Annotated in this window: 94 protein-coding genes (1 of these 94 running past the window's edge); 71 read left to right on the top strand and 23 right to left on the bottom strand. The window is 36.9% G+C overall.

Translation table 11 applies throughout. The annotated features are described in order from the left end of the window. On the bottom strand, nucleotides 1-582 hold the 5' portion of the coding sequence (locus JKA74_RS18165) for a DUF2490 domain-containing protein (protein WP_201432657.1). Its footprint begins 111 nt before the window's first position; the window shows 582 of its 693 coding nt (coding positions 1-582); the start codon lies at nucleotides 580-582; its stop codon lies off the left edge, out of view. Next, nucleotides 569-1,216: a hypothetical protein gene (locus JKA74_RS18160; RefSeq protein WP_201432656.1), complete on the bottom strand. Its 648-nt coding sequence runs from the start codon at nucleotides 1,214-1,216 to the stop codon at nucleotides 569-571. Before JKA74_RS18160 ends, JKA74_RS18165 begins: the two co-directional genes overlap by 14 nt. A gap of 192 nt (nucleotides 1,217-1,408) precedes the next feature. Here JKA74_RS18160 and JKA74_RS18155 point away from each other — a divergent pair, with 192 nt between their 5' ends. Further along, entirely contained in the window at nucleotides 1,409-2,479 is a 1,071-nt protein-coding gene (locus JKA74_RS18155; RefSeq protein WP_201432655.1) for a porin family protein, read from the top strand. Nucleotides 2,480-2,539: 60 nt separating this feature from the next. On the opposite strand, the gene JKA74_RS18150 is transcribed toward JKA74_RS18155, so the two are convergent. Then, complete coding sequence (locus JKA74_RS18150; RefSeq protein ID WP_201432654.1) at nucleotides 2,540-3,766, bottom strand: peroxiredoxin family protein; 1,227 nt, start codon at nucleotides 3,764-3,766, stop codon at nucleotides 2,540-2,542. Nucleotides 3,767-3,895: 129 nt separating this feature from the next. Between JKA74_RS18150 and JKA74_RS18145 the strand changes: the two genes are divergently transcribed. The 22 genes from JKA74_RS18145 to JKA74_RS18040 all read left to right on the top strand — a co-directional run bounded on the left by JKA74_RS18145 (nucleotide 3,896) and on the right by JKA74_RS18040 (nucleotide 29,956). Next, a complete protein-coding gene (locus tag JKA74_RS18145) occupies nucleotides 3,896-5,074 on the top strand; it encodes a CaiB/BaiF CoA transferase family protein (RefSeq protein ID WP_201432653.1) in 1,179 nt (392 codons plus the stop codon). 466 nt (nucleotides 5,075-5,540) lie between these two features. Beyond that, nucleotides 5,541-5,987: a division/cell wall cluster transcriptional repressor MraZ gene (gene mraZ, locus JKA74_RS18140; protein WP_201432652.1), complete on the top strand. Its 447-nt coding sequence runs from the start codon at nucleotides 5,541-5,543 to the stop codon at nucleotides 5,985-5,987. Nucleotides 5,988-5,991: 4 nt separating this feature from the next. Continuing rightward, nucleotides 5,992-6,903, top strand: a complete 912-nt coding sequence (rsmH, locus tag JKA74_RS18135) for a 16S rRNA (cytosine(1402)-N(4))-methyltransferase RsmH (protein WP_201432651.1) — start codon at nucleotides 5,992-5,994, stop codon at nucleotides 6,901-6,903. Beyond that, nucleotides 6,900-7,295, top strand: coding sequence for an FtsL-like putative cell division protein (locus JKA74_RS18130; RefSeq protein WP_201432650.1), 396 nt, complete (start codon nucleotides 6,900-6,902; stop codon nucleotides 7,293-7,295). Before rsmH ends, JKA74_RS18130 begins: the two co-directional genes overlap by 4 nt. Then, a complete protein-coding gene (locus tag JKA74_RS18125; protein ID WP_201432649.1) occupies nucleotides 7,285-9,378 on the top strand; it encodes a penicillin-binding protein in 2,094 nt (697 codons plus the stop codon). The genes JKA74_RS18130 and JKA74_RS18125 overlap by 11 nt, the downstream gene beginning before the upstream one ends. Next, nucleotides 9,378-10,844 carry a UDP-N-acetylmuramoyl-L-alanyl-D-glutamate--2,6-diaminopimelate ligase gene (locus JKA74_RS18120; protein ID WP_201432648.1) on the top strand — a complete coding sequence of 489 codons (1,467 nt, stop codon included), beginning with the start codon at nucleotides 9,378-9,380 and terminating at the stop codon, nucleotides 10,842-10,844. The genes JKA74_RS18125 and JKA74_RS18120 overlap by 1 nt, the downstream gene beginning before the upstream one ends. Nucleotides 10,845-10,851: 7 nt before the next feature. Beyond that, nucleotides 10,852-12,054: a phospho-N-acetylmuramoyl-pentapeptide-transferase gene (mraY, locus tag JKA74_RS18115; RefSeq protein ID WP_201432647.1), complete on the top strand. Its 1,203-nt coding sequence runs from the start codon at nucleotides 10,852-10,854 to the stop codon at nucleotides 12,052-12,054. 51 nt (nucleotides 12,055-12,105) lie between these two features. Then, nucleotides 12,106-13,473 (top strand): UDP-N-acetylmuramoyl-L-alanine--D-glutamate ligase, encoded by a 1,368-nt coding sequence (gene murD, locus JKA74_RS18110; protein WP_201432646.1) that lies wholly within the window; start codon nucleotides 12,106-12,108, stop codon nucleotides 13,471-13,473. Continuing rightward, a complete protein-coding gene (locus JKA74_RS18105) occupies nucleotides 13,473-14,651 on the top strand; it encodes an FtsW/RodA/SpoVE family cell cycle protein (protein ID WP_201432645.1) in 1,179 nt (392 codons plus the stop codon). Before murD ends, JKA74_RS18105 begins: the two co-directional genes overlap by 1 nt. Continuing rightward, nucleotides 14,652-15,761, top strand: coding sequence for an undecaprenyldiphospho-muramoylpentapeptide beta-N-acetylglucosaminyltransferase (gene murG / locus JKA74_RS18100; protein ID WP_201432644.1), 1,110 nt, complete (start codon nucleotides 14,652-14,654; stop codon nucleotides 15,759-15,761). Next, on the top strand, nucleotides 15,758-17,155 hold the full coding sequence (murC, locus tag JKA74_RS18095; RefSeq protein WP_201432643.1) for a UDP-N-acetylmuramate--L-alanine ligase: 1,398 nt from the start codon (nucleotides 15,758-15,760) through the stop codon (nucleotides 17,153-17,155). Before murG ends, murC begins: the two co-directional genes overlap by 4 nt. After that, a complete protein-coding gene (locus JKA74_RS18090) occupies nucleotides 17,133-17,909 on the top strand; it encodes a cell division protein FtsQ/DivIB (protein ID WP_201432642.1) in 777 nt (258 codons plus the stop codon). Before murC ends, JKA74_RS18090 begins: the two co-directional genes overlap by 23 nt. 24 nt (nucleotides 17,910-17,933) lie before the next feature. After that, nucleotides 17,934-19,250, top strand: coding sequence for a cell division protein FtsA (gene ftsA, locus JKA74_RS18085; RefSeq protein ID WP_201432641.1), 1,317 nt, complete (start codon nucleotides 17,934-17,936; stop codon nucleotides 19,248-19,250). Between the two features lie 12 nt (nucleotides 19,251-19,262). After that, entirely contained in the window at nucleotides 19,263-20,846 is a 1,584-nt protein-coding gene (gene ftsZ / locus JKA74_RS18080) for a cell division protein FtsZ (protein ID WP_201432640.1), read from the top strand. A 677-nt stretch (nucleotides 20,847-21,523) separates the two neighbouring features. Further along, entirely contained in the window at nucleotides 21,524-22,183 is a 660-nt protein-coding gene (locus tag JKA74_RS18075) for a hypothetical protein (protein ID WP_201432639.1), read from the top strand. A gap of 427 nt (nucleotides 22,184-22,610) precedes the next feature. Further along, nucleotides 22,611-23,315, top strand: coding sequence for an FRG domain-containing protein (locus JKA74_RS18070; RefSeq protein ID WP_201432638.1), 705 nt, complete (start codon nucleotides 22,611-22,613; stop codon nucleotides 23,313-23,315). 98 nt (nucleotides 23,316-23,413) lie between these two features. Then, nucleotides 23,414-24,601 (top strand): SIR2 family protein, encoded by a 1,188-nt coding sequence (locus tag JKA74_RS18065; protein WP_201432637.1) that lies wholly within the window; start codon nucleotides 23,414-23,416, stop codon nucleotides 24,599-24,601. A gap of 187 nt (nucleotides 24,602-24,788) precedes the next feature. Next, complete coding sequence (locus JKA74_RS18060; RefSeq protein ID WP_201432636.1) at nucleotides 24,789-25,268, top strand: hypothetical protein; 480 nt, start codon at nucleotides 24,789-24,791, stop codon at nucleotides 25,266-25,268. A gap of 452 nt (nucleotides 25,269-25,720) precedes the next feature. Beyond that, nucleotides 25,721-26,302: a TetR/AcrR family transcriptional regulator gene (locus tag JKA74_RS18055; protein WP_201432635.1), complete on the top strand. Its 582-nt coding sequence runs from the start codon at nucleotides 25,721-25,723 to the stop codon at nucleotides 26,300-26,302. A 59-nt stretch (nucleotides 26,303-26,361) separates the two neighbouring features. Further along, nucleotides 26,362-27,153: an SDR family NAD(P)-dependent oxidoreductase gene (locus JKA74_RS18050; protein WP_201432634.1), complete on the top strand. Its 792-nt coding sequence runs from the start codon at nucleotides 26,362-26,364 to the stop codon at nucleotides 27,151-27,153. A 241-nt stretch (nucleotides 27,154-27,394) separates the two neighbouring features. After that, on the top strand, nucleotides 27,395-29,191 hold the full coding sequence (locus JKA74_RS18045; RefSeq protein WP_201432633.1) for a tetratricopeptide repeat-containing sensor histidine kinase: 1,797 nt from the start codon (nucleotides 27,395-27,397) through the stop codon (nucleotides 29,189-29,191). A 21-nt stretch (nucleotides 29,192-29,212) separates the two neighbouring features. Beyond that, nucleotides 29,213-29,956, top strand: coding sequence for a LytR/AlgR family response regulator transcription factor (locus JKA74_RS18040; protein ID WP_201432632.1), 744 nt, complete (start codon nucleotides 29,213-29,215; stop codon nucleotides 29,954-29,956). A 189-nt stretch (nucleotides 29,957-30,145) separates the two neighbouring features. Here the strand turns inward: JKA74_RS18040 and JKA74_RS18035 are convergent, their stop codons facing one another. Next, nucleotides 30,146-30,964 carry a hypothetical protein gene (locus tag JKA74_RS18035; RefSeq protein ID WP_201432631.1) on the bottom strand — a complete coding sequence of 273 codons (819 nt, stop codon included), beginning with the start codon at nucleotides 30,962-30,964 and terminating at the stop codon, nucleotides 30,146-30,148. 351 nt (nucleotides 30,965-31,315) lie between these two features. On the opposite strand from JKA74_RS18035, the gene JKA74_RS18030 reads away from it, so the two are divergent. From JKA74_RS18030 to JKA74_RS17975, 12 genes are all read left to right on the top strand, one after another. Further along, nucleotides 31,316-37,489 (top strand): LamG-like jellyroll fold domain-containing protein, encoded by a 6,174-nt coding sequence (locus JKA74_RS18030; RefSeq protein WP_201432630.1) that lies wholly within the window; start codon nucleotides 31,316-31,318, stop codon nucleotides 37,487-37,489. A 54-nt stretch (nucleotides 37,490-37,543) separates the two neighbouring features. Further along, nucleotides 37,544-37,990, top strand: a complete 447-nt coding sequence (locus tag JKA74_RS18025; protein WP_201432629.1) for a hypothetical protein — start codon at nucleotides 37,544-37,546, stop codon at nucleotides 37,988-37,990. A 77-nt stretch (nucleotides 37,991-38,067) separates the two neighbouring features. After that, complete coding sequence (locus JKA74_RS18020) at nucleotides 38,068-38,463, top strand: Cif family virulence factor (RefSeq protein WP_201432628.1); 396 nt, start codon at nucleotides 38,068-38,070, stop codon at nucleotides 38,461-38,463. A gap of 270 nt (nucleotides 38,464-38,733) precedes the next feature. After that, nucleotides 38,734-39,852 carry a hypothetical protein gene (locus tag JKA74_RS18015; protein ID WP_201432627.1) on the top strand — a complete coding sequence of 373 codons (1,119 nt, stop codon included), beginning with the start codon at nucleotides 38,734-38,736 and terminating at the stop codon, nucleotides 39,850-39,852. Between the two features lie 403 nt (nucleotides 39,853-40,255). Then, the gene (locus tag JKA74_RS18010) at nucleotides 40,256-40,705 is read left to right on the top strand and encodes a peroxiredoxin (RefSeq protein ID WP_201432626.1); all 450 of its coding nucleotides are present in this window, start codon (nucleotides 40,256-40,258) and stop codon (nucleotides 40,703-40,705) included. A 142-nt stretch (nucleotides 40,706-40,847) separates the two neighbouring features. Beyond that, on the top strand, nucleotides 40,848-41,207 hold the full coding sequence (locus JKA74_RS18005) for a hypothetical protein (RefSeq protein WP_201432625.1): 360 nt from the start codon (nucleotides 40,848-40,850) through the stop codon (nucleotides 41,205-41,207). A 111-nt stretch (nucleotides 41,208-41,318) separates the two neighbouring features. Continuing rightward, on the top strand, nucleotides 41,319-41,861 hold the full coding sequence (locus JKA74_RS18000) for a DUF3347 domain-containing protein (RefSeq protein ID WP_201432624.1): 543 nt from the start codon (nucleotides 41,319-41,321) through the stop codon (nucleotides 41,859-41,861). Between the two features lie 124 nt (nucleotides 41,862-41,985). After that, nucleotides 41,986-42,309, top strand: a complete 324-nt coding sequence (trxA, locus tag JKA74_RS17995; RefSeq protein WP_201432623.1) for a thioredoxin — start codon at nucleotides 41,986-41,988, stop codon at nucleotides 42,307-42,309. Between the two features lie 93 nt (nucleotides 42,310-42,402). Beyond that, nucleotides 42,403-43,353 (top strand): phosphoribosylaminoimidazolesuccinocarboxamide synthase, encoded by a 951-nt coding sequence (locus tag JKA74_RS17990; RefSeq protein ID WP_201432622.1) that lies wholly within the window; start codon nucleotides 42,403-42,405, stop codon nucleotides 43,351-43,353. A gap of 50 nt (nucleotides 43,354-43,403) precedes the next feature. Further along, on the top strand, nucleotides 43,404-43,790 hold the full coding sequence (locus JKA74_RS17985) for an STAS domain-containing protein (protein WP_201432621.1): 387 nt from the start codon (nucleotides 43,404-43,406) through the stop codon (nucleotides 43,788-43,790). A 2-nt stretch (nucleotides 43,791-43,792) separates the two neighbouring features. Next, nucleotides 43,793-44,713: a ribonuclease Z gene (locus JKA74_RS17980; protein ID WP_201432620.1), complete on the top strand. Its 921-nt coding sequence runs from the start codon at nucleotides 43,793-43,795 to the stop codon at nucleotides 44,711-44,713. 8 nt (nucleotides 44,714-44,721) lie between these two features. Then, nucleotides 44,722-45,525: a queuosine precursor transporter gene (locus JKA74_RS17975; RefSeq protein ID WP_201432619.1), complete on the top strand. Its 804-nt coding sequence runs from the start codon at nucleotides 44,722-44,724 to the stop codon at nucleotides 45,523-45,525. 409 nt (nucleotides 45,526-45,934) lie between these two features. On the opposite strand, the gene JKA74_RS17970 is transcribed toward JKA74_RS17975, so the two are convergent. Next, nucleotides 45,935-46,675: a TrmH family RNA methyltransferase gene (locus JKA74_RS17970; RefSeq protein ID WP_201432618.1), complete on the bottom strand. Its 741-nt coding sequence runs from the start codon at nucleotides 46,673-46,675 to the stop codon at nucleotides 45,935-45,937. Here JKA74_RS17970 and tamL point away from each other — a divergent pair. Beyond that, nucleotides 46,647-49,124 (top strand): translocation and assembly module lipoprotein TamL, encoded by a 2,478-nt coding sequence (gene tamL / locus JKA74_RS17965; RefSeq protein ID WP_201432617.1) that lies wholly within the window; start codon nucleotides 46,647-46,649, stop codon nucleotides 49,122-49,124. The genes JKA74_RS17970 and tamL overlap by 29 nt on opposite strands. A gap of 6 nt (nucleotides 49,125-49,130) precedes the next feature. On the opposite strand, the gene JKA74_RS17960 is transcribed toward tamL, so the two are convergent. Both JKA74_RS17960 and JKA74_RS17955 read right to left on the bottom strand, forming a co-directional pair. Further along, nucleotides 49,131-49,403, bottom strand: a complete 273-nt coding sequence (locus JKA74_RS17960; RefSeq protein WP_201432616.1) for a hypothetical protein — start codon at nucleotides 49,401-49,403, stop codon at nucleotides 49,131-49,133. Nucleotides 49,404-49,535: 132 nt separating this feature from the next. Beyond that, a complete protein-coding gene (locus JKA74_RS17955) occupies nucleotides 49,536-50,021 on the bottom strand; it encodes a hypothetical protein (protein ID WP_201432615.1) in 486 nt (161 codons plus the stop codon). Between the two features lie 493 nt (nucleotides 50,022-50,514). Here JKA74_RS17955 and cmk point away from each other — a divergent pair, with 493 nt between their 5' ends. The 10 genes from cmk to JKA74_RS17905 all read left to right on the top strand — a co-directional run bounded on the left by cmk (nucleotide 50,515) and on the right by JKA74_RS17905 (nucleotide 64,074). Further along, nucleotides 50,515-51,204 (top strand): (d)CMP kinase, encoded by a 690-nt coding sequence (gene cmk / locus JKA74_RS17950; RefSeq protein WP_201432614.1) that lies wholly within the window; start codon nucleotides 50,515-50,517, stop codon nucleotides 51,202-51,204. A gap of 1 nt (nucleotide 51,205) precedes the next feature. Beyond that, complete coding sequence (locus tag JKA74_RS17945) at nucleotides 51,206-52,111, top strand: 4-hydroxy-3-methylbut-2-enyl diphosphate reductase (protein ID WP_201432662.1); 906 nt, start codon at nucleotides 51,206-51,208, stop codon at nucleotides 52,109-52,111. 118 nt (nucleotides 52,112-52,229) lie between these two features. After that, complete coding sequence (locus JKA74_RS17940; protein ID WP_201432613.1) at nucleotides 52,230-53,594, top strand: Na(+)-translocating NADH-quinone reductase subunit A; 1,365 nt, start codon at nucleotides 52,230-52,232, stop codon at nucleotides 53,592-53,594. A 59-nt stretch (nucleotides 53,595-53,653) separates the two neighbouring features. Next, a complete protein-coding gene (locus JKA74_RS17935; RefSeq protein ID WP_201432612.1) occupies nucleotides 53,654-54,847 on the top strand; it encodes an NADH:ubiquinone reductase (Na(+)-transporting) subunit B in 1,194 nt (397 codons plus the stop codon). Continuing rightward, a complete protein-coding gene (nqrC, locus tag JKA74_RS17930; RefSeq protein WP_201432611.1) occupies nucleotides 54,834-55,583 on the top strand; it encodes an NADH:ubiquinone reductase (Na(+)-transporting) subunit C in 750 nt (249 codons plus the stop codon). The genes JKA74_RS17935 and nqrC overlap by 14 nt, the downstream gene beginning before the upstream one ends. Nucleotides 55,584-55,601: 18 nt before the next feature. Next, nucleotides 55,602-56,288 carry an NADH:ubiquinone reductase (Na(+)-transporting) subunit D gene (locus JKA74_RS17925; protein ID WP_201432610.1) on the top strand — a complete coding sequence of 229 codons (687 nt, stop codon included), beginning with the start codon at nucleotides 55,602-55,604 and terminating at the stop codon, nucleotides 56,286-56,288. Between the two features lie 19 nt (nucleotides 56,289-56,307). Continuing rightward, on the top strand, nucleotides 56,308-56,919 hold the full coding sequence (gene nqrE / locus JKA74_RS17920) for an NADH:ubiquinone reductase (Na(+)-transporting) subunit E (RefSeq protein WP_201432609.1): 612 nt from the start codon (nucleotides 56,308-56,310) through the stop codon (nucleotides 56,917-56,919). Between the two features lie 96 nt (nucleotides 56,920-57,015). Beyond that, nucleotides 57,016-57,582 carry a DUF502 domain-containing protein gene (locus JKA74_RS17915; protein WP_201432608.1) on the top strand — a complete coding sequence of 189 codons (567 nt, stop codon included), beginning with the start codon at nucleotides 57,016-57,018 and terminating at the stop codon, nucleotides 57,580-57,582. A 362-nt stretch (nucleotides 57,583-57,944) separates the two neighbouring features. Further along, nucleotides 57,945-61,172 carry a UvrD-helicase domain-containing protein gene (locus JKA74_RS17910; protein ID WP_201432607.1) on the top strand — a complete coding sequence of 1,076 codons (3,228 nt, stop codon included), beginning with the start codon at nucleotides 57,945-57,947 and terminating at the stop codon, nucleotides 61,170-61,172. A 79-nt stretch (nucleotides 61,173-61,251) separates the two neighbouring features. After that, complete coding sequence (locus JKA74_RS17905) at nucleotides 61,252-64,074, top strand: PD-(D/E)XK nuclease family protein (protein ID WP_201432606.1); 2,823 nt, start codon at nucleotides 61,252-61,254, stop codon at nucleotides 64,072-64,074. 156 nt (nucleotides 64,075-64,230) lie between these two features. Here the strand turns inward: JKA74_RS17905 and JKA74_RS17900 are convergent, their stop codons facing one another. The 4 genes from JKA74_RS17900 to JKA74_RS17885 form a co-directional block, all read right to left on the bottom strand. Beyond that, complete coding sequence (locus JKA74_RS17900; RefSeq protein WP_201432605.1) at nucleotides 64,231-65,124, bottom strand: DUF72 domain-containing protein; 894 nt, start codon at nucleotides 65,122-65,124, stop codon at nucleotides 64,231-64,233. 90 nt (nucleotides 65,125-65,214) lie between these two features. After that, nucleotides 65,215-66,882, bottom strand: coding sequence for a formate--tetrahydrofolate ligase (locus JKA74_RS17895; protein WP_201432604.1), 1,668 nt, complete (start codon nucleotides 66,880-66,882; stop codon nucleotides 65,215-65,217). A gap of 256 nt (nucleotides 66,883-67,138) precedes the next feature. Then, nucleotides 67,139-68,437, bottom strand: coding sequence for a TonB family protein (locus JKA74_RS20985; RefSeq protein ID WP_201432603.1), 1,299 nt, complete (start codon nucleotides 68,435-68,437; stop codon nucleotides 67,139-67,141). Beyond that, complete coding sequence (locus JKA74_RS17885) at nucleotides 68,430-68,999, bottom strand: RNA polymerase sigma factor (RefSeq protein ID WP_236587913.1); 570 nt, start codon at nucleotides 68,997-68,999, stop codon at nucleotides 68,430-68,432. Before JKA74_RS17885 ends, JKA74_RS20985 begins: the two co-directional genes overlap by 8 nt. 153 nt (nucleotides 69,000-69,152) lie before the next feature. Here JKA74_RS17885 and JKA74_RS17880 point away from each other — a divergent pair, with 153 nt between their 5' ends. After that, the gene (locus tag JKA74_RS17880; RefSeq protein ID WP_201432602.1) at nucleotides 69,153-71,021 is read left to right on the top strand and encodes a vWA domain-containing protein; all 1,869 of its coding nucleotides are present in this window, start codon (nucleotides 69,153-69,155) and stop codon (nucleotides 71,019-71,021) included. 116 nt (nucleotides 71,022-71,137) lie between these two features. Here the strand turns inward: JKA74_RS17880 and JKA74_RS17875 are convergent, their stop codons facing one another. The 3 genes from JKA74_RS17875 to JKA74_RS17865 are packed head-to-tail and all read right to left on the bottom strand — an operon-like array spanning nucleotide 71,138 to nucleotide 72,980. After that, nucleotides 71,138-72,010: a PIG-L family deacetylase gene (locus tag JKA74_RS17875; protein ID WP_201432601.1), complete on the bottom strand. Its 873-nt coding sequence runs from the start codon at nucleotides 72,008-72,010 to the stop codon at nucleotides 71,138-71,140. Between the two features lie 12 nt (nucleotides 72,011-72,022). Further along, entirely contained in the window at nucleotides 72,023-72,646 is a 624-nt protein-coding gene (locus JKA74_RS17870) for a hypothetical protein (protein ID WP_201432600.1), read from the bottom strand. Next, nucleotides 72,633-72,980 carry a PadR family transcriptional regulator gene (locus tag JKA74_RS17865; RefSeq protein WP_201432599.1) on the bottom strand — a complete coding sequence of 116 codons (348 nt, stop codon included), beginning with the start codon at nucleotides 72,978-72,980 and terminating at the stop codon, nucleotides 72,633-72,635. Before JKA74_RS17865 ends, JKA74_RS17870 begins: the two co-directional genes overlap by 14 nt. A 139-nt stretch (nucleotides 72,981-73,119) precedes the next feature. Between JKA74_RS17865 and JKA74_RS17860 the strand changes: the two genes are divergently transcribed. From JKA74_RS17860 to JKA74_RS17850, 3 genes are all read left to right on the top strand, one after another. Beyond that, nucleotides 73,120-74,667, top strand: a complete 1,548-nt coding sequence (locus JKA74_RS17860; RefSeq protein ID WP_201432598.1) for an SDR family NAD(P)-dependent oxidoreductase — start codon at nucleotides 73,120-73,122, stop codon at nucleotides 74,665-74,667. A 387-nt stretch (nucleotides 74,668-75,054) separates the two neighbouring features. Further along, nucleotides 75,055-75,720: a TetR/AcrR family transcriptional regulator gene (locus JKA74_RS17855; protein ID WP_201432597.1), complete on the top strand. Its 666-nt coding sequence runs from the start codon at nucleotides 75,055-75,057 to the stop codon at nucleotides 75,718-75,720. Nucleotides 75,721-75,722: 2 nt separating this feature from the next. Then, nucleotides 75,723-77,063 (top strand): ABC1 kinase family protein, encoded by a 1,341-nt coding sequence (locus tag JKA74_RS17850; RefSeq protein ID WP_201432596.1) that lies wholly within the window; start codon nucleotides 75,723-75,725, stop codon nucleotides 77,061-77,063. Between the two features lie 88 nt (nucleotides 77,064-77,151). Here the strand turns inward: JKA74_RS17850 and JKA74_RS17845 are convergent, their stop codons facing one another. Together JKA74_RS17845 and JKA74_RS17840 are read right to left on the bottom strand one after the other, a co-directional pair. Then, entirely contained in the window at nucleotides 77,152-78,927 is a 1,776-nt protein-coding gene (locus JKA74_RS17845) for a sodium:solute symporter family protein (protein ID WP_201432595.1), read from the bottom strand. 160 nt (nucleotides 78,928-79,087) lie between these two features. Beyond that, entirely contained in the window at nucleotides 79,088-80,308 is a 1,221-nt protein-coding gene (locus tag JKA74_RS17840) for a bifunctional alpha/beta hydrolase/OsmC family protein (RefSeq protein WP_201432594.1), read from the bottom strand. Between the two features lie 421 nt (nucleotides 80,309-80,729). Here JKA74_RS17840 and JKA74_RS17835 point away from each other — a divergent pair, with 421 nt between their 5' ends. The 3 genes from JKA74_RS17835 (at nucleotide 80,730) to JKA74_RS17825 (ending at nucleotide 82,195) form a co-directional block, all read left to right on the top strand. Further along, on the top strand, nucleotides 80,730-81,125 hold the full coding sequence (locus tag JKA74_RS17835) for a TerB family tellurite resistance protein (protein WP_201432593.1): 396 nt from the start codon (nucleotides 80,730-80,732) through the stop codon (nucleotides 81,123-81,125). 56 nt (nucleotides 81,126-81,181) lie between these two features. Beyond that, complete coding sequence (locus JKA74_RS17830; protein ID WP_201432592.1) at nucleotides 81,182-81,328, top strand: hypothetical protein; 147 nt, start codon at nucleotides 81,182-81,184, stop codon at nucleotides 81,326-81,328. Nucleotides 81,329-81,643: 315 nt separating this feature from the next. Further along, nucleotides 81,644-82,195 carry an acyl-CoA thioesterase gene (locus tag JKA74_RS17825; protein ID WP_201432591.1) on the top strand — a complete coding sequence of 184 codons (552 nt, stop codon included), beginning with the start codon at nucleotides 81,644-81,646 and terminating at the stop codon, nucleotides 82,193-82,195. A gap of 88 nt (nucleotides 82,196-82,283) precedes the next feature. Here JKA74_RS17825 and JKA74_RS17820 read toward each other — a convergent pair whose 3' ends face one another. Beyond that, nucleotides 82,284-82,703, bottom strand: coding sequence for a hypothetical protein (locus JKA74_RS17820; RefSeq protein ID WP_201432590.1), 420 nt, complete (start codon nucleotides 82,701-82,703; stop codon nucleotides 82,284-82,286). A gap of 440 nt (nucleotides 82,704-83,143) precedes the next feature. On the opposite strand from JKA74_RS17820, the gene JKA74_RS17815 reads away from it, so the two are divergent. The 3 genes from JKA74_RS17815 (at nucleotide 83,144) to JKA74_RS17805 (ending at nucleotide 88,968) form a co-directional block, all read left to right on the top strand. Continuing rightward, on the top strand, nucleotides 83,144-84,520 hold the full coding sequence (locus tag JKA74_RS17815) for an aminotransferase class I/II-fold pyridoxal phosphate-dependent enzyme (protein ID WP_201432589.1): 1,377 nt from the start codon (nucleotides 83,144-83,146) through the stop codon (nucleotides 84,518-84,520). 389 nt (nucleotides 84,521-84,909) lie between these two features. Continuing rightward, nucleotides 84,910-87,351 carry an outer membrane beta-barrel family protein gene (locus JKA74_RS17810; RefSeq protein ID WP_201432588.1) on the top strand — a complete coding sequence of 814 codons (2,442 nt, stop codon included), beginning with the start codon at nucleotides 84,910-84,912 and terminating at the stop codon, nucleotides 87,349-87,351. A 180-nt stretch (nucleotides 87,352-87,531) separates the two neighbouring features. Further along, the gene (locus JKA74_RS17805; RefSeq protein ID WP_201432587.1) at nucleotides 87,532-88,968 is read left to right on the top strand and encodes a trypsin-like peptidase domain-containing protein; all 1,437 of its coding nucleotides are present in this window, start codon (nucleotides 87,532-87,534) and stop codon (nucleotides 88,966-88,968) included. A 38-nt stretch (nucleotides 88,969-89,006) separates the two neighbouring features. Here the strand turns inward: JKA74_RS17805 and JKA74_RS17800 are convergent, their stop codons facing one another. After that, nucleotides 89,007-89,993, bottom strand: coding sequence for a zinc dependent phospholipase C family protein (locus JKA74_RS17800; RefSeq protein ID WP_201432586.1), 987 nt, complete (start codon nucleotides 89,991-89,993; stop codon nucleotides 89,007-89,009). Nucleotides 89,994-90,275: 282 nt separating this feature from the next. On the opposite strand from JKA74_RS17800, the gene rpsT reads away from it, so the two are divergent. The 3 genes from rpsT (at nucleotide 90,276) to JKA74_RS17785 (ending at nucleotide 91,722) form a co-directional block, all read left to right on the top strand. After that, nucleotides 90,276-90,530: a 30S ribosomal protein S20 gene (gene rpsT, locus JKA74_RS17795; RefSeq protein WP_201432585.1), complete on the top strand. Its 255-nt coding sequence runs from the start codon at nucleotides 90,276-90,278 to the stop codon at nucleotides 90,528-90,530. A gap of 97 nt (nucleotides 90,531-90,627) precedes the next feature. Next, the gene (radC, locus tag JKA74_RS17790; RefSeq protein WP_201432584.1) at nucleotides 90,628-91,329 is read left to right on the top strand and encodes a RadC family protein; all 702 of its coding nucleotides are present in this window, start codon (nucleotides 90,628-90,630) and stop codon (nucleotides 91,327-91,329) included. 24 nt (nucleotides 91,330-91,353) lie between these two features. Continuing rightward, complete coding sequence (locus JKA74_RS17785; protein WP_201432583.1) at nucleotides 91,354-91,722, top strand: hypothetical protein; 369 nt, start codon at nucleotides 91,354-91,356, stop codon at nucleotides 91,720-91,722. A 30-nt stretch (nucleotides 91,723-91,752) separates the two neighbouring features. Here the strand turns inward: JKA74_RS17785 and JKA74_RS17780 are convergent, their stop codons facing one another. Further along, nucleotides 91,753-95,682: an AsmA family protein gene (locus tag JKA74_RS17780; RefSeq protein WP_201432582.1), complete on the bottom strand. Its 3,930-nt coding sequence runs from the start codon at nucleotides 95,680-95,682 to the stop codon at nucleotides 91,753-91,755. 116 nt (nucleotides 95,683-95,798) lie between these two features. Between JKA74_RS17780 and JKA74_RS20905 the strand changes: the two genes are divergently transcribed. Continuing rightward, nucleotides 95,799-95,927 (top strand): hypothetical protein, encoded by a 129-nt coding sequence (locus JKA74_RS20905; protein ID WP_262895946.1) that lies wholly within the window; start codon nucleotides 95,799-95,801, stop codon nucleotides 95,925-95,927. A 28-nt stretch (nucleotides 95,928-95,955) separates the two neighbouring features. Here JKA74_RS20905 and thiL read toward each other — a convergent pair whose 3' ends face one another. Together thiL and mce are read right to left on the bottom strand one after the other, a co-directional pair. Next, a complete protein-coding gene (thiL, locus tag JKA74_RS17775) occupies nucleotides 95,956-96,993 on the bottom strand; it encodes a thiamine-phosphate kinase (protein WP_201432581.1) in 1,038 nt (345 codons plus the stop codon). A gap of 165 nt (nucleotides 96,994-97,158) precedes the next feature. After that, nucleotides 97,159-97,578: a methylmalonyl-CoA epimerase gene (gene mce, locus JKA74_RS17770; RefSeq protein WP_201432660.1), complete on the bottom strand. Its 420-nt coding sequence runs from the start codon at nucleotides 97,576-97,578 to the stop codon at nucleotides 97,159-97,161. A gap of 120 nt (nucleotides 97,579-97,698) precedes the next feature. Here mce and JKA74_RS17765 point away from each other — a divergent pair, with 120 nt between their 5' ends. From JKA74_RS17765 to JKA74_RS17715, 11 genes are all read left to right on the top strand, one after another. Beyond that, nucleotides 97,699-98,109 (top strand): hypothetical protein, encoded by a 411-nt coding sequence (locus tag JKA74_RS17765; RefSeq protein ID WP_236587911.1) that lies wholly within the window; start codon nucleotides 97,699-97,701, stop codon nucleotides 98,107-98,109. A gap of 13 nt (nucleotides 98,110-98,122) precedes the next feature. Next, nucleotides 98,123-98,449 carry a HesB/IscA family protein gene (locus tag JKA74_RS17760; RefSeq protein WP_201432580.1) on the top strand — a complete coding sequence of 109 codons (327 nt, stop codon included), beginning with the start codon at nucleotides 98,123-98,125 and terminating at the stop codon, nucleotides 98,447-98,449. A gap of 132 nt (nucleotides 98,450-98,581) precedes the next feature. Next, nucleotides 98,582-98,926, top strand: coding sequence for a hypothetical protein (locus tag JKA74_RS17755; RefSeq protein ID WP_201432579.1), 345 nt, complete (start codon nucleotides 98,582-98,584; stop codon nucleotides 98,924-98,926). Nucleotides 98,927-99,226: 300 nt separating this feature from the next. Then, nucleotides 99,227-101,230, top strand: coding sequence for a Type 1 glutamine amidotransferase-like domain-containing protein (locus tag JKA74_RS17750; RefSeq protein ID WP_201432578.1), 2,004 nt, complete (start codon nucleotides 99,227-99,229; stop codon nucleotides 101,228-101,230). A gap of 238 nt (nucleotides 101,231-101,468) precedes the next feature. Then, nucleotides 101,469-104,444 carry a SusC/RagA family TonB-linked outer membrane protein gene (locus JKA74_RS17745; protein WP_201432577.1) on the top strand — a complete coding sequence of 992 codons (2,976 nt, stop codon included), beginning with the start codon at nucleotides 101,469-101,471 and terminating at the stop codon, nucleotides 104,442-104,444. A gap of 12 nt (nucleotides 104,445-104,456) precedes the next feature. Then, nucleotides 104,457-105,803 (top strand): RagB/SusD family nutrient uptake outer membrane protein, encoded by a 1,347-nt coding sequence (locus JKA74_RS17740; RefSeq protein ID WP_201432576.1) that lies wholly within the window; start codon nucleotides 104,457-104,459, stop codon nucleotides 105,801-105,803. A gap of 30 nt (nucleotides 105,804-105,833) precedes the next feature. After that, on the top strand, nucleotides 105,834-107,021 hold the full coding sequence (locus JKA74_RS17735) for a PKD domain-containing protein (protein WP_201432575.1): 1,188 nt from the start codon (nucleotides 105,834-105,836) through the stop codon (nucleotides 107,019-107,021). Nucleotides 107,022-107,030: 9 nt separating this feature from the next. Then, nucleotides 107,031-108,170, top strand: a complete 1,140-nt coding sequence (locus JKA74_RS17730) for a PKD domain-containing protein (protein ID WP_201432574.1) — start codon at nucleotides 107,031-107,033, stop codon at nucleotides 108,168-108,170. A 57-nt stretch (nucleotides 108,171-108,227) separates the two neighbouring features. After that, nucleotides 108,228-109,076, top strand: a complete 849-nt coding sequence (locus JKA74_RS17725; RefSeq protein WP_201432573.1) for a cyanophycinase — start codon at nucleotides 108,228-108,230, stop codon at nucleotides 109,074-109,076. After that, on the top strand, nucleotides 109,073-110,443 hold the full coding sequence (locus JKA74_RS17720; protein WP_201432572.1) for a YfcC family protein: 1,371 nt from the start codon (nucleotides 109,073-109,075) through the stop codon (nucleotides 110,441-110,443). The genes JKA74_RS17725 and JKA74_RS17720 overlap by 4 nt, the downstream gene beginning before the upstream one ends. A 497-nt stretch (nucleotides 110,444-110,940) precedes the next feature. Beyond that, nucleotides 110,941-112,590, top strand: coding sequence for an RluA family pseudouridine synthase (locus tag JKA74_RS17715; protein WP_201432571.1), 1,650 nt, complete (start codon nucleotides 110,941-110,943; stop codon nucleotides 112,588-112,590). 415 nt (nucleotides 112,591-113,005) lie between these two features. Here JKA74_RS17715 and JKA74_RS17710 read toward each other — a convergent pair whose 3' ends face one another. Together JKA74_RS17710 and JKA74_RS17705 are read right to left on the bottom strand one after the other, a co-directional pair. Further along, entirely contained in the window at nucleotides 113,006-113,929 is a 924-nt protein-coding gene (locus JKA74_RS17710; protein ID WP_201432570.1) for an isoaspartyl peptidase/L-asparaginase family protein, read from the bottom strand. Between the two features lie 714 nt (nucleotides 113,930-114,643). Continuing rightward, nucleotides 114,644-115,042, bottom strand: coding sequence for a hypothetical protein (locus JKA74_RS17705; protein WP_201432569.1), 399 nt, complete (start codon nucleotides 115,040-115,042; stop codon nucleotides 114,644-114,646). Nucleotides 115,043-115,343 lie beyond the last annotated feature (301 nt).

Genomic DNA, 115,343 nt, shown 5'->3' with positions numbered 1-115,343 from the left:
GAATAATTTACCTACCCCCACTAAAAAGCGATTTTCCAGCTCATCGCCTTTACTGTTAAAAGCATACACCAGTTCATTGCCTGTGATGAAGTAATATTCACCCTCATCCAGGCTTTCTCCCTGAAATGGAAAATCAGTACTGATAGAGTAGCGCAGGCGCGTGAGGTAATCTGTATTGCGGATCCGTTCTTCAATGCGGAATTTGTTGGCCAATCTGTAACCTCCGAAATTAGTCAGAAAAGCAAATTGTTGAGTAATACGGTGCTCATAACCTGTTTCCTCTTCAAAAGGATCATAGCCTCTGTACATATAGCCCAAGCTTATTTTTTTGGAGCCAAATAAAGTATAAGTTCCGAAGCCCTTTATTTCCCAACGGTCAGTTTTAAAATTCTTTTCTCCTTCACCATAATTGGTAAACCTTTGCCTACCCATAAGCGAAACATTATAGCTCCATCGATTATCAATTTTCCTGGTGAAAGAAAAACCTGGCTCCCATCGAATGGAAGGATTCTTTTGCGCCTTTAACTGAGGGATACACAACAGCAAACTGGATAAAAAAAGAGAGATTTTAATAAAGTACATTGTCATCTGCTCTCTTAACTATGGTTCTTTTACGCTCAATTTCTCCACTATGATCAAAAAGGAATTCGAAAAAGCTTCTTTCATTAGAATAGTCTACGGTTTCAGCTTCAATTTCAAATTTCACAATTAAATCTTCCAGGTCCATTTCCATAAATTCTTCTAAAAACTCATCGTCTTCATCAATCTCAAGTTTGCCATCTTCAAATTCTCTTTCCCTATTATACTGAATCTGTATCCGATGAATAATATATTTTTTATAATTTTCCTGGAAATACTGATTGATCCTTTCCTGAATTTCAGGGGCTAAGTCATGAAAATTCTTGAGTATTTCAATATCTAACAATTGACCGTTTTCATAAAACTTGACGCTTACTTTCTCTCCTTTATAGTGGGTTTTAAGTTCGTAGAAATAATCTTTTCCATTAAATTCTTTATAAAGCCTGGTCTTTTCTCCCTTTTTAAGAATTGGAGCCACTAGTTGTAAAGAATTTTCAGGGAAATCATCTTTTTTAATAGAAATCTCCTTTTCATATTTCTCTTTTACCTCTTGTGCGATTGATTTTTCTGCCAGAACAAAAAGGCAGGTATAAATAATAAATTTACTTATAAGGGAATGATAAATTTTTAGTTTCATCTTGACTAATTAACTGTATTTTCTGAAATGAATTTCCTCTTATGATTAACGTACTAATTCACAATTTCCGCATTAAACTCTGCATTTTTTTCTAATTATGAGTGCTTGAAGCGAAAAGACTTTTTGTTAAAAAATTGAAAAACATTTTAATAAAATTAGCTTTTCAATTTAATTAAATTTTAATTTTAGACCATGAATAAAAAAAATAAGCTACTCTTTGTGCTATTTGTATTAACGATGCCTACAGTAATGGCGCAAACTACAGAAAAAGGGGAATTAATTACGGTAAAAGGGGATACCATTGAGATTTATGTGATTAATAAATCCAGAGCTACCAACAGCCAGAAATTAACTTATAGAAAGTATATAAGATCTAAAGAAAAGTTGACGCTTGAACCGGAAGAAATAACTAGTTTTTCCTCCAAAATAAACTATTTTGTTTCTATGGATGATCCTAAGAAAGAAGGGGCCAAAATAATCTTAACAAAAATGAGTGATGGATATGTTGATTTATATAGCGCAAGGGACAGATATGGAGATGAAACATTTTATATCAGCAAAAATGATGATGATTTAATTGAATTAAATAAGGCTAATTTTGAGCAATTTATTGAAGATAATTTTATTGTTTGTCAGACAAGTAAAATGTACAGAAAGCCCGTTTATGAGGCTTTTTATTTTGAAAATATTATTTCTAGTTATAATGCATGCATGGAACCGGAAAAGTATGTTTATACAAATAGTGAATTTAAAAAAAGTGTAAGTTCGGGAGTGAAGTTAGGCTTAAACTATTCTTCTATAGTGGTTGAAGATTTTAAGTCTGAAAATAAATTTGGCTACTGGGGCGGGGGTTATCTCAACACTGAATTAAGTCCAGTGCTTTCTTTGCAATTGGAATTGTCTTATAACAAAAGAAGGTCAGAAACAATTGATGCCACTTTTGAAAATAACTACATACAAGTTCCAATCCTTGTACAAATAAAGTTAAATAATGTTGAAATGAGGCCAATTATTAACTTTGGGCCCACATTAAATTTTATAACATCTTATAAGAGGAATTATAATATCATAGAGAAGAGATTAAACCCGTTTTCATTTGGTTATGCTTTAAGTGCAGGCATACCCTTAAAAATCACGAACTCCAAGAGGTTTATTTTTGAACTGCGTTTCGATAGGATATTAAACTTCACGGACTTTACACAAGGACCTGCCGACATAGTAAAAAATTCTTCCATTCAATTTTCGATAGGTATTCCATTCTAAATTATTAAAAATGGTAGTTAATTATGAAACATTGGTGTCTTCAGGAATTATAGTTATTTTTTAAAGCAATTCATCCATCTTCTGATTGAAATTCTCTACAAATTCATCATAATATTCACCGGTGCCCGGCCCGGAAAATCCTGTGTGGATATTTTCTACTTCTCCATCCTTGTTAATGATAATCATGGTAGGGAAAGAAATCACCTGGTTTAGCATGGGTAAAGTTTTAGAAGCGGCCTCTTTGTCGCTGGTGCCTGCAATCAGAAAGTCATAGCCCACATCCCATTTATTGATCATCTTTTCGACCCGCTTTTTGGCGTACTCGAAATCATCTTTTTGCTCGTAGGCCAGCCCGATAATTTCCACGCCTCGACTTTTATTTTCTTCATACCAGTCTGCCAGAAACTTAGTTTCATCCATGCAGTTAGGGCACCAGCTACCGAAGATCTGTACAATAACTACTTTGCCCTCGTACTTTTCATCGGAAAGGCTCACTTTCTCCCCTTCTAAATTAGGAAAGCTGAATTGCATTCTATCATATCCTTTTTTCAGATAGGTGAGTGAATCAGGATGTGGTAATTCCACGTTTTCGTCCCGCACTGCAGTCCATGTTTCATGCCATTCCTTACCTGAATAAAAGTCGCCTTTCAAAGTGCTGTCGGCTTGCATAGTAGCCTCAAACAAAAAGGCATGATTGCCATCGAAGGTACTTAATTTCAGAGTTTGGTCATCTGCAAGACCAGTCAGATAGCGGTAATCTCCTAAAGGAGTAAGGAATGTTCCGGTTACCCGATTTTCATCCTGCTCAAAAATACCTACTGCTTTGGTGGTGTCTCGTGTTTCCTGTTCTATAAAAGTGACATCCCATTTGCCAGAGAAATCAGCTGGTTCGACATCTGTATTTACAAGTATGAATTTCTCATCACCTTTATGGAAAGTAATAGGTAAAGCATAATCTTCTAAATAGTGCTTGGTATAAGTACCGGCAAGGGCATCATTATGGATTCCTAAGTCAATGGAAATATCAAAAATATGTAAAGGGATATGCAGCGAATCATCTTTTCTGACGATTTCATCCAGAATGATTCTCTCTTTACCATTAATGATAACAGCAGTGAGTTTTCCATCCTCTTCTTCATTGATTTGCATTTTGAAAGGCATGCTTTTGCCTTGCATGGCAATTTCACCTATCCATAATCCGTCAAGAACTATTTTGGCTTTCTCCACATTACAGGAGGTAAATGTGAAAATTGTTAATGCTAATATATAGTTGATAAATTGCTTCATGCTTTTAATACACATTTCAGGTCTAAATGGTTAATGTTTTTTTTGTCTGCCTTCGGACTTTTATGATAAATTCTGTCATTAAATATCCAAAGCAAATGCAAAATACAAACTATGTTTTAATTTTAGCCTATGAACCAAATTTTTGAAGATATTCGGGTGTTGGAACTGGCCAATGTGTTGGCAGGCCCTTCAGTAGGTCAGTTTTTTGCAGAATTAGGAGCGGAAGTGATAAAGATAGAAAATCCTGGTACCGGAGGTGACGTAACCCGCACATGGAAGTTGAGTAGTGAAAGCTCTGAGACCGATGTTAGTGCCTATTTCTCGGCTGTCAATTCCGGTAAAAAATCTATAGCACTGAATCTGAAAAACAAAGACCATTATGAGACATTTATGGATTTGGTTAAAATTTCAGATATAATCATTGCCAGTTATAAACCTGGCGATGCAGAAAAATTGGGTCTCGATGCGAAAACACTTCATGAAATTAACCCATCATTAATTTATGGACTAATTACTGGCTATGGAGAAGATATTCCCAAAGTAGGTTATGATGCCATCCTCCAGGCAGAAAGTGGCTTTATGTGGATGAATGGAGAGCCGGGTGGAAAGTCACTCAAAATGCCAGTTGCCCTAATAGATATTCTTGCTGCCCATCAATTAAAAGAAGCTGTTTTGCTGGCAATTATACAAAGATTGAAAAACGGGAAAGGAGCTAAAGTGGCTGTTTCCTTGTTTGATACAGCCATTTCTTCCCTTGCCAACCAGGCTACCAATTTTTTAGTAGCAGGAAAAAATCCACAGAAGATGGGGGCGGAGCATCCCAATATTGCTCCATATGGAAGTGTGTTTGAATGCAATGATAAAAAGCAAATTGTAATTGCAGTGGGTACGGATAAACAGTTTCAGTCATTGTGCAAAACCTTAAATATAAATGACTTGCCAATCCAAAGTGATTTCTCTACCAATAGTGCCAGAGTGAAGAATCGAGACCGTTTAAATCATCTGCTTCAGAAAGCTTTTGATCAGTTTGAATCCAATGAAATTTTGAGTCGATTGGAGCAGTATAAAATACCTGCAGGAAAATTACAATCCGTGGAGGATGTATTTAATTCGGGGACAGCCAATCATTTACTCATTCAATCGGAGTTGAAAACTGTGGGTTTGCGGAATTTCGTGGCAAAATCGGATTTTTTGAAAAATTCCTCCCACATCTCCCCACCACCATTTCTGAATCAGCATGCAAATTTAGTTTTCGGTAAATTATTAGGTTATTCTGAGCGTAGAATTCAGGATTTGACTTTTGAATAGTGCGAAGGAATATATTTTTCTGATGTGAAAATGCAGCATTGTAAACTGTTCCATGCCTGGTAAATGTTTAATGGTTTATCATAAGATAAAGCAGCTTTGAGATGATGAAGTATTCAATAAATAGCTTCCATTAAATTTAAGGAAAGTTTAAACGAGGCTGCCAGAAAGGACACCAAAACCTGCTAAGGTCTAGCTTGGGGAATGTTCAACTCTTCACTTTTTTTTAAAAATATAGCCATGGTGAGTGTCTTCAATCACCACTTTTAGCTCTTTTATATCTCTTTATTCCTAACTAATTAATAATCTTTTACTTAAGTCTGTGTTTGATGTGTGTGGGATGGAATTTGATTTTTTGATACTTCTTATGTAATCTTTTGAAGAAAAGTGTAAAAAAGTGGGGGGAAGTGGTATGAAATGTCGTATATTGTATTAGTTTTGTCTCTAAGAGATTGTGTAAATACTGTATATGGCATTCTTCACCGGTGAATATGATTGTAAATTGGACGCTAAAGGGCGTTTGGTCTTGCCTGCCAAGATCAAAAACAGCCTGCCCGAAGCTTCCGGTTCTGAGCTGGTGATCAGACGTGGGTTTGAACCCTGCCTTGTGTTGTATCCCATGGTAGAATACAAGAAGATTTTCTCTAAAATTGCAGGTTTGAATGAATTCAATGAAGAATACAGGAATTTGCAACGGAATTTTTTTAGAGGTAACTCAATCGTGGAACTCGATAGTGCTGGCAGAATATTGGTGCCAAAAAATATGCTCTCTTTTGCAGGTTTGGAGAAGGAATCAATAGTAGTAGGCATGGGAAATCGGGTTGAAATATGGGATGCATCAAGATATGATGACTACCTAATCAAGGACCAGAAAGAATTTTCTGAGTTAGCTGAGAAACATCTTTTTGACGAATAAGCCTATGAGTGAATACCATGAACCGGTTATGTTGCAGGAATGCATAGAGGGGCTATCTATAAACCCCTCAGGAACCTATGTGGATTTGACATTTGGCGGAGGTGGTCATTCCCTGGCTATTCTGGAACATTTAACAGATGGAAGACTTTTAGCTTTTGATCAGGATCAGGATGCTGTGGCCAATGCGGAAGCCATCAAACATGAAGGCTTTGAATTTATTCAGGCAAATTTTCGCTACTGCAGAAAATATTTAAAGCTTTTTGGTATTAAAGAAGTAGATGGTGTGCTGGCTGATTTGGGAGTTTCATCTCATCAATTCAATAAGGCTGAGCGTGGCTTTTCTACCCGTTTTGATGCGGAGCTGGACATGAGAATGGATCAGCAAGCGGAGTTGACAGCCAAAAAAGTGATTAATTCTTATACCGAGGCTGATTTGCATAAAATGTTTGGTCTATATGGGGAAGTGCGAAATGCTAAAACTTTGGCCGCAGCTATTGTAGCTGCACGAACAAATAAGGAAATCAATACGGTAGCTGAATTAAAAGCTATACTTGACAGATTTGCCAAGCGAGGTAGGGAAAATAAATATTATGCCCAGGTTTTTCAGGCTTTACGCATTGAAGTGAATGAAGAAATGAAAGCTCTGGAAGAAACGCTGGGCCAGATGGAGGCACTTATCAAAATAGGAGGCAGGTTGGTGGTAATGAGTTACCATAGTTTAGAAGACAGGTTGGTAAAGAATTACATCAATAAAGGAAATATCGAAGGAATAGAAGACAAAGATTTTTATGGCAACGTGCATAAATCTTTTCATGCTATTACCAGAAAGCCAGTTACGGCAAGTGAAGAAGAATTAGAAAGAAATAATAGGGCAAGAAGTGCTAAATTAAGAATTGCTGAAAGACAAACATCATGAAGCAAAACACATTTAAAATAAAAGATAAGAAAGAAAATAAAGGCCAGAAATCAGGGTCTGGATCGGGAAGTATCTTTTCCAGATTTGATAAATCTATTGGTGGTAATTCCGCAGAAAATGGTCTTCCGGTAAAATACTTGCCTTATGTGATGTTTTTTGTAGCGATAGGTATTTTTTATATTGGTAACAGTCATTATGCTGATAAGACTACCCGGAAAATTGACAAACTTCATCAGGAAGTAGAAGATTTAAGGGCAGATTTTACCACTTTAAAATCAGAATATATGTTTGCTTCAAAGCAATCAGAAGTAGCTAAAAAAGTAAAGAAATTAGAGTTAAAAGAATCAGAAGTACCACCCTTTAAAATTGTTGTAGAAAAAGGTGAATATTAAGAAATCCATATTATTACGAGTGCGTGTGGCATTTTTGCTGGTACTGCTATTTTCTATAGCTATTATCTACCAAATTTTCCATATCCAATGGATTGAGGGCGAAAAATGGACAAAGCTGGCGGAGGAGATCAGCTTGAGTTATCAGGAGGTAAAGGCAACCCGTGGTAATATCTATTCCGATAATGGCAGCCTGCTGGCTACCTCATTGCCTTTTTATAAGGTGTCAATGGATCCGACTATTGCTGACGAACAGGTTTTTCGGAATAATATTGACTCTCTAAGTTATTTGTTGTCCAAAAATTTCGGACAGTCAGCCACTTACTATAAGCAGAAAATTCTTAGCGGAAGGCAGAAAGGAAACAAGTATGTAATACTTTCCAGGAATTTGATTGGATATCAGCAAAAAAAAGAAATGGAAAGCTGGCCTATTTTCCGTGAAGGAAGATTAGGCGGTGGGGTTATTTTCAGTAAAACAGATAAGCGATTCAGGCCCTTTTCTAACCTTGCTTTCAGAACGATTGGCTTTCTAAATGAAAACGAATATGGAGCAGGACTGGAATACAGCTTTAATGATTATTTAGCAGGGCAAAACGGTAAAGCACTTTTTCAAAAAATATCAGGTGGTAGTTGGAGACCTCTTTATGATGGTTCGGAAGTAAGGCCAAAAGACGGATTTGATATTCAAACCACTATTGATATCAATTTGCAGGATGTTGCTGAATCAGCCCTTCTGAAACATTTAATGCAACATGATGCTGATATGGGTTGCGTAGTTGTGATGGAAGTTGCCACAGGAGAAATCAAAGCCATTTCCAATTTAAAGAAAATGGAAAGTGGTAAATATGGTGAAGTGTATAATTATGCTGTGGGAAGCCATGGTTTAAGGGAGCCCGGATCCACAATGAAATTAGCTTCATATATTGCTTTGTTTGAAGAAAAGAATTTAAAATTGACTGATACCATTCAAACCGGAGAAGGCGAGTTGAAATTTTATAAAGAAACTGTGCGTGACCATAAACCCGGGGGATATGGTACTATCACTTTGCAGGAAGCTTTTGAAAAATCATCGAATATCGCAGTTGCAAAAATGGTAGATGAAACTTTCAAGGAAAATCCACAGCGTTTTCTTGACTATATGAAGAATATGGGCCTTACTCAACCGTTGGGTTTCCAAATGATAGGAGAAGGAAAGCCCAAAATCCCGCCATTGAATCAATGGAGTGGAATTACATTACCATGGATGGCCTATGGTTATGGGTTGGAGTTTACCCCACTTCATGTGCTCACTTTATATAATGCAATTGCTAATGAAGGAAAAATGATTCGCCCTGTTTTGGTAAGATCCATTAGCAAGGTGGACAAGGAAATCAACACCTTTAAAACCAATGTGATCAGCAGTCAAATTTGTTCAAAGGAAACATTGAAAAAAATGAAAATCCTTTTGGAAGGTGTGGTCGAAAGGGGCACGGCTTCAAATATCAGTAATGCCAATTATAAAATTGCAGGTAAAACGGGCACAGCCCAAACTTTGAAAGATGGTCGTTATTTGCGTCAGTATTATACATCTTTTGCAGGGTATTTTCCTGCGGAAAAGCCAAAATACTCTGCTATTGTAGTAATGGATAATCCTAAAGGCTACAGGCAATATGGCTCCGATGTGGCCGCTCCGGTATTTAAGGAAATTGCAGATAAAATATATGCATTGGATTTGAAAATGCATGATCAGTATGAATTAGCTGACAAACCTGAAATTGGAGTATTCCCAGTGGTGCAGGCTGGGAAGAAAGAAGATCTTTCATTGATGTTGAATTATTTAGGAATTTCCAACCATGCAAGCAACAATGAGGTGGAATGGGTGAGGGCTGCAATCAACAAGAATGCAATTAAATGGAAGGAAACTGCCAATCAACCTGGTTTGGTGCCGGATGTAAATGGAATGACTTTGCGTGATGCACTCTACTTGCTGGAAAATAGTGGATTGGAAGTAGTGGTGAAAGGTCAAAAAGGCAGAGTAATTACTCAGTCGCAATTACCCGGTAGCAGAGCACTGAAAGGTAGTACTATAAAAATTGAAATAGGATAGTGGCATTATTAAAAGACATATTGTACAAAGTAAAATTGTTGAGCGTTTCCGGGAACATGGAATTGGATGTTAATTCCATCCATTTTGATTCCAGGAAAGTATTGAACAATGATGTATTTGTAGCCATTAATGGAACCCAGGTTGATGGCCATGAATACATAGAAGCCGCTATTGAAAAAGGTGCAAAGGCCATTGTATGTGAAAACTTGCCGAAAAAGCTGAACCCTGAAATTACTTATATTCAGACAGACAACAGTGCGCGTGCTTTAGGTTTAATGGCAGATAACTTTTACGACCATCCTTCATCCAAATTAAGTTTGGTTGCTATTACAGGCACAAATGGTAAAACAACAACTGTTACTTTATTGCACCAGCTATTCAGACGCCTGGGCTATAATGTGGGCTTGCTTTCCACTGTGCAAAATCAGATAAATGAAAGTGTTATTCCTGCAACGCACACCACGCCTGATGCCATGCAGTTGAATGAGCTATTACAGAAAATGGTTAAGGCAGGCTGCAGTTATGTGTTTATGGAAGCCAGTAGCCATGCTATTGATCAGGAACGAATGAGTGGCTTGAAATTGGCGGGAGCTGTGTTTTCAAACATCTCTCACGATCATTTAGATTATCATAAAAGCTTTGAAAGCTATATAAAAGCTAAAAAGAAGTTGTTTGACGAACTTCCTGCTACAGCATTTGCCCTGGTAAATGTGGATGATAAGCGTGGTATGGTAATGTTGCAGAATTGCAAAGCCACTAAGTACACTTATTCATTGAAAATGATGGCTAATTACCGTGCCAAGGTATTGTCAAATGCTATACAGGGTTTAGAATTAAATATTGATCAAAAGGATGTTTGGTTCAGGTTAATAGGTTATTTCAATGCCTATAACTTATTGGCTACCTATGCAGTGGCCACTATTTTAGAGGAAGATTCAATTGAGGTTTTAACCCATCTTTCTCAAATAGAATTAAAAAATGGTCGTTTTGAGCAGATTCCTAATAATGCAGGTATTACTGCCATTGTAGATTATGCCCATACACCGGATGCCCTGGAAAATGTATTGCATACAATTGATAATATCCGAACAGGAAATGAGCAAGTGCTCACGGTTATAGGCTGTGGAGGTAACAGGGATAAAGATAAAAGACCTTTAATGGCTGAGATTGCTTGCAGGCTTAGTGATAGGGTCATCCTGACTTCTGATAATCCCAGAAATGAGGAGCCGGGGCAAATTATTGCTGACATGCAAAAAGGAGTGCCCATTTCCCAGGTAAGGAAAGTAACGAATTTACCTGACAGAAAAGAAGCCATTAAGTTAGCTTGTAGCTTCGCACAAAAAGGAGATATAATATTAGTTGCAGGCAAAGGCCATGAAACTTATCAGGAGATAAAAGGTGTGAAACATCATTTTGATGATAAAGAAACAGTAAATGAAATGTTGAATTTAATCCATAACCGCTAAAGAAACAGTGCTATATTATTTATTCGATTTTTTAGATAAACAAATGGACCTTTTAGGGGCGGGAGTGTTTCAATACATCTCCTTCAGGGCTGGTATGACTGCACTTTTGTCTCTATTGATCACCATTACTTTTGGTAAGAAACTGATTAACCTATTGAGGAAAAAACAAGTAGGGGAAAGCATCAGGGATTTAGGTTTGGAAGGACAAAATGAGAAAGCAGGTACTCCAACTATGGGCGGTATTATCATTCTTCTGGCAATTATTGTCCCTGTTTTGTTATTCGCCAAAATTCAGAATGTATACATTATTTTACTGCTGATTTCATGTGTGTGGATGGGCTTAATTGGCTTTTTGGATGATTATATTAAAGTGTTTAAAAAGAACAAAGCAGGTTTACAGGGTAAATTTAAAGTAGTAGGGCAGGTTGGTTTGGGACTGATAGTAGGCATCACACTATTTTACAATCAGGAAGTAGTAGTGCGTGAATTTAAAACTGATGTGGATAATGGGAACAGTGAAGCTCAGTATGAAGATGTAAAGTCTATGAAAACGACTATACCATTCTTTAAAGGAAATGAGCTGGATTATTCAAATATTTTACCATTTGTTCCTAAAGATTTAACGGTTGTTATTTATGTGCTGTGGGCTATTTTTATTATCACAGCCATGTCTAACGGGGCGAATATTACAGATGGAATTGATGGACTGGCGGCCGGTACATCAGCCATAATCGGATTAACACTGGGCATTTTCGCCTATCTCTCCGGTAACGTGATATTCTCCGATTATTTGAATATTATGTATATCCCCAACTCAGGCGAACTGGTGATATTTTGTGCCGCTTTTGTAGGGGCTTGTGTAGGATTCTTATGGTACAATACACATCCCGCCCAGGTTTTCATGGGAGATACCGGAAGCCTGGCAATAGGTGGGGTAATAGCTGTTTTGGCACTGGCCATCAGAAAAGAACTATTGCTGCCTATTTTATGTGGCATATTTCTTATTGAGTTGCTATCAGTAATTATTCAGGTATCATATTTTAAGTATACAAAGAAAAGATTGGGTGAAGGAAAAAGAATCTTTCTGATGTCTCCATTACATCACCATTATCAAAAGAAAGGAATACATGAATCGAAAATTGTCAACAGGTTCTGGATTGTAGGTATTCTGTTGGCCATAATCACAGTAGCAACATTGAAATTACAATAAATATAAATGAAGAAAACAGGTATTTTATTAAGCTAAAATTAAAAATCAACAATGACAAAACAGATCATCATATTAGGAGCCGGGGAAAGTGGAACCGGGGCTGCTTTGCTGGCAAAAGCAAAGGGATATGATGTTTTTGTGTCTGATTTTGGGCAAATAAAACAAGAAAACATTGATCGCCTGACAGATGCCGGAATTCGTTTTGAACAAGGAAAGCATACTGAAGATAAAGTATTAACAGCAGATATAGTCATTAAAAGTCCGGGTATTTCTCCGGCTATTCCTTTGGTAAGATTGATCATGGAAAAAGGAATTCCAGTAATTGATGAATTGGAATTTGCCTCGCAGTTTACAAAAGGGAAAATTATTGCCATTACCGGTACCAACGGAAAGACTACTACCACTTTATTAACTTACCATTTGCTAAAGGAAAGTGGATTGTCTGTAGGGCTTGGGGGCAATGTGGGAAAAAGTATGGCTGCTCAATTGCTTGATACAGATTATGACTGGTGGGTACTTGAAGTAAGCAGTTTTCAGATAGACGGATTCATTCATTTTAAACCACATATTGCTGTTTTATTGAATATAACACCTGATCATCTGGACAGGTATGATAAAAAAATTCAAAACTACATAGATGCTAAATTTGCTTTATTTAAGAATCAGGGCATTGAAGATTATGCCATTCTTTATAATGACAAAGGATTCATTGATGAGGAACTGCAAAAGAGAAATCTAAAGTCAAAGATATATAGACTTAGTTTTGATGATGTGCCTGCATTGGGCGCTTACGCCAATAAGGACGGAATCATCATCAAGCATAAAAAAGACAGTACAGCTTACACCTCGGATTTATTAACTATTAAAGGGAAACATAATCAGATTAACGCTATGGCTTCAATTCTTTCTTCAAAAATCACCGGACTTAAATCGGAAAAAATTTCTGAGAATCTTCCGAAATTCAAAAATGTACCTCATCGATTGGAGCCGGTAGGAAGCATACACGGTGTAGAGTTTATCAATGATTCTAAAGCGACCAATGTAGATGCGGTTTATTATGCTTTAGATGCTTATACCCGTCCCATTATCTGGATAGTAGGTGGAGTTGATAAAGGCAATGATTATGAAAAACTGGAGCCTGTAAATTCCAATGTAAAAGCCATTATATGTTTGGGGAAGGACAATAAAAAGATTAAAGCCTTTTATGAAGGCAAGTTTCCAATCATAGAAGAAACGGAATCCATGCAGGAGGCTGTTCGCATGGGATACCATTTAGCCAAGGATAGGGAAATTGTGTTGCTTTCCCCTGCATGTGCAAGTTTTGACTTGTTTAAAAACTATGAAGACCGTGGTAACCAATTTAGACTGGCTGTGCAACTATTGCAACGTGAAGTAGAACTTAAGAAATTATCTCAGTAATGATCAATATTCAAACCATAAAAAGCTTTGCAGATAAGCACCTTAAAGGAGACCCGGTTATATGGACTGTAGTCTTCGCTTTGGGTATGCTGAGCATTTTGGTGGTGTACAGTGCCACTGGTACTATCTCTTATTTCAAATTCAATGGCAATACGGAATACTACCTTTTGCGGCATAGCTTTTTAGTTTTTCTCAGTTTTTTTGCCATGTGGTTGGCTCATAAAGTAGACTATAGGTACTATTCAAAACTTTCACGCCTCGCACTTTGGCTTTCAGTGCCTCTGCTCATTTTCGCCTGGCAATTTGGGGTTAATCTGAACGATGCTTCCCGTTGGATTACCATACCATTTTTAAACCAGTCCTTTCAGCCATCAGATTTGGCTAAACTGGCATTAATTATCAATTTAGCTGGAATGCTTTCCAAAAAGCAACAAAATATTACCGATTTCAAAAAGGCTTTAATCCCCATGTTACTTTGGTGTGGGCTCATTTGTGGTTTGATTGCTATGACTAATTTGTCTACCGCCATTTTGTTGTTTCTTACCTGTATGTTGCTGCTTTTCATAGGTAGAATTCCGGTGAAATATTTAGCTATGCTGGCTGTAGTAGGAATTATGGCTGTAAGTATCGCTATGGTAGTAGGCCAGAGAGGGCAAACAGCCATCAACAGGGTAGAAAGTTTTATCAAAAATGAACAGATTCCTTTTCAGGCACAGCAATCGTATATAGCAATTGCCACAGGAGGTGTAACAGGAAAAGGTCCGGGAAACAGCAGTCAGCGAAATTTCCTGCCTGAAGCCTTCTCGGATTTTATTTTTGCCATAGTGGTGGAAGAATATGGAATGATAGGGGCTACTGTAGTGATATTGTTATACCTCACTTTATTATACCGGGGAATGAAAGCGGCAGCCGCCAGCGGCAAAGCCTATGGAGGACTGCTTTCCGCGGGTCTCAGCTTTGCTATTGTACTGCAAGCCATGGTGAACATGGGTGTTGCTGTGGGTTTAGGTCCTATAACGGGATTGCCATTGCCTCTTTTAAGTATGGGAGGGACTTCCCTTCTTTTTACAGGCTTTGCAATGGGAATCATTTTAAGTGTGAGCCGTGGGGAAATTGAAGAAACTACTGAAATCTCAAGAAGTAATTTTGGGAATTTACCAAAAAAAGATGCAGCATAAGTGAGCCAGACTCAAAAACCATATCGATTTATTATTAGTGGTGGAGGCACCGGGGGACATATATTTCCGGCTTTGGCTATTGCCGACCAAATTAAATTGGAAGCACCTGATTCGGAAATTTTATTTGTCGGTGCCGAAAGTAAAATGGAAATGCAGAAAGTGCCAGAGGCTGGATATAAAATATTAGGATTACCTATTGCTGGTATCCAAAGAAGCCTGACATTGAAAAATTTAGCTTTCCCATTTAAGTTGCTGAATAGTTTACGGCAGGCAAAAAAGATAGTGAAAAACTTCAAGCCAGATGCTGTGATAGGTGTGGGTGGATATGCCAGCGGGCCTACCTTGAGAGCTGCATCTAATGCAGGTATTCCTTGTTTTTTGCAGGAACAAAATTCCTATGCCGGGCTCACCAATAAATGGTTGAAAAACAAAGTGCAGAAAATATGTGTAGCTTATGAGGGTATGGAAAAATATTTTCCTGCCAGTAAGTTACAAATAACAGGTAACCCGGTAAGGAAGGGCTTAATGAATTTACCTGATAAGGAAACCGCTTTAAAACATTATAAGCTTTCTGCTGAAACACCTGTGATTTTGGTTTTGGGAGGAAGTTTAGGTGCCAGGGTTATCAATGAAAGTGTCATGAAACATTTGCCATTATTGAAAGAAAGCAATGTGCAAATGCTCTGGCAAACAGGAAAGTTGTATCACCAGGAGATGTTAGTAAGAGCTAATCAGCCAGATAATTCCCCTATCAAAGTATTGGAGTTTATTAAAGAAATGGAAATGGCCTATGCCACAGCTGATATTATTGTCTCAAGGGCGGGGGCATTGTCAGTTTCGGAACTGGCAATTATAGGGAAGCCGGTCATTTTTGTGCCATCCTCAGGAGTAGCGGAAGACCATCAAACCAAAAATGCCAATTCACTGGTGCAGAAGGATGCAGCCATATTGGTAACCGATCAGGAAGCAGTGGAAGTATTGATTCCTAAAGCTCTGGATTTATTGGAAGATGAGGAACTGAAGAATGAACTCGCGACCAATATTAAGAAATTGGCACGACCCAATGCAACAGAAGATATCGTGAAAATTATTTTCTCAATGATTAAATGAATATTAAAAACATACATAGCGTCTATTTTATTGGTATCGGAGGGATTGGTATGAGTGCCTTAGCCCGATGGTTCCTTCATAACGGTGTGCATGTTGCAGGATATGATAAAACTCCAACCCACTTAATACAGTCACTTAATGAAGAAGGTGTTGAGGTTCAATTTAATGATGATATTGATTTGATTCCTGAGGAATTTAAAACCCATAATGAAGGTATTTTAGTGGTTTATACGCCTGCTATTCCTGCTTATCATAAAGGGTTGAACTATTTTAGAGACCAGGGCTATCAGCTTTATAAACGTTCTGAGGTATTAGGTTTTATTACCAAAGGCTTGTATACCGTGGCAGTAGCAGGAACGCATGGCAAAACTACCACAAGTTCCATGGTAGCTCATATTTTAAAATCAGCTGCTAAAAATGTAGCAGCCTTTTTGGGTGGTATTTCCACCAACTACAATACCAATATGTTGGTGAATGAAGCCGATTTTGAAAAGTCCATTGTAGTGGTGGAAGCAGATGAATTTGACCGTTCATTTCTGACACTGCATCCAAACCTGGCTGTTGTTACATCCACCGATGCCGATCACCTGGATATTTATGGAGAGTTGGTAGAATTGAAGAAGTCGTTTTCTTTATTCCTGGATAAAGTGCACCCAAAGGGGAAAATATTTATAAAGGAGGGGTTGTGGGAAGGCCTGGATACTTCAGAGGTGAAAGCAACTCCTGTAAAATACGGACTGAATTCCGGAGAATTATGTGCGCAAAATATTCGAATAATTGAAGGGAAGTTCGTTTTTGATATTCAAAGTTCCGGTATTAACATTTCGGATCTGCAATTAGCTGTTCCGGGCTTCCATAATGTGGAGAATGCTACTGCGGCTATTGGTGTGGCTTTGGAATTGGGCATAACTTCTGAGGAAATTAAAACAGCTATAGCATCTTACAAAGGGGTGAAACGCAGATTTGAATATGTTTATCAATCTCAGGATTTGATTTATATTGATGATTATGCCCATCATCCGGGAGAAATAAAGGCTATGCTGGAATCTGTCAAAGCTTTGTATCCGGGAAAGAAAATTAGTGTGCTGTTTCAGCCACATTTATATTCCCGCACAAGAGATTTTGCCGAAGGTTTTTCGGAAAGCCTGAGCCTGGCAGATGAGGTAATGCTTTTGGATATCTACCCGGCAAGGGAAGAACCTATTCCAGGAGTGAGCAGTGAAATGCTCTTAGAGGATATTCATTCCAGTGAAAAATATTTATTGTCCAATGATAAAGTATTGGAGCATTTAAAATCTGCCCGACTGGAAGTTTTTGTAACACTGGGAGCAGGTAATATAGATAAGTTTGTACAACCTATTAAAATAGTGCTTGAGCAGCAATATGCAGCCTAAAAGAAAAATATATAGCGCCCTGAAGATCATCATTCCTGCTTTGGTGTTTTTTGTTTCCATAGGTTTTGTGGGCAAAAAGCAAGAGGAAAAGCTATGCAGGAAAATTATTGTAAGGATTGAGAACCAGGATGGTAATTTCTTTATCAATGAAGGAGATATCATGGATGTTGTTACCAAGAATGGGCAGGAAATGGTGGTTAACCTGCCATTTGAAAATGTAAAATTAAAAGAAATTGAAGAAAGGATAGAGCAACTTAAATTTGTGCAATCCGCTCAAGTATATAGAGATTTATCAGGGTATATGATGATAGATGCCATGCAGGCAAAACCAATTGCAAGAATTTTCAATCCGGGAGGTAAAGATTATTATATAAGTGACCGTGGGGAAATTATCCCTGTGTCAGATAGATTTACTGCTCGAGTAATGGTATTATCAGGTTCTTTCTTCAAACCTTACCTGAATAAAAACATGTTGCTTGATGATGCAGGAAGGGACTTGTTTAATTTTATAAAATTTATTGAAAAGGATCGTTTCTGGAGTGCTCAATTTGCCCAGTTGGAGGTTGACAAAAGAGGTATGATTAAAATTTATCCGCAAGTCACTAAACAACTGATCGAATTTGGAAACACTTTTGAATATGCTAATAAACTATCAAAATTGAAGATTTTTTACGATAAGATTCTGCCCGATAGGGGGTGGAATCGATATGATCGTGTAAATTTGCAATTTAAAGACCAAATCATTTGTGAATAGAAAAACCTTAGGCAATACATGAATATGCAAAATGATAAAATAGTAGTCGGACTTGACATTGGAACCACCAAAATCTGCGTGATTGTTGGTCGTAAAAATGAGTATGGCAAGCTTGATGTGTTAGGGATGGGAAAATCCGTTTCTGATGGAGTAGTCAAGGGAAAGGTCATTAATATTGAAAAAACAATTTTGGCTATCAAGAAAGCAGTTCAGGAAGCCGAAGATGTATCAGGAATTGATATTAAGGTGGTGAATGTTGGTATTGCAGGCCATCATATCCGCAGTTCAATTCACAGAGGTAGCATTACCCGTGATGATGGGGAAGATGAAATTACTGTGGAAGATGTAGACAGACTGGCAAATGATATAGGTCGAATGGTGATGCCGGCAGGTACTCAAATAATCCATAAAATGCCGCAGGTTTATACCGTTGATTATGATGACGGCATTAAAGATCCTGTAGGGATGACAGGTGTTCGCCTGGAAGCTGATTTTCATGTAATTACTGCTGATGTGAATTCTATTAACAATATTGAAAAATGTGTTAAAAGAGCAGGTCTTGATATTGAGAATATGATACTGGAGCCTTTAGCTTCCAGTCTGTCAGTTTTAAGCGAAGATGAGAAAGAAGCAGGTGTTTGCCTGGTTGATATAGGCGGTGGTACAACAGATATAGCCATTTTTCATGAAAACATTATTCGCCATACAGGGGTGATTCCATTTGGTGGAAATATCATCACTTCCGATATAAAGGAGGGTTGCATGGTGATGCAGCAACAAGCTGAATTGCTTAAGACTAAATTTGGAAGAGCCATATCCACCGAGGCAAGTGAGAATGAAATTGTCTCTATTCCCGGTTTACGTAACAGGGCACCAAAAGAGATCTCCGTTAAAAATCTGGCGCACATAGTTGAAGCCAGAATGGAGGAAATTATAGATTTGGTACATGCTGAAATCATTGCTTCCGGCTACGAAGGTAAACTGGCCGGTGGGATAGTAATTACAGGGGGTGGTTCCCAATTACATAGTGTAAGACAATTAGTAGAATATTTAACAGGAATGGATGCACGTATCGGATATCCGAACGAGCATTTAGGAAAAAGTAAGATAGAACAGGTGAAAAGCCCAATGTTCGCCACTTCAGTGGGGTTAGTATTGGTAGGCTATCGCTCACTGGATGAAAGGGAAAACAGGTACTTGCAAGCCAAGGCGATGAACCAGAATGTGTTTGTTAATCAAAAACAGAAAGCTGGTAAAAAAGGAGGAGACTTCTTTAGTAAGATTATCAATAAAACAAAGAGTTTGTTGATAGATGATTTTGATGAAAATGACGATTTTTAATACCGACATATTATGACAGAAGGAGCATATAAGTTCGAAATACCAAAACACCACAAATCTATCATTAAAGTGATAGGCGTGGGTGGTGGAGGCAGCAATGCAGTCAATCACATGTTTAACCAGGGCATCAAGGATGTGGAATTTATTATCTGCAATACTGATGCCCAGGCACTGAAAACCAGTCCGGTTCCCAACAAACTGCAGATTGGTTTGAATCTCACCAGTGGTTTAGGAGCCGGGGCCAATCCTGCCAAAGGCAAGGAAGCTGCTATGGAAAGCAAAGAGGATATACGTGAACTATTGGGCACAGATACCAAAATGCTATTCGTTACGGCAGGAATGGGCGGAGGTACCGGAACAGGTGCTGCCCCGGTCATTGCAAGAATTGCCAGGGAAATGGACATTCTCACAGTAGGGATTGTCACTTCTCCTTTTGGTTTTGAAGGAAAAAAGAAAGCCAAACAAGCGGAAGAAGGAATACGGGAGTTAAAGGAAAATTGCGATACCGTGCTGGTCATTCTCAATGATAAATTGCGTGAAATTTATGGTAATCTCACCATCGGCAATGCATTTGCAAAAGCGGACAATGTGTTAACCACCGGTGCCAAGGGAATTGCAGAAATCATTACTGTTCCAGGTTATGTAAACGTGGATTTTGAAGATGTAAAAACTGTAATGAAAAATGCTGGGGCAGCCGTAATGGGTTCTGCCAGAACAGAAGGGGATGGCAGGGCAATACGCGCAGCTGAAGAAGCACTTTCTTCACCGCTTCTTAATAATACAGATATTTTAGGCGCCCAGAAGATTTTGCTTTCCATTATTTCGGGTGAGCAAGCTGAGCTTCAGATGGATGAATTAACAGAAATTACAGATTATATCCAGGAACAGGCGGGTGAAGATGCCGAAGTAATATTTGGACATGGTGTGGACGAATCTTTAGGTCATGCACTTTCTGTAACAGTTATTGCCACAGGCTTTGATAACAGTAACTATAAGCGGGATGCTATTCCTGAGCGAGAGTCTAAAAGAGTATTTGACTTAGATGCGCCCAAGCAATTCACTCTTTTCAATAATGAAGAGGAGGATGTTCGTAAGCAACGGAATGAAAACAGGTCCAGGCCTGAAGAAAGAAGAGAGCCTGCTCCGGAAAAGAAGCAGCGACCTGAAGAAGGACGTGGTTATTCCTTCGGGTTTCCTTCGCAGGAACCTTTGAAAGAGGAGGATGAAGATCGTTTCGAATATGATTATCAGGATGAAGAATCTGAAGAAGATACATTCACTCAGAACTTGTCAGATGAGTACGAAATAGTAAATAAAAGACCGGACCCGGAGGCTCAACAAAGAGCGGAAGAAGAACGTCAGGAATTTCTAAGGCAGCGTTCCAAGGAAAGAATTGCCAAGCTGAAACAACTGAATGGCGGGCAAACCAACACTCCTGAGTCTTATAAGCAAATGGAAGTGCCTGCTTATAAAAGAAAACAGGTAAAGTTAAGGGAAGTGCCTCATTCATCGGAAAAGAATATCTCAAAATTCAATCTGAATGATGACAATCAGATTCTGGGAAACAATAAGTTTTTGCATGACAATGTAGATTGATAAAGATAGATTAACATCTAATGGTAAAAGAGCAAGTCGGAAACGGCTTGCTTTTTTTGTTTCTTTTTGTTCAAGTCCTCGCAGTCTTTGAACTGAACTTCAAAGGAGATAACAAGACTTTTGCAATAGTAGAAAATTGTGATAAGCTTATTATTTTTTGCTGGGATAAATCTGTGAGAACTATCCCCTGGAGGTTTTGTAGGGGTGTAGGCTGGAAAATAGGAAATCTTATTATATAGTAGACAAAGATTAAAAGACAAATTAGCACGCCAAAGATATTGTAAAAGTGCAATTTTTTTTAAGGGGCTTTTTTACATTTTTATAAAAACAGGCTTAATAACGATTAGCAGCCATTATTTCTAACAATAATTTACAATGTATTTTTAGTCGGATAACAGTAACTCTTTATAATACCTAAGCGCACCCCAAGGGAGAAAGACAACCTTCTTTAGTTTTCCCACCATGCTATTATTAAGTTGGCCACACTTCATAAATACTCCAATAGTCAAGAACCAAATAAAATCCCGCCTCCCCATGAAAAATTTGCTTACAGTATGCAAATGAAAATCCGCATTTCAACGAAACCCTGATTTTCATGAGAGACCTAAAATAAAATTTTATGGGTGTTGTGGATAGCTATTTATTGTCTAATTTTATCTTCTAAAATACATAATATTATGGAAAGAAAATTAAAAACATTCCTATTTTTCGGCTTAGCTATCTTACTGCTAATACCTACTGCATGTGATGATGATGACTCATTAGATGATATTGATGACTTGAACCCGCAAGATAATTTTGAAGAACTTTTGCAGGCAAAAGTTTGGGTGGCAAGTTCGTTTATTTATGACATAAGTTGCTCAGGTGAAGAAAGTGGGGATGGCGGAGCATTTGAATTAGTGAAGCCCGATTTTTGTGCCCAAATCAATTCCGATTGTAGCCCATGTCCTGAGGATGATCCAGACTGTACTATTACATGCTCGGATGAATACTGTGGACTGCAGTATGAATGGTTAAATTATGAAGCGAATTTTACCTCATCTAATTTAATAGGCACACATACATTTAAGAAACAAACACCAATTTTTGATGAGAATGGAAATACGGGCGAATATGAAGAGGAGAATGGATCAGAGGTGTTTACCAACTCATGGTTATTTAATAATGATGACAATATTTTAACTACCAATTTTGGAGATGTCTATAACTTATTTGATGGTCAGGATTTATTAACCTTCAATTTTGAAATTATTTCTGCGGAAGTAGACAAAATTGTTTTAAAAGGTCAGAAAAACGAACAAGGTTGCACATTAACAATAGATATAGTTTTGGAATAAAGCTATTAGCTCTTTAAGTAATAGGAATGAAGGATTACTATTTTAAAAGAAGGGGCAGCTTCAAGCTGCCCCTTCTTCGTTAAAAAAAAGATTTAAAAAGCAACTCAGTAGATGGGTAGCTTTTTTTGTTCTAGCCAAGCCTCAGTTCGAGTTTGAATTTGAGCTAAACCCCACCACAGTTCATTTCGGAACCACTACCTACATATAGGTATTTTGCTGTGGCTTTCGATGAATATTTTGGATTTAAAGGAAGATGGAAGTATGTTCAGCATCTTAAATCAATTAACCGAAGAAAGTTGTTTGCAAATGATGGTAACGTTTACAGTCGTTTGTTGTCGGTTAATGAAAAATACAAAGTAAGTATGTGTGCCTGGAGGTGCACTTAGCGAATTATTGGCAACAACTCAAAGATTGATTGTACTAAAATATGGATACACAAATAATTAAAAAGTTCCTTGACTATTTAAAACTTATAGAAAATCTAAAAGTTGACACAGCAGAACTTCTTTTATTTCGCGGGCAATCGAGTAATGATCCACTATTACCTTCTATAGCCAGAAAAGAACCGAAAAAAGATACAACCGAATTAGAAAGACAAATGCTTAAAGAATTAATTCGTCAAACTAATACTAAGATAAATGGACAACAATTCGATGAGTGGGATTGGCTAATTTATGCTCAACATTACGGAATGAAAACAAGGCTTTTAGATTGGACTTCCAATCCATTGACTGCTTTATGGTTTGCTTGTTCGAATCCATATAAAATGAACAGCGATTCTTATGTATACATATTTTTGCACGCAGAAGAATTCTTATTGGATAAATCCAAAGAAAAATCTCCATTTACTAGATCAAAAACAAAAGTTTTGAAGCCAACTTTAAATAACCAAAGAGTTATTTCGCAATCTGGATGGTTCACTGCTCATAAATATTCTAAAACAAATGAAAGATTTGTTGATCTTCGGTCGAATAGAGAAATGAAAGAAAATATTATGGAAGTTCAAATTCCTAATGAAATAAAAACTAAGATTTTAGAAGGACTCAATCTTTTCGGAATTAATAACAAAAGTTTATTCAACGATATTGGAGGAATTTGTCAGCACATAAATTGGGAGTTTACGGCAAGATGAGCAGTATAAAAACAATGCTTAAATCACGCTAGCTCACACTGTTGTTTACGGGACGTTAGCGGTCACTTTAACAGACACGGTAAACATTAAAATTTTAGATGATAGAAAATAAGAAGAACATAACTATTTTAACTGGTGCTGGACTAACAGCAGGAAAAAATTTTTTTGGAGTTACAACCGCTGGTTTGACTAAGGCTTTTATTTCTTACAACCACACTGACCTAACTGACGATAAAGAACTTATGTTCTTCATTTATTCAGAATATTGCTTTTGGAATAAACTTGACCCGACAAAACTTGACGACAATCTTTCTAAAATAAACTTTGAGACAATATTGCAAATGATTGAAGAGTTGTTTTCATATGTTGAAGATGTTGAAAGAACTCATCATAAGCACAAATTTCAAAATAGCGTAAAAAACACAATATACTCCCTTAATCGCAGATTGTTTTTTAGAATAAATCAAGTCCGAAATCCTAAGTGGAAAGACTTATCTTATTTCTTTATTGAAAAAATCTACAATCATCTTATTGACGAAATTGTCCGACACCTAAACCCTCATAACAAAGACACCAACAATGTAGGAATGTTAGGGTTCAAAGATTTTCTAAACACTCAATTTGACAAGAATACACACTCAAGACGAGTTTACACTTTAAATTATGACAACTGGTTAAATAGATATGACAACTATTTTGACGGATTTGTAAACGATAAATTTGACTTTAAAGAAGTTATCAATAATCGGATTACAGATTGCCATTACAATCTTCACGGTTGTATTCTTTGGCACAGACAATCAGTTTGCGAAAAATTAGCAGAACCAGAAGAACGAAAACACATACAAAGTTTTGACGGTTATACCATTTCAAGAGAAGCACTTCTTCCTTCGCCTATAATTTCTGGCTATAATAAACTGACAAGAATAAATTCAAGTCCACTCTTAGAAATATTTCATTCACTAACTTCGGACTGCGTGACTGCAAATAAAGTTTTAATTATTGGTTACAGTTTCAGCGACCCTCACATAAACAACAATCTTAAATTTATTGACAAAGGAACGAAAGTTATAGTCGTTGTATATTACGACAAATCTTGTTTAACAGACACAAAAAGCGACTTTTACAGAATGACATGGGGATTAAGTGACATATTTGCAGTTCAGTTTAGTAATCTCGTAATTAGAAATGAACTTAATCACACAGTTGACAGTGATGACGGGCGAGTTTCTGTTTTTATCAATGGTATTGGTCAAACATTTTATGACGAATATCCGAAAATATAAAAACAGAACCGCTAAACAGATGAAGATATCCTAACAGGCCAAGTGGGCAATTAAGTTGACGACCCAACCGACATTGAAGCTTGATAAAACAAAAATTAACGCGAAAACAGCAACAATTGACATCACGACTGAACTTTAGACCAAATAGCCGTTGATTTTCCTCCGAATACAAAATATTTTCAACATAATGGCATCGAAATTAGTCAAATACTTCTTCTACCTTTACTTGCTTATGCTTGTTGGCTGCACCACAACTACATCACCTCTTCAAGAAAAAGAAAAAAGCCTTGTCGGAAATTGGAAGAAGCCAGTAGATAATGGACAAGTGCAAGGATGGTACATGGAGTTTCATGAAGACCGCACTGGTGTTTTTGGACCAGCTATCAATGTCCATGGGAAAGTAGGAATTGAACCTTACATGTCGTTCCTGATGAAAGACTGGCGAATACAAAACGACACACTGTCTATTCAGTTCGAAATGCGGTCGGGTTACGCGCTCTATGGCCCCGATGGAAAGAAAGTTGAAAACGATAAGCCAGGTTTTGCCCGCTACATTGTTTGGGAGGCATCCGACACAGTGCTTGTCCTTGAAGATCTCATTGGAGAATTTCCCGGTATGAAGGACCGTTTAATAAAGTCGGAGAAATTGGAACTTTTGAGTAATTAAATTTAGCCGGTGGATGTGGACGGCATTAGAGAATGTTAAAAGACAGATTGAACAATAAGGCAACGAACACCATGTATAGCATTAAAAGTGGAAAAATCCTATTCCAGCCGGGTTCCAAATTGAGGAATATGTTAAAGACGCTTACCTATAAAAAGGTTTAGGCTTTTATCCTCAAATTACCCTTCCCAAAGTGCCTGCTTTGGGAAAGGCAAAAAGCACGGCATCTTTTTGAAAAAAGGACAGCATCTTTTCACCAAAACCAAGCTTCCTTTTTCCCAAAACCAAGCTTCTTTTTTTTCAGAAGCAAAATAGTGCCTTTCTGCAGCGGAAGGGGTATATTTTAGTCTTATCCATACCAATGAAAAGAACATACTTATCTTAAAAAAAGTGTTAATGAGTTGATGGTGATGTTTAATTTCATATTTTTGTAGTGATCAATACAAAAAATAACAATGAGGGGAAGACCGGTACTGTACAACGACAAACACTTGATTGAAAAAGCACAGGAAATCTTTTGGAAAAAAGGTTACACCGCTACCTCCCTGGGAGATTTGCTTAAAGTGACAGGTGCAGGGAGCGGAAGCTTTTATAATACCTTCAAAGGAGGGAAAAAGGAAGTATTTCGAAAATCCATTCTTCAGCGAAGAGAAGCTTTTAACCAATTTAAAAAAGAACTGAGAGAAAGCGAATCACCGCTGGATTTGATTAAAGACTTCTTTAGAAGCATTGCGCAAGCAGATAAAGAAACACATCTAAAAGGTTGCATAATCGCCAATTCTGTAGTGGAAATGGCTCATGTTGACAATGATCTGGAACTGGAGGCGGTAAATATCCTCAAGGAAGTGGAACAAATGTTTTCGGATGCTATTCGAAAGGCTCAGGAATTACAAAAAATCAATAATCACACGGATCCGCAGATTCTAGGAAGATACCTCATCACATTTTGGTGCGGTTTAAATACCTTAAGGAGAATGTACCCAGACAGGGAAACACTTCTTCATCAAATAGAAATGCAATTGGCTGTCATCAGCTAATTTTTTTCGCTATTTATGGAATGATTAATACAAAATAAATATTTATAAACTTAGATTTCATGGACTTAAAATTAGATTCAAAAAAAGCTTTTATTAGTGGCTCTACACAAGGGATTGGCTTTGCGATTGCCCGCCAACTTTTAAATGAAGGAGCCAATGTAATTCTCAACGGACGAGAAGAAAAGAAACTTAGTAAAGCAATAGAAAAATTGAAGCAGGAATTTCCTCAACGGGCTGTTTCAGGTATTGCAGCCGATTTTTCTAATACCGAAGAGGTACATATCCTTCTGAATCAGTTGAGCGACATTGACATTCTTGTCAATAATGTTGGGATTTTTGAGTTGAAAGCCTTTGAAGAAATATCGGATGCTGACTGGATGAAAATTTTTAATATCAACGTGCTGAGCAGTATTCGCTTATCGAGACATCTTTTACCTCGTATGTTGGAGCGAAATTTTGGGCGAATTATTTTTATAACCAGTGAATCAGGAGTGAATGTCCCTGCTAATATGATACATTATGGTATGACCAAAGCAGCTATGTTGGCAGTCAGTAACGGCCTGTCTAAACTGACAAAAGGAACACATGTCACCATCAACAGCATTTTGGGAGGACCGACCTATTCTGATGGAGTAGCCACCACAGTGGAACAAATTGCAAATGCACAGAAAATGCCGGTTGAACAAATGAAAGCTGGCATCATCCAACAGACAAACCCTGATTCACTCTTGCAAAGATTTATAGATCCAACTGAAATCGCATCTTTAGCAGCATATTTGGCAAGTCCTCTTTCTATTGCCACAAATGGGGCCTCCTTACGTGCTGATGGAGGGGTTCTAAAACAGGTTTAATTTGAAAAGAATATACTATTTTTCTCCTACGGAAGTTTCGAAGGCCGGTGAACGTTAGTGCGGAGTTGACAAGAACTTTAGGGTTGGTGTAAACACCATTATCAATCTATTCTTTCCCAAGTGGTGTTAATGCAATATAGAGGCCCTTTCAATCTATGACCATCTGCTTTTTATTTGAAAATAGATTTATTTGATTAAATTGCATAACTATTTAATGAGGCTATGCCTTTATGGTCACCAAATGATAAGCTATCTGAAATCACGATTATTTTTAGGGGGGTTAAAGTTTGGGGTTTTATTTCTCCTATTAGTTTCAAATAAGCCATTATTCTGCTTTGAATTAGAAGAAGCTGACAGCACATCTATTGAGACAATACTAGTAAAAAGCAATAAACTTTTATATAATAAGACTGATTCTGCCAAGATTTTGGCCGAAGAAGCACTAAATCTTTCAACGCAAATAAACTATCAGCGCGGCATTGCCAATTCTCTAAATGTACTTGGCGTAACTTATGATATTAATGGTGATTTTGCTAAGTCGTTTTCAACCTATAAGGAAGCAGTTGAAATTTATAATCGGATTGGCGATGAAAGAGGTGCTGCTAATTGTCAGGCAAACATGGCTATTTTATTAAAACAGGATGGTAAATATGATGAGGCGCTCGTTTATCTTTCTAATTCACATGATTATTATGTGAAGTCAGATGATAAAAAGCATATGGCTAGCAGTTTAATGACGATTGGGAACCTTTTATTAGCCAAAGGGGATAATTTAAACAATGTAATGTCAAAACTGGAGGAAGCAGAAGCAATTGTCAGAAACCTTAATGATACCATTCTCATATGTTCAAGCGTCAATTTACAAGGTGACGCGTATCTGAAATTCAATAAATTACCCGAGGCAATTGCGCGTTATCAAACTGCAATTGATATTATAAAAAACCTTGATAAGCCGTGGAATCGTGGTTATTCACATTTGGGTTTGGCCAAAAGTTATTTAAAATCAAATCAATTAGATCATGCTCTTCAAAATTGTGTCGAAGGGTTAAAGCAATATGGGGTCATACATCACAAATTTGGGATTATGGAGCTATATGAGATTAGAGTGGCAATTAATGAAAAGCAAAACGATTTGCCCCAGGCAATTGCCAATTTACGTATTGCTCAGATGTATAAGGATAGTATCTATAATGAAAAACAGTCTAAGCAAATCAGTCATATCAAGGTAGAATATGAAACCGAAAAAAAAGAAGCCGAGATTGCCTCTTTGTCGCAGCAAGCCGAAATAAAGGATTTGGAAATAAGACAGAAGAATCAGACAATGGTCATTGGGCTTATCGCAATTTCACTCATTACAGCAGTCGTCTATTTTGTATATAGACAAAGAAAATTCAAAGATCAGCAATCACGTACGGAGCTGGAGCAGCGTTTTCTGAGATCACAACTAAACCCTCATTTTATTTCCAATGCCTTAATGGCCGTGCAGAATTTTATGTTGAAGAATGAAGCTGAAAAAGCCTCTACTTACTTAGCCAAGTTCTCAAAATTGATGCGCGAAATATTGGAGAACTCCCGTCAGGAATTTATCCCGGTCGAAGATGAAATACAAATGCTTACCAATTATTTGGATATCCATAGACTGCGCATGAATGAGTCTTTTGATTATAATGTGGAGATAGATGAAAACATTGATGTAGAAACAGACACCATACCTCCTATGTTTGTTCAGCCTTTTGTTGAAAATGCTATTGAACATGGAATTATTAATGCAAAAGGACAGGGCTTAATTGTCCTCAAATTGGTCAAAGAAGGTGAATATATAGCCATAGAAATAAGTGATAATGGTGGAGGGCTAATTTTTGGAGCACAGAAAATAGATCACAATTCTTTGTCTACTACCATTATTCAAGAGCGCATGGCATTATTTAATAAATCTCTCAAAAACAAAATCCAATTGATTTGGGATAACATTAAAGATGAACATGGAGAAATACAAGGAACAAAAGTAGAGTTGAAAGTTCCTTTCAGTTACCTTTGATTCCAATTCATGATAGATGTTATGCGCATAATTTTAATAGATGATGATGCCGTAGTTCGCGACAACCTCAAAACGTTATTGTCGATCTATTCTCCTGAAAGTGTGGTTATTGCCGAGGCTGATGGGGTAAAAACAGGTTTGGCCTGTATAAAAGAATATAAGCCGGATTTAGTGCTGCTTGATGTTGAAATGAAAGACGGCACCGGGTTTGATTTGCTTTCATTTTATGGCAAACTGGACTTTAAAGTAATTTTTGTGACAGGTCATGACGGGTATGCAATTAAAGCTTTTAAATTCAGCGCCATAGACTACGTTTTAAAACCCATAGATCCTGATGATCTTGTTTCTGCTTTAAAAAAGGTTCATCAACCGGAAGATTCTGATGAGCAAAATTTGAAAGTCGCCAATCTGGTCCAAAACAAAAAAACTGACTTTGCAGAGCAAAAGATTATTCTTAAAGACGCAGAAACAGTCTATTTAGTGGCAGTAAAGAATATCATTCGATGCGAATCAGAAACTAATTATACCCGCTTTTATCTTGTTGATGGCCGAGTATTAATGGTTTCGAAAACACTCAAAGAATATGACATGCTTTTTGATGATCAATCATTCTTCAGGGCACATCAATCCCATTTAATTAATTTGCGCCATTTCGATCGTTATGAAAAGCGGGATGGAGGATTGGTATTCATGAAAGATGGCAGTACCTTGCCTGTAGCCGTAAGAAAGAAGGAGTCGTTAATGGCAGCACTGGAAAAGTTATAATTACTTCTTGAGGAAATCCCTGATTATGCTCTGATTAAATAGAGGCCGTTTCAAAAGCCTTCCACTTGTGTCATCCTGAACTTGATTCAGGATCCCCTCATTGGCTACTGCGCATTTGAATGGGATTCCAAATCAAGTTTGGAATGACGACTGGGCTTTTGAGACGGCCTCATGCCTGTAGATACCTTTCTATGCAAAGAATTTACTAATGGCTTTGCCAATTTTACCAATAACGCCTGAAGAAGCCACTACTCCTGCAATTATATGATCATCTATTTTATCAGCTGATAATTGACCGTCAGTAGCATCCCAGGCTACAGATGCAATCATTCCACCTACATCTACTGCGGCTGGGTGAGCGGCAAAAATTTCAGGATTATTCAGACCGTTTAAATCAAAATATTCGTGGCTTTCCCAAAATTCAACGGATCCTTGAGTAAGGTATAACATTCCTCCAACTACTTCTTTTTCTACACTATTTCTGAAACTTGTTTGTTCAAATTTTGAAATTAAACCTGTTAGGAACGCTTTTGATTCCTCATCATAAGGCGTGGTTTCTTTGAAGTAATATGAAGCCAATGTGGAAATGATATTTTTTCCTTCTTTACTAAACGCACTACTCGACTGAATAATGGCTACCTGTTCTTCAAGATAATGCACGTTAAAAATGTCACTATATGAAAATTGGCTGCTTTGATAAGAAAACCAAGGATAGGAACAGTTTTGAGTGGTGATGAAAATCTGTGCGGTAAGCTCAGATGCATCGCTGAAGCTATCAAAATTCCAGGAATCAGATTCACTCATGACGCAACTAAGAAAGTCATTATGTATCATTCCAAATTGTTGATAGTTGATGATGTTAGAACCTGATGCTAAACTGGTAATATTTTGTGACGGCTCTTCATTAATGTCGATGGATTTGGAAGTAGTGTCGAATTCAAACTTTTCGCAAGAGAAAGTTAGAGTGCCAAGCAATGCTACAAGTAAAAGACGTTTTAAAGTTTTCATTTTTTTGTTGTTTATGTGAATTGATGAGGCAAAACAAATGCGGAGGAATATAATAATTAGAATGAATGATTAACCGTCAGTACTTTTTGAGAGTTCGATGATGTTTTATAAGAATTTGATCAATGATATCAATTAGAATGATATGCCAATAACAGTTACCGATGTTTGCCCAAAAGACAAGGCTCGCTTGAGCGAACAGATTGATTTTATAATAACCAAAATCAAATTTTAACAATATCCTTACGAATTCTCGTTATCTTCTCACGAATTCTCATCTTCAAAAATTACTGCTTTGTATTACCATAGGTTTGAGATTGATTATAAATATTAATGTCATCAATCTCAATTACCATGAAAAAACATTTACTCATACTCTTTGGAATACTCATAAGTATTCAGTCCTATGGACAAATTCCTACCGCAAATCTCAATAAGGAATATTTATTTACCAATGGCAGTTTGCAAAATGTGATTACGCCAGGTACCAATGATTTGACAGCCTCTGGCAGTGTAAGAACCAGCATACCTGATTTTATAGACGAGGCTGATAATGCACTATCTCTTAATGGAGATTCTTTTACTGCCGGTTATAGAGGAACAGGAACCAATGGTGATGGTGCCGGAGAACTAACATTGAGTTTCTGGATGAAAACATCAGTCAATAGTGCTACAGCCCAAACCATATTTAAGCAATATGGCGCTTCGGGTTTTGGTCCGTACGGGTGGAATGTTTACCTGCTCAATGGTAAAGTTAAACTTACTTCAAAAGCGCTCATAAATGGAAATGCTGTTACACCGGAAATATCAGCTGAAAGCGCGATTATTGCTGATGGTAATTGGCACCATATTGTTTGTGTAGTTGATAGAGTCGCCATATTTTATGGTGGTTACTGGCAGTATGGGCCACGTGTAACTTTGTATTTAGACAACGTTTCGCAAGCCACCCAATCTACTGGCGGGGCTTCCAGCGAGCCATTGGTATATATAAATCCATCAGCTGAAAATGTGTATTTGGCGCCATCAGGTTCGCCATACACCGGAGCTATTGATAATATTAGATTGTACAACAGTGAATTGGTTGCAGCAGATAGAAATAATTTATTTAATGAGTTTTACAGTTCAGTTACTAAGTTTTATGTAAATAAAAATGCTACCGGAACTAACAGTGGTGTTACCTGGGAAAATGCATTCACTGATTTACAAACAGCACTTCAAAGGGTAACTACCCAGCAAATATGGGTGGCCAAAGGAACCTATACGCCAGATGCAACAAGCAGAACGGCCACTTTCAGTATTCCAGCAGGTGTCACCGTTTATGGTGGATTTAGTGGTACGGAATCACTATTATCAGAAAGAGATTTTATCAATAATAAAACCATTTTATCAGGTGATTTACTTGGCAATGATAATGGCGCATGGAGCTATACGGCTACAGAAAGGTCTGATAATTCATTCCATGTTGTAACCTTAGCAGCCTCAAATTCTGGATTGGACGGAGTAACAGTTAGTGATGGGCACGCCAATGGTGGCGCAAATGACAATGTAGGTGCTGGTATTCTTAAAAGTTATACGAGTACTGCTATCGTTTTAAATAATTGTACAATCGAAAACAATGTAGCGACTTCAACAGGAGCAGGCCTATTAGGTAGGTTTGATGGAGGAGGAGTAACATCTATCAATGTCAATAATTGTATTTTCAAAAGAAATATGGCCACGTTGGGAGCATCGTTTTATGGCTATAAAGCTGCCGCAGGAAATATGGATATTAAATTTGTTAATACCTTGTTTGCTGAAAACAAGGCAGTTAATAATGGAGCTTCATTGGGTTTTGCTGGTAGTGCAATTATATATCGTACTTATCGGGCAGGATTCACCACCAACTTTGATATTATAAACTGCACTTTTGCCAATAATGAGGATATCGGAACTGACGCATCTATGAGTAGTAGCAACCGCTCAGTAATTGGTGTGTCGCAATTAACTTCCTCTGTCATCAATGCCAGAATTTATAACAGTATTTTTTGGAATAATATAGAAGTAGGTGGTGCCACTTCTAAGGCGGTTCATTCTTTTTTTGAAAATCCACCAACAGTACTCGAAGCAAATAATTCAATTGATGAAGATGCCTTTTCTTATGTGTATGTTAAAACCAATACCAGTAATGCTGATCCCTTATTTATAGATAGCGCCAATGGTGATTATTCTTTAGAATGTAACTCTCCGGCCATAGATGCAGGTGATGCTACAGGCTTAACCCTTCCTGCGATAGATTTAGAAGGTGACGATAGGATTCTTACTACTGTGGATATGGGAGCCTATGAATTTAATAACGTATTAACTGCTATTACAGCCATTACAAAAGACATAACGGTGCAGTTAGATGCCAGCGGCAATGCAATCATAACCCCAGCTTCAGTTAACAAGGGATCAGGCTCTGTTTGTGGTACTGCCTTTACACTTGGTTTGAATAAATCAACTTTTACGTGCGCAGATATTGGGGCAAACGTTGTGACTTTAACCGCCACAGAAACTTTAAGTGGCAATAGTGATATGGCAACAGCTACCGTAACAGTACAGGATGCCTTAGCTCCAACAGTCATTGCCAATGATATAACAGTACAATTAAATGGAAGTGGTACGGCAACTATCACTCCTTCACAAATAAACAATGGTTCAAATGATAATTGCACCGTAGCAGGGTCTCTTCAGTTTAGTCTTGACATAACAAGTTTCGATTGTTCCGATTTGGGTGTAAATGTGGTTACATTAAGCGTAGAAGATGCTTCTGGCAATATTGGAACGGCAACCGCCAATGTTACGGTAGAAGATAATGTCAATCCAGTAGCAATAGCTCAAAATATCTCCATTCAAATAGATGCTACTACAGGTATTGCTGCCATCTCTGCAAGTGATGTAAACAACGGCTCATCAGATAATTGTACAAGTGCATTAACACTTAGTTTGTCTGATACCGAATTCACCTGTGATGATATTGGAGTAAATTCGGTTACACTAACAGTTGAAGATGATAACGGAAATCAGGCAACAGCAACAGCAACAGTAACGGTAATTTCTGCAATTGATGACGAAATAGTAATGGCTACAAATCCTAATATTTGTGTTGATGGAAGTAGTACGACTATTACAACAGCTAGCTCTGTAAGTGGTATCAATTACTATTTGAGAAATAGCAGTAATAACACCATCGTTCAGGGACCAATTGTAGGTACTGGCAGCGGACTAAGTTTCAATACTGGAGCTGTAAATCAAGCGAAAACATTTCATGTATTTGGCGAAACAACACCGCCAGACAACTTGGCCTTAGATTTTGATGGAATAAATGATTTTGTGTCGACCAGCTTTGATGCATCATTTAATTATAACAATGGTTACACTTTAGAAACCTGGGTGAAGACTGTTTTACCTGTTACAGCAAATTATCCAATTTTCACGATTGCTAATTCCACAAAGAGTGATTTAGAAATATATATCCAGAATGCATCGAACAAATTGACAGTCGTTCATGACAGAGGTGACGCTATGGGCTATAGAGAATATGGGGCACCACCAAATAACCAATGGTTTCACCTGGCAGTTTCTTATGATGGAACAACAGGCATGAGCGTATATTATGATGGTGTGCTACAAGCGCCACTAAGCAATACTATTACTCAAGCCATGACAAAAACAGCTGGCCTTTCCGTGTCAATTGGACATATTTCAAATCCAGCTTTTGGTGCAAGTGGCGCCCGATTTAAAGGAGGACTAGATGATTTCCGTATGTGGAATGTAGTTAAGTCTGGTGCAGACATTCTTGCGGGCATGAATAATTGCCTTACAGGTCTGGAGAATAATTTGGAAGCCTATTTGAATTTCAATGAAGGTAATGGTACTATTGCAACTGATTTAGCCAAAGGCAACAATGGGACTTTGATAAATATGGACGGTAATACGGACTGGGTAACTGGTCCTTCAATGTCATGTGGGCAAATATGTGGTTTCCAAATGAGCACGGAAATTACACTAGGAGATGATCAAATAAACCCTACCGCCATTGCACAAAATTTAACTTTACAATTGGATGCCTCTGGCAATGCAACATTAACCCCATCTAGTGTTAATAATGGATCTACAGACAACTGTACAGCCTCTGGCAACCTTATTTTGAGTCTTGATAAAACCACTTTCAATTGTACTGATTTGGGTGCCAATACCGTGACGCTAACTGTGGAAGATGCATCTGGTAACCAAGGGACATCAACGGCTACCGTTACAGTGGTAGATGGTTTAGCACCTGTTGTTGTTACGCAAAATTTAACTATACAACTAGATGCTTCCGGTAATGCCGCGCTATTAGCTTCCGCTGTTAATAACGGATCTTCCGATAACTGTACTGCCACAGGCAATCTTACTTTGAGTTTGGACAAAACAGCTTTTAATTGTGCTGATTTGGGAGCGAATACAGTTACACTCACAGTTGAGGATGCACAAGGAAATCAGGGATCGGCCAACGCTACCATTACCGTGGAAGACAATATTGTCCCAACGGCAATCGCGCAGAATATTACACTGCAATTGGATGCAGCAGGCAATGCCACCTTGGCTTCATCAAGCGTTGATAACGGTTCTACTGACAACTGTACCGGAAGTCTTACCTTGAGTTTAGATAAAACTGACTTCAGTTGTGCTGATTTAGGTACGAATACAGTTACACTCACGGTGGAAGATGCCTCCGGAAACGCATCAACAGCAACTGCCACAGTAACTGTAGAGGATAATATTGCTCCAACCGTTCTTACGCAGAATATTGTTGTAAACCTTGATGACAATGGCAATGCCACAATGACTGCAGCGCAAATCAATAACGGCTCTACTGATAATTGCACTAGCACCAATGATCTCATTTTGAGTATCGATATCACTGCTTTTACGACAGCAGATTTGGGCGCAAATACTGTTACACTTACCATAGAAGATGCCAATGGCAATAGCAGCAGCAATACTGCTACCGTCACTATAGAAGAGAAGACAAATCAGACAATCATGTTTAATACCTTGTCAGCTAGAACTTATGGAGATGCAGCATTTGATTTATCAGCAACAGCCAGTTCCACCTTGCCAGTATCCTATTCAGTAATCAGCGGGCCTGCAACTGTTTCAGGTAGCACAGTAAGCATAACAGGTGTTGGTAATGTTACTATCGAAGCGTCTCAAGCGGGTGATGCTACGTTTGCAACTGCGCCAGCTGTGCAGCAGAGTTTTACTGTAAACCAAGCAATATTGACTGTTACTGCGGATGATCAATCTATCACTTTTGGTGACGCCATACCAACGCCAACCTTCACTTATAGTGGCTTTGTCAATGGTGAAACAGTTTCGGTTTTAATAGAAGAACCGACTATTTCGACAGCCGCCAATGCAAATAGCGATGCCGGGAATTATGCAATATCCTTAAGTGGAGGTAGTGCAGTTAATTATGTACTTACACTTGTAGATGGCGATTTAACCATCAGCAAAGCAGACCAGGCAATTGCTATTGAAGCCATTGCAGATAAAAACATAGATGATGCCTCTTTTAATGTCGTGGCCACTACCACAAGCGGCCTTGCATTAACTTATGATGTGAGTGGCCCTGCCACTATTGCGGGAACCACCATTACCCTTGGCGGAACAGACGGAACGGTAACAGTAACGGTAAGTCAGGCAGGAAACATCAATTTTAATGAAGCTACTGCTTCCACTACTTTTGAAGTAATTGACAACAGCAAACAAGTGCAGGCCATCACCTTCACAGCTATTGGGGAAAAAACCTTTGGGGATGCAGCATTTGATTTAAATGCAACGGCCAGCTCTGGATTGACAGTTGTTTATTCTAGTTCAGATGAGACCGTGGCCACCATCAATGGCAGCACAGTAACTATAACAGGGGCGGGGAGCACTACAATAACGGCCACCCAGCCAGGTGATGCTGATTTTAATGCGGCAAGTGCTGTATCACAAACTCTTACCGTTAATAAAGCCTCGCAAACCATCACATTTGTAGCAATAGAAGGGCAGTTCCTTGAGCAAGGTTCCATCATAGTTTCAGCAACAGCGAGCTCTGGACTTGAGACGACTTTGATCTTGGTCAGCGGGCCTGCCACTCTAACGGGTGATGTAGTTTCCTTTACAGGCTCTGGCATTGTTGTGATCAATGCCTCACAGGCAGGAAATAGCAATTATCTAGCAGCAGCTGACGTGCAAAGGAGCTTTGAAGTGGCTACTGTACTGGGAGTAGGCGATAATTTGCAAACCGTTAAGACAACTGCATATCCAAATCCGGCAGTTGATTACATCACGGTGTCCGGTATAGTTGAAAATGCCCAGCGGATAAGTGTGATGGATTTGAAAGGGAGTATTCTGTTTCAGGTGATGTCGCCATCATCAGAAGTGCAGCTTAACATGTCTCACCTCAAGAAAGGCATGTATGTCATTGTTATCGAGACAGCAACAGACCAGTCTCAGCTAAGGGTATTTAAAAATTAAAACCAAGGGCAAGGCATCTGTCTTGCCCTTTCTCAAATAAAAAAAACAGAACAGATGAAGAATTTAAAATACATTTTATCAATATTGATTTTGGCTACAATGACTATTGTGGCCGGTTGTAAAAGTGACAGCTCAGATCCGGCACCTGATGCCCTGGCGCTACAAAGGGAATTACTTATGAATGAGGGGAAATCCTGGATAATTGGAACCGAAGGAATAATTAAAGATGGCTATGATGTGAGTAGCCAGTTTCAGGGGTTTTCGTTGACCATAGGTCAAAATACATTTACCACCGTCAACAGTTTGGCGTCAGCTTGGCCGGAATCTGGTAATTGGAAATTTGACGAGGACAATGAAAATATAATATTAAGAAGTGATAGAGTTATTATAATGGTGGCTGTCACAGCAACCACCTTGCGGCTTACTTTCACAGTAGGGGGTGAAAATGGACGTTTTGCAGGCTTGGAAGGTGAATACGAATTTAATCTCGTGAGTCAGTAGTAATAGATTTGTCAGATTAAAAATCCCTCTTGCATCCTTTGGTGTGAGAGGGATTTTTTAAATTGTAGTATACTTTTATGAGTAGTTTAAAAACAAAAGATAGTATTAGCCTTTATAATTTATTTTATGATGGCAATGTAACTTGGGTCGGGGTCTATAAAGATAAAACTCAACAAAAAAGGCTTGAAAGAGATCCAAACTCTTTAAATTATAAAATAGCGGACTATAAAACTTGGTTTAGAAGTACTACTAAAGGGACGGTTAAAGAAGAAAAATCCCATAATGTTAACATTGACACTGATGGTAATATAGCTTCTGTTACGTTTGACTTTAGTTTTTGGGCAGGTGGAAAAAAAGGTTTATGGGGAAAAGAATCCTGGGGACTTGTTAAAATTAATGGTGAGTGGAAAATTACTAGTGTCATATTTTCTATGGAGCAAGAAAATATTTTTCCTGAACCCAATCGACAATAATAATTGCCACCAACAGCAAATTATAAGTAAGTCAGTTGTTGGTGGTTTTTTTAAGTTTTGTACCTTATGGCAAAAACTGCAATGTTGGAGAAAGTAGCCCGGAAATCCAGGCCTTCTCATATTTGCGAAACATTAGTGGCAATCTCCCATATAGCTAAGCCATTGACTTCCCAAGCTAACTGAAAGAATTAATGAATGTTAATAAAATAAAATATTGATTTATAGAATGTTATAAAAAAAAAGATAGTCAGGAGTTTAAATGAAATCAAAATGAAAAATAAACTACTATTCATTTTTTTAATTTTTTGTCAGATTATAGGTTGCAAAGAAGATAATGACCCCATTATCCCTACAAATTGTGAAAATGACAACTCTCTAAGCATCATTTCTCAAAGAAATTTTGAGATGGGTTTCAGCACCTGGAGCTTCGGTCCCGATGAATCCGATAAGGCAGCTACTTATCAATTTATTAAAAATAATGCAGACATCTATTCGGAGCAGATTGACGATAAAATACCTTGGGGTGCTTGGATAAATGGTACAGCCTTGCCCACAGCGTTTTCAGATGAAATTGATTATCGCATTTCAAAAAAAATTGACAACCATAAACTACTACTATCTGTAAGCTTACTCAATACAGATCGAAGTAATCTACTTGAGGATTTTGATAGTAGTATTCCTAATTATTCAGCATTAAATGACGCGGTCATTGAAAATGCTTACTTCAATCATTTGGAGTATCTAATACAAAAATTCAATCCGGATTATTTGGTTATGGCTATGGAAGTAAACGAACTTAAAATAAAATCTGAATCAAAGTGGATTGAATATAAAATGCTAATGGAGCAAATACGAAACAGGATAAAAAGTGCTTATCCTGATTTGCCTTTGGCGGAATCAATGACTTTACATAACTGGTATAATCCGGAAGTCGCCAATCAAGCGGATTTTATCGCAGAGGTAAGCAACTATGTAAATGAACATAATGATTTTGCTGCGATTAGCTATTATCCATTTTTTAAAGGGCAACATACAAAAGCAGAATTTCAGCAGGCATTTGACTTTTTACATTCAGAAGTTTCCATTCCGATTTCCTTTGTTGAAACTACCCACTTAGCTCAGGATTTAGAGATTAGCAGTTTCGACTTGAGTATTAAAAGTAATGTCTGCGAGCAAAAAAGTTACCTTGAAACCCTCCTGCTCAATGCATTTAACCAAGATTATAAGTTTATTATTTGGTGGGCACATCGGGACTATGACGAACTGTGGGAAATTTTTCCTTCAGAGTACAAAGATGTGGGTAGGTTATGGAGGGATACAGGTTTGCTCGATGAAAATGGAACAGAAAGACCGTCTTATGTAACTTGGAAAGAAGTATGGAATAAATAAAGTTGTATTAGTTATATGCTAAAATGCTCATAGCCCTATATTGTAATCGCCAACAAGTTAGCCGAAACGAAATTGTAAGGCTTGGCGAGTTAAGGGCATTTCAGGTTTTGCTTTTAGAGATTTAATAGTTTAATATAATTGAGCGTGGGCTCGCTTTTCAATGACAAGCTGGATTTTGGTTTTCCCCATGTTAAATACACTTATGGAGAGCTTTTTATAACCTACAAAGAACAATTTATTGCAAAATCAATTTACATGAGAAGCATAACATACAATAAAAAAGACACCAGGAATTAACCTGATGCCTTAAAACCTAATTGAACATGAAAATTGTGTTGTTATCACAACTAATAAATAACATAATTCTATCCATTTAGTTTAAACAAAATAAAATTTCATTTATATGCCATTAAAAGTTAATGATCAGGCCCCTGATTTTCAATTGGAATCTACCTCAGATGAATTGTTTCAACTGGAAAAAGTAAAAGGAGAGCCCTTGATTTTGTTTTTCTATCCCAAAAACTTCACTAAAGTCTGTACTAAAGAAGTTTGTGAATTCAGGGATGCCTTTGCTGCTTTTCGCGACCTTGATTTCAGAGTGATTGGAGTTAGCCAGGATAGCATCGATTCACATCTGAAATTTAAAAAGGAAAACAAATTACCTTTTGAATTGCTTAGCGATCCAAAAGGCAAAGTGGCCGGCATGTATAAAGCAGTAGTGCCTGTCCTGAATATGAACAGAAGAGTAACCTATTTGCTGGATGCCAACCATACGATCAAGGCGGTTTACGAAAATATGTTTACCGCTGATAAGCATGTAAAGGAAATGCTGACTCAACTTAAAAATATTTAACTACCTTTCCGGATAAGTAAAATTTGTTTTTTTTCTTGTAAAGTCCTGTTTTTTTGTAACTTGCATAAAACTTAGCCGTCCTAAACTATATATAGATGGTTTTGTCACAACATTTTCTTCGTTAATACGTTTATCGGGCTTCATGCTTAAAGTAAAATCTATATTAGCTCTTTTATTTTCGCTCCTGGTGCTAAGCACAGGCGTGGGGGCAGCTCTATATCAACACTTTCACGAAAACAATCTACAGGAGGTTGAAAAAAATGATGAGGTGGTGGTTTATGAGAATCAGTTAAAGTATGATAAAAAGCCACTTAGTGTTTCAAAGGAGGATGTGGAAACAATAGACGAAAAAGAAAAGACATCTCAAGTTCAGGCAGAAAAGAAAGAAAAATCCGAAAGCCATTCAGTATTAAAAACAAGCTCAAGCTTTGTTACCCTATTTTATGTTCTGGTAAGTTATCTTTTTTCAGGTCCTTTTGATTCCCAAACATTTTCATATTAATTAAGGATTAAATTCATCTGAACCCCTTCAAAAAAAAAATCTATTGAAATTTCCAATGGGAATCTATTATCTTTATGCCAACTAAGGATAAAAATTGAACAATTTATAATTATGAACAAATCACTTATAGCAGCATGTTTCGCCTTATTAATATTTTCAGCTTGCTCATCAGAGAAAAAGCAGGAAACCAAGGATGAAACGATTACGGATAATACAATTGAAAATCAGACTACTGAAAATAAACAAACCACTGCAAGTGTAGTAAGCAAAGAGCAACTGGAAGGTATGCTAACGGCCTATTTTGATCTGAAGAATGCATTAGTAAGTACGGATGCAGAGCAGGCTAAATCAGCATCAGGAAAGCTACTTTCACAATTAAATGACGGGATGAATGCTCTTAGGGAATCTGCATCTAATATACAACAAAAGAGTGATGTTGAGGATATCAGAGCTGAATTTCAGGAATTAAGCAAAGGCATGTATGAGGTGGTGAAGAATAATTCGTCAGCAAAAGATGAAACAGTATATAAACAATTTTGTCCAATGGCATTTAACAATACAGGTGGATATTGGCTGAGCAGTGAGAAAGAAATAAAAAATCCTTACTTTGGAGACAAAATGTTGAAATGTGGCAAAGTACAGGAAGAACTTTAATTTTTTTAATAAAAGGGATAAGTCCTCCACCTGACAAATGTACCAGCATTACCAATAAGTGTAGGAACATTTTTTTTTATATTTACGTTTTCAAATTCAAATAGAAATAATAACAAAATAGATAATGGCAAAAACTATAGAAATAACCGATAGTAATTTCGAAGAGATTATAAAATCAGATAAGCCTATTTTGGTTGATTTTTGGGCAGAATGGTGTGGTCCTTGTAAAATGATTGGCCCTGTGGTTGAGGAATTGGCAGGAGACTATGAGGGGAGAGCTGTAATTGGTAAAGTAAACGTGGATGAAAATCCAAATGTTTCTGCCAAATTTGGTATCAGGAGTATCCCTACTTTATTAGTATTTAAAGGAGGGGAAATCGTTGATAAACAAATTGGTGCAGTGCCAAAGCAGGTATTAGCGGATAAATTAAATGCACAAATGGTGTAATTCCACTGGAAATAAAGTAAAAAAAAACACAGTCTGAAACAGGCTGTGTTTTTTTGTTTTATATCTGCCAACACTTAACTATTTTTGCGCATAATGGAAGCAATACAAGAAACTAATTTTCAATTACCCAATCAAACTGCTTTTTACAAAGGAAAGGTACGGGATGTTTATACCACACCTACAAAAATTATTATGGTGGCAACAGACAGGCTATCTGCTTTTGATGTAGTATTGCCCAGGGCCATTCCTTTTAAAGGACAAGTGCTGAACCAAATAGCCGCTAAATTTTTGAAAGCTACAAAGGAAGTAGTACCCAACTGGCTGTTGGAAACCCCTGATCCCAATGTGAGCATTGGGCTTAATTGCCAGGCCTTCCCTGTGGAAATGGTTATTCGTGGTTATTTGGCCGGTCATGCCTGGCGTGAATACAAATCCGGCAAGAGAACCATTTGTGGTATACCTTTACCCGAAGGACTTAAGGAGAACGATAAGTTGCCCCAGCCCATTATCACCCCTACCACCAAAGCACATGAAGGACATGACGAGGATATTTCCAGGGAAGAAATCCTGAAACAAAGGCTGGTATCAGAGGAGGATTACGTCATGCTGGAAAATTATACCTTTGAATTATACAACAAAGGAACAGAAATAGCATTGGAAAATGGATTGATCCTTGTAGACACTAAATATGAATTTGGCAAAGCAGGCGGAAAAATATATTTGATTGATGAAATACATACACCTGATTCATCCCGTTATTTCTATGCTGACACTTACCGTGAGAATCAGGAAAAAGGCTTAAAACAAAAGCAGTTGTCCAAAGAATTTGTGAGAGAGTGGCTCATTGAAAATGGCTTTCAGGGAAAGGATGGGCAGGCAATCCCGGAAATGACTGATGAAAAAGTACAGGAGATCTCTGATCGCTATATTGAGCTATATGAAAAAGTAACCGGGGAGGTCTTTCATAGAAGAAACTACCAGGACGCTATAAAAAATATTGAACAAAATATCTTAAAATCCATTAAAGATGATGAAAGTCGATAGGCATTCATTAAATTAAGCAAAACGCAATTACATTTAATTAAAACATATATATGAAGTATTCAATAGATAAAGACGATAAATATTCATTGCTAAAAATAAAGGAAGAAAAATTAGATTCAACAGTTTCTTCCTCTTTAAAATCTGATTTGATTACTATGCAGGCGGAGGGCGTGCCCAATATAGTAATAGATTTATCAGAGGTAAAGTACATCGATTCCTCCGGCTTAAGTGCATTATTGGTAGGGAACAGGATTTTCGGTGAAGCTGGAGGCGCATTTGTATTGGCTTCCCCTTCTGAGCATACCGAGAAGTTGATCAAGATTTCTCAGTTGGACAAAGTATTTGATGTATTGCCTACTGTGCATGAAGCTATAGAATCAGTTTTTATGCACGAATTAGAAAAAGGTTTAAACGAGGAAGATACTGACGAAGCATAATATTGTCCTTTGAAGTTTACATATTAGGATCCAATTCCGCAGCCCCTGCCCATGGAAGACACCATACATCCCAGATGCTGTATATTCAGGACCAGCAATTCATGGTAGATTGTGGAGAAGGAGCTCAAATGCAAATGAAGAAATATGGTTTAAGAAAAAATCGCTTAAACCATATTTTTATTAGTCATTTGCATGGCGATCATTATTTGGGACTGATGGGTTTGCTTTCTACCATGCATCTGAATGGCAGAAAACAAGATTTGTTTCTTTACGGGCCTGTAGGCCTGGCTGAAATCATCACCATACAATTGAAGCATGCCAACACAAAAATGAATTATCCTATTCATTTCAAGGAATTAAGAAGTCCTAAGCCGGAATTGATACTGGAAAATGAAAAATTAACAGTTCATACCATTCCACTTCAGCACCGGATTCCTTGCAATGGTTTCTTGTTTCGTGAAAAACAGAAGCCAAGAAAACTGATCAAAGAAAAAATAGTTAGCAATAACTTATCCATTCGGCACATCAATAGTTTGAAAAACGGGAAAGATATAGTTGATGAAAATGGGGATATCATTTTCAGAAATAAAGATTTTACCAGGACTGCAAAAAAGAGCAGAAGCTATGCCTATTGCTCTGATACCAAATATGATGAGAGCTTAATTCCTTTGATCTCAGAAGTGGATTTACTGTATCATGAAGGTACTTTTTTACATGACATGCTGGACAGGGCAGAAGAAACCTTTCATACTACAGTTCATCAGGCAGCAACAATAGCCGAAAAGGCTAATGTAGGGCAGTTGATTATAGGGCATTTTTCCAATAGGTACAGGGAATTACAACCTTTATTGGAGGAAGCTAAATCAGTATTTGAAAATGCCCATTTAGCTGAAGAAGGACGGCAATTTACTATTGATGAATAGTTTTTAAAATGGGTGAACTAACGCTTTCAGCTAAATTTCAAACAAAGAAAAGAAATTTGTTTGTGGTGTTGAGTGGGATTTTCCTCACCAATGCACTTTTAGCTGAGATTTTAGGGGTAAAAATATTTTCCGCAGAAAAAACCTTTGGTTTTGCCCCCGCACAAATACAAATGTTTGGTGATTATATCCTTGACTTTAACCTTACAGCAGGAGTAATCATTTGGCCCATTGTATTTATCACTACTGATATCATTAATGAGTATTTTGGTAAAAAAGGAGTGAGGAAAATCAGTTTCCTTACCGCACTTTTTATTTTATATTCATTTATTATCATTTATGCAGTTACCAGGCTTAGTCCTGCTGATTTCTGGCTGGAAGTCAACGCAGACAAGGCTGGCAGAAATGATTTCAATATTAATGAAGCCTATTCCACTATCTTCAGACAAGGAATGGGGATCATCATTGGTTCTCTAACTGCCTTTCTCATTGGTCAGTTTCTCGATGTATTGGTATTCCAGAAGCTTAGAAAATTTACCGGCAGGGGGAAAATCTGGCTTCGTGCCACAGGTTCCACACTAGTGAGCCAGTTAGTGGATAGCTATGTGGTATTGCTCATTGCTTTTTACATTTTCGGAGACTGGTCAGTGGAGCAGATCTTATCTGTAGGAAGTATCAATTACCTTTATAAAGGCATAGTAGCCATTCTTTTAACGCCACTTTTGTACGTTGCCCATTATTTTATTGATGGCTATTTAGGTAGGGAAAATGCCAAACAAATTGCAGATAGGGCAGCAGAAAAAGATTTCTTCTAATAAAGTCCTCATTAGGATATTGTGAATAAATACTCCAAAGTTCGAAAACCCATCAAGATGAATTCTATTACATATTAAATTGCATGAAAAGCCTAATTAAGGAACTCTTGATAAATACTACCCTGTCAGAAAACCATATAAAATTTGCTAATAATGAGCGGGCGGGTCGACAAAAAGGCGGAGAGCGCGTGGAATTGCAGCGTGGAAGCATCTTTTTGTTCCCGAGTATCGGGACAAAAAGAAAGTAAAATAAAATTTGGAAATGAAATGTGGGAAACTCATTGTAACACCTCTCTTTTTGACGAAACCCCTAATTTTTGAGGTTTTTTACTGTTAAAATACTTTTATAAAGGGCTTTATCAAATCCACAGAGATGAATTTTATTTCAAAATCAATTTTCATGAGATGCCTAATTATCCCTGAAAACATTATCACAAATAATGGCAGTGGCCATTGCTGCATTCAAAGATTCGGCCTGGCCTATTCTGGGGATAGTCACCTTCTCTGTAATGAATGGGAGCAAAGCATCATTAATACCATGCGATTCGTTGCCGATTATTAAGAAACCATTCTTATCAAACTTCACTTTATGCACATTCTCCCCTTCCATCAGGGCGCCATATACCTTGATGTTTTTATTCTTCTCCAGAAACTCTACGAGGTTGTAACGGAAAAAATTCAACCTGAAAACAGAACCCATGGAAGCACTTATTACTTTTGGGTTATAAAACTCAGAAGTTGTTTCCGAACAGATTATATTTTTAATACCATACCAGTCAGCTATTCGTATGATGGTACCTAAGTTCCCCGGATCGCGGATGTCATCCAATATTAATTGAAATCCTGAGTTATTATATTCAGAAGGAGAAGGCTCTTCAACAACAGCTAAAGCCATTTCATTAGTCTGATAAGTTCCTAATTTGCTAATGGTTTTTTCATCAGAGATAGTGATTGGGGCAGATTTTTGTTTTAAAAGCCCGGAATATTTTTCCGAAAACTTTGTTGATATAATTAAGGAATGAATTTTGTAGGAAGAATGTAATAATTCAACCGTGTTTTTCTCCCCTTCAACTATAAATAGACGTTCTTTTTGTCTGAATTTCTTTAATTGAAGAGATTTAATGAACTTTGTATTATTATTGCTAAGCATTTATTCTGAAGTCCTAAAATTGGTAAACTATAGATTTAAAAACACCTTATTTATTATCGTTATTTTCCTTTCTTCTTGTGTAGGTACACAATACCTTGAAGAAAATCAAAACCTGCTTTATAAACAGAAAATTAAAGGTAATGAAAATATTTCATCTGATAAGTTGGATGATCTTTACGTACAAGAAACTAATAGAAAGCTCTTGTTATTGCCTATTTCCCCCTATGTAGCATTTTACGAAATTGGGAAGGAAAATTATAATCAGGAAAGGACTCAAGTAGCACTCGACTCTTTAAAAGCAGAATATGATCGAAAAATTGCTATAGCAAAGGAAAATGACAATGCAAGGAAAGCAAATAAGTATCAAAGAAAATTTAATCGTAAAGCTGATAAGCTTACAAAGAAAATACAGGAGGGAAATCTCCTTATGCGTTGGGGGGAGCCATTGGCTGTTTATGATTCTTCCGCAATTGAAAACACCAAAAACCAAATCCAACTTTACTACGAATCAAAAGGCTATTTTGATGCGGATGTAACAGTTGAGACCAAGCTGGCCGGTCTAACGAAAAAAAGAGTCATTGTCAATTATATAGTAGAGGAGGGGCACCCGCATATAATTGATACAGTATTCTTTAATACAGGAAAAGACACTACTATTTTAAATTTGGTAGAAGAGAAAAGGAATGAAATTTTACTAAAGGAACGCACCAATTATGATCAGGCTCAATTAAGTTCGGAGAGGGAAAGGATAGAAATTTTATTAAAAAATAGTGGCTATTACGCATTTAACAGGCAATTCATCGAATTTAACGTGTATCAGTCAGCCGATACCAATTTGTTGTCAGTAGAGATTCTTATTAACAGACCAAGCAAAGACCCTTTTCATAAACGCTACACCATAGATGAGGTAAATTTTACCACCGATGTCAATAGTCAGGTGGGAGGGAGAAGTCGTCAATTGGAAAGATATAATAGTGTGAATTACTATTATTATCAATCTGCTTATAATAAAAAAATATTGGATCAGCGTGTTTTTCTGCGGCCAGGGGAATATTATAGTTTGGAAGAAACATTTACCACACAAAGGCAATTGGCTAATTTGGATATGTTTCGTTTTGTTAATATTAAATATGATACGGCAGGTGGAGAGTTTATTGCTAATATTTTCACTAGTCCGCTGGATAAATATCAGATAAGTAATGAAGTGGGTGTAAATGTTAATGTGACTTTTGGTCTTCCCGGTCCTTTTTACAATGTGTCATTAAAAAATAGAAATCCATTTGGAGGTATAGAAATTCTGGAACTTTCCGGCAGGGTAGGTTTTGATGCAGTAGCAAATCTTTCAGATCAAACACAAGTAACCACTGCCACTGAGGCAAGAGTGAATTTAGGACTTACTTTCCCTCATTTTCTCTTGCCTTTTGGAAATCAGCTAAAGTCCCACTTTGGTGTTCTAAACCCTAAAACTAAAACAGGTTTAGGTTATAATTATACTGAGCGTCCGGAATATGTTAGAAGTAATTTTAATGCTTCTTATGGATATTCATGGCAGAATAGAAAACAGTGGATTTATGATTTCACCTTTACTGATGTCAATTTAATTGAGTCGAAGCTAGATAGTGTTTTTGAAAAATCACTGGAAGGCCAGCTGAGATTTGGAAATCAACTCAGAAGATCATTTCAGCCCTCTTTTGTCTCCAGTAGCTACATCAATATCACTAAAAATTTCAACAACTATGGTACTGACCTGCAGAAAGCTAGTTTTGTAAAGTTTTTTGCTGAAGCAGGAGGTAATTTATTGAATTTTGATTTTGTTGCTCCCAACGTGGAAGATTCCGCTTTAGCGTATTTTCAATTTGTTAAAGCGGCTTTTGATTTCAGGCACTACCTGCCTTTTGGAAGGGAAAGTACTCTGGCATTTCGGGTGAATGTAGGTGCAGCCAAACCTTATGGAAGCCTTTCAGAAGGTATTTTGCCTTATGAAAAATATTTCTTTGCAGGGGGAAGTAACAGCATCCGTGCCTGGGCTCCTCGGAGATTGGGGCCTGGAAGTTATGTAGCAATTGATAGTGCAAGTGGTAATTTTGATTATAGCTTTGAACAACCCGGAGAAATAATTTTTGAAGCAAGCCTGGAAGCCAGAAGAAATATTATTGGGGTCCTGGATGGTGCCCTCTTTATAGATGCTGGTAATGTATGGAATTTCTCTTCTGCAGATAAGCCTGGAAGTGAGTTTAAAGCCAATCGCTTTTATAAGCAAATTGCCATAGGTACAGGCTTCGGCTTAAGAATAGATTTTTCTTTCTTGATTCTGAGGTTTGATATAGGATATAAAGTATACGATCCTGCCAGAGAGCCCGGCTCACGCTGGACAGTTGATGAATGGAACCTGGGAAATAGACGAAATTATGGGCCTGCCCTTAATATAGGAATTGGTTATCCTTTCTAGATCTTACTATTTCCTCTCTTCTTTACGAGTGGCCCTTTTAAATGCCTCTTTAATATCCTGCATTGATTCTTCAAAACTGTTGGCTATGTCATTAAGACTTTGCTTGTTGTCTTCTGAAAATTTCTCAAAATCTTCTTGTAGTTTTTCCTTATTCCTTTTTAATTCGGCCAATCGTTCTTTTAATTCTATTTTCTTTGATATATCCGACTGTTTTAACTCTTCTAATAAGGCATCTATTTTCCTGCCTGCTTTACTAAAAAATTCTTCAGCTTTTCCCATTTTGCGTAAAATTGTTTCACCAAATTAACGCATTTATTTCGGAAATGGGAAAAACATTCAAAATTGAAGATGGCAGATGCTTTTGAATGGGAAAAGGAATATGATCAATAGGTTTATGCCCCACCTATTGCTCTATTTTTTGGAAGAATCTACTTCTTTTTTGAGGAATTCATCAGAGGTTAATTGTTTTTTGAACCACTGCATAAAGGCAAATGTTACTATTATTCCCCAGAAAATTCCTTCCGTAAGCGTTACTACTCCTACCATAAAAGGACTTAAATATTCTCCGAAAGCTTCATTCACCTCTACTTTGTTTAAAAAATCTTGTTGAATGATTGAAAGGTATATGATAATGAAAGTGGCAAATGCCAATGAAGAGCTGGCAGCTGCCAAAAAACCAGCACCAAGACCTTTAAGGTAGTCAAAATTCTTGTTTCTTTTTTTAAGGAATTTGATGGCGTAAAAAACTCCTGCTATTATAAAAACAATATTAAAAACTCTTAACTCAACATTGTGAGCAAGCCCGAACGCTTGCATTATCAGGAAATAGGCAATCAGACCTACTAAAATTATAGCCCCACCTACTAAACCGTTATATTCTATGGTATCTTTCTTCATTATTTCGTTTTTTAGTCAAAAGAGACGTTGTGATCTAATGATAATTCCAATGCCCATTACATTTTCAAACGGACACAAATAACTAATTAAGTATATTCTATTATACTGCCAAATCATAGATTTGTTACTTGTCCTTCTTCTTTAATAGCAAACAATGTAGTAGAATATGTCAAAACTCTATGCGTTTTCTACATTCAACTTTACCTTGGTTAGCAGATGGATGGATCATTTTTTATGTATTTTCATTTATTTAATTCATTGAATAGCCCGTGGAAGTCATTCAGGAAATCTTATATTTGCATTTACAAAAGGAGAAATGATACTTGTTTTACAGCCATTTTTTTATAAGATACTATGAGCATTAAGCCATTGTCAAGAATATTACTTTTAGTTACACTGGTTTGTTTTTTATTTGCAAGCTGTGCAGGAAATAACGGAAGGAAAAGCATGCCAAAGCGAAAGCCACTGCCTTGTCCTGTTAAAGATTGTTAAAATGAAGAAAATAGTAATAGCTATTGACGGATTGTCAGCTTGCGGAAAAAGTAGTACGGCTAAAGAGGTCGCCAATAGGTTGGGATATAAATACATCGATTCCGGAGCTATGTATCGTGCTGTTACTTTATATTTTCTTAAACATTATATTAATCCTGTCAACCCTAAAGAGGTTCAAAGAGCGATGGACAGCATTGATATCTCTTTTGTTTTTAATGAGAAAATAGGTTTTAGCGAAACTTATTTAAATGGATTGAATGTTGAAAATGAGATTAGACAAATGCACGTTTCTCAAAAGGTAAGTGAAATAAGTGCCATTGGAGAAGTAAGAAAGGATTTAGTTCGACAACAGCGAAAACTAGGGAAGAAGAAAGGTGTAGTGATGGACGGAAGAGATATTGGGTCGAATGTTTTCCCTGATGCGGAATTAAAAATTTTCATGAATGCAGATATGGATATCCGTGCTGAAAGAAGACAGAAAGAACTATTGGAGAAGGGGGAATTGGTTGATTTGCCTACCATTGAAGAAAACCTGAAACAAAGAGATAAAATGGATTCCGAAAGGAAGGAAAACCCACTTATTGTGCCGGAAGATGCTGTTATCCTCAGTACTAATTTTTTAACTTTGGAAGAGCAGGTTGAATATGTTTTGCAACTGGCTACTGAAAAAATGATAGAACATAATGAGTAATATAAAAGTCACTATTGATCAGGATTCAGGATATTGTTTTGGTGTGGAATATGCAATTCGTATGGCCGAGGATGCCATGGCCGAGGATGGTGAACTATTCTGTTTAGGAGATATTGTTCATAATGACATGGAAGTGGAGCGTTTGAACAAAAAAGGGCTGCGTGTAATTGATCATGATGAATTGGAGAAACTTTCCAACTGCAAAGTATTAATTAGAGCACATGGAGAGCCTCCTGAAACATATAAAATAGCCGCTAAAAATAATATTGAATTAATAGATGCGAGTTGTCCCGTAGTGTTGAAACTGCAAAACAGGGTGAAGAATTCTTACGATAAAATGCAGTCTGGCAAGGGGCAGGTAGTAATATATGGAAAGAAAGGCCATGCAGAAGTAAAAGGGCTTACCGGTCAGACAAATGGTGATGCAATCATTGTAATGGAAGATACAGACCTGGATAAAATAGACTTTAAAAGACCGATTACATTGTTCAGCCAAACCACCAAAAGTACTGTTGGTTTTTATAGATTAAAGGGTATTATTGAGGATAATATCAAAAAAGCGCAAGATGAATCTGTTGCTTCTGCTACGGAGTTTTATGCCAATGACAGCATTTGCAGACAGGTTTCCAATAGAGAACCCAGACTTACCAAATTTTCCCGGGAACATGATGTAGTATTGTTTGTAAGTGGAAAGAAAAGCTCCAATGGAAAAGCATTGTATCAGGTTTGCAAACAAAATAACCCTGAAAGTTATTTCATAGAGAATGAAAGCGAAATTGACAGAAGCTGGCTTTTAAACAAAAAAACAGTTGGTATTTGTGGCGCAACTTCCACTCCTATGTGGCTGATGGAGGATGTGAAAAAGGCTGTTGAAAATGCTGATCTTCAATTGGCAGAGGAGAGTTAAAAGTATAGTTTTAGGTTTAATTTATCCTTGAGTAATAATCCGTAAAAACGTTTTTATTAGTGAAAAAATTATTAATTTTGCCACGATTTCAAATAAGAGTTCATTCGTAAACAAAGACATGTCTCAAACCATTAAATTAAAAAAAGGCTTCGATATTAATTTAGCAGGTAAAGCTGCTAAGGTTGTTTCAGATGCTCCTAAGCCTGAAACCTTTGCCATTAAGCCAACTGATTTTCCAAGTATAACCCGTCCTAAACTGCTGGTTGAGCAAGGTGATAAGGTAAAAGCGGGTACACCACTTCTTTACGATAAAATGGCAGACAATATTTTATATTGTTCCCCGGTGAGTGGTGAAATTGCTGAGATCAACAGAGGTGATAAAAGAAAATTACTTGAAATAAGGATTCTCGCTGATACGGAAAATCAGTATGAAACTTTTGAAAAATTCAGTTCATCTGATTTAAAAGGGTTATCTAAAGAAGATGCTATAAATCAAATGCTGAAAAGTGGGGTTTGGGCAAATATTATCCAAAGACCTTATGGAATAGTAGCCAATCCTGAAGATAAGCCAAAAGCCATTTTTATTTCTGCTTTTGATACCCACCCTTTGTCGCCTGATTATAATTTTATATATAAAGATCAGGATGAAGCTTTTCAGACAGGTCTGAATATTCTGAAAAAATTAACAACTGGAAAAGTACATTTAAATATTTCTGCAGATAATGAGGTAGCCAGAATGTTCTCTCAGGCAGAAGGAGTTCAAATTAACCAGTTTTCAGGGAAACATCCGGCAGGAAATGTTGGAGTGCAAATTCATCATTTGGATCCTATTAATAAATCTGATGTTGCCTGGACAGTAAAGCCATACGGGGTTATCCAAATTGGTAAGTTGTTTTTGGAGGGTAAATATGATGCTTCAAAAATTGTGGCACTTACTGGTTCGGAAGTGAAAGAACCAAAATACTATAAAACTTTTACAGGCGCTTCTATAAAAAATATCATTAAGGATAACATTAAGGAAGGTCATGTGAGATATATCACGGGAAATCCTTTAACAGGGGAAAAGATTAGTGATACTGGCTATTTAGGCTTTTACGATGAACAAATTACCGTTGTACCGGAAGGTGATTTCGAAGAATTGTTAGGTTGGATCAAGCCAACTACTTCCAAGCTAAGTTTCTACCGTGCAATTGGACTTCTTTCATTTCTAAATAAGAAAAAAGAATACGTTTTAAATACCAACACAAACGGAGAAGAAAGAGCCTTTGTTTTAACTGGTAGGTTTGAAGAAGTGCTTCCAATGGATATTCTTCCAATGTATCTTTTTAAAGCTATTATGGCTGAAGACTTTGATGAAATGGAGGCCTTAGGTATTTTCGAATTAGTTGAAGAGGATGTCGCGCTTTGTGAGTTTATAGATACTTCCAAACATGAACTCCAGATGATTTTAAGAAAAGGAATCAATTTAATGATTAATGGATAATACCGATGATTAAACTGCTCATTGCATGTTTAACGTCCTTTAAAATTATATAATATAATATGAATCCAATACAGAAATTCTTCGATAAAATTGAACCTCTTTTTGAAAAAGGGGGGAAATACGAGAAATATTATACCTTATACGAAGGTCATAGAACCATTTTGTTCAGACCAAAATTAGTTACCCCTTCAAAGGGAGTGCAAATTCGTGATGCAAATGACCTGAAAAGAACAATGATCACGGTAGTGATCGCAATGATCCCTTGTTTGCTTTTTGGTATATGGAATATAGGGCACCAACATTTTCTGGCTATAGGTGAAACAGCTACTTTTATGCAAAAAGTGGGCATAGGAGCTATTCAAGCTTTACCTATTGTAATAGTTTCCTATGCAGTAGGCTTGGGAACTGAATTTGCTATATGTGTTATTCGTAATCACCCTGTAAATGAGGGTTATTTGGTGACGGGTATGTTAATTGCTTTAATTATGCCTCCTTTTATTCCATTATGGCAAGTGGCTTTGGCTACAGTTTTTGCTGTAATTATTGCTAAAGAAGTTTTTGGTGGTACAGGAATGAATATATTGAATATAGCATTAACAGCCAGAGCATTTTTATATTTTGCTTATCCTACTGATATATCAGGTAGTGTTTGGACTTATATTGGTGATGCTACTCCTGTTGATGGATATACTGGCGCAACAGCTTTGGCTATTGCTTATGACACCGCTTTAGCGGGTACAGGAACTGTATTAGAAGCATTTTCAAATTTTTGGGCAGAAGGAATGTTTTCTTTCCAAAACATGTTCCTGGGAGCCATACCGGGTTCAATTGGCGAAACCTCTACTCTTTGTGTATTAATAGGGGCGTTGATATTAATTATTACAGGTGTTGGAAGCTGGAAAATTGTATTGAGTGTGTTTCTAGGTGCATGGTTAATGGGGTTAGGATTTAACGCAATTGGTTATAATGCATTCATGGACTTGCCTGCTCATTATCACCTGGTAATGGGAGGACTTGCTTTTGGTGCAGTATTCATGGCAACAGACCCAGTATCAGCAGCGCATACCGAAACAGGTAAGTGGATTTATGGGATTCTAATTGGTGTATTAACTGTAATTATCAGGGTAGTAAACCCTGCATATCCTGAAGGGATTATGTTGGCTATCCTATTAATGAATGTATTTGCACCATTAATAGATCATTATGTTGTTCAATCAAATAAAAACAGGAGGTTAAAACGTGCGACAGTCTAATTATTATGTGATATTATTTTCCGTCATCTTAACAGTTGTTCTTGGCGGACTTTTAGCGGCTACATCCGAGGGATTAGCCCCACAACAAAAGAAATCAGTAGAGCTGGATACTAAAAAGCAAATTTTAGGTGCAGTAATGGATATAGATGATAAAGACTTTGATGTTCTTGAAGTTTATGATAGGGTAATCAAATCTGAAGTTGTTGATTTTGAAGGTAATGTTGTAACTGAAGACAGTGAAGGAAATGCCATTGTTGCAGAAGATGTGAACGTTGAAAAGCAATTTAAAAAATCCCCTGAAGAAAGGCTTTATCCTGTTTTTAAATATTTTGGAGAAAATGCAGGGGATGAAGTGGAGTCTTATATTTTACCTGTGTATGGCAACGGACTTTGGGATAATATCTGGGGTTTTATAGCTTTGGATACTCAGGGAAAGGAAATAAAAGGAGCTAAATTTGGTCACGCTGGGGAAACTCCCGGTCTAGGGGCCAGAATCACTGAGAGCGAAGTTCAGGAACGTTATAAAGGAAAAGAATTGTATAACGAACAAGGCGAACTTGTTTCAGTTCAAATGTTGAAAGGAGAAAATAATCCGGAAAGCAAGCTTGATGAGCACCATATAGATGGAATGTCGGGAGCTACTATTACCGGAACTGGAGTGAATGAAATGTTGAAGAAATATTTCAAATACTATCAGCCGTACTTTAACAAGCAGGGTGCAACAGCCACTCTTTAATATTTTGATATTTTAATTATGAGTACAGAAACTGTAGAAAAACCGATTAAAAAAGAGTCTGAGGCTTTATTATCAAAAAGAAGAAAGAGCCTTGTTTCAGACCCTTTAAATGATGATAACCCTATCACTATACAAGTGTTGGGTATATGTTCGGCATTAGCTGTTACTACACAAATGAAACCAACAATGGTAATGTCCATTGCTGTGATTTTTGTAATAGTGTTTTCCAACCTTTCCATTTCGGCTATGCGAAAATTAATACCGGGAAGGGTAAGGATAATAGTTCAACTAGCAGTAATTGCTACCTTGGTAACATTAGTAAATGAAGTATTGAAGGCTTATGCTTTTGATATGTATAAAGAACTCAGTGTGTTTGTGGGTTTGATCATTACCAACTGTATTATTATGGGCCGACTTGAGGCCTTTGCTTCGGGAAATAAACCTTACGATTCAATCCTTGACGGACTTGGTAGTGGACTTGGCTATGCCTGGGTTATATTAGCTGTTGCCTTCTTTAGGGAATTGTTTGGTTCAGGTGCCATCTTTGGGTATAAAGTATTCGAAGCTATTGGTTTTTCATCTGAAGGATGGGTAGGTTTTGACTACCAGGCTAATGGTATCATGGTTACTCCTGTTGGAGCCTTTTTCGTCTTAGGACTGATTATATGGGTTCAGAGGAACAAGACTGGTTACGTAGAAAATTAATCGCTAAAATATTTTAAAAATGGATTTAGTAAATTTAGGAATCAAAGCAATTTTTATTGAGAACATGGTTTTCGCCTACTTTTTGGGCATGTGTTCTTTTTTAGCGGTATCCAAAAAAGTAAGCACAGCTTTCGGATTAGGATTGGCAGTAATTTTCGTTTTAACCATTACAGTTCCTGTAAACTGGTTATTGCAAGAATATGTATTAAACGAAGGGGCTTTAGCCTGGATTAATCCCTCATTAGCAGAGGTTGATTTAAGCTTTTTGAGCTTTATCATGTTTATTGCAGTTATTGCTTCTATGGTGCAATTAGTGGAAATGGTTATTGAGAAATTCTCTCCGGCACTGTATGGGTCATTGGGTATTTTCTTGCCATTGATTGCTGTGAACTGCGCCATATTAGGATCTTCCCTTTTTATGGCTCAAAGAGAATATAATTTAGCAGAATCTGCTGTGTACGGTTTTGCTTCTGGTATTGGTTGGTTTCTTGCTATCATTGCATTAGCTGCAATACGTGAGAGATTAAAATATTCAAATGTCCCTGATGGATTAAAAGGGCTGGGTATTACTATGTTAATTACTGGTTTAATGGGAATAGCTTTCATGTCTTTTATGGGGATTTCCATTTAATTGACTAATGATTTTAAAATATATTTAGAGCCCTGATGTAGTGCATCAGGGCTTTTTTCGTTTTTAATTCTCTTTTTGTCACTTCATTTTACTTGTATGAAAAATTCTTTCTTTAATAAAGCATTGTCCTATTTTTTTAGAGGAGTATTATTTGTAGCTCCTATTGCTTTTACTATAATGGTAATCCAGGTGGTTTTTATATGGGTAGATGGTTTATTGCCATTTAACATACCCGGGCTGGGAGTGATTATCCTTATATCAGGTATTATTGGAGTTGGATACCTTGCCTCCACTTATTTTATGAAGCCTTTTATTGAGCTTTTTGACCAATTCATCAATAAAGTCCCTCTATTAAGTCTTATTTATAATTCTATTAAAGATCTTATTGGTGCCTTTGTAGGGGATAAACGAAAATTCAATAAGCCGGTAATGGTACAGTTTGATGGTCTTGGCAAAATCATGAAACCTGGCTTTATTACTCAAGACGATTTAGCTGGTATCAATTTACCAGGCTATTGTTCAGTATACTTACCACATTCCTATAATTTCTCAGGAAACATTTTAATTGTTGCCAATGAACTGGTTCAACCGTGGGATGTAAATGGTACCACAGCCATGAAATTTATAGTTTCAGGAGGTGTAACCGGGATAGAAGATATGTAAGATTTTGAGGTGAATTACTACATTAAATATTTAAATTAGCCCCTCATATAGAATTAATTTGATAATAATTATTTCTTATTTATGAAAATGAAATAATTTCTTATTTTGTTGAGGATTTATCGGATGTATGATATTATATTTGTTTTTCAATAAATAAAACATGCCTAATTCTACAAAGTTGAAACTGAATAAATCTTTCTTTTCTACTTTTTCTTTTAACAGATCAAGAGAGAATAAAATATCCGCTATAATTATCGGAGTGCAATCAATTGTGGCCTTTACAATTATTTTATATCACATCTTTTAATACCTAATACCCCTACTAATTTTTTATTTACCCCCGGAATAATTAATTTCCCTACATGGGAAAAAAGTCTTTTACTGTATATAAATCTTCAGCCGGTTCCGGTAAAACATTCACCCTTACCCGGGAATATCTTAAGCTGGCACTTATATCTCCCGAACATTTCAAAAAAATACTCGCAGTAACCTTTACCAATAAAGCTACTCAGGAAATGAAGGAAAGGATTGTTCAAAATCTTTTTCAATTCAGTAGTGGAAATGTTGCTGGCATGGGTGACCAACTTATGGCTCTTTTAAATTTAGAGGCACGGCAGTTGCAAACAGCTGCCAATAATCTTTTGGTAGCTATTCTTCATAATTATAGCCGTTTTTCTGTACAAACCATTGATAGGTTTTTTCAAAATGTCATGCGATCATTTGCCAGGGAGTTAAGTTTGCAAGGAGATGGTGAATTGCTACTCAATACGGATGAGGTACGTAACGCAGTTGTTGATTTATTGATGGAAGATTTAAGTCATAATCAACCTCTGAGAGATTGGCTCCTAGAATTCTCTATTGATAAGCTTGAGCAAAAAGGTAAATGGGACGTGCGAAGGGATGTGATTTCTTTTACAAAAGAGTTGATGTCCGATGACTTTAAGGTAAAGGAAAAAGCTTTAGGTGAATCCATTAATAACACTGAAAAACTCAAGTCCTTCAAATCCAGATTGTACAGCATTACCAGTCAATTTGAGGATGATCTGGATGAAATAGGAAAAGAGGCTATACGATTAATTGAAAGTAGAGGATTGACCATTCTCGACTTTAGCTATGGTGCTAGTTCTGCCCCTAATTTCTTTAATAAAATTCAGAAAGACTGCAGGGATTTCGAAATCAAAGCACGGGTTATTGCTGCAATTGATAGCGGTGGAGAAAAATTAGCCGCTAAATCCTCTAAACGGAAAGATGAGATTTTTCAATTGGCACAGGATGGTTTATTAGATTATTTCCAGAATGCTATCGACTATATTGAATTTAATCAGAAAGCATATATTTCCGCCCAAAACATCCTTAAGAATATTTATTTACTTGGAATAAGCTGGCATTTTAATGAACGCATGCAAGATTATAAACAGGAGGAAGGGATTCAGTTTTTATCAGATACTACTCAATTCTTAAATGAAATTATAGGTTCGGATCCTTCGGAAAGCCCTTTTGTGTATGAAAAAATGGGCAGTTTCTACGATCATTTCCTAATGGATGAATTTCAGGACACTTCCACCTTGCAATGGCAGAACTTTAAACCATTAATAGAAAATTCTTTGGCAGAGGGCAATGAGAATCTGGTGGTAGGGGATATTAAGCAATCTATTTACCGCTGGCGCGGGGGTGACTGGCGTTTGTTACTCAAAGGGCTGAGGGAAGATATTCCATCACATTTTTATGAGGAGCAATCGCTGGTACATAATTACCGAAGTAAGCCTAATGTAATTGATTTTAATAACCAGCTTTTTCAACAATTGCCGGGCCTTGTAAAGGAATATGCACTGACAAGAAGTTCTAATTCCTTTACAATGGAAGTAGAAAACCTGCTAGATGACCTGGCCATGGCTTATGATGATGTAGCACAGAAAAAACAAAACTCCTATCCTTACAGTGGTTATGTAGCGCTACGATTCTTTGAAGAGGAGGAAAACGAGATGGGGGAGAAAATATCCTGGAGAGAGCCTGCTTTGTATCAATTTGTACAGGATATAGAACAACTACAAGACGCAGGTATTAAGTTGCAGGATGTGGGTATATTGATCAGATCAAAAAAGGAAGGAATAGAAATACAGGATTTCCTGGAGATGTATCAACTGGAACAGCCTGAAAAGGCGCGAAAGTATCAATATAATGTGATTTCTGATGAAACACTTTTGCTAAATAGTGCACATATTGTCAATTTTCTATTAAACTGTTTTCGATACTTATATACAGAGGATAACATCTCCCTGGCGCAGATTAAATTCTATTATCAAAAAATAATCGGCAGAGAGGACTTGACCGTGCATGAAATTGTAAAGGTGGATAGCGGGGAAATGCACCTGCCTGAGCAATTTATTGAAACGAAAAAGCAATTGTTGAGTCTCAACCTTTTGGAGATGAGCGAGCGCCTTATTCAGATTTTTCAGCTAAAGAATATTCATCAGGAAAAAGCCTATTTATCTGCTTTTCAGGATGTGCTATTGGATTTCGGAAATAAGGGAGGTATTCCGGATTTTATGGAATGGTGGGAACAGAATCAGGGGTCTTATGCCATTAAATTACAAGCCGGAGAAAATGCAGCCCGTATGATGACTATTCATAAAGCCAAAGGGTTAGAGTTTAAAGTTTGTATGGTTCCTCTACTTGATTGGTCAATTACACATCATGCTACCATAGCACCTACCTTGTGGGTGAACACTGAAAATACACAATTCGCAGAAGTTCCTTATTTACCCATTAAGCATAATGCCTCATTAAAGAATTCTGTTTTCGCTCTTGATTATTGGGAGGAAGAAGTTAAAAGCTTTTTGGATAATATGAACTTATTGTATGTAGCACTTACCAGGGCTGGAGATGCTTTGTTAGTAAATACAACTGCTAAATCAAGTGCGCAATATATTTCATGTTTGCTTAAAAAGTATGCAGAGCAACAAACAGATTTTTGGAATGAAGAAAGCCAAAGCTTAGTGATGGGAGACAAGGCTGATTTTATTCAAATGGGCAAAGAAGGTAAAGATGTTGACGAAGCTGATCAGCTGAAAACAGTTGATTTGAGATATTATGAAAGCCACCAATGGCAGGAGAAGTTACAGATAAAGCAATCCCATGTACTGAAAGTGGAAGAAGGGCTTTCAAAAACCGACATAGGGATTCAAGTCCATAATATTTTTTCTAAATTAAATCAGGTGGAGGAATTGCCTGTTTTGCTACGAAAGCTGGAAGCAGAAGAAATGATGAGCAGTGAAGATTATCAAAGGGTGGTACAATTGGTAGAAGGTAATTTACAAAAAGAAAGCCCCTTATTGGAATGGTTTAAAACGGATTGGCAAGTGAAAACAGAAGTCCCGGTTTTATTAACAGATGGTTCTCTCATTCGATTGGATAGGGTGTTGGTAAAAGGAAGTGAAGCCAAAATACTGGATTTTAAAACAGGACTCAAAGATGAGAAACATGCACGACAAGTTCGTTTTTACCAAAAAAGCCTGAAAAAGATGGGATATGAGAAAGTAACAGCCCATATAGCTTATCTAGACCCTTTGGAAATAGTGGAAGCGGTTTAGTTTAATTATAGGAAACTGCCGTATTCTACTTTACAAAATAAGAGAAAACCCCAACACAATTAAAGAGATCTACAATAAGATGACCCATACATTTCTAGAAGAAATAGCCCATAAATTATATGCTGACTTAGGTGAAAGTATAGCTGATTGGCAGATCATTTTCCCGAACAGGCGTGCAGGCTTGTTTTTTAACAGGGCATTGAGGAAATTGATCAACAAACCCATCTGGGCTCCAGAAGTGATGTCCATAGAAGATTTTGTGAAGCAACAGAGTGATTTTGCTGTTCCTGACCAGTTGAGCCTTGTATTTTCGCTTCATGAGGTGTTCCAAAAGCATGCTCCTTTCAAGGAGAATTTTGAGCAGTTTTATTTTTGGGGAGATTTGCTGGTAAAGGATTTTAACGATGTGGATCATTACATGGCTGATGCCAGGCCCCTTTTTGCTAATCTGTCAGAATGGAAGCAAATGGCTAATACTGACTTTTTACTCCCTGAGCAGATTGCATTGATTGAGCGTTTCTGGAAAAGTTTTGAGGCTAAGCCTAAAGCTGCTCAGGAGAAGTTTCGTAGGAATTGGGATATCTTGTTTCCTGTTTACAAAGATTTTAAAGCCAGGCTTTTATCGGAGAATAAAGCCTATAATGGGATGCTTTATCGGGAGTATACAGAGAGGTTGAAAGCCGGAAAAGTGATGATCACCGGAAAACTGGTTTTTGCAGGTTTTAATGCTCTTACTAAAACAGAGGAGGTTATTATTTCAGAAGCGGTGAAGCAAGGTGCAAAAGTTTTTTGGGATATAGATGCCTATTATGCAGCCCCGGAACAAACCAGTCAGGAAGCCGGGAATTTCTTTAGGGAATACAAAAAGCAATCTGTTTTAGCTAATACATTTCCTAAGGAGATGCCTGATCGAATTATAAAAGAGAGTCCTCAAATTTATGTGACCGAAGTAAAGGGGAATATAGCTCAGGCCAAATTCCTGGGGCAATTGCTTCAGGGAGAAGCACTTGATTTGCCTGAAAAAACCGCCATCATATTAGGAGATGAAAGTTTGCTTTTTCCGGTGCTCTATGCGCTCCCCAAAGAAGTACAGAAAGTGAATGTTACGATGGGTTATCCTTTGCGCTTTGCATCCATTTATCAACTCATGCATGCCTGTCTTCAGTTGCAGAAAAATAAAAGGGGAGAGAAATTTCAACTTAGTTTTAATCATCGGGATGTTCTAAAGATTTTGAAGCATCCTTTTGTGGGGAATATTTTGAAAGAGGCCGTAAGGTATAACATTGATCATATAGAGAAACAAAATATGATCAGAGTTGGACTGAGCGATTTGAAAGCTTCTGAGCACCTACTTAACCAATTGATTTTTAAAGATGCTTCAGATAATTATTTTAGTTATCTGAAGCAGGTTCTACAATATGTGCACGAGGAAAAACTGGAAGCAACAGAGCAGGAATTTATTTCCGAAATTTATAAACACATACAACAATTAGAGAAAATTGTAGAGCAGTTTCGACTGGAATTGGATATCAACGCTTTCATCCGGCTGTTTAACAGGATTATCCAATCATTACGTGTGCCATTCTCCGGGGAACCATTAGAAGGGCTACAAATTATGGGTGTGCTGGAATCTCGCAATCTGGATTTTGAAAATGTTTACTTCCTTAGTATGAGTGAGGACAACTTTCCGGGAGGAGCCAATACACAATCTTTTATTCCTTACAACATTCGCAAAGCTTATGGGCTTCCTACACTGGAACAGCGGGATGCCATTTATGCTTATTTATTCTATCGACTATTGCAGCGCAGTAAAAAATTGCATTTAATGTATAATAGCGACAACAGTGGAGGAAAAGGAGGGGAGCCAAGTCGTTACCTATTACAACTAAAGTATGAGTTGGGGGTGAAAACCAGGAATGTGCATCAACAAATGCTTAACCAGAATCCTCAAGCGGCTACAGCGGTACCCATTCTGATTGAAAAAGACGATAGCATTTGGAAGATATTAAATGAATATTGCCAGCCTGGTAAACGTAAATTGTCTGCTTCGGCTTTAAAGACTTATTTCAATTGTCGTTTGCAGTTTTACTTCCGGTATATTGCCGGTTTGAAAGAAAAAGAGGAAGTAAGTGAGGAGCTTGATGCAGCTGATTTCGGTAATATTCTGCATCATGTGATGGAGGATTTGTACAAACCATTGCTTGGAAAGAAATTGTCTACTGATGAAATAACCGGGCTTAAGAAAAACTCTTTGGCCCTGATTGAAAAGGAGTTTCATGAATTGTATGGCAAAGAAGGTGAGAAGTTTGATTTTGAAGGCCGTAATATCATCATTCGGGATGTTGTAAAGCGCATGGTAGATCGGATTTTGGATTATGACGCCCGAATAGCCCCTTTTACTGTTCTGGAAGTAGAAGAAGATGGGAAATATATAGTAGAGTTTCCATTGGCAGATAACTTGTCTGTTTTTCTATATGGTACAATTGACCGGTTGGATCAATTAGGAGAAAGCATTCGGGTGATTGATTACAAATCCGGAGGAGATGAAGTAAAATTCCCGGATGTCCCCAGCTTGTTTGATCGTGATCACCCTAAACGCAACGGAGCAGCCATGCAGACATTGATGTACGCCTATCTTTACCTGAAGAAATCAGGAATGCCGGAAGGTAAATCATTGGTTCCCGGCTTGTACAATGGCAAAGGGTTGTTTACCACAGATTTTTCAGAGAAGCTCAAAATGGGAAAGGATGAACTGACCAATGCCTTACCTTTAATGGATGAATTTGAAGAGGGATTACAAGCTGTATTAATCGAGCTTTTTGCCAGTCCACAGCCCTTTGACCAAACCGACAAAATTGAAAATTGCCAATATTGTGAGTTCAGGACTATTTGTAATAGGTGAAAATGAAACTTATTCAAATTAGACTGGCTATTGATTCGGATGCTTTGGGTATCAAAAACTAAGTGTTTCTTTTCATTTTGCTCTATGGATTTCTCGCAAATTGCCCTTCATCTATGGAGGCATAATGTCAATAATTATATTGGAAGAACATATTAATTAGTATTTCTTTTCTCCAAACAAATCCTCGGGAAGGGAGGGTGGCTTTAGCTCACTGCCGATTGCCTTATTTAATTTTTCGATAAAATAAGCAGAAAGGTAAGGGGAGGCTTTTTCCAAGTTCTGATGCACGAAAAAATAAAGTTTCTGGAGCCCTTGTGTTTTCCATTCTTTAATTCTTTCAATCCAATCATCCAGTCTTTGATAATCACTTTCATGATTGGCACCCACGTAGCGAACAAAAGCAACAGTTGAAGTCAATCTCATATGCAGTAAATCTCGTCTACCAGCTGTGTCAGCAATGATATTTGTCACATTATAGTGTTCAAAAAGATCGTAAATCCATTCTGCTTCACCATCTTCATTAAACCATGCAGTATTCCTGAGTTCTACGGCCAATGGAAGGTCAGCGTGCCAAAGTTTGAGAAAGTCCTCCAGTCTGTCTTTATTTTTAGGACCGAAGTTATCATGCAACTGAAGAAATGCCATGCCCAGCTTCTTATCAAAGCTTCTGATATTATTGCAAAATTCTTCCAAGGGCAATTCAACCTGATTAAGCCTTTTGATATGGCTGATGTAGTTATTTACTTTCGGGAAAAAACGAAAATCATCAGGTACTTTTTCTGTCCATTTTTGAATTTGCTCAGGGCCATAATTATTATAAAATGTGGCATTTAATTCGATGGAGTTGAACTGCTGGCTATAATAGGCCAGTTCATCTTTGGTGCCTCTGGGATAGAAAGCTTTGAGATCCTGCTTGTTCCATTTAGCACAACCCACGTAAATTTCATCCAGGCTTCCGCCCTTTTGCTTTAATACTTTTTCAGTATCCGGATGATTTTGAGGTAAGTTGAAATCTATGTCTTCAGGATTTTCTACGCTGCCAAATTTCATATTAATAAACTTTTATTGTTGTAAACGAAAATACTTTTAAGAATGCTAATTATAAACAAAATAATACCGATGTGTTATTAATAAAACGATTTAAAATAAACCGCTTACATTTCCACTAGCATCCATTTTAATTTTTGTGGAGGAAGGGTTCTCCGGCAAACCGGGCATGCGCAATATATTTCCAGCTATTGGAACTATAAAACCTGCTCCGGCAGCAATTTCGAACTCCCGTACATCAATAGTAAAGCCTGTTGGCCTGCCTGTTAACTTTTCATTGTCGCTTAAACTTTTTTGTGTTTTAGCCATACAAATAGGTAAATTGTTAAAACCTAAATCATTGAAGCGTTTTAACTGGTTTTTAGCTTTTGGAGTTAATGATACGCCTTCAGCACCATAAATAGTGGTGGCTACTTTGTGCATTTTGCTTAATATATCGTCATCTAAATCATAAGTAGGTTTAAATTGTTGGGAGCAATTTTCCGCGGCTATAACTACTTTTTCCGCTAATTCTGTACAACCTTTTCCACCTTTAGACCATCCATCACTAAAGGACACGGCTACTCCTTTTCGATCACAGTAATTAATTAAAAAATCGGTCTCTGCTTTTGTATCTGTGGTAAAGGCATTAACAGCCACCACCATAGGCAAACCGAAGCTTTGAATACTTTCAATATGTTTTTCAAGATTAGGAATTCCTTTTTCAAGTGCATCTAAATCCTCACTGGTCAATTCGGATAGATTTTGCCCACCATGGTATTTTAAAGCGCGAATGGTAGCTACTATCACAACAGCTTTAGGTGAAATTCCTGCTTCTCGACATTTGATGTTTAGAAATTTTTCAGCACCTAAATCGGCACCAAACCCTGCTTCTGTTACAACATAATCTCCGAGGCTTAAACCTGTTTTTGTAGCAAGAATACTATTGGTTCCTTGTGCTATATTGGCAAAAGGGCCGCCATGCAAAATAGCCGGATTACCCTCTAAAGTTTGTACCAGATTGGGTTTAATAGCATCTTTTAACAACACAGCCATTGCGCCTTCTGCATTTAAATCCCTTGCAAATACTGCTTTCCCTTCAAAAGTATCTCCGATATAGATATTGCCCAAGCGTTTCAGTAAGTTCTCCATACTGCTACTCATACATAAAATAGCCATAACTTCACTGGCGGCAGTAATATTAAATCCTGTTTCGCGTGGAATCCCACCTGTTTTTCCGCCAAGTCCGGAAATTATATTTCTTAAACTCCGGTCATTCATGTCCATTACACGCTTCCATAATACAGTACGAGGGTCAATGTCCAAATTATTGGTTTTGCTTTGGATATTATTGTCAATTAGAGCGGCCAAGAGGTTATTGGCTTTTTCAATGGCATTAAAATCTCCTGTAAAGTGTAAATTAATATCTTCCATAGGGATAACCTGGCTACGACCACCACCAGCAGCCCCTCCTTTTATTCCAAAAACTGGTCCCAGGCTAGGTTCTCGCAAAACAGTAATAGCTTTTTTTCCTATCAGGTTAAGTCCATCTGCCAGCCCTATTGAAACTGTCGTTTTTCCTTCTCCTGGAGGTGTAGGCGTAATGGCTGTGACTAGAATAAGTTTTCCTTCCTGTACTTTCTGTTCATCGATTAACGAAAGTGGTAGTTTTGCTTTTTTAGGGCCGTAATACTCAAGCAACTCTTCAGCTATGCCAATTTTTTCAGCTATTTCACGTATATGTTGGGATTGGGTTCTTTGGGCAATTTCTATATCTGACATGAAATATTGTTTTTTGATCTTTTGATGATCTTTTTTCGGAAGTAATATTAGTAAAATATTATGTATTCGTAATACTTTGATTGGCTAAAGTAGAGTTGAAAAAACTGATTAATACCTGTAGGTATCAGGAAACTTATCAACTAATAATAGTCTTCATTTATCCAATTCTGACACAAGAAGTTTGTGCCATGAAGGTAGCCATTTCGCATAAGCAATTCAGCTATGTTGGAATAGAAATCTGGCCATTATTTAGGATTTATAATTTAAACTTAATTTTTACTCTTTGAGTAGATTCAACTGGCTGGCTTCCTCGTTTGGCCGGTTCCCAGGATGGACCTTCTTTAATAAGCCTAATGGCTTCCTCATCGCAGCCATCTCCTAAGCCTTTAAGCACTTCAATATCCTTAATTGCTCCGGAGGGACTGATTGTTATTTTTAGCCTGACATTCCCCTCGGTTTTACTTTCCTTAGCCTTTTCAGGATACTGAAGATTGTTCTCCAGGTATTTCCTAAAATCTTTATAGCCCACTTCCGGTTGTGCAGCACTGTAGCTGTCATCTTTTTCAGCCTCTTTATCATAAGCGGTAACCACTACCTCGCTAAGCTGGTTTACATCTGGTTGCAATTCAATATCTACAATATTGTAGTTATCAACGGAGACTTCTTCTTTTTGCATTCCAATATAACTGGCAATAATAATATCATCAGGCTTGGCTGAAATTTCGAAATTTCCATCCAGATCGGTATTTACTCCCACTGAAGAATTTTTAACTAATATATTTACTCCGGGTAAGCCCTCTCCGGTTTCAGCATCAGTTACTCTTCCGGTAATTGTTTTTTCGTCTGAAAAAGGTTTTGTAGTAATTTTCTTTGATGGTTGAAGTGTTGAAGATTTTACTCTGTCAGCCAGAGCGTTTCCAGCTTGCATATCCTCCATGTCATATTCAACTTCAATTTCTTCGATTTCTTCAATTTTAGAGGGTACTTCCTCTTCGATACCTGTCGGGGCTGAAAAAAAATCAGTTTCCTCCGATTTTTGTTGTGCCACTTCTTTTGGTTTTTCTATAGCACTTTTAATTTCTTTAGCAGAAGTGCCAGACTGGGTTATTTCAGATCCTGCTTCGGGTTCAGATGCCGGAGCAGGAACTTCCAATGATAATTGCTCTTTTTCAAACTCCACCATATCATTTTTTTGCAGTGAAATGGGCATCATCTCCTTTTGGTTATCCAAAAATGTATTTACCAAAACAGCGGACAATATCAGGAGTAAAAATACTGCGGCATAGGGCAATGCTCTACGCCATAAAGGAATGATGGCATTTTTCTTTGGTTCACTAATTCTGTCTGACAGGCGGGTTTTCAACAATGATAGATCTTCAAAAGCCTTTGCGTTGTACAAATAACCTTCCATAGCTTCTGCCTCAAACGGATGATCCAAAAGATATTTTTCTACCCGATGCTGTTCGGATGAAGAGAGTTTTCCCGAAGCATAGGCTTGCATGAGTTCCTCACTCAATTCTTTAAGAGGTTCAATATGGTGATTGTTTTTATTCACTTTGTTGTTCCATACATTGTTTCAAATTGCGTTTTCCGTTCTGGATATAACTCTTTACTTTTTTAAGATCAAAGGCTGTAGTCTCTACAATTTCCTGATAACTTTTCTTTTCCAGGTAAAACAATTCAATGCATTGCTTTTGTTCGATTTTAAGTTGTGCAATACAATCATTCAACCTGTCCAGGTTCTCTTCCGTCAAAGCTTCATCATCATGATGCACAAACTGTACATTTTCCATATGATTGTACGAAGAACTTTCTAAATGATCTGTCAGGCTTCTTTTTTGCTTTCTCAATTCCATCAGGCAATGGTTTTTGCTAAGCACGTACAACCAGCTCTTGAAATTTTCTATTTCAAATTTGGGTAATTTTATAATCAGCTCTTCAAAAATAGCCATTACTGCATCCTGGGATTGTTCACGGTCCTTAAAGTATTTTAAACAAACACCATACACCAAATGCATATACGGAGCATATATTTCTCCCAGCAACGCTAGATCATTGGTTTCCCTGAATTGTTTGATCAGTTTTCTTTCCTTATCTATGTGAATGGTGTCTGCCAATACGAATATTTAATTATGCTCTAAGATAGCTTTATTTCGAAAATCTATTTTATCTGCAAAGCAGTTAATTTGAGGGCTAAGAAAAAACTTTTATGGAATTTCTTAAGTGGCTGCATCCTACCTACAAAATGTTTCACTTAAATATAAATTACCATGAAAAAATTAGCAGGAATTTTAATATGTAGTCTGATGCTTGCAAGTGTTGCAATGCTCAATGCACAAGTAAGAACTATTACAGGAAAAGTAACAGATGCCTCAACTGGGGAGGAGTTGGCAGGAGTAAACGTACTGTTGAAAGGAACATCTATTGGGGTGAATACAAATTTGGATGGTCAATATTCCATAAATATTAATAAGGCTGATGCCATTTTGGTTTTTTCATTTATTGGAATGGAAAAGCAGGAAATAGCGGTTAAAAACCAATCTGTTATTGATGTTCAAATGCATTCAGATGTTAACCAACTTTCAGAAGTGGTTGTTACAAGCCGTGGTAAGTCTCTAAAGTCTATGTTTACTAAAAAATCTTATGTTGTTCATGAAGATGCAGAAATGGAAGTGGCATTTAATCATCATTATCCACAGGGGACAATAACTAATCAAAATACAGAAGATTATGAGGGTTTGCCTGAAAACGCTTTCATGGAAGCAACAAAGAATCCGCTTTCCACTTTTTCTATTGATGTGGATGCTGCTTCTTATGCCAACATTCGCAGGTTTATTAATTATGGACAAACGCCTCCGCCCGATGCAGTAAGAATTGAAGAGATGATCAATTATTTCAATTATGAATATAATCAACCTAAAGGAAATGATCCCTTTTCCATTAATACGGAAGTTTCGCAGGCACCATGGAATGATAAACACCAATTAGTACACATTGGCTTGCAAGGTAAAATTATTCCCACTGATAAATTGCCTGCTTCCAATCTGGTTTTCCTGATTGATGTTTCAGGATCCATGTCTGGCCAGAACAAATTGCCGCTTCTGAAATCAGGATTAAAATTATTGGTAGATCAAATGAGAGCGGAAGATAAAGTGTCAATAGTAGTATATGCAGGTGCGGCAGGATGTGTATTACCGGCTACTTCGGGAAATGAAAAAGACAAAATAATGGGAGCTTTGCAGAAATTGCAGGCTGGGGGCTCTACTGCCGGAGGAGCAGGAATTAACCTGGCCTACCAAATAGCTAAAGATAATTTTGTGAAAGACGGAAATAATCGCATCATTCTGTCTACGGATGGGGATTTCAACGTGGGGGCCAGCAGCAATGAAGCCATGGAAAATTTAATTGAAGCCAAGAGAAAAGAAGGTGTGTTTTTAACTGTTTTGGGATTTGGCATGGGCAATTACAAAGATTCTAAAATGGAGATTCTTGCAGATAAGGGTAATGGCAATTATGCCTATATCGACAATATGCAGGAAGCAAAAAAAGTATTAGTGAATGAGTTTGGAGGGACACTTTTTACCATCGCAAAAGATGTTAAAATCCAGGTAGAATTTAACCCTGCCAATGTAACAGCTTATCGTTTAATTGGTTATGAAAACAGGAAGTTGCAAGCAGAGGATTTCAACAATGATAAAAAGGATGCGGGAGAATTAGGCTCTGGACATTCAGTGACCGCTTTGTATGAAATAATTCCCAAAGGAGTGGATAGTTATTTCAAGCCCATAGATGACTTAAAATATCAACAAGAGAAGCCTAAAAGTAGTGAAAAGCAGTATGGGGATGAGTTGCTGACAGTAAAATTTCGTTACAAAGCACCTGATGGAGATACCAGTAAGTTGATTGTGAAAACTGTTGACAATGAATCTGTTTCCATTGCCAGGACATCGGATAATTTCAGATGGTCAGCGGCCGTAGCAACTTACGGAATGATATTGAAAGGATCTGACTATCTTGAAAAGGGTGATTACCCTATGGTATTGGATTTAGCCAAAAGTGCAAGAGGTAAAGATGAAAATGGTTACAGAATAGAGTTTATTAACATGGTAGAATCGGGCAGACTGATGAGTAAAAATTAATGAATAAAACTTCCTTTAACCACGTTCGGATAGCCTCCGGACGTGATTATTTTAGCTAGGTCTGAAATTATTCTTATCAATACTATAGTAACAGAAAGATTCTTTCAACATGTACCTCAAATTTTAATAATAGTAAAGAATTCTCTGTTAAAAATATTGAAGTAAAGCCATGACGGATACCAGTGATAATAAACAATAAACTTTTTCAGATTATTATGTTGTGAAGCATAAGATTTAATGGCAGCCATTTTTTCCCTGTGATATTTCCTAATGGGGATTTGAACATTTGGAGCGGGCATACCTTCAGGAGCTTGATAATCCTTCATGGCTTCCTGATAAATTGAAAGATGCCCATTGATAGCTTTTTCCTGCGAGTCAGGATATACCCCCTGATAAATCCTTTCTGTTGAAATTAAACCTTTGAGTTTTAATTCTTCGCTAACTTTCCGAATGGATTGCGCCACAATTACATGCTCTGCATGTCCATAACCACCAATTACATCATCTAAACTAAAAATAATATCAGGATTTGAGGCTCGTATAACATTCTTTATGTACCCTCTCAATGAATCCAAATAAAATACAGATTCCAATTCATCATATGGTACAGACAGAGATTTAGCTTTTTCAGGTTCTTTAAGAAACTCAAAATCAATTATTTGTAAATCAGAAAATTTCTGTATTTCTGCTACTTTTTGTAGCTCGTTTTTGCGATTAAGCTCAAGCGAATCATTTTTTCCGCGGTAAAAACTAACATATTCCACCTGCCATCCTAATTCTCTTAAATAAGCAAAAGTGCCTGAAAATGCTACCAAATCATCATCATGGGATACAATTGCTAATACTTTTTTGTTTTTGTGATTTTGAAAATAGTTATCTTCATTAAATGTCTCAGTTGGACTAAAGCTTATCAAAAAGATAAGATGGGCTAAAACAAATAATGAAATAAATACAATTGTAAATAGGAAGATGGTTTTAATATTTTTCATAATGATATTATATCAGATTGAAGAAATGTAGGAGCGTTTATACATCTGGATAAAAAATAAAGGCAGAAAGACGAATATTAAAATGAGCATTCCATAACTAAATAACATATTGGCCATGGGGTAATGAAGCACTTTGAATATCATCCCAGTGGAAATACCTATGCCAGCCATAAACCCAGTTAAGATCCTAAAAAAGTCGGCTTTGTTTAATATTTTTCTATTCCTGTAGGACATAATGCCTACAGTTGGGATTATTAGGATTAATAAAGAAAGAAAGCCCATTAACATCATTACCGTATCACCAGCCTGCCAATGCCAATGTCTGGCAAGGAGAGAAAAGGATAAACTAAAAGTGGTAATAAAAGTGCCGATATAGAATATTCGCTTCATAAGAATTTGCGGTTTAATTTTAAACAATAGGTTTCTTTCTTCTTCAATTTCATTCAACCCAGCTGGGGCGATTGCCTTAAAAGCTTTTTGAATGCTTTCATTAAAATCAAATCCAGTGGCCATATTAGTTTCAATCGAGCAGCAAAAGTGATCAAGCATGTCTTCTGCAAGAGCCTCTTCTAGAGGTAATTGTTGATTGATCAATGCCCGCACCTTTTCCACTTGTTGTTCATCAAGTAGTACCATACTCAGGATTTGTAGTTATTAACTGTTCAATAATGTTTAGAAAATCCAGTAGTTCGTTGACAGATTTTTTGGTGGAAACCTTCCCTTTTGGGGTTAAACTATAGTACTTACGCATACGCTTACCAATATATACCGCTTCCGAAACAATTAGGCCATCCGCTTCTAATTTATGCAAGGCAGGATAGAGGGAGCCTTCTTTAAGAAGAATTTTTCCCTTTGTCGATTCCTTTACATATTGTGTTAATTCATAACCATACATTCTCTCACTATTTTCCAAAAGCCTTAAAATGATGGTGGATAGGGTTCCTTTTAATAATTCTGTTGATATAGCCATTTACATAGAGTCTAAATACATAGTAAATCTATGTATTAGATTTTTAATCTGCAAATTATTCTAACTTTTCCAGAGTTAATTCTTAAAACATACATTTCTTTGATTTTATAACTACTTTTGCACTTTAATGCATTTTTGTATGGCAGAGAGAAAGAAAGAAGAAACTAATAAGTTAACTGAAAATCAGATTGATGAATGTATTTCCATTTTGGAGAAACTGAATGCTGATACCAATCAGATATTTGAGATTCCTAAAGATAAAAGGTTGGCCCTTTTAATGGCTGCAGGCTTACTTTCCCGTCCCAGCAGAGAAGAATTCGCACGAAGAAAAAAAGACGCTAAAAAGGCAGAAAAACGAAAGATAGCTGAGAAAGATAAACATGCCCGCAACGGCACGGGAATTCGGAGTGCGCGTGAAGCTACCATATTTATTGCCCCCAGCATGGCAGACCGTCCTGAGCTTGAGCATAAGGAATTGGAGTCGCCTAGAAACTGTTATGTCTGCAAAGAAATGTACACCAAATTGCATCATTTTTATGATACTATGTGTCCAGATTGTGCAGAATTCAACTATGCTAAGCGTTATCAAACAGCTGACTTAACAGGTCAGGTAGCTTTGGTGACAGGTTCCCGTTTGAAAATAGGTTACCATATTACTTTAATGATGCTCAAGGCCGGAGCAACTGTTATTGCCACCACACGATTTCCTGTAGATTCTGCTCTCAGATTTGCCAAAGAGCCTGATTTTTCAGAATGGGGGCACCGTTTAAAAATACATGGACTGGATCTGAGACATATCCCCAGCGTGGAAATATTCTGCAACTTTATTGAACAGCAATACGATAGGCTGGATGTTCTTATTAACAATGCAGCCCAAACAGTAAGAAGGCCGGCAGGTTTTTACCAACATTTAATGCCTAATGAAGAAAAGGAGTACAATAAATTACCTCCCTTTGCGCAGGAGCTGTTGGCCGATCATCACGCCTGCTTACAGGAATTAAATACCTTGAGCGAGGGCTTTTTAAAAGGACAGCAGAAAAACCTTCCGGTTACCTGGCATGGTAAGCAACTGGGTATTGGTTTAAGTGCTTCAGCTAAATTGTCGCAAATTCCTTACAGTATTGATAATTCCATCAGTGCAGAAGAGGTGTTTCCGGAAGGTAAGCTTGATGCAGATTTGCAACAGGTAGATCTGAGAAAAACCAATAGCTGGAGATTGAAATTGGGAGAAATCCATACCAACGAAATGCTGGAGGTACAACTGGTAAATTCTGTAGCTCCTTTTGTTTTATGCAACAGGTTGGTGAATTTAATGAAGAAAGATAATACCGGTAAAAAGCATATTATCAATGTGTCTGCCATGGAAGGTAAATTCCATCGCTGGCACAAAGAGGATCGCCATCCACATACCAATATGGCTAAGGCTGCATTGAATATGATGACACATACTTCCGCTTCAGAATTTGCAAAGCATGGTATTTACATGAACGCAGTAGACACCGGCTGGGTAACCGATGAAGATCCTGCTGAATTGGCCAGGAAAAAGCAAGAAATACACGATTTTCAGCCGCCATTGGATATTGTTGATGGCGCAGCCCGTGTGATGGACCCGCTGTTTGACGGGATTAATACAGGCAAACATTGGTGCGGTAAATTTTTGAAGGATTACAGGCCTATCGATTGGTAATAATAGTTTGTTTTGTCTCTGTTTCAATGAGCCGGGATTTATGGAGTGCTTTCTCCCTATTTTGTTAGCCGTGGTACGTGTCTCACGTACCACTTATCTTTTATCTTTATTTTGTCTTATACCCTATTTCTGTGGCTCACAGGTCTTTTTAGTTGCATTTGTCGCAATTACTGTCCTTGACTCATTAAGAAATAGCAATGGGTTTGTCAGTTATCCTAACCCAAAATTGTAATATATTTCTGCTGACAGGTATGTAACATACCTACCATTTCCTATTTGTTTCTATCATTTTCCTCATTTTATTAAAAACCTCTTTTAAATAAGGAATATCAAAACCTTTAAGCCTCGCTTGCTGTTATCCTCACTGATATATAACCGATTAAGATAATGGCAAAACAAGCAGCAACTAAGTTACCCAAACCAGAAGATAAAGCAGCTAAAATCCGATCAGCATTTATAACTTATGTGCTGGAACACGGAAAAGAACCTGCCTCTATTTATAAATTCATGAAGGAGTTAAAAATGAGTGAGGCTATTTTTTATAACCATTACAACTCATTTTCGGCCTTGAGGCAACATGTTTGGCTCGAGTTTCTGGAGCAGACTATTGCTAAGCTGCACGCTGAGGAGGCTTTCATGCAGTATTCTGCCAGAGAAAAATTACTGGCACTTTACTTCACATTAATTGAGGTACTGAAAGAAAACAGAAGTTATGTTCTCATAGACATGAAGCGGGCGAAGAAGCCTGAGATTACTCCTGAATTCCTCAAAGCTTTTAAACATCGCTTCTTACAATTTGCCGATGAAATTTTATTGCAGGCTAAGGAAACGGAGGAAGTAGTGGACAGGCCGATTATTGGCGACAGGTACAAGGATGGTCTTTGGTTACAGACGATGTTTGTATTGCAATTTTGGGTGAAAGATGACAGTATTGGCTTTGAAAAGACAGATGCTGCCATTGAAAAAGCTGTAAATGTAGCTTTTGACTTAATGGGTAAAAGTCCGCTCGACAGCATGTTGGATTTTGCCAAATTCCTTTTTCAAAACAGATAATAATGACTGACAGAAAAGAACAATCAAGTATTCCTATTTCTAAAATTCAGCGTGCAAGTAAATTTGTAAGTACTGGCGCCCGTGTAGGAGGCAATTACTTAAAACATTATACAAAAAAGGCTTTTAATCCGGGAATGAATCGTTCTCAATTAGACCTGGATAATGCCGAGGATATTTACGAATCTTTAAGTGAACTAAAAGGAAGTGCTCTGAAAGTAGCACAAATGCTTAGCATGGACAGAAATCTGCTTCCGCAAGCATATCAGGATAAGTTTACTATGTCACAATACAGCGCGCCACCACTCTCTTATCCCCTGGTAGTAAAAACTTTTCAGAAACAATTTGGGAAAAGCCCCGATGCTATGTTTGATACTTTTACCAAAAATGCTGTGAATGCAGCCTCTATGGGCCAGGTGCACAAAGCCACTAAAAATGGAAAAACGTACGCAGTGAAAATTCAGTACCCGGGAGTAGCCGATAGCATCAGCTCAGACTTGAAATTGGTGCGTCCTTTTGCGACTCGTCTATTCAATATGTCTAATGCAGAGTTGGATCACTATATGGGCGAAGTAGAAGGTAAATTAATGGAAGAGGCTGACTATGATCTCGAATTAAGAAGGTCGAAAGAAATTACTGAGGCATTAGGTAACCAGATTGAAGGGCTTTATTTTCCAAAATATTATGAGGAGTTTTCAGGCAACCGAATTATTACGATGGACTGGCTGGAAGGGATGCATATGAAAGAATTTTTGGCTACCAATCCTTCACAATCAGTAAAGAATAAAATTGGCCAGGCCCTTTGGGATTTCTACGATTATCAGTTTCATCAGTTGAAGCAAGTACATGCAGATCCTCACCCCGGAAACTTTATGTTGCAGGCTGACGGTACGCTGGGAATCATTGATTTCGGTTGTATTAAAGAAATTCCGGAAGATTTTTACGAAAACTATTTCAGCTTATTGAGGCCAGGCTTTTTACAGGATAAAGAGGAAATAGACATACGCTTTAAGGCGCTTGATTTCTTCCATGAGAAGGATACTCCGGCAGAAAGGGAAATTTTCAGCGGTATATTTACCGAAATGATAGGCATGTTGAGCAAGCCTTTTCAGTATGAAACTTTCAACTTTGGCAATAATGCTTTCTTTGAAGAGATTTATGCTATGGGCGAAAGAGTTTCAGGAATGAAAGAAATCAGAAACAGCAACGGAGCCAGAGGTTCTAAACATGGCTTATATGTAAACAGAACGTACTTTGGTTTATATAATATGCTTAATCAACTGGATGCAGTCGTTACTGTTAATAAGCCTGAGTGGCTAAATGGGAATGCTGAGAAAGTTGCCTGAATTGATAAATAGGACTAGACACTGCTTTAACAAAAAGCCATGATGGGTTTCATGGCTTTTTAATTATAGCGGTATCATAAAATTATAATTACTTCAACTTCGGATACAATTTAAACACCCCATAAATACAAACTACTACAAGAGCCATTAATGCACTTCCTTGCCAATAATCTCCATACAAAAAAGAGCCCGTTCCAAACATGAAAGAATAAACCCCTATACTTGCAGCGATCATACACAAAATACCGATTGGCACTTTCCACTGGCGATTATATACCTGCAATCCAGTTTCAGCTACTACTCTCTTAGTAATATGCGTCCAGCCTGGGCCACCTGGATTCACCTTCTTCACAAAGGATAATAAAGTAGCATCATTAGTTTTGGGTGTAATATAACTAGCCAATATCCAGGCTATAGTTGTAATCCCTACACCAATTACCAATTCCTGCCATGCGAGCAAGGCTGTAAAACCAAAATGCTTATGTACAAAACCGAAATACATGGCTACCAGAAAACTCACCACCATGGCAACTATTTCGCTATAGGCATTGACCCTCCACCAGAACCACCTTAGGATATAAATTAAACCTGTTCCTGCACCTATTTGTAATAAAATTTCAAAAGTTCTGAGCGCATTTTCCAACAGTAAAGCGAAAATCATACTCAATGCCATCAATAGAATAGTAAATAACCTGCCAGCTCCTACCAGTTCTTTTTGAGAAGCTTTTGGTTTAAGAAATCTATTGTAGAAATCATTTACCAGGTAGGAAGCTCCCCAGTTTAAGTGTGTAGAAATGGTAGACATATAGGCTGCGATCAGAGAAGTGACTACTAACCCAAGTAATCCTGCCGGAATAAAAGTAAGCATGGCCGGATAGCCCATATCATGACTAATAATACCTTCTGTATTTGGAAAGGCTGTTTTAAAACTGGCCAGATCAGGAAAGACTATCAGAGAACATAATGCCACAATTATCCATGGCCAGGGGCGAATTGCATAGTGCGCCACATTGAAGAACAGAACGGCTTTCAGGGAATTATCTTCATCTTTTGCGGCAAACATTCTTTGTGCTATATAACCACCCCCACCGGGTTCGGCTCCCGGGTACCAAACACTCCACCACTGTACAAGCAACGGGATCAGGAAGATCATTAAAAACATCTCCGGATTAGAAAATGAAGGAAAGAATGACAATTTATCTACTACATTCTCATGCGATAGAAGCTGGCTTAAGCCCCCTACTTTTGGGTGGTTTAAAGCAACAACTGCGGCAACTATAGCGCCTCCAATAGAAAGGAAGAATTGTAAAAAATCTGTAATCAGCACTCCTCTTAAACCACCTAATGAGCTGTATAGTACAGTAATTGTGCCCGCAATGATAACAGTTTGAACGGGAGAAAGCCCCAGCAAAACCCCACCTATTTTTATAGCCGCCAGTGTTACAGAAGCCATAATCATCACATTAAAGAGTAAGCCTAAATACACAGCCCTGAATCCACGAAGAAACTTAGCTGCTTTACCGCTATAGCGTAGTTCGTAGAATTCTACATCGGTAATTACCCCTGATTTTTTCCATAAGCGTGCGTAAACAAATACTGTGAGCATACCTGTTAGCAAGAAAGCCCACCAGGCCCAATTACCGGATACACCATGCTGTCTTACAATATCGGTAACCAAATTGGGAGTATCAGTGGAAAAAGTAGTGGCCACCATGGAAACCCCAAGGAGCCACCATGGCATTTTACCGCCTGCTGCAAAATATTCTTCCGAACTTTTGTTTTTACGGGCCGTCCAAAGACCAATCCCTAAGGAGATAATTAAAAAGCCTATGACAAATGACCAATCTAATGTGCTTAATCTCATTTTTCCTGAATCCGGTTGACAGCATTCATATTAACTATTGCAGCTGCATTTTATTTAAAAATTTCTGCGTGAATATAGAAAAGAATTTCAGGAAATGATGAATACACCTTTGGCATTTTAGTTAAGTTGATATTATTCAGTTAAATGACAGAACATTTTCTTATGAAGTAAGTAGTTCTGATTCTACCTTAATAGGACTCTCTAAAGTTTTGTGAACAGGGCACTTTTCTGCTATTTCAAGAAGCTTTTTTCTTTGTTTATCATCCAAATTGCCTTTTATTTCTATTTTTCTGCTAAAGTAAGTGATTTTACCATCTTCCGATTCACAATTCTCACTGTCTTTTTCATGTCTGTGCTCCTGGTCTACATGAACTAATACTTCTTCTACATTCCATTTCTTTCTATTGGCATACATTCTTAAAGTAATAGCGGTACATGCTGCCAGGGCAGAAGTAAGAAAACCATAAGGTGTGGGGCCGAAATTATCACCCCCTACATCTTCAGGTTCATCTGCTAATAAGTGATGACCTTCAGCTACGAGTTGTGTGGTATAGTTATCTTCTTTGGGGCCTATTAAAGCAACTGTTTGTGAATCGGTAGAAAGGTTGGAGTCGGGTAATTTTTCCACATATTTCTTTGCCCAAATGGCAATCATTTCACCAGCGTGATTGGAGTCGTCTTTATTGCTTATTAAATGATCTGCACCATCCAATGAAATAAAGCTTTTGGGATGGAAAGCATTTTTATAAATTTCCTCAGCATTCTCAATTCCTACTATATTATCCTGGGGGGAGTGTAGTATCAAAATAGGTTTTCGTAAATCTTTTAAATTTTCCAAGGCCTTGTTGTCCTTCAGATCATTTAAAAATTGCTCTTTAATTTTGAATGGCCTTCCTCCAATGGATACCTCAGCTTCCCCTTTTTCTTTTATTTCATCTATTCCATCTTTGATCAAACGCAGGATATGGTCCGGTTGTGCCGGAGCACCTATGGTGGCAATGGCCTTTACAGAACCTATTTTGGAAGCAGCCATTAATACAGCAGCACCTCCTAAAGAGTGTCCAATTAACAGACTAGGAGGTTTGTATTCACTTTTTAGGAAAGCAGAGGCTGCTATCAAATCTTCTGTATTAGAAGAAAAATCAGTATTTGAAAAATCACCTTCACTTTCTCCGAGGCCTGTGAAGTCAAAACTCATTACCGCATATCCATACTTTGTCAAAGCAAAAGAAATATTTCGTACGGCATTAAGATTTTTATTACATGTGAAGCAATGTGCGAAAATCACATAATTTATTGGCTTTCTATCTGCGGGGAAAGCAATATATGCTGCTAATTTATGGCCTTGAGCTCCTTTGAAACTGATTTTTTCTCTTTTCATAGTAGTTAATGTTATTAAATTGATTGAAAGTTTTTACAAATTATTATTAGTGATCCTCCTACGACAATGGTAGGGGGGATTATTTTTTCCTCTTACATAGTAGCGATGATTGTGTATTTTATAATTGTTTCAGATATTGAGAGTTATGTGATAATTGATTTTTGAGAAGCTAGAGCTAAATCAAAAAATAAATACCTCAATGACGCTCTATATTTATTAATAATATTAATAAAATTCATTACATTGGATTTATAAATGAATGAGATTTCAAAAAAGTATAACTATATTTAAATGCCTTTATAAGTAAGTAAAGCTGACTGATATATTAATTAGAAAGTAGGATAATCATTACCATTTAAAGATAAAGGCTGATTGAATATAAGTTAAAAAAAATTATTAAATACAGTCTAAAACATAAATCATGCTTAAAGAACAACTCAAAATCTTAATTAAACTAGCCACAATTGATAACGAGTTAGCTGAAAAGGAGGCGAACCTTATCGAAAAAATTGGTAAGGCAAATGGCATCACTGAGGAAGAAATTTACGGAATGATGAAAAACCCTCAACCGATCAAGAACCTTGACACATTGTCCGAAGATCAACGCTTTGAATACCTTTATAACATTATTCAGCTCATGAAAATTGATGGTAAAGTTTATAAAAGCGAAATTGTTTTTTGTCAGGATGTGGCTGAGCGCTTAGGTTTCAAGAAAAAAGCTGTAGCTGAACTTTCCAAAGGTATATATAGTGACCCTAGTATCACTTCTGATCGAGAGGAATTAAAAGCAAGGTTACGAAAATATTCTTTGAAATAAATTTTGTTTAACCCATAATAATCGTGCCCCTGTGATTCATAGGGGCTTTTTTCATTATGAAAAAATTAATATTTAAAGGTCTTGCCAAACTAAATAAAGTAATATTACCTTCTTTTGGAAAGAAAGACCTTACAAAACTCTCTAAATGGCAAAAGGCCATAGTAGCTTATCGCTATTATATTACTAAAAATGCTTTGGATTAAGCATTTATATCTAACTATGGAAGGTATATAAGATGCCCTGGCTATGCTTCGGTTTTTTACCAGCCTCAGTCAGTCGCACCCCTACCTTGAATTTTTCCGTTTCAATTATCCAGTTTGATTATTTTATCTTTCATTCAACCAGTACAGCATTTTATTTGTAATTTTTTATATTTGATAGGAAGTAGTTACCTGAACCACAGAGCATGAATATGTGGTAAAAAATGTTCCTTTAACAAGAGAACTATATTTAGGTTATTCCATCCCGTTTCTTTCGTCACGGGAAAGATTGTGACCATAAAAAGTAAATATATACATATGAAAGCTAAATCACCTGAATTCTCCAGAACAACCATTACTGAATTAATGATACCTTCTTACGCTAACTTTGGAGGAAAGATTCACGGTGGAATTTTGTTGTCATTAATGGATAAGGTAGCATATGTATGCGGTACCAAGCATTGCGGAGCGTATTGCGTAACAGTTTCTGTGGACAATGTGAATTTTCTACAACCTGTGGAGGTAGGAGATTTGGTGTCTATGTTGGCATCAGTAAACTATGTGGGAAATACCAGTATGGTAGTGGGTATTAAAGTGATAGCTGAAAATGTGAGGGAATCAATTGTTAAGCACACTAACACCAGTTATCTCACCATGGTGGCAAAGGATGATAAAGGGGAATTAGTGAAAGTGCCTCCACTTTTATTAGAAACTGAAATTGACATAAGAAGGTTTGCCGAGGCAATTAAAAGGAGGAAGCTTAAAGCAGATTTTGAACAACAGATGAACCAGGAAAAAACTGATTTTGCTTTGCAGAAAGAAATTAATCTTCTACGGGATCAAAGGTGTGAGGTGAACCTAAGAAATTAGCTGAGCCTTTTCTTTAATAAAAGAAAATAGAAAAAAGTCGTGAGCTTTATTAGGCAACACGACTTTAGTTATTTAAACGTCATAGTAATTAGCTTACCTTTTCCTGCTTGGCTATCAGCCAGGACTTAGCATCATCAACATTTCTGAAAGTTGCCATTTCAAGGGTTGACCCAATTTTAATATTTAATTCCTTGGCGGACATTTCTGAAAAAGTGTTTTCAGAAACCACATGAGCATATTGTTTTAAACCGGCATCAATCACTTTTGGAATTAAAATGGTTTCTATCCATTCCATAGCTTGTGTCCAGGGGCCGGTAGATTTACTATCATCATTTAACAAGTTGCTGCATTTAGTTTTTTTCAATAAATCAACAAATTTCAGTCCCCATTCTTTCATGGCATCTACGTTTGCATATCCCTCCCAATTACAATAAATCCAATTATTTTCGGGTTGATACTCTGTAGTACAAATGACTCTGTTAAGGTTGTTTTTGGTCTCAAATTTCATATTTTTTTATTTTTGATTTTTTACACTATTTCTAAAAATACAAAGAATTTTGAAGATTTTGCTGCTGTTCCCGGTTTCCGATTCTTTACATTAAAAATAAAGTAGTACTTTTTTAAGAAAAATTCCATGAATTTTTGGTATTAAATGTTTTTTTGATTAAAAAAGCACTCCCAACTCTTCGCTATTCTCTTTCACATTTAACTTTATTGAAACTTGAAAACTAATATCCTTACTTAATTATTTTTTCTATTCATCTGAAAATCAAGCTTATACCACTATTATTAAAATAGGATAATTAGATTAATAAATTTCCTTCTACTCATTTATTGCTTAATTTTGTTTAATTTAATACATTATGGGCATAAACATGTTTTAACATCAAAGGAAATAAACCGCTACATTTATATATAGTGAATTTTAACAACCAAACTTATTACATTATGTCAGACAACGTTCCAAATCCAAAAAAACATTATCATCTTTTTGATGATGATAATCTGGATCATCTATATTTCGATATTTCTAAAGACGGAGAAATAGATGCTAATAAATATTCTTTATATAATTTTACAGGGGATCCTAAACTGGAGTATGCAGAGTGGGAGAGCCGTATGGATATGATGAATAGCTGGTTTACAGATATGAAATCCCAAAATAGGTTTCTTTATGAAAGAGAGTCCATCAATGGGTCTAAAGTTATATCTAAGGTGGTTGATCCTAAAACCGGAGAAATTCGTGAAATGCTCAATTTTGCCTCCAATGATTATTTAAACCTCACACAAGACCCGCGCATTTGGGAGAAAGTAAAAGAGCTTTCACCTGAATATGGAGGAGGTGCCGGTGGAGTACCTTTATTAAGTGGCTCAATGACCATAATCAAACAACTGGCTCGTAAAATTGCTGATATGAAGGGCATGGAGTCTGCGATTGTATACAGTTCAGGATACGGAGCCAATTATGGTACTATATCTGGTTTGTTAGGACATAAAGATGTAGCAATTTATGATATGTTTGCACATGCCAGTTTGATTGATGGGAGTCGTGGATCCAATAAAAAATTCTTTCAACATAATGATCCGGTTTCGCTGGAAAAGGTATTGAAGGCCAATCAAAATAACTATATCAATAAACTGGTGGTTGTAGATGGTGTTTATTCAATGGATGGGGACATCGTTAAACTTAATGAAATATTAGATATAGCCCATTATTATGGGGCATGGGTATTAGTAGATGAAGCACATGCTACCGGGGTAATTGGTAAAACTGGTCTTGGCACATTAGAGCACTTTGGTCTGGAAGGTAAAGTTGATATTATTACCGGTACATTAAGTAAGGCGGTCGGTTCTATTGGAGGCTATGTAGCAGCGTCAGAAAGGCTGATCAATTACCTTAAATACACCAGTAGGTCCTATATGTTTTCTACCTCTCCTTATATTCCTTCTGTAGTAGCTTCTTTGGAGGCCTTGAATTTAATCACGGAGCAAAAGGCCAATAAAGATAAACTCTGGGAAAATATAAATTATGTAAAGAAGAGATTAACGAAAGCAGGGTTTAATATAGGAAATGCAGAAACGGCTATTTTCCCAATTATAATTGGGGATGATAATAAGGTAAAGGAGATGACATTCAGGCTACATGAAAAAAATATTTTTGTAAATCCTGTGCCATATCCTGCGGTGCCAAGAAAATTAACCCGTGTCCGTATGACGGTTACGGCAGGTTTTAACCTGGAACAGCTAAAGTACACACTTGATGAAATAGAACGAATTGGTGTGGAAATGGAAATTATTTCCCCGGTCAAAGCTAATGCTGTCTAATGATAATTGTTGCTTTTCCCTTTTTGGTACAAAACAAATTACTCTCACAATCCAACTCATTGATTTATCCCCTTCTGTTGCCAGGGCTTGCTCCCGGCAGAAGGGGATTTTGATTTTAAGTAGTTACTCTTAAGAATATTCTCCCCACATAAATTATTATCACTTTACTTTTGAAGGAGCTCTTTTTTACTCCGTTTATAGGTTAAACCCAGCCGGTTTGTTGTTCAGTGTTCGGAAACGCCACTGTTTAGTGTTCATAATTGAACATCTCTTCTATTGATTCTTTCAAAAAGTCCCATTTAAACTCAAATAAAGCCACTGAAAGAATATGGCACTAATCCTGCAACGAATGATGGTATCAGTACATCTAATATTTAAATAACAGTTAAATGCAAACCATCACAATCATGAAAACATTTTTAGCAAGCCTTATAATGATCATTAGCTTCCAGGCTTTGGCTCAGGCTCAAAACGGTACACTATCCGGATCGATTCTGGATGAAGCGCAAAAGCCGATTCCTTATAGTAACGTAGTAGTTTACTCTTTACCGGATTCAGTTATGATTACAGGAACTGTGACAGATGATTCAGGTAATTTCTCAATCAAGCTGAAACAGGATAATCAATTCTTTGTAAAAATATCGGCTGTAGGGTTTGATGTTTTTAATTCAAAACCTTATCACTTAAATGCATCACAACCCAATTTGAAATTGCCTGTTATTCAGCTTACAGAGGATATTAAGGTAATGGATGCAGTTGAAGTTAAAGCCATGCGACCACAAGTGATAGTTGAGGCGGATAAAATGGTAGTTTCAGTTGAAGGAACGGCTATGGCTGCAGGTGCTACTGCCTATGAGGTATTGGAAAAATCACCAGGTGTTTTTGTTGACCAGGATGGCAATATTCAGCTCAATGGGAAATCTGGTGTTCAAGTCATGATAGATGGAAGAAGATCTTATTTATCTGCTGCAGATCTGCAAAATATGCTACAGGGAATGTCTGCTGACAATATCAAAACTATTGAAATCATCAATAATCCATCCGCTAAATATGATGCAGAAGGTAATGCAGGTATTATCAACATCACTTTGAAAAGAAATAATATTCAGGGCGTAAATGGAAGTGTGAACGCAGGCTATCGATATAATGAAATGCAGAATTACAATACTGGCTTACAATTGAATCATAAAAAGGGCAATTGGAACTCTTTCATAAATGCTGATTTATCTCAAAGAGGAAGAATCAGAGATGCTGGTTTTTATAGAGAAATCACTCAAAACAATGGTGTTACCACAAATTTTGATCAGACGGGTAAAGAATATGTGAACAGAGTGATTCCATCATTAAGAGTAGGAACTGATTATGATATAAATGATATGCAATCAGTAGGAGTGATGTTCAATATATATGGTCAGGATGTTTACCATGATTTTAATATAGATACTGATTTGGAACAAGGCGCTGATGAATTTATGATTAATTCTGACAATCAGATTGATTATAGATTTTTAAATACTCAAGGTAATTTACATTATGTGTATAAGTTGGATACTAATGGTACCAAAATAACTACCGATTTAAATTATGTAAAATTGTTTAGTGATGGAGGCTCTTCTTTTACTAACAGCTATTTCCAAGAGGGTAGTTCAGAGCCTTATAGTGTAGAAAGTTTGGAGAACGAAAATCCTTTTGCTTATGATATTTATTCAGCTCAAGTAGATTTTGAAGGGAAGTTATTTAAGAAAATCAAAGTAGAATCAGGTTTAAAAGCCAGTCATGTGGTTTCAGATAATGAAATTAATTTCTATGAAATAGAAGATAATCAAAGAACATTAGACCCAGATAGAACAAATCACTTTATTTACACAGAACAGATTTTTGCAGCGTATTCTAGCTTTGCTGGTCAATTAGGTGAAAAGCTCACTTATAAGGTTGGTTTAAGAGCTGAACAAACCTATTCTGAAGGGGAGTCTTTGACTTACAATACGGTGAATGAAAGAAATTATTTTAATCTTTTCCCTAGTTTCTTTATGCAACACAATGTTTCAAAGGAATATCAAGTAAATTATAATTATAGTAGAAGAATTGACAGACCGAACTACAGCAATTTGAATCCTTTTGTGATGTATTTGGATCCTTATACTTGGGCGCAAGGGAACCCTTACTTAAAACCACAATTTACACATTCAATGTCAGTTACGCAGACTATTTTGGGTCAGTATAATTTAGTATTGAACTACAGCTTAACAAGTGATTTTATCGCAGAAGTACCTCAGCAAAATCCTGAAGATGGGACAACGGTTTTTATGCAGGATAATATTGATGACCAGATAAATTACAGCGCAACTGCCATAATTCCTTTACAGCCTTTTAAATGGTGGTCTATCAACGGTAATTTATCGGTTTTCCATCAAGAATTCACTACTTTTTTAAATGGAAATCAAGAAGAAAATAACGCAACTTCAGTATTTACGAGAGCAGGAAATACATTCGTATTACCGAACGATTTCAAATTAGAACTGAATGCCGATTACAGATCAAATACAGTTTGGGGATTATATGCAATCGGTGAACAATGGGGAATTGATTTTGCAATAAAGAAAAGCTTCTTAGATAAAAAATTAGATGCCTCATTAAATATCACGGATATTTTTAGAAGCAGAAGATTTGAAGGTAATTCCAACTTCAATGGTAATATCAATGAAATCAGCCAGTATTTCGGCCAGCAAAGCATTGGTTTTTCGCTTAGATATAGATTTAGCAAAGGTGAGGAATTCAAAGCACGCCAGCGCAATACCAATTTGGATGAATTGAACAGAGCAGGGGGATAAAATGTGTTTAAAAATAAATAGTTTGGTTTAGTTTAGGGGAAGGGGTGCTGAAAATTTTCAGCATCTCTTTTTTGTGTCTAATGGTTTTCATTCCATAATGAACAAAATTAATTTTAAGACGTATTTTGGAAAGATTTTTGTATAATGATTTTTCTATCTGGAATTATAATGAACACAAATATGAATACAAATTTAAAAACCTTATTGCTGGGATTTTTAGGAGGAATAGCTGGGGCTTGTATTATTTTTATCATCATACCTGCCGAACCAATCGAAGTGAATAATCAGGCAGATTACATGATGTCACCTGCAATATATGCTAATTATGAAGCTGCGGACAACCTAAAAGAAAGATTACCGCCAGAAAATTTTGTGGAAGCTTCCAGGAAAAGCACTCAAGGTGTAGTTTATATTAAAACAGTGTCGGAAAGATACGGAAGAAGTTCATGGCTGGATATGTGGTTGGGGGGCAGTGGCTCTATGCAACAAGTAGGATCCGGGTCAGGTGTTATTTTCAGATCGAATGGTTATATCCTTACTAATAACCACGTAATTGAAGATGCTGATAATATTGAGGTGGTTTATAAAAAAAGACAGTATGAGGCCAAATTGATAGGGAGGGATCCATCAACAGACCTGGCAGTATTGAAAATTGAAGCGGAGAATCTTCCCGTAATGGAGATAGGCTCTTCAAAAGACCTGGAAGTAGGAGAGTGGGTATTGGCTGTAGGCAACCCTTTCAATTTAAACTCAACAGTAACAGCTGGCATAGTAAGCGCGAAGGGTAGGGAGCTAAACATTTTGAAAAGTAATTTCCCGATAGAGTCATTTATTCAAACTGATGCAGCGATTAACCCTGGTAATAGTGGTGGTGCATTGGTGAATACCGCAGGAGAGTTGGTAGGTATTAATACGGCCATTTTGTCACAAACAGGTTCCTATACCGGCTATGGTTTCGCTGTTCCCATTGATATTGCCAAAAAAATCGCGAAGGATATCATTGATTTTGGTATTGTCCAGAAAGCTTTTATAGGGGCAGAAGTCAATACACTAACACCGGAACTTGCTGATAAAATGGATGTGGAAAATCTGGATGGAGTGGTAGTAAGTTATATCCAACAGGATGGAGCAGCCGAAAAAGTAAAATTGCAAAAAGGAGATATCATCAGGAAAATAAACGGTGAGAAAATTCGCTCGCACGCGGAGTTTGAGGAAAAATTAAGCTTGCGTTCCCCGGGAGATAAATTATACCTGACAATAGAACGAAACGGCAAAGAATTGGAAAAAGAATTGATGCTGACCAATAGTGAGAATACCACAAGTGTATTAAACAGGGTCACTTATTTTTCTAATGCCCTGGGCGTGGAATTTGAGGAGGTTCCCAAGATAGAGCGAAATTTATTGGACATTAAAAATGGAGTGAGAGTTGTTGATATTAAAAACGGATTCTTTAGGAAACTGAATATTGAAGAAGGATTTATCATAACGGCTATTAATGGAAACGCTGTAAATGACCCTAAGCAATTAGCAGCTACTCTGGAAGAAATAAAAGGAAAAGTGATTATTCAGGGAGTGAACAAAAAAGGAGTGAAAGGTTATTATTCCTATTATTTTTAGAGAATAAAATCCATGCCTGGTACCTTTGCCGGGCATGGTTATTCTATCCCGCTTTCATGGTTCCTTAGTGGATTGTCCTTATCAGGTTCTACATATTCCTCTATTTTTTCAATCGGGACATAATTATCCAGGAGAGCATTTAAGTTAGGTTGGCCTGCGTTTACCCAGGCTGTGTACCAGAAATCCCCCACCATTTTTATTGAATTACGCATTTGTCTTTCCACCTGCCCTGCCAAAGCCAAATGATAGGCTTTGGAAAAATCTCGTGAATAAACTCTCATGTTTACATTGCCTCTCAATTCAGAGCTATACTTTTCATCTGCTTTAAATTGTTTTGTCAGGTTTTTTTCTATTTGGAAAACAGAATCAAGGCATAAATGCGCCTGCTCCACTGCTTCCCATATTTCTATCTGCGTGTTTTCAATATAATTTGCTTTACCAACAAAAAAATCATAATCATCAGCGTACAGTTCAGGGAGCCGGGACTCCCAAAATCCATGAATGCCATACTGACCGCTTAGCTGGCCATTATAATTTTCAGTGGTATGAAGAGGAACATTGGCATCAGCAATGTAATGGCCCAAATCCGCTGAAATTCTTAGAATGTTTTCAACATCCTGCTTTTTAAAAGCCTCTGTAAGCTGATATGTTACGAATTGGACATGCCAGGGAACTATGCCGTAAGCTTTTAAGGTGTCTTCAGTATATTCTTCCACTGCATCAAACCAAAAGCGGGGTAGTTTATAAACTGCGCTATCGCCATAAACATCCAAATCTATATAATGTCGTGGTGCTTCACCTTTTACAGCATATCTCCTCCTGTCGGGGTTTACAGCATTTTCAGTAATATACTGAATATGCATTTTGTAAAACGTAATCATTTCAGGAGGGAGGGTGAAAACAGCAATACGGTTTATCTGCTGATGTCCATAAAACCCCCAAAGCGCTTTCTTTTCATTTTGAAATGATATTTGAGTGAAACCGGATAGCATCACTATTGCTATAGTAAGTGCGGTTCTTTTCATTTTTAATAATGCTCAATACTGGAAAATGACTATAAAAATAATAATTCAACTGAAGTTGTCCACTTTTTAAGTCATTTTAATATAAAAACCAGCTTAGGTTGAAGTTTTTCTACTAAATTTGACTTTAAGTGGGATTAATAAAAGCGATTGACTTTGGCTTTTTTTTGACCAAAAAGAAGTTTATCTGATTTTTATCTAAATTGCTTTTGTTAAATAGGCTGAAATCTATTACATTTGCAATCCTAAAAAGTAAGCAAGAAATACATTTGAATATATAATCACATGGCAAATCACAAGTCAGCATTAAAAAGAATTCGATCAAGCGCTTCAAAACGTTTGCGTAATCGTTATCAAGCGAAAACTACTCGTACTTATGTGCGTCAGCTAAGAGCAACTACTGACAAAACAAAAGCAGAGGAATTGTTGAAAAGTGTTACTTCTATGTTGGATAAACTGGCTAAGAAAAACATTATCCACAAGAAAAAAGCGGATAATAATAAATCTAAATTAGCAAAACACGTAGCTAGTTTAGCTTAATTTTTAAGCTTTAAGATATTTAGAGCCTCAACTATATCGGTTGAGGCTTTTTTAGTTTGTGGTAATTTTTTAACTTTTCCTTTTAAAAACAGGAAAAATGGAAGAAGAATATAGTCCAATAACCACAATTAAAACATGGGCTGAGGCAGATCGTCCACGGGAAAAACTGTTGGCAAAAGGCAGGGAAGTACTTAGTGATGCAGAACTGATAGCTATATTGATTGGTTCTGGTACAAAGTCACTTTCGGCTATTGATGTAGGGAAGAATATTTTAGGAGCGGCCAACAACAACCTGAATGTTTTAGCTAAATATTCAGTGAAGGATTTGATGAAATTCAGAGGGATTGGTGAAGCAAAAGCTATTTCTATTATGGCGGCACTGGAGCTTGGCAGAAGGAGGAAAGAAACAGCGGTCAATAAAAAACCTAAAATTACCGGCTCAACTGATGCATTTAATGTATTGAAACCCCACTTGCTGGATTTGCCCCATGAAGAGTTTTGGATTATTTTATTGAACAGGGCCAATCAACTGATCCAACTTAAAAGAGTAAGTAGTGGAGGGATTTCCGGAACTGTGGCAGACGTGAAGATGATATTCAAGGAAGCGATAGAGCAGTTGGCTTCAGGGATTATTTTAGCTCATAACCACCCTTCCGGAAATAAGCAACCTAGTAAGCAGGATATCAGTTTGACAAAGAAAATGAAAGATGCAGGTGCTATTTTGGAAATCCCTGTTTTGGATCATATCATTTTTGCTGAAGATCAGTTTTTTAGTTTTGCGGATAACGCAATGATGTAATTTTAATAAGTAAAGAGAATATCAATGGACAATAATCCTGAAATAAGTGGAAAATATTTAGGAACCATTACCGAAGACTTTGTTTTTGTATCCGATACACTTAAGGAAGCTTCTTATGCTGTTCGTAAAAGAGGGTTTTCTGATTATCCCATTTTTCCCATTTGTAAAGTAGAACAACCAATCGGTAAATTATTGATAGGTGCACAGGAACTCAATCTGAAATGGAATTATCATATTACCTATCTGGACGAATTTGTGCAACGTAAGATTATAGCAGAGGAAAAAATGGAAGACTTTAAAGCCTCCTACAAAGACCCGGATGAGTTTTGTTGCTTATTTGTCATCGATAACAACTTTACTAATTTTGTATTTATTCCTTATCCTGAGGATTAAGAATCTAGTCAACTTAATTTATCGTAATTTCTAAGGAAGGCCGATTACGCCAAAGATTGTTTCTATTGGTTCAGGAATTGTGCTGGAGATCAGTCCGCTAAGGAGTGAGTTGCCCATATGGTTAAAAACTGATTTACTGTAGTTTCTTTCAACGGAAATTTTCCCCTCTCTGTAGATATTAAATAAGTTGCCGGGGTTGTTTGATTTTACAAGTAAGTGGTTTAGTGACCAGTTAGCAACCTTTAACAGAAAACCCGGATGACCCGGATCCTCTTTGTTTAGTAACCTGAACCTTAGGTTTCTGTAAGGAAAAGACATCATTCCCTTAGATTTATGTTTTGTAGCTGTGACAGAAAAATCTATTTTTTCAATAACTCCGCTTTCCATCTTTACAAACAGAAGATGGGTAAATAAGGGGTTGAAAGCTTCAAATTTCATTTGCTCCAGATAGCCTTCATAGGTATAAAGATCTTCCGGATGATTCATATGGAAATCAAAAGCTATTTCTAATCTGCTTTCATCCAGAAAACTAGTGGAAGCAGTTACTTTCAGAGTATCTTTCATTGTGTAAATCAGAGAGTCATTAGTAATATTGAAAATCTGAAACCTGGTATCTGCCAGGGTAGTAACTCCCGGGCCGGTGCCATCCTTAGAAATTTCTGAATAAACTATTACTCCATCTTCCAGTGCAAGAGTGTCCAGTTGAAGGGGCACAGGGAAATCTTTTATAAATTGCTGTATCGTAGGTGGGTACCTATTAGGATCCTGCTCCACACGGCTATCTCTGTATATACTTCCATTCAAGCCATCCACAAGGATTTTTTCCATGATGAAATGTTGCCTGTTGAATAGTTCGTCAAAATTGATGCCTTCAACTTCAATACTCCCAATCTTAACATCAAAACGGTCTTCAGCATAATCAAGCTTATCGGTATATTCATCAATGAGGAAGAGTGGCTGATAATTAATACTGTCAATATGAATAAATTGCCCCTTTACAGAGGCTTTCAATTGATCTACACGTAGTTCATAAAGGCTATCAGGGGTGATGAAATTGTAGTCCTTTAATAATAAATCAATATCATCTACTGAGAATATATCTGTCAGATCATGTGCTTCCAAATCTGAAAGTTGAAGGTTTTCTACAAGTAATGAAAGATGCTCCAGTTCCTGACTCTCCCTTACACTATCATTTTTAAGTATTTCAAGTAAGAATTTGCCTTCCTCAATACGTAAACTGTCTATTTTAAATATGCTTACATATTCATCTATTTGTTTTTGTATATCCTCATCAATCTTTTCTTCAGTATTATCTTGTTTCAGGTTTTCTGAATCTTTGCTTTGTTGTTTCTCATTTGATTGCTGACCAATAGAATCCATTTTTTGCTGGTAATTGACCACCTGCTTATTCTGGAGAATGGAAACATCAGGAGCTGTCAGTAAGACTTCTCCGAAAGTATACAAGCCTGTATTGTAAGCATTGATGAGGTCAAATTTCTTAATGCTAAATTGATCTGAAGATATCTCAAATAAGTTGCGATGAGAATTATCAATTTCATTTTCTACTCTATACTCATGTAATTTATAATCAGGCCTTAGCTGAAAATGATTGGCCTTTAAATTACCTTCATCAGAGGCATAAAATAAACTATCCAAGGTTACGGTATAAATGCTGTCAGGTGAGTGGAAGGTGTAATTTTTAGCCTTTACTATTATATTGTCTACAGGTATGATGTTTTCAGTGTTTTTAATATTTTCGGGAGTAAGTTTCAGCTGGTTTACTTCTACTAAAAAGCCCTGCAGATTCTGGAAATTTGTCACATCAGCTAATCTTTCTATATAATCAGCGGTTCCATCAACTATCCTTATTGATTCCACACTTATAGGATTAATCCATTGGAATATTTCTTCTCCAGGGATCGTCTCAGAACTTTGGCTTTCTTCAGAATTGGTCTGTTTTGGCTTTATACCTCTACTAACATATATATCCGGACTTTGTAGCAGAATTTCTCCCATTTGCAAGCTCCCTTTATTGAAGGCCTCAACAATATTAAAATTGGAAATAGAAAAATGTCCTGCGGAAATTATCAAAGAATCAGCCTTATTTATTGGTAGCTCAGGACGTGATTCGTATTGAATATTATTTATTTCTAAATTTTCCTGATTGCTGGAGTAGCTTAAAGGCCCCATTTGAAAAGATTTTGCATTGCCTGGAGTAGTATATGAATAGTGGTTTAACCCCAAAAATATTTCCTCTATAGGAGCATAAGTTTTATTATGATAGGCTATAGCTGAGTCAAAATGGATACCGCTCAAACTGAGCCTTGCTTGCTCTATATGATGAAGCTTATGTACCTTATATTCTGTTGGGTATTGACTTAACTCAGCATTTGATATCAAAAACTCCTGAATATTAATTTCTTTCACAAAAAATGAAAAGCTATTGTAAATATCTTCTGGGGAAAATTCATTGCCCGAAGATTTTTGTTCAAAAGCTTTGGCAATACTGGCTGTAGGATTTAGAATAGCTATTTTATTTATATCCAGATTCGAATGCTTAAAAGCGCGGATCATATCAATACCACCAAATTGTATTTCTGGAATTGTAAAATCGACTAATTGTGCGCTTGCCTTTCCTGAACTATACCTTAGTTGTTTGTTTTTCGTGATATCCGATGAAAGCTTTAAATCTCTCAGTTTAAGATGGTCTTTCTTTGTGTTCATGTCCAGTTGGGCTAATGTGAAAGTGTAAGGGCTTTCTTCCGGCTGTAAAATGTAATCTTCTACTTTTAATGTCAATTGCTGCAAAGCGAGATTATTTCTGGGGTCAAAAACACTAAGGGAATCAAAAGAAACCTCTTCCAACAAGAGGTCCACATGCTCTATTTTTTGTATTAGTACGTCTTTGTTTTCCCTGGAATACATACTGACCTTGCTTCGGTTAATATTTAAATTATCTATTTCCGTAACTTCAAACAATTGCGCCAGGGCACGATAAACATCTGTTACAGTGATGTCAAGATCGGGGATTTCATAAAGTTTAACGAAGGTACTATCTATTAGTAATTCGTCAAGATGTAGTTTTTTAGTTTTTAAAGCTTCCATTAATTCAAGACCGTCCATTTTTAAAAGCGGGACTTGAATTTCGGGAGCTATCATAGGCCCGGCCATTTCTTTATGATCTCCTATGGCTGAAAAAGCTTCAAGCTTTAATTGTTGTTCAGCTATTGAATAACTGAAAAGGTCAAATTTCAAATTGTACACATTATTAGATGTGGTGAAGGATTGGTTTTTTAAGCTGATAAATAAATCATCCATATCAATCATCTCCCGAATATCCTCCTTGTCAAACGAATCAGCTATAAAATCGCTTACTTTTACATTTAGCTGAGGTATTTTGTGAACAGCCTCTTCCTTCTTTTCATATTTATGGTAGGAAATTTGAGCATCTTGCAAATCGAAATTGTCAATTCCAATGGAATTAATAGTCTCGCTAATATCCTGTTTCTTTTTCTTTTGAATTACACCTGTGTCATGAATCATCTTCACCTCTGGTTGATCAATTAATATAGAGTGGATGTTGATACGGGACCTGATCAGGTAATCTAGTACATTGATTCCTGAAACTTCTAATTCATCAGTTTTAACATCCAATAGGAAAGAACCAGCTTCACTTTTTGCTTTCAGTTTTTGATGTTTTGTGGAGTCGTAAGTCAGCTTTATATTATTTAAGCGGATAGTAGTTGACAAGAGATTGATGTCTAAATCCTCAAAATCTAATTCATATAATCCTTTTGTGTTTTGAGTGACTTGTTTTTTTAATAAGCGTTCAGTGTAGGGTTCCAGTACAGTTAAGAAAAGTATAGTAACTATAAGGATTAGGCCAAATATAACGGCAGAGATAATGCCTGTAACTTTCAATATTTTGCTTCCTGTACTTTTCTTCTTTGCTGAAGCCATTTCCTAGTGATATAGATTGAGATGGGGTTTGATTTAATATATTTTACGCAGCAATACGCTTAGAGGATACCTTTACCATCTATTTATCATTCGAGAAGTAAAAAAGTAGGGGTGATATGGAGTCTCTAAATTACAGAGGGTCTTCCATTAGAGGGTTTGAATTTATCTCAGGTTTGGAACAGGATTTTTCTGGTGAGGAAAAGAGAGTGCAATCAATAGAGTTGGTAACTTTCCCAAAGTTTTAAACTTTGGGAAAGTTACCAACTCTTTTTTTTAACTAAAATGATCCCAGCCCTGTGCCTTCAATGGAATCGGGTTGCCATTATTGGTGACTAAATTCAAGCCATTGGATTTTTCATTGATATAACCTATGAAATGAATGTCAGGATGATTCTTTACTTTTTCAAAGTCTCCTTGCGATATGGTAAAGAGTAATTCATAATCTTCCCCGCCATTTAAAATGGCTGTGTTCGGGTCTAGCTTAAACTCAATAGCTGCTTCCTGCATAGCACTGGCAAATGGAAGTTTGTCCTCATGGATGTTTAAGCCTACACCTGATTGAGTAGCGATATGGTGTAATTCGGAGGCCAATCCATCCGATATATCTATCATTGAACTTGGAACAATATTTAAATCCAACAGTTCGTGCACCAGGTCCATACGGGCTTCAGGCTTCAGTTGCCTGCCAACTATATAAGTATATTTATCCAGTTGGGGCTGCATATCCGGATTTTCCAGAAATACTTGTTTTTCTCTTTCCAATACCTGCAAGCCCATATAGGCAGCACCCAGGTCACCTGTTACACAAATAATGTCATTTAATTTGGCTCCGGATCGATAGGCTACTTTGCCTTTTTCTACTTTGCCTATTGCAGTTACTGATATCACCAGTCCGGCTTTAGAAGCAGTGGTATCTCCACCCACCAAATCTACATTGTAAGCTTCACAGGCAGCTTTCACGCCTTCGTAGAATGCATCAATAGCTTCGAGTGAAAAGCGATTGCTTAGCGCCAGGCTTACTGTAATCTGCTCAGCTATACCATTCATGGCAGCAATGTCTGATACATTTACCGCAACAGATTTATAACCTAAATGGTGTAAAGGAAAATAAGAAAGGTCAAAATGGATACCTTCCACCAACATATCGGTAGAAATTAACTGATAATGAGTGCCCATATCCAAAACAGCGGCATCATCTCCAATTCCTTTAACAGTATTACTGTTTTTATTGATGAAATTTCCTGAGATTTTGTCAATCAAACCAAATTCCCCTAACTTCTTTATTTCCGTTCTATCTGATGAATCGCTCATTTTAAATATTTTGTCGTTATAATTAGAATCCTTATTTTTGTGGTATGAAAACCAAGGCTTTAAGACTTTTCCTTTTTTTATTATTGGGACTTTTTTTGTTCTCAGCTTGTAATAAATCCTCTTTCCAGACTAGAAAAGGGAAGAAAAAACTGAAACACTACAATTCTATTCAGCATCAATAGTTCTGATTTCCTGGCATAGTTCTATCAATACGCCATTAGTATCTTTTGGATGTAGAAAACATACCATTTTGTTATCGGCACCTTTCTTTGGTTTATCATTAATCAGGGTAAAGCCTTCATTTTTGAGTCTTTCCATTTCCAACTCAATATCTTCTACTTCATAAGCTATATGATGGATGCCTTCACCTTTTTTCTGAATAAATTTGGCAATAGGACTGTTGTCATTGCTGGCTTCCAGAAGTTCTATTTTAGTTTCACCCATTTGGAAAAAACTCGTAATAACTCCCTCTGATTCCACAGCCTCTTCTTTATAGGCAGTTTTATTGAATAATTTAGAAAACAAATCTTTTGATTTTTCCATTTCCCGCACAGCTATACCAATATGTTCTACCTTTAACATCATGTAATCTTTATTCTTCATGTATATTCATTAACTTTGCAAAAATGCAGAAACTTTTTGATGGATAAAAAAGTTGAATGCATATCATTGAATTAATATCGTTTTTTACTTAAATTAGAACTGATGATGGAAACATCCACAGATGTACATATTGAGAGTGCCAGACTCCAAAAGGAAATAAAAAGCTATTTGGGGCTGAATAGTAGTGAACTTGTTTTTGAGTTTAGTAATCAGGAGGGTAAAACCAAACTTGATTTGATTACTATTAATCCAAGGCATAATCAATCGTTCCTTTTTCATTCCGAGCTAGGCTTTGATAAAGTAGATGCCTTAAAGAAAATGATGGAGTATGTCAGGAATTACAGGGAACAGGAAAGTCCTTATACAGTTCAGTGGATGACAAAGGATGAACGTGTGTTGCATACGTCCTATTTCAGGGCAAGCAATATACTGGATTGCCTGGATAAACTTTATTATGGGAGGGACCGTAATACCATCACAGTATTTAGCGTAGTTTTAAATCCGGTATCTTAAAATAGATAACACCATGATTACAGTAACAGATAGTGCAAAAACCAGATTATCAAAGTTGAAAATAGAAGAAGGTCATACACCTGAATCCAATGTTAGGGTTTCAGTTAAAGGCGGAGGTTGTTCAGGATTAATGTACGACTTAAGTTTTGACGAAAGCCTTAAGGATGGAGATGAGATTTTTGAAGACAAAGGCATTAAGCTTTTGGTGGATAAAAAAAGTATGCTTTACCTATTAGGAACCACTTTGGATTTTTCTGATGGATTAAACGGAAAAGGCTTTCAGTTTGTGAACCCAAATGCCACGCGTACTTGCGGTTGTGGTGAAAGTTTCTCAATATAGCTGTACTTGGCTCTTGAGTCAAAATATGATTCTATTTTATTAGAAAAAAACCGAATTATTTTGATGATTCGGTTTTTTTTTATTTCTATTAATTCCTAGATTCAAAAATGTTTAATCTTAACTTTATAAATCATGAAATTATTAATTTTATCTTTAATGACCTTTATTGTAATCAATAATTACAATTTGGGAATTACCTCAATAACAACTCATCAAATTCCAAATAGTGCTGGAAGAGACCAAGCATTTGTAGTATCCGGGAGTTCAATTCCTGGCGATTGTAGATTTTTACGCTGGAGTTCAATCCCTTCAGGCGCTACTTTATGGGGAAGTGTAACTAATAAAACATTGTCAATTACTTGGAACCAATCAGCAATCGGAACAACACAGACAATTGAAGCAACTTGTTTATGTGGGACCTCTCGTGATAATCTAGAAGAAGTGGTAGTTACTCAATCTTATACTATTATACCATAAAGAGAATTTATGTCAAATCAGATTAGTGAAATAAATAGGGTGTGGTGAAAGTTTTTCTATTCAATCGCATACCCATATATGATTTCCTTTTTTTGGATTCTAAAACCGAATTATTTTGATGATTCGGTTTTTTTGTTTAATTAGCACTATGCAATTAATAAAGCACTACAGGATTGTTCTTCATAATTTCGATTTTTTTCAATCGAAATCTCTACAGTTACGTGGATTGCAGCCTATTTTTGATTGTTAATAATACTTTTCCTCCCCGGAAGATTTATTTGTATTATTAATAATTTATCTATGTTTAAAAAAATCATCTTCTTTATAGGAAGCTTTTTATTTGTTCCTTTTTCAAATTTCTCGCAAGGTAATCTCATGTTAGTAGGTGGAGGATCCGAAAGTAATGGAGGCTGGAGTGATCTACCTTATAGCTGGATGGTGGAGAATGCTTCAAATAAAAAAATTGGCATTATTAGTTATAATGAAGCAGATGAATGGCTTCCTAATTATTTTAAGAGTTTAGGAGCGGCTGAGGCAGACAATATAAAAATAAGTTCAAGAGCCGAGGCAGCAACTTCAGCTATGTTTAACCAACTTAGTGAATATGATGCCTTGTTTTTTAAAGGAGGTGATCAATCAAAATATTATGAATTCTATAAGAACACCTCTGTCCAGCAGGCAATTGAAACTATTTACAATAGAGGCGGTGTAATTGGTGGAACAAGTGCCGGCATGGCTATTTTATCAGGTGTAATATTTACCGCAGAAGCAGGGTCAGTCTATCCAATAGATGCCTTAGAGAATATCAACAGTCAGTATTTTACCTTAAATAATGATTTTCTTTCTTTTTATCCGCACTATATTTTTGATACACACTTTGTTGAAAGAGGTAGAACTGCACGCCTTATTGGATTTTTGGCCCATTGGTTTGGTCAACAAGGAGAAATGATTACAGGAATTGGTGTTGATGATAAAACGTCTTTATGTATTGATTCTGAAGGATTAGGGACTGTTTATGGCACAGGAGCGGCTTCCATTTATTTTCCAGAAAAATTTGATATAGAGAATAATCAAATCACTGATTCTGAAATTAAGTCTGCACAATTGACTCATGGTCAAACCTATGATTTAAATCTGGGGAAAATAAGCGATAGAACATTGGCAAAGAGCTCTGATCCAATTATGAATGGGGCTTATTATCAAGTATTTGGTTCAGGAGTAAAATCCATTTCCGACAACGAATCTTTACTGACTGAAGTTTTGCAAAGTAATTTAATGGATGGTAATATTATAATTTTAGCTGATGAGGATGATAATTTAGCTGAATCCTACAAAGACTATTTTGAAGAAAACCAAAACCGGAAGGTTTTTATAATCACTACTTCATCTGAAAATAATGGTGAAGATAAAGCGGGCTTACGAAATCTCATTCGGCAGTCTGGCTTGATCCTTATTTTAGATGGTATTCAAATAAACAATTTCTTTTCAGGTGGGCCTACAGGAGAGCTATTGCTTAATCATTTAAAAAGAAATAATGTGAGTAGCATTTTCCTAGGTGATATAGTTCAGCAGGTAGGAAAAAGTTATAGCACTAATATTTATTCGGATCCTTTTAACGCTTATTATAATGATTTAATTTTTGATGAAGGTCTTAATTTACTTTCTGATATCAATATAATTTCTAAATCATTTGAAATAGATGCAAAGGATTTTTACGAAAACATAAGCTCCTCATTAGTTGATCGTATTTTAACTGAAGAATTATCATATGGAATATATTTAACCGGCAATTCATATTTTTCTTATATAGTGACTGAGTCATCAGAAGCAGTGTTAAAAACTGGTGGCAATTTGCCTTCTGTAATAATACATAATGGAAGTACACTTTATGAACAAACTTCCCAAACTGTAAATGGTAATATAAGCAGAATGCAATATGCCTTTGATAGCTTGACTTTCAAAATTTCCCGAAATACTGATATTTTATTAGGTGCTGTAGAAGAAAAAGAGCAGGAAGATTATGAGTTGGAGGAGGAAACAGTACTTTCTAATTTGGATACTGTACTGTATGATAATATTTTATTGAATAACCCGGTAAAAGATATTATTAGAATAAATTTACCACTATCTGAAATAGAGGAAATTAATATTTTTAATACAAATGGGAAACTAGTATTTATAAAGAAAGATACAATTAGGGATAACCATATAAATTTAAATCATCTTTCTGATGGACACTATCTAATAATTATTAAAAAGAAAAATGATAACTTATATTATGTAAATAAAATGATAAAAAACTAATCATTTCAATTTGCTTTTTATTTAGGATATATTTAATATTACATACGGATGAGACCAAATAATATATATAGAAGCTCTAAAGCCATTCCTGTGCAAGCGCGTAAATCATTAACCTTAATGAATTTGCAGCCAATATTTGATTGTTAGTAGCATTTCCATTCTGACACTTTTCAAAATCATGAAAAGTAACCTCCATTACTATTTAGGGAATTTATAATTCAATAATAACAATTTTTTTATGAGAACTTTTATCAAGTTGCTTATGGCTTTTTGGGCTATATGTGTATTTGCTGTTGAGATAAATGCACAGTCCATAACTGTAAAAGGAACCGTCAGTTCCACTGAAGATAACATACCATTGCCAGGTGTTAATGTAATAGTCAAGGGTTCAGGAGCAGGAACAACGACCGATCTTGAGGGCAAGTATCAATTAAATGCCGGCAAAGATGACGTGCTGCTCTATTCCTTTATAGGTATGAAAACTGAGGAAATACCAGTAAATGGCAGGACAACAATTGATGTGAAATTAAAATCTGATGTTTCGCAGCTTTCTGAAGTAGTAGTTGTAGGGTATGGTTCTGTGGATAGAAAATTATTGACAGGTTCAGTTGCTCAAGCTGATTCCAAGGAACTTTCAAATACTATCAATCCTGATATAAGCTCTTCTTTACAGGGAAAAGTAGCAGGTGTACAAGTGAATCAGAATTCCGGCACTCCCGGAGCAGCATTATCCATTCAGGTGAGGGGTCAAAATTCTATTTCAGGAGGTACCCAGCCTTTATATGTGGTCGATGGCGTTCCAATTACTTCGGAAAATCTCGGTCAAATTAGTTATGAAGGCCAAGGGATCAGTGCCATTTCCGATCTGAATCCTAATGATATTGAATCTATCTCTATACTTAAAGATGCCTCTGCTTCTGCTATTTATGGAGCAAGAGGTGCTAATGGAGTAGTATTGATTACAACCAAATCAGGAGAAAAAGGCGCGACAAAATTTAGCCTGAACTCTTATTATGGCACTCAACAAATCTATAAAAAACTGGATTTATTGGATGCCGGCCAGTTTAAGCAATATGTAAATGATATTGCTGCAGATGAGGAACGACCTGAAGTTTATTCTGAGGAACAAATCAATAATAATCCTGTAGATACAGATTGGCAGGATGCTGTCCTTCGTATCGCCCCTATCCAAAATCATCAGTTAACCGCATCAGGTGGTGGGGAAAAGACAAAATTTTATGCTTCAACCTCGATTTTTGATCAGGAAGGAATCATTATCGGTACAGACTATACACGTTATAGCGGAAGGTTAAATTTAGATCATAAAGTAAATAATAAACTAAGCATAGACACTAAATTAAACATTAGCTTTTCTGAAAATAATAGGGTGCCGGGTGATCAAACCATTAATGGTGTGTTACCTAATGCTATCTCTAAACCACCTGTTGATCCCATTTATGATGAAAACGGCAATTATGTGGAGCAGGGTTTTTGGGATAATCCTGTAGCTAATGGTTCGGAAGCAGATAATGTAGCAGAGTCATTCAGAACCTTGTTTAACATAGGTTGGGACTATCGTATTACTGACGACTTAAAATTCAGAAATCAGGTGGGCTTAGATTATTATCACCTAATGGAAAGAAGGTATGAGCCAACAACTACTCGAAGAGGTGCGCAAAGTGGAGGAATTGGTGTCAGTGCCAATACAAGAGTAACCAAACTTGTTCAAAATTCTACTTTAGAATATAATAAGTACATTAATAAAGCGCATGATATTACTGCCTTGGTGGGGTCAAGTTTTGAAATTATAAATGACAGATTTGACTTTATTAGAGCCAATAATTTTCCTACTAATGATTTAAGGTATATTTCAGGAGCAGGTAATATCGAAAGTGCAACTGCAAGCGGAAGCGAATATGCCATCAACTCATTTTTTGGTCGTTTGATGTATGCTTTTAAAGATAAGTATATACTTACTCTTAATGTAAGGGCAGATGGAAGCTCCAATATTGCCCCAGATAACCGATACCAGGTTCTTCCCGGAGTTTCAGTTGGATGGAGGTTAATAGAGGAAAGCTTTATGCAAAACCAAAGTATATTTAATGATCTTAAATTGCGTTTGGGCTATGGTAAGCTAGGTAATGATCAAATAGGTAGGGCCAGATTTTTATCTCTTTACGGATCAGGTTTTAATTACAATTCACAACCAGGGATTATACCTGTTCAAATTCCTAACCCGGATTTAAGTTGGGAAGTTACCACCAATACTAATGTGGGAATGGATATGGCATTTCTATCAGGAAAGCTACAATTGACGGCAGATGCCTATTACAATGTAACCACCGATTTTCTACAATTCAGACCACTTCCGGGCTCGTCTGGCTATGCAGGTTTCGATCAGAATATAGGGGAGCTGGAGAACAGAGGACTGGAATTTGCCTTAAACGGTACTTTATTGTCCAATGATGACTTTCAATGGACAACCAACGCAAATATCTCAATAAATAGAAATAAAATTCTTTCACTATATGAAGGGCAGCCAATCATTAATCAAGGAAGAGGAAATAACGCATTAATTGAAGGACAGCCTATTGGTGTTTTTTATATGCTGAAATCATTAGGAGTTGATCCTTCAACAGGCGAATTAGTAATGGAGGATGTCAATAGGGATGGATTGACCAATGATCAGGATCAGCAAATAGTTGGGGACCCTAATCCTGATTTTACAGGCGGTATTAGTACAAACCTGAACTATAAAAACATTGATTTATCTATTGTAAGCCAGTTTAGCTATGGTAATGATATTTTTAACGGAACACGCCAATACACAGAAAACATGAATTTGGGTAGTAACGATAATCAGGCTACCAGGATTGACAGGAGGTGGCGTGAGCCTGGAGATATAACCAATGTGCCTAAAATTAATGGAAGGTTTAATAATGAAATTACCTCACATTATATTGAGGATGGATCTTTCTTTCGGTTAAGGAATATTACATTGGGTTATAGATTCCCTGTTGAATGGATTTCCAAAATTAAACTCACCAATGTACGCATTTATGCAAGCGCACAAAATATTTTAACCCTTACCCCTTATTCCGGCATGGACCCTGATGTGAATTATTCAGGTACAAGTGGAATTCGTAAAGGTACTGATTTCTTCACTTTTCCTGTGCCAAAAATGTATACGGCAGGTATAAATATTTCATTCTAAATGATCAAGAAAATGAAAAAAAATAAAAATATATACTTTCTGACGCTGATCTGCTTTTGGATTACTTCATGTGAAATGTTAGATGTGGATCCACCCTATGATACCATTCTTTCAGAAAATGCCATTACAGATAAAAGAGGCTTAGATGCAGCTGTAAATGGTGTTTATGACGGATTACAAAGCGGGGCAATCGTTTTGGATTATGTAGTAATTGCTGATATAGCGGCAGATAATCTTAGGGCCGCAGGTTCTAAAATAGATTACATCAACATTGATAATAACGATTCCTTTAGCAACAATATATATGTGGAAGCTGTTTGGAACGCCCATTTTGATGTGATTAATCGGGTAAATAATGTATTGGTTAATTTAAGCAGTGTGAGCGGTTTGTCTGATGCTGAAATTAATCGTACAGAGGCAGAAATGAGAACGGTACGCGCACTTTGTTATTTTAATTTGGTTCGTATGTACGGTGGAGTTCCTTTAAGAGATGAGCCTGTTGCCGGTGCCTCCAATGAGGAGTTATTTATAGGCAGGGCATCTAAATCAGAAACCTATACTTTCATTTCTGATGACTTAGAAACAGCAGCACAACTAATGGAAGGTAGTGGTAAAGGAAGTGGTTTGAAAGTTGATGAACCTACAATTTTAGCTTTACTTGCCAGGGTAAAACTTTATCAGGAGGATTGGCCTGCAGCTGAAGCTTATGCTAAGTCTGTCATCAATGAGTTTGGATTAGAGCTTGATCCGGATTACGAAGCCATTTTTGATGAAAATAGCCCTAGCGAAGAAATAATCTTTCAAATAGATTTCGTCAACGATAATGATATAAATCCCATAGCCAAATGGTTATTGGCAGCGGGAAGATACGAAGCAGCTGCTACTGAGGAGATTTTTGAATTATATCAAACAGGTGATAATCGCTTTACTGTTTCTGTTGGGGAATCTAATGGAGACTATTATGCCAATAAATACAATAACCTTCAAAATGAAAATGATAGTTGGATAGTTGTTCGATTAGCGGAAATGTACATGGTAGCTGCAGAGGCTATTAATGAACAATCGTATGATGCTAATTCGGAAGCATTCGATTTCCTGAATGCCATCCGTGACAGGGCAGGATTAGCTGATGTCGGCCCGCTTGATGCTACAAACCAGGAAATCTTAAGGAGGGCAATTGCTTTAGAAAGAAGAAAAGAACTAGCTTTTGAAGGCCATAGATGGCATGATTTAGTAAGAACTGATCGTGCTATGGAGGTCTTGGAAATCACCAATCCGAATAAACTTCTATTCCCTATTCCACAATCTGAATTGAATACCAATAACCATCCGGATATGGTTCAAAATGCAGATTATTAAAACAAAAAATTAAACTAAACAATAGAAAATATGAAAAGGATATTAAATTTCCCGATGTTATGGTCCCTGTTTTTGGGATTAAGTGTGGTGTTGTTTCCAGCATGTAATGATGATGATAATGAAGAAGCTACACCTGAACCAACTGCTAGCTTTAGCTTTAGCCCAGAGGCCCCTGAAGTAGGAGAGGTTGTAAACTTTACTTCCACATCTGAAAATGCAGACACATTTGAATGGTCGTTTGGTGATGGTGGTACAGGTACAGGTGCTACTGCAGTTCATACATATGAAAGTGCAGGAGATTATTCTGTTACTTTAATAGCTAAAGGGGAAGGAGGAAGTATAACTGTAACTAATCCTATTACTGTTACGGCACCTGAACCACAGGCTGAGCCAGTCGAAGTATATTTTGCAGATAATACTGGAGATGTTTTTACCATGCAGAAGATATCAGGCTTAGGATTAGAAACCACTATTGAAACAGCATTTGAAACTACAGGTTATGCTATTCAGGTGTTTTTTGATGAAGCAAACCAAAAAGTATATTATAGTGATGATGATAATGGTCAGGTAGTAAGGGTAAACATTGATGGAAGCGGACAGGAAATTATTGCAGAAGGTTTAATGGGTCCAAGAGGTTTAGCCATAAATGAAGATGCTTCTGTTTTATTTGTTGCAGATAGAGGTGCTGATGAAATTCTTTCTGTTAATATCAGTACAGGTGAAAAAACAGTTCTTTATGATTCTACAGCTATGGCTACAGCAATTGAAGGGGCGGAATTTATGCCGGAATCATTTTTACCGGAAGGCTTGACTTACCACAATGGCCAACTTTATTTTACTTGTGTAGAATTTGATGCTGAAGCACTTTGGAAAGCTAGTGCAGATGGTAATACTGTAGAAAGGTTATTAGATTATTCTGAAGGAGGATTTGGTTATTCTGTAATAGTTGATACCGAAAATAATCGATTAATTTTTGATAATGCAGATTCCAATACTTTATTAAGCACTGAATTTGATGGTACTGATATGCAGCAGGTTGTTGATACTGATGATTACACCTATGGCATAGCATTAGATTATGAAGCAGACAAAATTTACTGGTCTACAAGAGACGGTACTATTAAAAGAGCCAATAGAGACGGAACAGAGATAGAAACGTTGCTTTCTGTTGAAGAAGCCAAGGTAAATAGAGGAATGTTTATTGTGAAAACAAATTAATTGCTCTCCATGAGATATTTAATTTATTTTTTCTTTACTGTAATGCTTGGGGCCTGTACATCTATTGATGATGATTTTCCTGTGCCCCAGGCAAGCACAGTCCCAAAGTTTTCTGTTGAAGTATTGGATGCGGAGCAAAAAACTCTGAAATTCAATAACGAGTCCATAGTGCCTGAGAATGCAGGTTCTGTGACTTACACCTGGTCTTTTGGAGACGGAACAACTTCTACAGAAGAATCGCCTGAGCATCAGTATGAAAACTTTGGCGAGTATGATGTGAAATTGGTATTGATAACATCTGCAAGTGGTGAAATTAAAAATCTCACCAAAGACGTAGCTGTTTTGCAGCCTATTAATATAGATTTCAATTTGTATTATATGGATACAGATCTACTGCAAATAGTAGGGGTTGGCCTTACAAATGTTAACAAAGAAGTTAATGGCTTTGGAAACGGATTGGCAATTGATAGATCAGGTGCTAAAATTTATTATGCCGATGATGATAATCTACAGCTAAAAAGGATGAACCTTGATGGAACTGAAACTGAAATATTGTTTGAAGGGCTGAGCGGAATAGGTAGTGTGACTTTGGATGTGGAAGCCGGTAAAGCTTATTGGACCAACAGAACAGATGGAACAGTACAGCGTGCCAATATGGATGGTTCAGGAGCCGTTGAGACTGTTCTTACAGGTTTAAGCTTGCCAGAAGGTATAGTAGTTCATGCAGGGAAAATGTATGTTTCTGATGTTGATGTGCCTCCTGTAGGGGAAAATATTTACAGGGCAAATACCAACGGCTCAGGTCTGGAAGTGTTTGTTTCAGGTAGTTGGGGATATGCTTTGGGTATTGATCCTGTAAATGAAAGACTCTACTTTGGCGATCAGGCCATTTATGATGATCCAAATGATAATAGACTTAAAAGTGTAAGCTTAAATGATAACTCTGATATAAAAACGATAGCCTCTCTTGAAGCTATAGGAGCGAATGGAAGTAGATCTTATGGTATAGCTGTGAATACAGATGAAGGCAAAGTATACTGGTCCGATAGAGATGCTAAGCGCATCAGAAGTGCTAATTTTGATGGTTCAGACCTTGAAACAGTGCTAGTTGCAGAAGGATCTCCGAGAGGTATTGCTTTGGATTTTTAAATAAATGGTTAGTTTTGAAGCCGGAAGATTTTCTTCCGACTTTATTTTTTTTGAATAATGATAAAACATATATTACTCTTTATTATTCTTTTGTCTTTTTCCTGCCAGCCGGAAAAAAACACAGAAATTGATACAAACGACATTAGTGAATCTTCTAAAGGAGGCCTTTTCATCATAGGTGGAGGCTCCAGGCCTGCAGAAATGATAGATGCCCTGGTGAAAGTTTCAAGTATAAAAGAAGGGAAAGGATTTATTCTGCCTATGGCATCGGCCGATGATTCTGCTTTTTACTACGCCAACTTACAATTTCAGGAAAGAGGAATTCACCACATGAAAGATTACACTGTTCTTTCCCATACAGAAAAGAACAGTCTTTCTAAAGCTTCTTTAATCTATTTGGCTGGTGGTGACCAGCGAAAACTCATGGAGGCACTATCTGAATCTGAAAGAAAAGCTATAAAAATTGCTTATGAAAACGGAGCTGTAATAGCCGGCACTAGTGCAGGGGCGGCAGTTATGAGCCATCTGATGATTACAGGAGATGAGAAAAAGCACCCTGATTACCAACCCACTTTTAGAACAATAGAGAAGGATAATATCATATTTGACTCGGGCTTAGCTTTGTTGCCACAGCGTATCATCATAGATCAGCACTTTGTTTATAGAAGTAGATACAATAGATTGTTGACAGCAATTATGGAAATGCCTGATCATAAAGGAATAGGAATTGATGAATCTACTGCTATTTATGTCAAAAATGACAGCGCAACAGTGTATGGTGAGTGGCAAGTGATTACTTTTGAAAATAAATCTGGAACAACAAAACATAAAACTGGAATAATGGGTGCCGAAAATATCCAATTGAATATTTATCTTCCTTCTGAAAAATTTAAACTGTCACAATGATAAAGAAGCTTCCGGATACCCTCATTATTATATTTACCATATTGGTCATATTTACATTGCTCACATGGCTTATTCCGGCAGGGGAGTATCAAAGGGAAGTAGTGAATGGCAGGGAAGTAATTGATCCGGATTCTTTTTCTTTTGTGGAGGCTGAGCCCCAAGGGTTGTTTGATTTGTTACAAGCTCCCATAGCGGGTTTCCAGTCCGCAGCCCAAATCATTGCTTTTATATTGTTGGTAGGAGGAGCTTTTTCTATCATTAATGCAACAGGAGCTATAGATGCAGCTTTGCAGTACGTGGTAAGCTATAGTTATCGATATCCTGCTTCCAAAAAGTGGATTCTGCCCATTATTATTACCTTATTTTCATTGGCCGGAGCCACATTTGGAATGAGTGAGGAGGTTTTGGTATTTATTTTAATCACTATTCCATTGGCACGTGCTTTAAATTATGATGTGTTAGTAGGTGTGGCCATTCCTTTTTTAGGAGCCGGAGCCGGTTTTGCCGGGGCATTTGCTAACCCATTTACTATAGGTGTGGCACAAGGAATAGCTGAACTCACCCCTTTTAGCGGAATGGAATACCGATTGGTTGTGTGGCTTTGTTTCACAGTTGCTGTTAATATTTTCATATTGCGTTATTGTTTTTTATTGGATAGAAACCGAATTACACCCTACCATACCAATGCTTCTTTAAATGCTGCCCCGGAGCAAGTTTCCTTTACTATTTTAAGAAAAATAATACTCATATTATTCGCCTTGACCATCGTCCTACTTATTTATGGAGTGAATGAATGGGATTGGTATATTAATGAAATTGCCGCATTGTTTGTAGGCTTGGGAATATTTTCAGCTGTTTTGGGTAGATTAAAAATGCAGAAAACTATTGATGCATTTATAGAGGGTGCAAAGGATTTAATGCCGGCTGCTTTAGTAGTAGCTTTATCAAAAGGAATGTTGATTTTGGCTACAGATGGTAAAATTATTGATACTATTTTATATAATCTTGCGGGCTTGGCTGATGGCATGCCGGGTTATTTATCTATTCAGGTCATGTTTTTGGTTCAAAGTCTGTTCAATTTCTTTTTACCCTCGGGTTCAGGACAAGCCGCATTAACTATGCCTATTATGGCGCCATTAAGTGATTTATTGGGGATTGGCAGGCAAACTGCAGTATTGGCCTTTCAGTTTGGAGATGGTATTTCCAATCTTATAATCCCCACTAGCGGTGTGACAATGGGTGTATTGTCCATTGCCAAAATTCCCTATGAAAAATGGCTGAAATGGTCACTTCCTATTATTATAGCCTTTACCATTCTGGCTATGTTATTGTTAATTCCCCCCGTATTATTTTTTGAGTGGGCTTAACAATTAAATAGGGCCTGCTTAAAAAGTCTCAAGTGCCTTATCCCGTTTTCCCGGGACAAGTTATACAACTGGGCAAAGTGAAAATGTATGTTTATACTTCGAGCTGAAGCCCAGGAAGTAGATGAGGTGCTTGAGGCTTGAGCACTAAAAAATCAGATTTTGATTTTTTAGTGTAAATAATATGAACATTAACTTTATAAAAGCTTGCACTTGCTGAAAAACTATTGCTAAATAATCATTGATTAAAATAATATAAACTCCATTTTTGCTATCAAAATCTGTTTTTAAGCAAGCCCTAAATAGCAATTTATTATTACCTATACCAAATGAAGATTGAAATCAAAAGTTGATGACCGAAAGTTAGTATCTATCATCACTTCAAATAGCTTAAGCTTACAATCATAATCCTGCATAAATATCCTTACTTTTGCAGTTGGTTAGCACTAGTCTCATAACTGGAAAAACTAAGAGACATAAAAATCAAGTAGCGTAATAAAATGTCCGATAATCACTTTATAGCTTTCAAGCAATCAGTAGTTTATAAGTTGCCTGAAAAGTTTACTTTCCCATTTTCTTATGAGCCTCATCCGTTGACTGAACTGGCAGCTAAAGAAGTGCAGGAACAATTGAAAGTCAACTATAATGGGCAGGAAATTGGAGGAAAGATGTATGGGGTGCTGGTAGTTCGGAATAAGCACAACGAGCTGGGTTATCTTACGGCCTTTTCTGGTCAGGTGGAGCATTATGAACATGCGCTTAATTTTGTTCCTCCTATCCACGATCGCCTTCATAAGAATGGTTTTTTTAAAAAAGGGGAGAACCAGTTGTTTGAAATCAACCAACAAGTGGTTGCACTGGAAAATGATCCTGAATATTTGGAACTGTTGGATTTATTAAAGCAGGAGAAAGCACTTGTTACCACCGAACTGGAGGCGCAACAGCAACTGAAGCATTCGGCTAAGATGGATCGGAAGAGCCAACGTGAAGTGGCTCGACAAAATATGACTCCCGAAGAATTTGAGGAGCTTCAAAAAAAACTGGAATATGAAAGCATTGCCAACCATTACAATTATAAACAATTGAGGGAAAGCTTAAATAGTAGAATTTCCGCTATTCAATCAAAAGTGGATGTTTATGAAAATAAAATCAATGCTCTCAAAACCGAGCGCAAAAATACCTCAGCTGATTTGCAACAACAACTATTTAATCAGTATCAATTTTTAAATATAAAAGGAGACGTAAAAAGCTTAAGTGAAATATTTGAAGAGTCGGGCCCACCTCCGGGAGGTGCGGGAGATTGTGCTGCTCCAAAACTTTTGCAATATGCGTTTGAAAACCAAATGAAGCCATTGGCAATGGGGGAATTTTGGTGGGGGAAGGCTCCAAAAGCCGAACTTCGAAAAGAAGGCAGGTATTATCCTGCCTGTAGCGGTAAGTGTAAACCTATATTGGCTCATATGCTGGAAGGACTTTCTGTAGAAGATGATCCTATGCTCAGTTATTCTGCAGATGACAAGGAAATTAATATCCTTTATGAAGATGATTATTTATTGGTCATTAATAAGCCGTCCGGACTGCTTACCACACCAGCTAAAGAAATCAAAGATTCTGTATTTACACGCATGCAGCAAATGTTCCCCGAAGCTACCGGTCCATTGGTAGCGCATCGGTTGGATAAGCTTACTTCCGGACTAATGATTATTACAAAAACAAAAGAAATTTACAAAGTCATACAAAGCCAGTTTATTCAGCGAACTATCAAAAAAACTTATTTAGCCGTGCTTGAAGGAATAGTTGAAGGAGATTCAGGTGCTATTCATTTACCTCTTACAGTGGATGAAAATAACCGTCCCATGCAGAAAGTGTGTTTTGATACGGGGAGACCGGCTAAAACACTATGGAAAGTATTAGAGCGTAGCGAAAATCATACGATGGTGCAGTTTACTCCTATTAGTGGCAGAACGCACCAACTTCGGGTTCACGCTGCTCATCCTGATGGTTTGAACAGGCCAATTGTAGGAGATAAACTTTACGGTACCAAAGCTGATAGGTTAAAGCTTCATGCAGCATATATTCATTTCCTCCATCCCCAAAGTGGAAAGAAGCTTAAATTTCATTTAGATCCTCAATTCGGAATAGCTAAGTAACCATACAAAGATAATTACATTATCATTACAATGGTTTCAGATGATGTGGGCTTCTCATGAAAAATAAATTTCACCTATAAACTGGGTATCCTTGCTTTTATTAGTGTTTCTTTAAATTTAAATCAAAGTACAAAACCTCAGAAAACAGGAATTTCATTTAATATTTAACTTAAATTTTATACATTTTTAAACCAAATTTTATTCTTCATCTTTTGTCTTGATACAAAAGATTGAAAAAATCAAGACAAAAAGATGCTTCCACGCTGCAATTCCAAGCACTCCCCGCCTTTTTGTCCTCCCACCCACTTTCTCGAGCAAAGTTTATTTGGTTTTCGAACATTGGAGCATTTATCAAGAGTATCCGATGCGATTATGATCCTTTGATAAGCTTACGCTGTTGATAAACCCTCGCTCATTATTTAAAAATATAAGTTCCCAATTTTACTTCAGAGCCAACAACTCCACGGTACATCCCTTCGGAATTAAAGCTAAACTGATAGTTCCCTTTGGCGTCAACAGCTATTAGACCGCCTTCTCCCCTCATTTTCACTAATTTTCCCATCACTACTTCATGGCAGGCATCAGCTAAACTTAATCCTTTATAATCCATCAGACAGGCCACATCATAAGCTACAACGGCTCTTAGAAAATATTCTCCATAACCTGTGCAGGAAATAGCACAGGTATTATTATTGGCATAAGTTCCACTTCCTATTACAGAGCTATCTCCAATCCGGCCATATTTTTTATTGGTTAAGCCACCTGTGGAGGTAGCTGCTGCCAAATCGCCAAAACTATCCAAAGCAACTGCCCCTACTGTACCAAACTTTTTGTCGGCATCATGATCTAAAATTACTTTACCTTCACTCTTTGCCGCTAACCATTGCTCTTCTCTAAACTTAGTTCGAAAATATTCAGATGACACCTTGTCGAGCTTTCTTTTTTCGGCATATTCTTCAGCCCCATGACCAATCAGGTAAACAAATTCGGGATCGTGTAAAATTGTCTTAGCAAGCTGAATAGGATTTTTAATGTTGCTTATGCCGGCAACTGCTCCTGCATTTAAATTTTTCCCCTCCATAATGGAAGCTTCCATTTCATTCTTTCCTTCATTGGAATATACAGCACCTTTTCCTGCATTAAATAGTGGGCTATCTTCCATAGATTCTACAGCTTGAGTTACGGCTTCAATAGCAGTACCTTTCTTATTCAAAACCTCATGTCCTAATTCCAAAGCTTCTCTTAAAGCCTCATGATATGCTGTTTCTTGTTCCAGAGATAAATGTTTTTTTAAGATAGTGCCGGCACCACCATGTATAGCTATAATATATTTTTGCATTGATTTTAAAATGTATTGTGATAAGAAAAATAGTTAATGAGCTAACTATCTGAAAAATAGTGAAGCATAAAAGCTTTATCACCATGTTAATTTCAGCGTATCACTAACAGTCAAAGATGGGCTGCAAATTCAATAATTCAAATCTGGTTACCTCCAGGTTGAGTATCGGTTTAAATATGAACTTCAATTTTGTATAGATTAAAATCAGTTTCAATAATACGTTATTTTAGGGATTTCCCAAAAGAAAAAGCGCTTTAAAGAAACATTAGTTTAGCTATGGAGTATCTCCTTGTCAATCTCTTTACCGTACCCAAATGCTTTACAACGCTAAGGCTATGATGAGTGGGGCTTAGCTTAGAAAGCACTAAACTTGCACAGCCACAGCAATTAATAAATTTAAACATTGTGGCTGATTTTCCAAGTACCGCCAAACTTTCCTGACTGATGAAACCCCATTCATTCATAGTTGGTGTTCGCATCCTTTCTAGTCCTTTTTCTAATTTCGAAATATACAAACCCTATCAGATTCCATATTACAAAATATATCCAAAAATTGTCCATATATTCTGTTCTACATGGCGGACACGGAGAATTGGGAAGGCAGGGTTCACAGTTGATCGTGTTCATGTCCCAGTAATATTTAATTACTAGGATTAAGTTTCCTAAGGTTCCAACAATGTATATGTATCTCTTGGTGTTCATTTATTACAAAGATTAGGAATTCAAGGGAGGTCGTAAGAAGAGTGAATAGATGAATAGAACATTAGCAATGAGAAAGATAATGGGCCAAACAGTTAGTAAAATTACTACAACCAATCCTCCATCATCTCCGAATTTAAAGTTCAATTGACTCCACGCTATTTGAGTAGCACCAAATAGAATGATTGTTGCTAAAATTCCTACAAATAGTCTACTGATGAAATTGTTCCTAATTCTGTTGATGAAGAAAGTCAGGATAGCACCTGAAACGATAGAGATCCAAAAAATATCCTCGTTTGTGAAGTTAAACCTATGGCCAGAAGCTGCATAAATCACTAGATACAAAGGTATTATCACAACTAAGGTAAGCAGATAAATGAAATTGCTGATTTTGATTAATTTTTTGAGTTCCATAATGGATGCCAACGCCTGGCTATGATGAGTGGGGCTTAGAAAACACTAAGCTTGCCATCTTCTCAGAGCCACAACGATTAATAAATATACAACTCGTGGCGGACTTTCCAAGAGCCGCCAAACTATCCTTACCTATAAACCCCCATTCATTCATAGGTGATGTTGGCAACTTTAGTATTTTATTCATTAAGCAATTCTTCCTGACGAATTAGTTTCCTCGAAATATCAAAGAATACTTCTGAGGCATTATAATATTCACTCGGTTCAACAACAAATTTATCACAAAACCCAACTAAGGTCT

The organism is Marivirga aurantiaca (genome assembly GCF_016679925.1).
GTDB lineage: Bacteria > Bacteroidota > Bacteroidia > Cytophagales > Cyclobacteriaceae > Marivirga > Marivirga aurantiaca.
Note: the sequence above shows the minus strand (reverse complement) of the source record. Positions and strands in the feature narration are given on the sequence as shown.

What these genes read in the sequence shown, in the direction of transcription:
- JKA74_RS18160 (WP_201432656.1), bottom strand. Translation starts at nt 1,216, where the DNA reads ATGAAACTAAAAATTTATCATTCCCTTATAAGTAAATTTATTATTTAT.
- JKA74_RS18155 (WP_201432655.1), top strand. Translation starts at nt 1,409, where the DNA reads ATGAATAAAAAAAATAAGCTACTCTTTGTGCTATTTGTATTAACGATG.
- JKA74_RS18150 (WP_201432654.1), bottom strand. Translation starts at nt 3,766, where the DNA reads ATGAAGCAATTTATCAACTATATATTAGCATTAACAATTTTCACATTT.
- JKA74_RS18145 (WP_201432653.1), top strand. Translation starts at nt 3,896, where the DNA reads ATGAACCAAATTTTTGAAGATATTCGGGTGTTGGAACTGGCCAATGTG.
- mraZ (WP_201432652.1), top strand. Translation starts at nt 5,541, where the DNA reads ATGGCATTCTTCACCGGTGAATATGATTGTAAATTGGACGCTAAAGGG.
- rsmH (WP_201432651.1), top strand. Translation starts at nt 5,992, where the DNA reads ATGAGTGAATACCATGAACCGGTTATGTTGCAGGAATGCATAGAGGGG.
- JKA74_RS18130 (WP_201432650.1), top strand. Translation starts at nt 6,900, where the DNA reads ATGAAGCAAAACACATTTAAAATAAAAGATAAGAAAGAAAATAAAGGC.
- murD (WP_201432646.1), top strand. Translation starts at nt 12,106, where the DNA reads ATGACAAAACAGATCATCATATTAGGAGCCGGGGAAAGTGGAACCGGG.
- JKA74_RS18105 (WP_201432645.1), top strand. Translation starts at nt 13,473, where the DNA reads ATGATCAATATTCAAACCATAAAAAGCTTTGCAGATAAGCACCTTAAA.
- murC (WP_201432643.1), top strand. Translation starts at nt 15,758, where the DNA reads ATGAATATTAAAAACATACATAGCGTCTATTTTATTGGTATCGGAGGG.
- ftsA (WP_201432641.1), top strand. Translation starts at nt 17,934, where the DNA reads ATGCAAAATGATAAAATAGTAGTCGGACTTGACATTGGAACCACCAAA.
- ftsZ (WP_201432640.1), top strand. Translation starts at nt 19,263, where the DNA reads ATGACAGAAGGAGCATATAAGTTCGAAATACCAAAACACCACAAATCT.
- JKA74_RS18075 (WP_201432639.1), top strand. Translation starts at nt 21,524, where the DNA reads ATGGAAAGAAAATTAAAAACATTCCTATTTTTCGGCTTAGCTATCTTA.
- JKA74_RS18070 (WP_201432638.1), top strand. Translation starts at nt 22,611, where the DNA reads ATGGATACACAAATAATTAAAAAGTTCCTTGACTATTTAAAACTTATA.
- JKA74_RS18065 (WP_201432637.1), top strand. Translation starts at nt 23,414, where the DNA reads ATGATAGAAAATAAGAAGAACATAACTATTTTAACTGGTGCTGGACTA.
- JKA74_RS18060 (WP_201432636.1), top strand. Translation starts at nt 24,789, where the DNA reads ATGGCATCGAAATTAGTCAAATACTTCTTCTACCTTTACTTGCTTATG.
- JKA74_RS18055 (WP_201432635.1), top strand. Translation starts at nt 25,721, where the DNA reads ATGAGGGGAAGACCGGTACTGTACAACGACAAACACTTGATTGAAAAA.
- JKA74_RS18050 (WP_201432634.1), top strand. Translation starts at nt 26,362, where the DNA reads ATGGACTTAAAATTAGATTCAAAAAAAGCTTTTATTAGTGGCTCTACA.
- JKA74_RS18045 (WP_201432633.1), top strand. Translation starts at nt 27,395, where the DNA reads ATGATAAGCTATCTGAAATCACGATTATTTTTAGGGGGGTTAAAGTTT.
- JKA74_RS18040 (WP_201432632.1), top strand. Translation starts at nt 29,213, where the DNA reads ATGCGCATAATTTTAATAGATGATGATGCCGTAGTTCGCGACAACCTC.
- JKA74_RS18035 (WP_201432631.1), bottom strand. Translation starts at nt 30,964, where the DNA reads ATGAAAACTTTAAAACGTCTTTTACTTGTAGCATTGCTTGGCACTCTA.
- JKA74_RS18030 (WP_201432630.1), top strand. Translation starts at nt 31,316, where the DNA reads ATGAAAAAACATTTACTCATACTCTTTGGAATACTCATAAGTATTCAG.
- JKA74_RS18025 (WP_201432629.1), top strand. Translation starts at nt 37,544, where the DNA reads ATGAAGAATTTAAAATACATTTTATCAATATTGATTTTGGCTACAATG.
- JKA74_RS18020 (WP_201432628.1), top strand. Translation starts at nt 38,068, where the DNA reads ATGAGTAGTTTAAAAACAAAAGATAGTATTAGCCTTTATAATTTATTT.
- JKA74_RS18015 (WP_201432627.1), top strand. Translation starts at nt 38,734, where the DNA reads ATGAAAAATAAACTACTATTCATTTTTTTAATTTTTTGTCAGATTATA.
- JKA74_RS18010 (WP_201432626.1), top strand. Translation starts at nt 40,256, where the DNA reads ATGCCATTAAAAGTTAATGATCAGGCCCCTGATTTTCAATTGGAATCT.
- JKA74_RS18005 (WP_201432625.1), top strand. Translation starts at nt 40,848, where the DNA reads ATGCTTAAAGTAAAATCTATATTAGCTCTTTTATTTTCGCTCCTGGTG.
- JKA74_RS18000 (WP_201432624.1), top strand. Translation starts at nt 41,319, where the DNA reads ATGAACAAATCACTTATAGCAGCATGTTTCGCCTTATTAATATTTTCA.
- trxA (WP_201432623.1), top strand. Translation starts at nt 41,986, where the DNA reads ATGGCAAAAACTATAGAAATAACCGATAGTAATTTCGAAGAGATTATA.
- JKA74_RS17990 (WP_201432622.1), top strand. Translation starts at nt 42,403, where the DNA reads ATGGAAGCAATACAAGAAACTAATTTTCAATTACCCAATCAAACTGCT.
- JKA74_RS17985 (WP_201432621.1), top strand. Translation starts at nt 43,404, where the DNA reads ATGAAGTATTCAATAGATAAAGACGATAAATATTCATTGCTAAAAATA.
- JKA74_RS17975 (WP_201432619.1), top strand. Translation starts at nt 44,722, where the DNA reads ATGGGTGAACTAACGCTTTCAGCTAAATTTCAAACAAAGAAAAGAAAT.
- tamL (WP_201432617.1), top strand. Translation starts at nt 46,647, where the DNA reads ATGAACTTTGTATTATTATTGCTAAGCATTTATTCTGAAGTCCTAAAA.
- JKA74_RS17970 (WP_201432618.1), bottom strand. Translation starts at nt 46,675, where the DNA reads ATGCTTAGCAATAATAATACAAAGTTCATTAAATCTCTTCAATTAAAG.
- JKA74_RS17960 (WP_201432616.1), bottom strand. Translation starts at nt 49,403, where the DNA reads ATGGGAAAAGCTGAAGAATTTTTTAGTAAAGCAGGCAGGAAAATAGAT.
- JKA74_RS17955 (WP_201432615.1), bottom strand. Translation starts at nt 50,021, where the DNA reads ATGAAGAAAGATACCATAGAATATAACGGTTTAGTAGGTGGGGCTATA.
- cmk (WP_201432614.1), top strand. Translation starts at nt 50,515, where the DNA reads ATGAAGAAAATAGTAATAGCTATTGACGGATTGTCAGCTTGCGGAAAA.
- JKA74_RS17940 (WP_201432613.1), top strand. Translation starts at nt 52,230, where the DNA reads ATGTCTCAAACCATTAAATTAAAAAAAGGCTTCGATATTAATTTAGCA.
- JKA74_RS17935 (WP_201432612.1), top strand. Translation starts at nt 53,654, where the DNA reads ATGAATCCAATACAGAAATTCTTCGATAAAATTGAACCTCTTTTTGAA.
- JKA74_RS17925 (WP_201432610.1), top strand. Translation starts at nt 55,602, where the DNA reads ATGAGTACAGAAACTGTAGAAAAACCGATTAAAAAAGAGTCTGAGGCT.
- nqrE (WP_201432609.1), top strand. Translation starts at nt 56,308, where the DNA reads ATGGATTTAGTAAATTTAGGAATCAAAGCAATTTTTATTGAGAACATG.
- JKA74_RS17915 (WP_201432608.1), top strand. Translation starts at nt 57,016, where the DNA reads ATGAAAAATTCTTTCTTTAATAAAGCATTGTCCTATTTTTTTAGAGGA.
- JKA74_RS17910 (WP_201432607.1), top strand. Translation starts at nt 57,945, where the DNA reads ATGGGAAAAAAGTCTTTTACTGTATATAAATCTTCAGCCGGTTCCGGT.
- JKA74_RS17905 (WP_201432606.1), top strand. Translation starts at nt 61,252, where the DNA reads ATGACCCATACATTTCTAGAAGAAATAGCCCATAAATTATATGCTGAC.
- JKA74_RS17900 (WP_201432605.1), bottom strand. Translation starts at nt 65,124, where the DNA reads ATGAAATTTGGCAGCGTAGAAAATCCTGAAGACATAGATTTCAACTTA.
- JKA74_RS17895 (WP_201432604.1), bottom strand. Translation starts at nt 66,882, where the DNA reads ATGTCAGATATAGAAATTGCCCAAAGAACCCAATCCCAACATATACGT.
- JKA74_RS17880 (WP_201432602.1), top strand. Translation starts at nt 69,153, where the DNA reads ATGAAAAAATTAGCAGGAATTTTAATATGTAGTCTGATGCTTGCAAGT.
- JKA74_RS17875 (WP_201432601.1), bottom strand. Translation starts at nt 72,010, where the DNA reads ATGAAAAATATTAAAACCATCTTCCTATTTACAATTGTATTTATTTCA.
- JKA74_RS17870 (WP_201432600.1), bottom strand. Translation starts at nt 72,646, where the DNA reads ATGGTACTACTTGATGAACAACAAGTGGAAAAGGTGCGGGCATTGATC.
- JKA74_RS17865 (WP_201432599.1), bottom strand. Translation starts at nt 72,980, where the DNA reads ATGGCTATATCAACAGAATTATTAAAAGGAACCCTATCCACCATCATT.
- JKA74_RS17860 (WP_201432598.1), top strand. Translation starts at nt 73,120, where the DNA reads ATGGCAGAGAGAAAGAAAGAAGAAACTAATAAGTTAACTGAAAATCAG.
- JKA74_RS17855 (WP_201432597.1), top strand. Translation starts at nt 75,055, where the DNA reads ATGGCAAAACAAGCAGCAACTAAGTTACCCAAACCAGAAGATAAAGCA.
- JKA74_RS17850 (WP_201432596.1), top strand. Translation starts at nt 75,723, where the DNA reads ATGACTGACAGAAAAGAACAATCAAGTATTCCTATTTCTAAAATTCAG.
- JKA74_RS17845 (WP_201432595.1), bottom strand. Translation starts at nt 78,927, where the DNA reads ATGAGATTAAGCACATTAGATTGGTCATTTGTCATAGGCTTTTTAATT.
- JKA74_RS17840 (WP_201432594.1), bottom strand. Translation starts at nt 80,308, where the DNA reads ATGAAAAGAGAAAAAATCAGTTTCAAAGGAGCTCAAGGCCATAAATTA.
- JKA74_RS17835 (WP_201432593.1), top strand. Translation starts at nt 80,730, where the DNA reads ATGCTTAAAGAACAACTCAAAATCTTAATTAAACTAGCCACAATTGAT.
- JKA74_RS17830 (WP_201432592.1), top strand. Translation starts at nt 81,182, where the DNA reads ATGAAAAAATTAATATTTAAAGGTCTTGCCAAACTAAATAAAGTAATA.
- JKA74_RS17825 (WP_201432591.1), top strand. Translation starts at nt 81,644, where the DNA reads ATGAAAGCTAAATCACCTGAATTCTCCAGAACAACCATTACTGAATTA.
- JKA74_RS17820 (WP_201432590.1), bottom strand. Translation starts at nt 82,703, where the DNA reads ATGAAATTTGAGACCAAAAACAACCTTAACAGAGTCATTTGTACTACA.
- JKA74_RS17815 (WP_201432589.1), top strand. Translation starts at nt 83,144, where the DNA reads ATGTCAGACAACGTTCCAAATCCAAAAAAACATTATCATCTTTTTGAT.
- JKA74_RS17810 (WP_201432588.1), top strand. Translation starts at nt 84,910, where the DNA reads ATGCAAACCATCACAATCATGAAAACATTTTTAGCAAGCCTTATAATG.
- JKA74_RS17805 (WP_201432587.1), top strand. Translation starts at nt 87,532, where the DNA reads ATGAATACAAATTTAAAAACCTTATTGCTGGGATTTTTAGGAGGAATA.
- JKA74_RS17800 (WP_201432586.1), bottom strand. Translation starts at nt 89,993, where the DNA reads ATGAAAAGAACCGCACTTACTATAGCAATAGTGATGCTATCCGGTTTC.
- rpsT (WP_201432585.1), top strand. Translation starts at nt 90,276, where the DNA reads ATGGCAAATCACAAGTCAGCATTAAAAAGAATTCGATCAAGCGCTTCA.
- radC (WP_201432584.1), top strand. Translation starts at nt 90,628, where the DNA reads ATGGAAGAAGAATATAGTCCAATAACCACAATTAAAACATGGGCTGAG.
- JKA74_RS17785 (WP_201432583.1), top strand. Translation starts at nt 91,354, where the DNA reads ATGGACAATAATCCTGAAATAAGTGGAAAATATTTAGGAACCATTACC.
- JKA74_RS17780 (WP_201432582.1), bottom strand. Translation starts at nt 95,682, where the DNA reads ATGGCTTCAGCAAAGAAGAAAAGTACAGGAAGCAAAATATTGAAAGTT.
- JKA74_RS20905 (WP_262895946.1), top strand. Translation starts at nt 95,799, where the DNA reads ATGGAGTCTCTAAATTACAGAGGGTCTTCCATTAGAGGGTTTGAATTT.
- thiL (WP_201432581.1), bottom strand. Translation starts at nt 96,993, where the DNA reads ATGAGCGATTCATCAGATAGAACGGAAATAAAGAAGTTAGGGGAATTT.
- mce (WP_201432660.1), bottom strand. Translation starts at nt 97,578, where the DNA reads ATGATGTTAAAGGTAGAACATATTGGTATAGCTGTGCGGGAAATGGAA.
- JKA74_RS17765 (WP_236587911.1), top strand. Translation starts at nt 97,699, where the DNA reads ATGATGGAAACATCCACAGATGTACATATTGAGAGTGCCAGACTCCAA.
- JKA74_RS17760 (WP_201432580.1), top strand. Translation starts at nt 98,123, where the DNA reads ATGATTACAGTAACAGATAGTGCAAAAACCAGATTATCAAAGTTGAAA.
- JKA74_RS17755 (WP_201432579.1), top strand. Translation starts at nt 98,582, where the DNA reads ATGAAATTATTAATTTTATCTTTAATGACCTTTATTGTAATCAATAAT.
- JKA74_RS17750 (WP_201432578.1), top strand. Translation starts at nt 99,227, where the DNA reads ATGTTTAAAAAAATCATCTTCTTTATAGGAAGCTTTTTATTTGTTCCT.
- JKA74_RS17745 (WP_201432577.1), top strand. Translation starts at nt 101,469, where the DNA reads ATGAGAACTTTTATCAAGTTGCTTATGGCTTTTTGGGCTATATGTGTA.
- JKA74_RS17740 (WP_201432576.1), top strand. Translation starts at nt 104,457, where the DNA reads ATGAAAAAAAATAAAAATATATACTTTCTGACGCTGATCTGCTTTTGG.
- JKA74_RS17735 (WP_201432575.1), top strand. Translation starts at nt 105,834, where the DNA reads ATGAAAAGGATATTAAATTTCCCGATGTTATGGTCCCTGTTTTTGGGA.
- JKA74_RS17730 (WP_201432574.1), top strand. Translation starts at nt 107,031, where the DNA reads ATGAGATATTTAATTTATTTTTTCTTTACTGTAATGCTTGGGGCCTGT.
- JKA74_RS17725 (WP_201432573.1), top strand. Translation starts at nt 108,228, where the DNA reads ATGATAAAACATATATTACTCTTTATTATTCTTTTGTCTTTTTCCTGC.
- JKA74_RS17720 (WP_201432572.1), top strand. Translation starts at nt 109,073, where the DNA reads ATGATAAAGAAGCTTCCGGATACCCTCATTATTATATTTACCATATTG.
- JKA74_RS17715 (WP_201432571.1), top strand. Translation starts at nt 110,941, where the DNA reads ATGTCCGATAATCACTTTATAGCTTTCAAGCAATCAGTAGTTTATAAG.
- JKA74_RS17710 (WP_201432570.1), bottom strand. Translation starts at nt 113,929, where the DNA reads ATGCAAAAATATATTATAGCTATACATGGTGGTGCCGGCACTATCTTA.
- JKA74_RS17705 (WP_201432569.1), bottom strand. Translation starts at nt 115,042, where the DNA reads ATGGAACTCAAAAAATTAATCAAAATCAGCAATTTCATTTATCTGCTT.